This is a genomic window from Thiolinea disciformis DSM 14473 (assembly GCF_000371925.1).
Taxonomy (GTDB): Bacteria; Pseudomonadota; Gammaproteobacteria; order Thiotrichales; family Thiotrichaceae; genus Thiolinea; species Thiolinea disciformis.
On sequence record NZ_AQVE01000006.1, the window covers coordinates 1 to 115,343 of the forward strand.

The window sequence follows — 115,343 nt, forward strand, 5'->3', positions numbered from 1 at the left end:
CGGATGAAGGAACTAGGCAAAATGGTACCGTAACTTCGGGAGAAGGTACGCCTCTGAGGGTGTTAAAGCCCATGGAGGCCGCAGAGACCAGGCCGCTGCAACTGTTTATCAAAAACACAGCACTCTGCAAACACGAAAGTGGACGTATAGGGTGTGACGCCTGCCCGGTGCCGGAAGGTTAATTGATGGGGTCAGCGCAAGCGAAGCTCTTGATCGAAGCCCCGGTAAACGGCGGCCGTAACTATAACGGTCCTAAGGTAGCGAAATTCCTTGTCGGGTAAGTTCCGACCTGCACGAATGGCGTAATGATGGCGGCACTGTCTCCATCCGAGACTCAGTGAAATTGAAATCGCTGTGAAGATGCAGTGTACCCGCGGCAAGACGGAAAGACCCCGTGCACCTTTACTATAGCTTTGCACTGAACTTTGAACCTGCTTGTGTAGGATAGGTGGGAGGCTTTGAAGCCGTGACGCCAGTCATGGTGGAGCCAACCTTGAAATACCACCCTGGTATGTTTGGAGTTCTAACCTCGATATAACAGTATCAGGGACAGTGCATGGTGGGTAGTTTGACTGGGGCGGTCTCCTCCCAAAGAGTAACGGAGGAGCGCGAAGGTTCGCTAATCCCGGTCGGAAATCGGGAGGTTTGTGTAAAGGCATAAGCGAGCTTGACTGCGAGACAAACACGTCGAGCAGGTGCGAAAGCAGGTCTTAGTGATCCGGTGGCTCTGCATGGAAGGGCCATCGCTCAACGGATAAAAGGTACGCCGGGGATAACAGGCTGATTCCTCCCAAGAGTCCATATCGACGGGGGAGTTTGGCACCTCGATGTCGGCTCATCACATCCTGGGGCTGAAGCAGGTCCCAAGGGTATGGCTGTTCGCCATTTAAAGTGGTACGCGAGCTGGGTTCAGAACGTCGTGAGACAGTTCGGTCCCTATCTGTCGTGGGCGTTAGAGTTTTGAGGGAAGCTGCTCCTAGTACGAGAGGACCGGAGTGGACGCACCTCTGGTGTTCCTGTTGTCACGCCAGTGGCATTGCAGGGTAGCTATGTGCGGACGGGATAACCGCTGAAAGCATCTAAGCGGGAAGCCCCTCCCAAGATGAGAACTCTCTAGAGGCTAGACCTCTCTAAAGGGCTGTTGGAGACTACAACGTTGATAGGCGGGATGTGGAAGTGCAGTAATGTATGTAGCTAACCCGTACTAATTGCCCGTGAGGCTTGATTCTATAACCCTTAGCGGTCTGAATGAGATTGTGACTCAGATCCCTTGTGAGTGTAGTAGGCAGTGCTTACTAGACGCTTTTCCAGATTAGGCGACGGCGGTTATCCAACCTTCGTCAGTGCCTTACCAGTTTGCTTGGCATCCATAGAGACGTGGAACCACCTGATCCCATCTCGAACTCAGAAGTGAAACGCGTCATCGCCGATGGTAGTGTGGGGTTTCCCCATGTGAGAGTAGGTCAATGCCAAGCACCCCTTATAAGCCTGTCCACTCAACTGGATGGGCTTTTTTATTTATAGTCTTAGTCTCATTCCGCTCTTAACTTTTCTTAGGCTACACTTTCTCTCATAACAAATGATTAATTGAGGGAAAAGTTATGCGCCACTATTATCTATCGCGATTGTTTATTCCCGTTGTTCTACTGCTTACTTTTCCAAGTTTAGCTGACACCACTGTTAAATCCCAAACTATCCAAGCAACCTATTTCGTTACTGCATCTGGTGTTCGTGTGCGAGCTGCGCCAAATACAGCTAGTGCTGAAAAAGCACGTCTTAATTTGGGCGATCAGGTGACTGCCATCCAACGGACTCACGAGAAGTTGCCTGTTGATTCTACCTCCGCTTATTGGTATGCACTTAAACAACCGCAGGGTTGGGTAGCAGGAAATTATCTGGTCGAAGCCCCTGTCGGGCAAGAGGAACAACTGTGGCTTCAGCTGGCTAAGCAGCGCTTACAAAAAACGGGTATAAGTTTTCTCGATCAAGCGGATCTGTATCGCTTCATCGACAAAACCATTCCAAATATTAAAAATACGGCTATTAAAGCGGAAATGGAATTGTTGCGTTTACTTGCTCTTCAAGAGACGTTAAACACTATAAGTTCGAACAGTATCATGAATGATTCGAGGCGTAGTGATAAAGCCTACACAGATTGGTTAGCGCAGTATCGTAAATCCTTCGACTTATTTGATGACGAAATTTCAGGGCGTTGGCTTATTCCGGTTAAGTACTATTGGCATTTGGCTGATAAATATGCCAAAACCCAAGCAGGTGATGAGCTAGCTTGGCAAGCCTCTCAGGCGTCCTTAGGTGGTGAATGTGAGGGGGATATTAGTTGCAACTTGCATCGTGAAAGCCTGACGCGGGGTGAGTATTTAAGACGTTTCCCCGCAGGCAAGTATGTCAATCAAAGTTTAATTGAGTTGAAAGAGGTATTGGATTTCATTCATAGCGAATTAAAATCACAACCGAATTATTTCAAAGATGCCAAAGACACTTTGAAGCCTATTCAAGCCTTAATTAAGTCACTGAATCGAGTCAGTTCTCAAGCGCCTAAACAAGCTAAAGTGCTCAAAAGCTTAAAAAGTTTAGAAACTGCGGTGAAAAAAGCTTAAATATTACTAGGCGAGTGTTGGGAAGCACTCGCTAGTGAAATTTAGGGTTCAATTTTATGGATCTGTAAGGTCATGCCGCCACGATTATCACTGACACGACTGTTATCAAATAAAGCAAACTGAACATCAGCAGGGTTAGCCAGAGTAAAGCTTGACACTTGTGCTGAGGCAAGGGCAGTTTGTTCATCAGGGTAAATTATATTGCTCGCCACTTCATAAGCGTTAATCGTAGGGAGCACTAAAAAATAGCTGGTATTGCGCTCGGCAGGCATCTTATTGACGATAGGAATCGCCTTTTTATCGACCGTCACCGAAGCTAATTGGGTGGAGGCAATATAATAGTTGTTATGCATACCAGTAAAGCGTGTCGGTTGTGTGCGTTCACAACCCCGTTTGCGGGTACAATTGGTGGTTGACCAAACACTCCAAGCAGCGAATTTCCCTTGAACAGGTGTTACTTCATAAGTGCCTTTTTCGAGCTTTAAAGTTACAGGTCGAGCAGCATTATTGATTTTTGCATCTAAACTTACCATTTGATCGGAAGCTGAAGCAGTTATTGTCGTTCCTAGCCAGACTAAGCTTGCTAGCAATCCCCACCCATAAGGTTTTGATCGAATCATGGTTATCCTCCTGATATGGTATCCATGTGGTTTGATGTTAAAAAATAAGTCATCTTTTAAAGGTCTCAAAGTGTAAAGCACCGCAGCAGCAATTTGCAAAGCTCAGAGGATATTTGGTGGAGTGTATTAGAACGTTCCAATTTTTTTAGAAAAGTTAACGGATTTTGGAACGTTCCAATTGACAAAGATTATCAGATTAAATTATCTTTATTAGATCAATGAGGAGAGAGTTGCCTTTATGCGCGATGTGGCTAACTGGAACGTTCCAATTCCACTGTTAAATAAACAAGCTACCTTACATGATGTAGCACGCGCAGCAGGTGTTTCTAAGTCAACCGTTTCCTTAGTTTTGCAAGGGCGCTCTAGTGTGAGTGCCAAAACACGCGATCAGGTTTTAGCAGCCATTGAATCGACCGGTTATGTCTATAACCGTAAAGCCGCTGCTTTGCGCCAGGCTCAACGCAATGACCTGATTGGTGTGATTGTGAATGAACTCAATACTCCTTATTCAGGCGAAGTGTTAAGCCAAATCGAGAAGGTGTGTTTTCAGCAGAATTTAGTGCTGATGTTTGCTAGTAGTAGCGATCTCTGCGAGAAACAAGAGCGTTTAGTGCAATTATACATGGAGCATAAGGTGGGCGGCTTTATCTTATGCCCAGCCCCCTATACTGATCGCACTTGGTTAGAGCGTATTTGGAGTAGTGGCTTTCCTTTAGTGCAGATTATGCGTGAAGTTAGTTTTAGCCAGCTTCCGGTGGTGATCGCAGATAATCGTCAAGGTGCTTATGAGGCGGTGAAACATTTGATCCAATTGGGTCATCAGAAAATTGCCTTTGTCGGCGGTAGTGAAGAAATTTCGGATTATCAAGAGCGTTTAGCTGGTTATATGACAGCCCTTAATGAGGCTGGAATTCGAGTGCCTGCACAATATATTTGCCCTATACCCCAAAGTCGCCAAGCAGGCCGTGATGGCTTAAAGACTGTTTTAGCTTATGACTCAAGGATTAGTGCTGTCTTCTGTTTTTCGGACTTGGTGGCTTATGGCGTGTTTAGTATGGCACGCGAAATGGGTATTCAAATCGGCAAAGATTTAGCCGTAGTAGGTTTTGATGATTTGGAGGATTCGCATATTACACATCCTGCTTTAACCACCGTTAGGGTTGAGGCAAACCAATATGCGATTGAGGCGATGAATTTATTGCGTGTTTATCAACATGATAGGCAAGCACCTGTCGTGCGTCGGGTTGTGCCGGCACGATTAATAATCCGTGAATCCTGCGGCGCACCGCAGCAGTTTGTGTAACCTTTGGAGTAAAACCATGACAATTCGTGTTTTGAAAACAACGTTTATTGCTTCAGCACTTGCGATGGCTTTAGCAGGTACCGTAGCCGCAGAAGATACTAAACCAAAAGATGCCGCAGCGAGCGTTAAAAAAGTCGGTGAGGTCGAGGTATTACACTGGTGGACTGCGGGCGGTGAAGCAAAAGCCTTGGGGGTTTTGAAAGAAATGTTAGAAGGACAGGGCGTGTCTTGGAAAGATATGCCAGTCGCCGGTGGTGGTGGTGAAAAAGCCATGACGGTATTGCGTTCACGTGTACAAGCGGGGAATCCACCTACTGCGGTACAAATGTTGGGTTTTGATATTCGTGATTGGGCCAAAGAAGGTGCAACAGCGAATTTAGATGATTTAGCCACCAAAGAAGGCTGGGAAAAAGTGGTTCCTGAAGCTTTACAAGCCTTTTCGCGTTATGAAGGTCATTGGGTAGCATCGCCTGTAAATGTGCATTCAACCAACTGGGTGTGGGCAAACAAAAAGGTCATGGACGATTTGGGTGTGACTGAAGCACCTAAAGATTTTGATGCTCTGATTAGTATCTTAGACAAAGCAAAAGAAAAGGGTATTACGCCTTTAGCGATTGGTGGTCAACCTTGGCAGGAAGCTACTTTGTTCGAAGCGGTTGCTTTATCAACCGGCGGCCCAGAGTTTTATAAGAAAGCCTTTATCGACTTGGATAAAGATGCTTTGACCTCCGACAATATGAAAAAGACGTTTGACCGCATGAAGAAATTGCGTAGTTATGCGGACGCCAATTTTTCTGGACGTGATTGGAACTTAGCGGCAGGTATGGTGATTGAGGGTAAGGCTGCCCTACAAGTGATGGGTGACTGGGCAAAAGGTGAGTTTTTGAACGCGAAGAAAGTGCCGGACACCGACTTTTTATGCTATCGCTTTCCTGGTACCCAAGGCAACGTAACCTTCAATGCTGATCAGTTCGTCATGTTTAAAGTGAAAGATGATCAAACCGAAGCACAAAACCTCATGGCGAAAGATGTCATGGATCCAAAATTCCAAATTGCTTTCAATTTGGTAAAAGGCTCAGTGCCAGCACGTACCGATGTCTCGGACGCAGAGTTTGATGCGTGCGGTAAGAAAGGTATGAAAGATCTTGCTGAGGCTTCTAAAGGCGGTACTTTATTAGGGTCGATGGCCCATGGCTATGCTGCTCCAGCAGCGGTTAAGAATGCGATCTATGACGTAGTGACTAAGCACTTCAACAGTGATGTTTCTGCCGATGATGCAGTTAAGCAATTAGCGGCTGCAGTAGAAGGCGCTAAGGAATAATAGCTTCACGCTATACCCACAAGCTATACCGACCGGCTTGCAGTGGTGAGCCGGTTTTCTTACCACAGTCTCTTGCAGGAAAGGCTTATGTCTACCACGACTGTCCGATCAGGTGGCGACTGGCTACGTCAGTTCCTACCGCGTTTAGTATTAGCCCCGTCTTTTGCCATTACGCTAGTATTTGTTTATGGCTTCATTATTTATACCGGCTATATTTCGGTTAGCAAATCGAAAATGCTACCCAATTTAGACTTTGTCGGCTTAGACAATTATAGAAAATTGTGGAAAACCCTCAACTGGCAGGTAGCGCTCGATAATCTAGCCATCTTCGGTATTCTTTATATTGTGATTTGTGGCGCATTAGGTTTATTCCTCGCCATTCTGTTAGATCAAAAAATTCGTGGCGAAGGTTTTTTACGTCCCATTTATCTTTACCCCATGGCCTTATCTTTCGTCGTTACTGGTACCGCCTGGAAATGGTTTTTAAATCCTGGTTTGGGCTTAGAAAAAACGATGCACGATTGGGGTTGGGCTAGCTTCAAATTCGATTGGCTCATTAATCCTGATATGGCAATTTACACGGTTGTTATTGCAGGTGTGTGGCAAAGCTCTGGCTTTGTAATGGCGATGTTTTTAGCCGGTTTACGTGGCGTGGATGAGGAGCAATTAAAGGCCGCCCAATTGGATGGCGCTTCGACCTTCCAGACTTATTGGCGAATTATTATTCCACAATTGCGTGCTGTGTTTCTTAGTGCGTTTGTAGTATTGGCGCACATGGCGATTAAAGCTTACGACTTGGTGGTGGCTTTAACGGGTGGTGGTCCAGGGAATGCGACCGAAGTGCCTGCTACTTTCATGTATTCCTATACGTTTACGCGTAATCAAATGGGCGTGGGTGCTGCGTCGGCCATGATTATGTTAATGACGATTGCAGCCATTATTGTCCCTTACTTGTATGCTGAAACACGGGAGGCGCGCCATGAATAGTACTATCGTTGGCACTAAACAGGGTGTGTCCCCATGGCGTGTGGTGCTTTATGTTACTTTGATTGTTTTTGCGATTTTCTATTTGTTGCCACTTTTTGTCATGCTGGTGACCAGTTTTAAAACTTTGGATGAAATTCGTCTAGGCAACATTCTCGCGTTTCCCTCCGAGTGGACTACCGAGCCTTGGGTTAAAGCATGGGGGAATGCCTGTGTAGGCTTAACCTGTGAAGGCATCAAAGGCTATTTCTGGAACTCGATCAAGATGGTCGTTCCTGCAGTGTTACTCTCAACTTTGATGGGTGCATTAAATGGCTATGTGCTAACCAAATGGCGTTTCCCCGGTCACAAATGGGTGTTTGGTTTAATGCTATTTGGTTGCTTTATTCCTTTTCAAATTGTTTTGATTCCTATGTCACAAGTATTAGGTTTCTTTGGTTTGGCAGGAACAACCGCTGGTTTGATTTTTGTGCATGTGGTTTATGGTTTGGGTTTTACCACGCTGTTCTTCCGCAATTATTACGAAGCCTTTCCCACTGAATTAGTCAAGGCAGCCATGATCGACGGCGCAAGCTTCTTGGGGATTTTCTGGCGGATTTTATTACCCAGCTCAGGCCCGATTATTGTCGTGACTATTATTTGGCAGTTCACCAATGTCTGGAACGACTTCTTGTTCGGTGCTTCTTTTGCAGCAGGTGAAGGTGCACCAATGACTGTGGCTCTGAATAACTTGGTGAATAGTTCCACTGGTGTTAAGGAATATAACGTGGATATGGCGGCAGCTATGTTTGCGGCATTACCAACTTTATTAGTGTATATCGTCGCGGGACGCTATTTTGTGCGCGGCTTAATGGCTGGCTCCGTGAAAGGGTAAGGGATAAGTATGTCATCATTAGAAATTCGTGATGTGCGCAAGTCATATGGTGCAGCACATATCCTCAAAGGGATTAATATTGGTATTAATAGCGGCGATTTCCTCGTGTTGGTAGGCCCCTCGGGTTGTGGTAAATCAACGCTGCTAAACATGATTGCAGGTTTAGACACGATCACTTCCGGCGAGCTATTAATTGATGGAAAAGTAATGAATGATGTTCACCCGTCGCAGCGCGATATCGCGATGGTGTTTCAGTCGTATGCGCTCTATCCGAATATGAGCGTGGAAAAAAATATTTCCTTTGGTTTGGAAATGCGCAAAATGCCTAAGGCTGAGATTGATAAGCGGGTGGCAGATGTATCGCAAATGCTCCAAATTCAACCGCTGTTGAAGCGTAAGCCCTCGCAACTCTCCGGCGGTCAACGTCAGCGTGTTGCGATGGGGCGCGCCTTGGTGCGTGAGCCGAAAATCTTTTTATTCGACGAGCCGCTATCTAACTTGGATGCCAAGTTGCGCGTGGATATGCGCACGGAAATCAAGAAACTCCATCAACGCCTAGGTTCAACCATTGTTTATGTCACTCACGACCAAATCGAAGCGATGACCTTAGCAACCAAAATTGCGATCATGAAAGCGGGTGTGTTACAACAATTAGGTTCGCCGGATGAGGTTTACAACGCACCTGCGAATATGTTCGTGGCTAGCTTTATGGGTTCACCTTCCATGAACTTGATCCCATCCAAATTAGTGATGCAAGACGGTAAATTAACGGCTAGCGTTAAGCTTAAGTCAGGCCAAGAATTATTTTTACCGTTGGCGGAAAATGCCGCTTATAACGCGTGGCAGGGTAAAGAGGTGATTTTAGGTTTACGTCCAGAGGCAATCACCGACCCAGGGAGTGCGGAGGCTACGAGCAAATTACTACATCAAGCCGATGTGTTGATTGATGTCGTTGAGCCAACGGGAGCGGATATCTATGCGCGGATGGAATTAAACGGTCAAGATACCGTAGGGCGGATGCGTGCTAATTGTGGCGCGATTGCGAAACAAAATGCACCCGTCACTTTCAACATGCAACAGGCTGTATTATTCGATCCCAAAACGGAAGAGCGCATTAGTTAAGCGACTTAAGTGCATTCAAGGGATTTTTTCAGGGCAGTTCTAACTAGGGCTGCCTTTTTTAGCGCCTTCCTTTTTAAGGTATCAACGAGAAGCTTTAGTAAAAGGCTCAGGCAATGAAGTGTTAGTACTTCTCTAATCGTTTGGCCGATACAGGCTTAGCCGTTCCTAATTCTTGTGCAAACAATGAAACACGAAATTCCTCGATCATCCAGCGATATTCGCGCAAATTTTCCAATGTCTGGGGCTCAGTGAATTTACCCAAAGCCTTGCTGCGGGTTTTATATTGTTCCCAAAACGGTTTGACTTGCAGATAAAGTGTTTGATCTTTGGTCGGCGCTTCTTTGAGTTTTTCCAAGCGGCGTTGAATACCTTTTAAATAGCGTGGCAGATGGCGCAATTCTTCTGGCTCATAATTTTCTAAAAAGCCGACATAAACTAAATGATCAAGCTGATCATTAATATCTTCCAAAGCGCTTTGCCATGCACTGGGCATTTTGCCTTTTAATTGCTTACGAATATCATGGTAAGATGCTAAGGATGGTGCTAATAAGCGGATTAACTCTTGCGCTTGCGTATAAATATTTTTCTTAGCGAGCAATAACGTCTGTTCGAACTGACTTTGTTGACGTATGGATAAATAATCTTTAAAAGCTTGGCGCACCGCATAGCGTGCAATGCTTTCTTTTAATTCTTCACATTTTCCCGTAGCCGCATAATGCAAACACAGTTGTTGCATATTCGGGACGTGTCGCGGTAAATCGCGTAATTCACTAGGTAATGCCAGTAATAATAAACGCAATACACCCAAACGCTGCGCCGCTTGCGCCTCCATTTCATTATCGAAAAGACGAATATCAACACCATGGCCTTGATCGATTAAGGCAGGCCACGTATGCAAGCGTACACCACCTAATTCAATTTGATGTGTGTTCGGCAAATCGCCAAAATCCCAACGGACTAAACCTTGTTTTTCTAATCGGGTAACTGGTTGGCGCTTCAATTCTTGGCGTGCTTGCTCGGTCACTTTGCCGCGCAAGGTGTTCCAATCACGCCCTGTATGTACCACCTTGCCTTGCTCGTCCAATACCTCAAAACGCATTTGTAGATGCAAGGGTAGCTCAATATTTTCCCAATGTTCTGGCTCAATGTGTGTGCCGCTCATTTTCAGCAAATGTTTGGCTAATGCTTCTGTTAAAGGCAAGGTTTCACTGGGCGTCAAAGCCTCCATACACGCACGTGCATAATCAGGAGCGGGTACGAATTGCTTGCGAATGTGCTTGGGTAGGCCACGAATCAAAGCGGTGACTTTTTCTTCCAATAAGCCTGGGACAAGATAGTCAAAACGAATCGGCGAGAGTTGATTGAGTGCCAACAATGGAGTGCTCACTGTCACACCATCGTCTTCTGCATTTGGTTCGAAATGGTAGCGCAATGTGAGTGTGATGCCTTGCACGCTAATCGTATCAGGGTATTGCCCGCTTTGTTCTAAACGTGCATCACGCTGCATTAAATCATCACGGCTTAGGAAGAGTAGTTTGGGATTTTTTTGCTCGGCATATTTGCGCCAACGCTCGAAGGAGTGTCCATTAACTACCTCTTTGCCAATACGCGGCTCGAAGAAATCAAATAATAATTGCTCATCGACCAGAATATCGCGGCGGCGTCCTTTGGCTTCGAGATGCTCAATATCGGCTACCAAATCCGCGTTATGGCGGAAAAAGGGCGCATTAGTTTTATATTCGCCATACACCAACGCATGACGAATAAAAATCTCGCGGCTTAAAACTGGATCAATCCGCCCATAACTGACACTGCGCTTAGGCGTAATGGTGATGCCGTATAAAGAAGTGCGCTCGAAAGCGGCAACATTCGCGGGCTTTTCCTCCCAATGAGGTTCGGTGTAATGACGCTTAATTAGATGTTGCGCCAATTCTTCAATCCATTCGGGCTGAATTTTGGCAGCCGTCCGCGCATAAAGCTTGCTAGTTTCGACTAATTCGGCGGCCATGACCCATTGTGGTGCTTTCTTACGCAAATTGGAGGCGGGGAAAATAAGGAATTTGCGTCCATTGGCGCCTTGATATTCCAGATTTTCGTCTTTTAAACCAATATTCCCCAATAAGCCTGACAATAAACTGCGATGAATCCCACTATAGTCGGCTTCTTTTTCATTTTCTTTAATGCCCGTTTCGAGCAAAGTAGAGCGAATTTGTTGGTGAATATCATGCCATTCTTGTAAGCGCGTCCACGATAAAAAGTCGGTTTTGCACGATTTTCGGAATTGGTTCTTGGATAGGTGCTGGCGCTGTTCGTGGAAATATTGCCACAGTTTGAGGAGGCTTAAAAAGTCCGAATCTTCGGCTTTAAAACGGGCATGTTTTTCATCAGCGGCCTGCTGTTTGTCCATGGGACGTTCGCGTGGATCTTGAATGGCCAAGGCGGCTGCAATGATGAGTACTTCTTTTAAAGCGCCTTCTTTTTCTGCCGTGACAATCATTTTACCCAAGCGCGGGTCGACGGGAAGTTTGGCCAGTGTATGGCCTAGCGGCAATAAATTATAGTCCGCATCTACCGCGCCTACTTCAAACAGCAATTTATAGCCATCCCGAATCAAGCGGGTGTCCGGTGCTTCGACAAACGGAAATTTTTCAATCTCGCCTAGTTTCATGGTTTCCATTTGCAGGATGACTGAAGCGAGGTTGGTGCGCAGTATTTCAGGCTCAGTGAAAGCAGGGCGGTTGTTGTAATCGTCCTCACTATACAAGCGAATAGCGATGCCTGAGGAGACGCGTCCGCAGCGCCCTGAACGTTGATTGGCTGATGCTTGTGCTATTTTTTCAATGGGCAAACGCTGCACGCCTGCACGCCACGAATAACGCGAAATACGGGCTAAACCGCTATCCACTACGTACTTAATACCTGGTACGGTCAATGAGGTTTCCGCGACATTGGTGGCTAAGACAATACGCCGCCGTCCATGGGGTTCAAAAATTTTATGTTGTTCTTCGGCGGAAAGGCGTGCATATAAAGGTAAAATTTCGGTGGAGGGCGGATGGTGTTTGCGCAACGCCTCTGCAGCCTCACGAATTTCGCGCTCCCCAGGGAGAAACACTAGAACATCGCCCGAACCTTCCAAACTCAATTCATCCACGGCGTCTAAGATGGCATCGGTCAGATCGCGCTCGTCTTCGCCTTCAATATCCACTAATGGCCGATAACGTAACTCCACCGGATAAGTACGCCCCGACACTTCAATAATCGGAGCGCCATCAAAATGTTTAGAAAAGCGCTGCGAGTCAATCGTTGCTGAGGTAATAATAATTTTGAGATCGTGGCGTTTCGGCAAAAGCCATTTCAAATAGCCGAGCAGGAAATCAATATTGAGGCTGCGCTCGTGTGCCTCATCGATAATCAGTGTGTCATAATCATTCAGATAGCGATCCTGCTGAATTTCCGCCAGCAAAATCCCATCGGTCATTAATTTAATATAGCTATCTTTATGTGTTTTATCAGTGAAACGAACTTTATAACCTACCTGCTGCCCCAGCGGGGTTTTTAGTTCCTCAGCAATACGATCTGCAACACTTCGTGCAGCAATACGGCGCGGCTGCGTGTGTCCAATATAACCATCAACCCCACGACCTGCTTCCAAACACATTTTAGGGAGCTGTGTAGTTTTACCCGAGCCTGTTTCACCACAAATGACGACCACTTGGTGTTTTTTTATGGCAGCGATAATTTCTTCGCGACGTTGTGCGACGGGTAAGTCTTCAGGATATTCCGGTTTAGGTAAATTTTTTAAACGCGTGGCGCGTCGCTCTAATGAGGACTTAATCGCTGTTTCTAAACGTGCTTGGCGTTCGGCATCCGGTTGACGTTCCAACTGTTGCAAACTACGGCGCAACCGAAAGCGTTCTGCACCCATCGTGGCAGATAATTGTTGACGTAAGCCAGTCAAGGGAGCAGGGGGCAGCATGGAATAACCTAACGAATTCGCTAATCAAACCTATTATTATAGCGAATTGCTAGCCTAAAGTTAATGGCTTAAGCCGCTTGTCCTAGGGCAGGCTCGTGCTCTTCCAAATCGCTGTCATCTAAGCCACAAGCCTCGTGAGCAACTTGATTACGACCACGGTGTTTAGCGTGATAAAGTGCTTGATCAGCAGCACGTAACAGCATCGCTGGGAATATGACTTCGCGTTCAGCGCTTTGGTTAGCTAATTCATCGGTGCGCATCGTACTGGGTACGCAGGATGACACACCAATACTGATAGTAATGGGCTTATGGCCTTTGGGATCGAGACTAAGAGGCTGTTTCTCAATATGGGCGCGTAAGCTTTCCGCGACATTGAGGGCATCCTCTAAGGTCGTATTCGGTAGCAGAATCACAAATTCTTCCCCACCATGACGTGCTACCACATCGGAGGCGCGTTTCGCAAGACTTTGCAAATTGCGCGCAATCAATTTCAAGCATTTATCACCTGCTTGATGCCCGAATTGATCATTAAAACTTTTGAAATGATCAACATCAATCATTAATAAAGAGAGTGGCTCGGCATTGCGTGCAGCACGGCGCCATTCAAGCTTAAAGACTTGTTCAAAATAACGACGATTGGCGACTTGGGTCAGAGGATCGGTGTTCATCTGATCCAGTAGGCGGATTTGTGCGTGGTGTAAGGTGCTAAGTGTAGCAAACAAGACATGCCCACTAAGAGCCATAAGACCTGCTAAAACCCCGAGGCTAATCGCTAATAAATTAAAAGAAAGATTATCTTGCGTGAATAGCACCAAAATCATGGGAATAAACACGGCCGCAATTTGAGCGTGTAAAGCATTACGTGATAAAACGATAAGTGGAAAAATGGAGACCGCAATTAGGCTTAGGAGTACGATATGTAAAGCGAGATTAGTGGTTTCGGGTACATAGAATAGAATGCTGGATAAGCCCCACAACGCATTTAAGAGGGTAGTGTGTAAAAGGTAGTTTTGTGTTAATTGATGGAGGCGTTCAGGTGTTAAAGGATTTTCAGTGAAAATTTTGCCACTTTGCAGCCAGCGTAGGGCGCTAATAGCGACCACACTTAGATACCAAATACCCATCGTCCAACGACTAATGGGTTGGCTAAACCATAAAATGGCCGTTAGCAGTGTTCCTGAAAGCACTTGCATCCAAAAATAAACAACGCCATAGCTTAGCAATACTTTCATTTGTTCCTGTACTACCTGATCGGGCAGTAGGTCGAAGTAAGCGCTAATGCGATTATGCTTATTCATCCACAACACCTTTTCCGAAAGATTCGTCAAAAGTAAATTATATACAGCAGCCTGTATTGTTTATGATAGTGACATTTTCGATGAATTGCAGTCGTATTCAGACGAGCTGTCTTTAGGTTTATAGTAGCTTTTGCGAAAAGGCATAGCCGAAAAAAAGCCCTATTGCTGTGCAACAGGGCTTTTGCTGAAGGCTAGTTAAATTAACGAGCAGCTTCTTGTGCTTTCTTACGTTCTGCGGCTTCTTTAATAACCGTTTCAGATACGTTTTTCGGACAAGGTGAGTAGTGCGAGAACTCCATGGAGAACTGGCCACGACCGGAGGTCATTGTACGTAAGGTATTGATGTAACCGAACATTTCGGACAATGGTGCTTCCGCCTTAATACGAACACCAATCGGTGCGGTATCTTGTGATTTGATCATGGCACGACGACGGTTCAAATCACCAATAACATCACCCACGTGATCTTCAGGGGTGAATACGTCAACTTTCATGATCGGTTCAAGAATTTGCGGGCCAGCTTTTTGCATAGTTTGGCGATAACCGCCTTTTGCCGCAATTTCGAACGCAATAGCAGAAGAGTCGACCGCGTGGAAGGCACCGTCACGTAAGGTGACTTTTACGTCAACCACTGGGTAACCAGCTAACACACCCTTATTCATGCTTTCTTTAAAGCCTTTGTCAATCGCAGGCCAGAATTCACGAGGCACGTTACCACCCACGACCACGGATTCAAACGCATAACCAGCGCCGGGTTCGTTAGGCTGAATGGTGTAGTCGATCTTACCGTATTGACCAGAACCACCAGATTGCTTTTTGTGCGTGAAGCTATCTTCAACGGCTTGCGTGATCGATTCACGATAAGCCACTTGCGGTTTACCCACTTCGACTTCGATACCATGTGTACGACGTAAAATGTCGACTTTAATATCTAAGTGCAATTCACCCATCCCTTTCAGGATAGTTTCATTGGTTTCTTGGTCGGTTTCAACACGGAATGAAGGGTCTTCCTGAACCATCTTGTTCAGTGCAATACCTAATTTCTCAGCAGCGCCCTTGTTCTTTGGTGCAATCGCAATCGAGATAACAGGATCTGGGAATACCATCGGTTCCAGTGTTGCAGGATTGTCTGGATCGGCCAAAGTATGACCGGTTTGAACGTTTTTCAAACCGATTAAGGCAACGATATCGCCCGCTTGCGCCGATTCGATTTCAGTACGGTCATTGGCGTGCATTTCCACCATACGACCCACACGTTCTGACTTACCGGTATAGGTATTCATGACCGTGTCACCTTTCTTCAAGGTGCCTGAGTAGATACGCACGAAGTTTAGCGCACCGAAACGGTCATCCATAATCTTGAATACGAGCGCGCGTAAGGGGCGGCTTGGATCAACAATCGCGAATTCACCGGTCTCAACACCTTCGATATCCGTTTCAGGTTGTGGCTGAACTTCGGTTGGATTCGGTAAATAATCGACTACCCCGTCCAATACCAATTGAACACCCTTGTTCTTGAATGAAGAGCCTGGGTAAGTGGGGAAGAAGTCCATGGCGATTGTACCTTTGCGGATACAACGCTTAATGTCTTCAATAGCAGGCTCTTCGCCGCCCAAATACATTTCCATTAACTCATCATCTTGCTCAACCGCCGTTTCGATAAGTTTTTCGCGCCATTCTTCCACCTTGGCCTTCATATCTTCAGGCACATCTTGAATGGTGTACTTTAATGGATCGCCAGACTCATCCCATACCCATGCTTTGCGGGTTAATAAGTCAATAACACCCACGAAGCTATCTTCAAAGCCAATTGGCAGCGCCATTACTAAAGGCTTAGCGGCTAAGATGTCTTCAACTTGTTTAACAACGCGATAAAAATCTGCACCAATACGGTCTAATTTATTGACGTAAATTAAGCGTGAAACTTTAGAGTCGTTCGCATAACGCCAGTTAGTTTCTGATTGTGGCTCAACACCGCCAGAACCGCAGAATACACCGATACCGCCGTCTAATACTTTTAAGGAGCGATAAACTTCAATCGTGAAGTCAACGTGCCCAGGCGTATCGATAATATTGAAGCGATGGTCTTTCCAATAAGCAGTGGTTGCAGCGGATTGAATGGTAATACCGCGCTCAGCTTCCTGCTCCATGAAGTCCATGGTGGACTCACCTTCGTGAACTTCACCGATCTTGTGAATTTTTCCGGTAAGTTTCAAAATACGTTCGGTCGTTGTGGTTTTACCTGCGTCAACGTGCGCGAAGATACCGATATTGCGGTATTTGCTTAAATCCGTCATGGTTTAAAATCTCGTTTAAATACAATAACCTGCCGACAACACCACCGCTTGATTTTGGGTGAAGCCTTTGTGCTCATTTGCCAGCAGGAGTGTGGCTCTGCCGACCGTTAGCTTTATCTTATTTGCTTGGCGCAAAACGTTCTAAACGGTCTAGTGTCAGAAATTTTTGACATTACTTAGAACTTCCGTATGAGCCAAACGCTTAAAGCGGTGCGGTAGTATATAGCATTTACTAGAAGCAAGTAAGGGGCGGTTTTAAGCGAAAACCACCCTAAGAGAAGATAGTCTATTTACCAATGACTACGCGGATTAAAGGGCAAGGTTTCGGCCATGGTTTGGTAGAATTGTTTAGCCTTTTCGCTATCAGCGGGTGGCGTTACGATCTCGACAATCGCGTATAAATCACCGGCAGCTTGATTATTAGTCCCCGGAATCCCTTTTCCTTTTAAGCGCATTTTCCGCCCAGCGCGCGCATCCGGTGGAATTTTTAAATCCACTTGGCTTCCATCGGGCATGGGTAGTTTAACCGTGGTACCCAAGGCTGCTTCCCAAGGCGTAACAGGCACTTGAATCGATAAATCACGTTCATCCACTTTATAGAAACGATGCGGTGCAAATTCGATTTCTAAAAATAAGTCACCTCCATTCGAGCCTTGCCCGCTCAAACGGATACGCTGTCCTGCTTTTACGCCTTTCGGTATATTCACCGTGAGACTGCGTTCACCTTCAGGGGTATGTAAGTTTATCGTGCGCTTTGCGCCATTGATGCTGTCCTCCACATCAATTTGAATTTTGACTTGCTGATCTTGGCCGCGTGTTGAGCGTTGCTGGTGAAATCCGCCTTGATTGCCACCAAATCCATCTGGGCGATGACCAAATAGCGACGTGAAGAAATCGCTAAAGTCACCCATGTCAGCATTATTAGCGCCAAAACCGAATCCGCCTTGTGGCCCGCCACTACGAAACTCAAAGTTATTGAAGCCCCCGCCATTCCAGCCCGGTGGTGGACGGAAATCTTGTCCCGCTTTCCAATTGCTGCCTAACTGATCATAAGCTGCGCGTTTTTCTTCGTCACGTAGCACCTCATACGCCTCACCGATTTCTTTGAAACGGGCTTCCGCGTCTTTTTCTTTGCTGACATCAGGGTGATATTTGCTAGCCAGCTTGCGATAAGCTTTACGAATATCGTCATTGGAGGCACTGCGCTCTACCCCTAAAATCTTGTAATAATCTTTATATTCCACGTAAAACTCCTTACCAAACTGCAGAGAGTTGGATGACAGCGCCGAGGGTTGTTAAGTCTATCATCACTCAAAGATAAGCCAGACATGGGGGCGAATTAGCAAATCACAAGCCTTGCTGACGCAAAAAATGATAATAATAATTTTTGTCAAGTTTTTTATTGTTGGCTCTTGAAGAGCGCTTTAGCCGCCCTTATTCATGGGAACATCGAAACACTGAAACCAAGAAACATAGATAAAACGGGAGGTTTCCTCAATGTACGGTTTTAATTTTAATGAAAGTTTTATTAACGAGCTGGAGCAGTTAGAGCGTTTGTTTCAACGCAACTTAACCTCCAATATTCGCCCTGTTGCACGCGGCACGTTTCCGGCGATTAATTTAGGTTCGACACCACAATCGGTTGAAGTCTATGCCTTTGTGCCGGGCGTTGATCCTAAAACTTTGGATATACAAATCGATAAAAACCTGCTGACAGTGCAAGGTGAGCGCCAGTTGGATTTACCGAATGAGCAGGAGAAAGCGACGATTTATGCACAAGAGCGTTTTTCCGGCAAGTTTAAGCGGGTGATCACGCTACCGGATGATGCCGATGCGACCAAGGTAAGTGCTAATTGTAAGAATGGTGTATTGCATATTTCGATTCAGCGTCGTGAAGAAGCGCAACCCAAGCGTATCGAGATTCACTAAATCAGTCGCGACTAGGAGATAAAACCATGACAGCTGTTAATATTAATCAAGAAAAGTCAGTAACCAAAAAAGACGCAGAGAATCGTCCGGTACTACGCCCTTTGGTAACGATTGTGGAAGGCGATTGGGGTTTTACCTTGACCGCAGAAATGCCGGGCGTTCCTAAAGAAGATGTGATTGTAAACGTGGAAAGCGATACCTTAACCTTGGAAGGTGAGATTGCGCTACCTTTCCCCGAAGGCATGGAAGCCACACACGCTGAGGTAAATTTAGCGCGTTATAAGCGCGCTTTTACCTTGAGTCGCGAACTGGATACCAGCAAAATTGAAGCGACTCAAAAGGATGGGGTGGTTACCTTAAAAATCCCTAAAGCGGCGCACGCTCAACCGCGTAAAATTGAAGTGCAAATCGGTTAAACGATAAGGCTTCGTGCGCTGATGAAACCCGTTCGTGAGAGCGGGTTTTTTCATGGAAAATGGAGGGTTATATGCAAGATTTTCCGTACTATCTCGGCGCACCCCTTTGGTCGGTTCCCGAATGGAAAGGGCGTTTTTATCCTCCTAAAACGAAAGCAGGCGATTTTCTTAGCGAATACTCCCAGTTTTTTAACGCCGTTGAAGGCAACACCACTTTTTATGCCACCCCGTCAGAAACCAATGTAGCGCGTTGGACTGAAGCCACACCGGATTATTTTCGCTTTAGTTTTAAATTCCCACGCGAAATCACCCATGACAAGAAATTGCAAGATGTAGCGCTGGACACTGAAGCCTTCCTAAAACGCATGTCGCCCTTGGGGCAAAAGCTGAATAATTTTATGGTGCAACTGCCCGCCTCGTTTACCCCGAGCCTGTTGAATCGCTTAGACGAGTTTTTGGAAATCTTACCGAAAACTTATGGGTATGCCGTGGAGGTGCGTCATCCAGATTTTTTTATTAATCCTGAGGTGAGAGCCGCGTTAAATGAAGTCGTGAAAAAACATGCGGTCGATCGTGTCATTTTCGATAGCCGCCCAGTGCATTCAGCCGCTCCTGTGGATCAGGCCACGCAAGAGGCACAGCGTAAAAAGCCACGCTTACCCGTACAGTTAGATGTGACAGACCAGCAACCGATGCTGCGTTATATCGGTCATCCGGTGTTGGAAGAAAATCAGCGCTGGCTAGAGCCTTGGGCAGCTCAAACGGTTCGCTGGCTACAAGCTGGTCTTAAACCCTACATTTATTTACACACACCGAGTAATGTACTGGTTCCCGAATTAGCACTGAAGTTTCATGAATGGGTAAAGCAGCGAATGCCAGAGGTTCCTGATTTGCCAAGGTTTCCTAGCTCATAATTTTTTTATTTTAAGCGTTTTTCACTATTAAAGATGAGCTTAGGTGAATCATTCAAACTACGCTAAACTTTATTTTCTTAAAGGAAAGAACGGAGACAATATGGAGCGCACTGCACCACAAAATCGTTATTTGTCTTTTGTTGATTTTTTGGCGCTAGAACAAAGTAGTGAAACTAAGCATGAATATATCGGCGGGGAAATTCATGCGATGGCGAGTGCAAGTCGTAGTCACAACATCATTACGATGAACTTGTCTGCACACTTATTCAATCATTTGCGTGGAACACCTTGCCGACCATTTATGTCAGATATGCTATTGCATATGAATATCGCTCAAGAGGATATTGGTTATTATCCTGACTTAATGGTTGCTTGTAGGCCGGATGACCAACATCCGCGCTACCTAGAACAACCCACTATTATTGTGGAGATATTATCTGACAGCACTCGTCGTACCGATCTGCGTGAGAAGTTCCTCGCTTATCAAACGCTTGAAAGTGTGCAAGAGTATCTGATCGTCGAGCAGGATCGGCAGCATTTATCCTTATTCCGCCGAGACAATCACTGGAAAGCTGAGCACTTCGGTCAAGAAGATACGCTTACCTTAAATTCTATCAAATTTGCTCTGCCAGTCGGAATGGTGTATGAGGGTGTTGCTTTTGAAGAATGAAGTATTAGGCTGTTTTATAGGCCTTCAGAGAGGCATCGTTTCCAAGAAAATAACTTGCGAACAACCTTAGTATCTTTATTGCTTATCTTTCTTTTCGCCCCGCTGACATGCCATAGAAATTATTCCACTCATAGACTTATCAGGGCAGCTCTGCTGCTTTGCTTTGCCTTATGTTAGATTAGGTGTCGATTTAAACTCCGTCACCGCCCTAAGTTGATCGTTTTAGGCTTCTTGAGTGTTTTTGGGATTTCCTAGTGATTAATCAAACTAACTTTAAACAGGTTCTAGAAGTGCTTGGCTTTGAGAGCCAGAATGAGCAGCTGTCTAAGCATTTTCCAGCATTTGATGCACGTATGATTGTTGACTTTACAAAAGAGGTTTTAATTTACCCTGAAGATAAAGGCTTACAAATCAACGAACGCCAAACCTGTAATTTTTCTGCTAATGAAAACTTTGTCGTGTTTGAGTGTGTTTGTCGCTTGCTGGATAAAGGCTATAAGCCTGAGCACATTGAGCTAGAACCTAAATGGAAGCTAGGTCATGGTGCAAGTGGCGGACGTGCTGATATTTTAGTGCGGGATAATACAGGCAAATCCTTGTTAATTATTGAATGCAAAAATGCAGGCAGTGAGTTCAACAAGCACTGGAAGAAGACCCTAGAGGATGGTGATCAATTATTTGGTTATGCACAGCAAGAAAGCAATACTCAATTCTTGTGTTTGTACACAGCTGACTGGTTAGATGATTGTGTTGTATATGAAAGTCATATTATTACCTTACAAGATAATGAAAAACTATTAGAAGAGCGCAAACATCAAAACCCTTTGAGTTATCGTGTAGCTAAAGACCGAGATGATCGTTATAGGGCTTGGAAAGAGACTTACCTACTTGACTATGCCACTCAAGGCTTATTTGAACCTGATATTCCTGCTTATGAAATTGGCAAAACTAAATTCACGGTTCATGATCTGAAACAGGTTTCTAGCAAGGACACTCAAAGTAAACACCATGCTTTTGCCACCATCCTAAGAAAGTATAATGTTTCAGGGCGTGAAAATGCCTTCGATAAGTTGGTCAATCTGTTGCTATGCAAGATTGTTGATGAAACCAATAACGCGGATGACTTAAAGTTTTATTGGAAAGGTGTTGCGTATGACTCGCCTTTTGATCTACAGGATCGGATGCAGTTACTTTATAAAGAGGGTATGCGCCGCTTCTTAGGGGAGGAAATTACCTATATCGGTAATGAACAAATCGACAACGCATTCTGGGCATTTTTAGGCGATAAAGATGCCACCAAAAATAAAATCAAAGAGTATTTCAAACAACTTAAGTTTTTTACCAATAACGATTTTGCTTTTATCGAAGTGCATAATGAGGCCTTATTTTATCAGAATGCAGCTGTTTTACGCGATATAGTGCGTTTGTTTGAGGATACTCGCATTAAGGGTGATACCCGCAATCAGTTCTTGGGCGATATGTTCGAGATATTTCTTGATCAAGGCGTCAAACAAAGTGAAGGGCAGTTCTTTACTCCTATGCCTATTACCCGCTTCATTATTTCCTGTTTGCCGCTAGAGAAGGTCATTGAGGATAGCCAGCATCCACCACGTTGTCTTGATTATGCGTGTGGTGCTGGACATTTTTTGAATGAATTAGCTTCACAAATGCAACTTTATGTGAGCAAACACCAGAAAGGCGATATTCAAAACTTCTACCAAGCTATTGAGGGGATAGAAAAGGAATATCGCTTGTCCAAAGTCGCCAAAGTATCTGCCTTTATGTACGGGCAAGATAATATTAGTATTACCTATGCAGACGCCTTGTCAAAGCAGGCTGAAACGCCATTAGCTAGCTATGATGTATTGGTTGCTAATCCACCCTATAGCGTTAAAGGCTTTTTGGAAACTTTGACTGAGGAGGAGCGTGACAGCTATACCTTGTCACAAACCGTTCAAAATATTGCCAACAATAACTCTATTGAAACCTTCTTTATTGAGCGGGCTAAACAACTGCTAGCTGGTAATGGCGTAGCGGGCATTATTTTTCCATCTTCTATTTTATCTAATGCTGACTCTACTTACACAACAGCACGGGAAATTTTACTCAAGTATTTCGATATTATTGCTATTTGTGAATTTGGCTCGGGGACATTTGGTAAAACAGGTACAAATACCGTCACCTTGTTTATGCGCCGGAAAGCAGCAGAGCCACAACCTGCTGAGCATTATCGTAATCGCGTTGAACAGTGGTTTACGAAGCCGGATGATGCTAATGAGGCAAAGCGCCAAACGGTTTTTTTGGATGAGCATTTTATTAAGCAGTACTGCAATCATATTACTGTCGAGTTTGAGGCTTATAAAACGTTGCTTCAAGGTGATGCTAATCAAGCATTGATGCAGCTTGAAGGTTTTGCAGAATACAAAAAAGCTTTTGAGGGTTTGACTAGCACAGTTCAGCGCAAGAAACAAAAATCATACAAAGACTTAAAGGAGATAGATCAAGCCATTGAAATGCGCAAAAAGCTAACCGCGTATATTCAGGGTATTGAGAAGGAAAAGCTCTATTATTTTGTATTAGCCAGTATTAATCCTACTCAGGTGGTGATTGTTAAAAGCCCATCCGATACTAAGGAAGCTAAAGCCTTTTTGGGTTATGAGTGGAGTAATGCCAAGGGTAATGAGGGTATCAAATTAATGACCGATGCAGCTGGTAAACACCTTACCCCATTGTATGAGGAAGGTAATCCCCGCAATCCTGCTAAGATTAATTATTACATTGAGCGAGCTTTTCTAGGTGAGGCGTTCGAGATTCCTGAGCATCTACAAGCATTTGTCACATCTAATCGCTTGGTGGATATGCTTGATTTCAGTCGCACTGAGTTTAACAAGCAAATTAGCCTTTCTCCAAAAAATGCAAATATTATTGAATCTCAATGGGCTATTAAGAAATTGTCTGACTTGATTGAAATTATTGGTGGTGGTACTCCAGATACCAAAAATCCAACTTACTGGAATGGGGGTATTCCTTGGTTAAGTGTTGTTGATTTTAATTCAGATGAACGCTATGTAACGACCACAGAAAAAACCATTTCTGAAGAAGGGCTTAAGAATAGTAGTGCAAAATACCTGCAAGCTAACGACTTGATTATATCTGCTCGTGGTACAGTTGGAGCGTTAGCCCAGCTTGTCAAACCTATGACATTTAACCAATCCTGTTATGGTTTAAGATCAAAAGGGGAGGTTACTAATGATTTTCTTTATTATGTTTTGAAACAAGAGGTTGAGCAATTTAGGCGTAATGCCTATGGTAGCAAATTTGATTCTATCACTACCAGAACATTCAGCGATATTAAGATTCCTGTACCACCACCTGCAATACAAGAACAGATTGTACAGGAGTGTGAGGTAGTAGATAACAACTGCAAGCAAGCAAAAAATGAAATAGTAGCTGATGAGCAAGAAATACAGAAAAAAATAAAGCAATTAATTGATGACAATGAAACAGCACTGAAAAAACTATCAACCGTTTGTGACTTTATTAGTGGCGGAACACCCGATACCAATAAAAAAGAGTACTGGAATGGTGATATTCCTTGGCTATCTGTTGCTGATTTTAAGCAAACTAGGAGATACGTTTACACTGCTGAAAAGAAAATAACTAAAGCTGGGTTAGAAAATAGTAGTACAAAAATATTAAATGCTGGCGATTTAATCATTTCGGCAAGGGGAACAGTTGGAGCAATTGCGCAATTAGGAAAGCCAATGGCATTTAATCAATCCTGTTATGGCATTAGAGTTAAGGAGGGAGCGGATAATGGCTTTCTATTATACATATTAAGATCTCAAGTCGATCAACTGCTAAATAATGCCTATGGCAGTAAATTTGATGCTATTACCATAAGAACTTTTGACTCAATCAAGATTCCTGTTCCACCGCTATCAGAACAACAGCTTATTGTTGCTGAAATCACAGCCATAGAGGAAAAAATCCAAACAGCGCAGACCATCATAGATGAAGCAGTAGCAAAAAAAGCGGCAATCCTGAAAAAGTACTTATAGGGGCTTTAGTCGCACGAGAAGGAGATAAAAGTTGTCAGTTCAATCTCAAATCCGTTTAAGTGCTCATGAATACTTAGCTCAAGAGCAAATTGCCAGCGAGAAAAGCGAATTCTTGAATGGTGAAATCTTTGCTATGGCAGGGGCGAGCCGTGCACATAATCAAATTACCTCCAATCTAGTCGTTGCCATCGGTTCTCAGCTATTGGATAAACCTTGTAGCGTTTACGCAAGTGATATGAAGGTGCACATGCTTAGCGAGAGTCTTAGTAAATACAGTTACCCTGATGTCGTGGCAACCTGTGGCGATCAGTACTTTGAAGATGAGCATTCAACAGTATTGCTGAATCCGGTGTTGATTATCGAAGTGCTATACCCATCGACGGAAGCCTATGACCGTGGTTTGAAGTTTTTTCATGATCAACTGATTCCCAGCTTGCGCGAATATTTGCTAGTTGCTCAGGATTATTGCCGTATCGAGCACTATTACCGCCAAGCTGATCAACCATGGGTTTATTCTGAATTTCACGCGCTTAGCGATACAATGCTCATTTATACGCTGGATTGTGAGCTGAAAGTGGCTGATATTTATAGACGAGTTTTGTAAGCCGTATGAGTTTGCACAAAAAATTTCAGCTTCCCATTGCTTGACAAAGTGACTTTTGCTAAACTCCCGCGCCTTTAGTATTGAATCGCTGTTTTGGAGAAGTCTCATGGCTCGTGTATGCCAAGTTACCGGTAAGCGTCCGATGTCGGGTCATAACGTCTCGCACGCCAATAACAAGACTAAGCGTCGTTTTCTGCCCAACTTGCACACGCACCGTTTCTGGGTTGAGAGTGAAGAGCGCTTTGTAAGCTTACGTGTTTCTACCAAAGGAATGCGTATCATTGACAAGAATGGTATCGAATCCGTTCTAGCCGAGCTGCGTGAACGCGGCGAAAAAGTTTAATGGGAGTCGTAGATCATGGCTAAAAAAGGCGGACGCGATAAAATCAAATTAGTTTCTACTGCTGAAACAGGTTATTTCTACACGACTACGAAGAATAAGCGTACTACTCCAGATAAATTGGAGTTCAAAAAGTATGATCCAGTGGTGCGTAAGCACGTTGTATTCAAAGAAGCTAAAATTAAATAAGTTTCTAATGAATAGATGATTCAGTAACAAAGCCCGCCCTTGCGGGCTTTGTGCGTTTAGCGGATAGAATTTTGTGTTTAGGCAGGATTCGTCAATAATAAGCCTGATGTTTCGGGGCTTACTAACCTACTCTAGGTTTAAATGAAATGGACGGATTAACAATAGGTATTATTTTGGGGCTGCTTGCATTGGTTTTGCTAGCGCCAGTGGTTTTGGGGCTCATGATTTCCCCACATCAATATGCTACGCGGGTTGAGTTAATCAAAGCACCACCTGAAAAGGTTTGGCGTGCCTTATCCGACCTGACGCGTCAAGGTGAATGGCGTTCCGAAATCAAAGGAATGCAAATGAAAGACGATGACGATGGTATGCGTTGGGTCGAAGACAGTGCCAACCACGGTAAAGTGGTTTTGCGTAAAATCAAAGAAGTACAACAGCGTGAACTGATTGTACAACTGGAGCGTAATGCGCGTCCTTGTGGTACACGCCAAGCCGTATTACAAGGCGTCCCCGGTGGCACACGCGTTACTTTTACCGAAACGGCGAATGTGAGCAATCCCATCGAGCGGGTGAAATCCCAATTTAACTCCAAACTAGATAAGCGTTTTAATCAATACATTAATGAGTTTAAAGATCATTTTGTAAAAGCGGCTTAGTTATAAACAGCTCAAGTTTATGGGCGTTAAACCAACTGTGCTTAAATGCGTTTGTGGCACAAGGTCTATTAAAGGTTGTTGCAACACTGGATGTAGGAGTTGAGGCTGTAATTCTAGCAAAGAAAATAAAACAAACGGGTATTGTAAGATATCGGGATGGGGTAGTTTCAAGGCAGGGTCGATTTGCTCACCATAAAGTAATAAATCTATATCTAAGCGGCGTGAGCTAAATTTAGCTTGATCCGCTTGCCGACCCTGTGCTTGCTCCAATTGCTTAAATAATGTTTTTAATTCGCTAACACTTTGCTGTGTTTCAAAGCCAATGACCACATTGAGGAAGTCATCGCCTTCAAATCCTATGGCTTTGCTTCGATAGATGGTAGAAATTTGCAACTCGCCTAGCACCTCACGCAAGGCTTTAATGCAGGTACATAAGTTGTATTCTGCTTCTTGGTTGCTACCAACCCCGATATAAACGTGAGTCATGGACGGACGCCACGTTCAATTTGCACGCCGACCTCAGCCGATTTCTTAACAGCGAATGGTTTACCCACCGTGACACGAATCCACGGGATGCTCATTTCACTCATTAAAATGCTAGCGATATCTTCGGCAAGGCGCTCTACCAGATCGTAATGCTGTGCCTCAACGATTTGGGTAACGCGCTGGGCAGCTTTTTTATAGTTAATAGTGTCTTCAATGCGATCACTCGCAGCGGGAACTGTATTATCCCACGCCATTTCTAGATCGATGCGAATTTGTTGTTGAATGCGCTTCTCCCAGTCATAAATACCGATATTCGCGTTCAAGCGCAAATCGCGCACATACACAATATCCATCGCTGCTCCTTGAGTAAGTTCAGCGATTATTTTGCCTGAGAGCCAGGTGATAAAACAGTTAATTCAGCCAGAGATACATCCCATAACTCACCCCGATGCCAATTAGGCTGACTAACACTAAACCGAGGGCTAATAAAATGGGTTCACGATGTGCTTTTAGGCGTTCGAGACGTTGAGAGGCTTCACCAGTTAAACGCTCCGCTTCATCAAAACGCACACGATCTAAGGCTTCACGCATGAGTTGCGTTTGGCGTTTTTCAAAGGTTGCTGTGTTATTGGGTGCGAAATGGGTAGGGGCTGGTGACGACATGGCGGCAATACCTTTATAGCTTTTTATAGTAGGGATTGATAAGCCACTATAGCGCGTGGAAATGAGGCTGTAAAATGCAGAGGTATTAACGGTATCAGGAATGCTTGGAGCTTTGGGGGGCTGGCTCAGGGACTAAGTCAATGCCGCCTTCGTGCCAAGGGTGGCAACGCGAGATACGCTTCATGCCTAGCCAAGTGCCTTTTAAAGCACCATGCTTTTCAATCGCCTCATAAGCATAATGCGAACAAGTCGGATAAAAACGGCAATTGCTACCCAAGAGCGGGCTTAAGAAGAGTTGATAGCCGCGAATAGTGCCTTTTAAGATGGTTTTCACGCGCCGTATAGCTCCTTGGGATCTGTCAGTGGCGTTGTATCAATAATCACTTGATCACCTGACACTTTATAAAAAAAACAGTGACGACGTCCGGTATGGCAAGCCGCGCCAGTTTGATCCACCAATAAGAGAATCGTGTCCAAATCGCAATCAAAACGCAATTCTTTAAGTAACTGCATTTGCCCTGAGGTTTCGCCCTTGCGCCAATAATTATTGCGTGAGCGTGACCAATAACAGACCCGTCCGGTTTTGAGGGTCTCTTCAATAGCAGTACGATTCATCCACGCCATCATTAATACTTCATTCGAATCAAACTGACGTGCAATAGCCGGAATTAAACCCGCTTCATTATATTTCAGTTTGTCTAAGATACTGTGGAGTGATTGAGTTGTACTTTCAGCCATTAAATCACCTGTCCCGGGGCTTTGCGTTGATAACCGGCAGCGGCTACTTTGGCCAAGTATGCATCCCAGTGGGCTTGTTGGTTTTTGCCCAAGTCATAGAGCAAGTTCCAGTCATACAAGCCGCTGTCATGGTTATCGTCAAACACTAATTTGATCGCATAATGCCCAATCGGCTCAATCTCGGTGATATTCACATCTTCTTTGCCGAGTTGTAACTTTTCCTGCCCAGGGCCATGGCCGCGTACTTCGGCAGAAGGCGAATGCACACGCAAAAACTCACAGCTCAAGGTATGCGTTTCACCAGTTGGCCATGTTAGTACCAACGCACGCGATTTTTGTTTAAGCGTAATATCGGTTGGCGTCATGCTAGCTCCTTATAAAATAAAGCGGCTCAAATCTTCGTCTTTAACCAATTCGCCTAAAGTCGCATCGACGAAAGCAGCGTCAATCACCTTATCACCGCAGTCTGGCGCTTGATAGAGCACATCTTCCAACAAGCGTTCTACCACGGTATGCAAACGGCGTGCACCGATATTTTCAGTGCGCTCATTCACATCAAAAGCAATCTCGGCAATACGTCTTACCCCATCGGGGGTGAAAGCAATATTCACGCCTTCGGTCTTTAATAAGCCCTGATATTGCTCAGTTAATGAGGCGTTCGGTTCAGTCAAAATTCGTTCAAAGTCGCCGGCAGTCAAGGCTTCCATTTCTACTCGAATCGGTAAACGACCTTGTAATTCTGGAATCAAATCCGACGGTTTGGACACATGAAATGCACCCGAGGCAATAAACAAAATATGATCGGTTTTGATCATGCCGTATTTAGTATTAACGGTCGAGCCTTCAATAAGAGGTAGTAAATCACGCTGCACACCTTCACGCGATACATCTGCGCCACTGACTTGACCGCCACTACGGGCTACTTTGTCGATCTCGTCTAAGAATACAATGCCGTTTTGCTCCACCGCATGAAGCGCACGCTGTTTGAGTTCTTCCTCATTCACCATTTTATGCGCTTCTTCTTCGGTTAGCAGCTTAAGCGCATCTTTCACTTTCATTTTGCGACGGCGCTTTTTTTGGCTACCCAAATTTTGGAACATGCTTTGTAATTGGCTTGCCATTTCTTCCATGCCAGGAGGAGTCATGATTTCCACGCCTACATTAGCACCACTCACTTCTAGCTCAATTTCTTTATCATCCAACTCGTGCTCACGCAATTTTTTGCGGAATTTTTGACGCGTTAAACTTTCTTCTTGATTCGCTTTGGGCGAATCATCGATCTCCAAAGACATCCACGCATTGGTATTATTATCGGCTTTGGGGCTGGGCAACAGAATATCCAAAATACGATCTTCGGCAGCATCTTGTGCGCGATAACGTACTTTCTCAACTTCCTGTTCGCGCATCATTTTTACCGCAACATCCGCCAAGTCACGAATAATCGAGTCGACTTCTTTACCCACATAACCGACCTCGGTGAACTTGGTAGCTTCCACCTTAATGAAAGGTGCATTCGCCAAACGTGCTAAACGCCGCGCAATTTCAGTTTTACCGACGCCAGTGGGGCCAATCATTAGAATATTTTTGGGCGTAACTTCATGACGCAAACTGTCATCGAGCTGTTGGCGACGCCAACGATTGCGTAGTGCAATCGCTACTGAACGTTTGGCTTTGTCTTGACCAATAACGTGCTTATCGAGTTCCTGAACAATTTCACGGGGAGTCATCGTCGAGCTAGGCATTTTTTATAATTCCTCAATCGTTAAGTTGTGATTGCTATAGATGCAAATATCAGCGGCAATATGTAAGCCCTTTTCAACGATTTCCCGTGCCGATAGATCGGTATTTTCTAATAAAGCGCGGGCTGCGGATTGGGCAAACGCGCCTCCTGAGCCGATCGCAATCAAGTCATTTTCTTGTTCAACCACATCACCATTGCCCGTAATCAACAAGGAAGCGCTGGCATCCGCCACAATAAGTAAGGCTTCCAAACGCCGTAGCATCCGGTCAGTGCGCCAATCTTTGGCGAGCTCTACTGCTGCACGGGTGAGATTGCCATGATAAGCCTGTAGTTTGGATTCAAACCGCTCAAATAAGGTGAAGGCATCCGCTGTGCCACCGGCAAAACCCGCCAAAACCTTATCGTTATATAAGCGGCGTACTTTGCGTGCATTGCCTTTCATAACGGTATTGCCGAGTGTGACCTGACCATCACCGCCAATCACCACTTTACCATGACGGCGCACGCTTAAGATGGTCGTTCCGCGATATTGTTCCAAAATCTAGCTCCAACTAATTGGCAAAATGCTTTTATAAGGGTGAAGTTTAACTTTTCAATAGCGAAGGTAGAGGAATTGCATCAAATTTAGCTTATGACAAAAATGAATAAGCTTTCCTGATATTCATCGTTAGCTAAGCCGTGTTTTTCATTATTTCTGTGTTATAGTGTTCAACTATGGAATTTCATTTGTGTTCAATGACTTAGATACAACATTTGTTGTGCATTGCACACAAAGTTCCATGGCTTTGTTTCGAGGCAGGAGGTAACTTATGAGCATCGTCATTAGCTTAATCGTATTAGCCGCATTAATTGGTGTGGTGTGTTATACCAATAGTTGCGCTAAATCCAAAGACCGTTCCCTACCGAAAGAGATCGTTGATCGTCTTTAAGGCGCGCCTCAATTAACAATAATGTTTAGACTCCAACTCAGATCAGCTCTCACACTGCTAATTAAATTAGCAGTGTTTTAAGCGTTACGCCGCGCCTCCGCCAAGGCCTTGTTCAGATAAAGCTCACGCATCTTGAGGCTAATTTCCCCCACTTTCCCGTGTCCAATCAAACGATTATTCACTTGGACGACAGGGAGTGCAAAAGTTCCCGCACTACTAATAAAGGCTTCGCGGGCTTGATACACTTCTTCCAAGCTAAAAGGGCGTTCTTGCACGTTTAATTGATGCTGCTCGGTAAGTTGTACAAGGGCAGCGCGGGTGGTGCCATGCAAAATATCATTGCCTAACGGACGGGTGATAAGATCGCCCGCTTGGTTAATGATAAACACATTATTGGAAGTACCTTCCAACACTTCACCATTACGCACAAACCAAGCATCATCGGCACCTTGATCCAAAGCCTGTTGTTTAGCCATCGAGGCTGCTAATAAGGCTACGGTTTTTATATCGCAGCGTTGCCAACGAATATCGTCCACGGTAATGACGCTCAAGCCACGTTCAACAACAGGATTTTTCAGCAAATTTTTGCTTTGGGTAAACAGGACTACACTCGGCTTTAGGTTGCGTGGCAGGGCAAAATCCCGATCGGCCACGCCACGACTGATTTGCAAATACAATAAGCCTTCACGCAGTTGATTCCGTTGTACCGTTTCTTCTTGTAAGGCCACTAAGTCGTCTAAGTTTAAGGGTAAGGGGATGGAAAGTTCGCTTAAGGAGCGTTGTAAGCGGGCTAGGTGTGCAGCATTGTCTAGTAATAAACCGTCTACGACAGCATTGACTTCGTATACTGCATCGGCAAATAAAAAACCGCGATCAAATACTGAAATGGTCGCAGACGATTCAGCTTGAAATTGCCCATTCACATAAACCCAGCGTGTTGTTGGCATTATTGGCTTCTTTTAAGGTGAGAGAGGCTAATGATAATGCAAGCTAAGCATTGGCGCACCATTGCCGAAACCGTGTGTCGCGGCAATAGTGGTTGTTTGGTTTAGTGCATTTGAACCTTGAGCAAACGGCTGGTGACGAGATCACCTTTTTCATTATGTTGCGCTTGTACGGGCAAATAACCTAATTCTGCGGCCATCCAAAACGTGGTTTGGCGGTCATCGTCATCACGCACTAATTGGATTTTTTCTGCGGTATAGTCACCCGCCGGTACACTGATTTTTTCCTTACCGAGACGTTTGAATTGATACGTTTTTAATTTGCCTTTTTCCGTTACTTGATAAGTCAAGGCACGGTTGGCAGCTAAATCATCCATTAACTTGAGTTCTACCAAGATTGGATCCGTGGTGTTAGCTGGAACGTTTACGCTATAAGGTTTGTCCTCATAAGTACCATTGACTTTGTTCGAATTCATGGTGAATTGGTCTTTGCGGGCTTTGCGCTTGCTTTTGAAATCGTATAAATACGATTGGGTTTGTAGTTGATTGCCTTGCTTTAAGCCGCTACTGCGTTCGTTGATGGTATTACCGCTCAACATAGCGGCTAGACCATTGGCCTTGGCTAGTTTTTGAAAGGTGTAGGTGTTGTTGGTGTAGCTCAGGCTGGACTGCATCGTTCCGACACTTAGGCCAGAATATTCCACACTATAACTGGCTTGAAAAGCCTGTGGCGCTGCTTGTGCCACGCTTAGTGTACCAAGGCAGAAAACGGCTGTTAGGGTGCAGGCCAAGTATTTATTCATGATTCCCTCGTTGATCATCTACTATTTTATTCTTGCTGTGAGTTTGGACTCAGCGCATCAAACTTAGTTCAGCAGCGTTTGACAGCGTGTGCTAAATCTCGTAGTTTTTGCGCTGGTTTAGGTGCACCACAAGGTGTTAAACGGGAAGTTGGTATAAGCCAACGCTGCCCCCGCAACGGTTAGCAAGAGAGTTTTGCCAGAGCCACTGTGCAAGTTTTGCATGGGAAGGCGGCAAAATAGCATCACACGCACTTGCAAGCCCGGATACCGGCCCGAGCTACGTGTGACCGCTGTTGCGTGTCATGTCCTTTGATTTGCGCGGTGGGCGCAAGACAGGAATTAACCCCTTATGAATATCCCGTTTGTTTTAATGGCAGCACCGTTAGGGCTGTCTCTCATGATTCCCGCAATTAGCTTAGCGCAAGAGAAGTCCTCTGGCGAGATTCGCGTGGTGATTACCGCAGGGCGCAAAGCCGAACCTGAAACCCAAACCATCATTCCTGTAACCGTTTTTACCCGCGCACAAATTGAGCGTTCACAAGTGAATAGTTTACCGGAATTACTGGCCCAAGTGCCGAGCCTAAATGTGCAAACGAAAGGTGGATTTGGTAAGCAAAGCTCTATTTTTCTACGTGGCACCAATTCGAATCATGTACTGGTGTTGGTGGATGGGGTGCGTGCTGGTTCTGCGACCTTAGGCCTAACCTCCTTTGAATATATTCCCTTAGATCAAGTTGAGCGTATTGAAGTTGTGCGTGGGCCACGCTCTAGTTTATATGGCTCAGAAGCTATCGGTGGTGTGATTCAGATTTTTACCCGCAAAGGGTCAACCACTAAAAAACTGACCCCCAAAGCCAGTATTGGCGCTGGTAGCAGTAGCACTTATAAAGCTAATGTCGGTTTTTCAGCAGGTTCCGTAGAGGACAGTTGGTTTAATGTGAATGTGGCTACTGAACGTAGTAAAGGGATTGATGTGCTGGGATCGTATCCGCTTTATCCGAGTGGGACGGGTTACGAAAAAGATCGTGATGGCTATCGGATGAACAGCATTACGCTTAATGCTGGGAAACGTTTTGCGAAGGACATTGAAACCGAATTTCATGTGCTAAAGACGCAGGGAGATAGTGATTACGACGGCAGCTTTGAAAATGAAACTGATTTCAAACAACAAGTCGTGAGTGGCAAAATTTCTGCACCGGTACATCAGCGTGTGAAACTGAGTGCACAAGTGGGGGAAAGCCGTGATTGGCAGAAGCAATACAAAGATGCTGTTTACACAAGTTTGTTTGAAACGAAACGTGATAATGCAAGCCTGCAAGCGGATATTCGTTTAGGTGAGAAGGGCTCATTGTCATTAGGGCTGGATCGATTAGAGGATCAAGTGGCGAGTAATAGCACTTATGCCAAAACTAATCGCACGACGACGGGTGTTTTTACTGCCTATCAACAACAGTTTGGTGCTAATTCCGTCGATGCCTCCTTACGACGCGATGATAATGAGCAATATGGTGGACAAACCACTGGCGGGCTAGCCTTCGCGCATGACTTTGGCAATGGCTTACGCGCTACTGCTTCTTATGCCACCGCATTCAAAGCGCCAACCTTCAATGATTTATATTACCCCTACGATGGTAATCCGAATCTTAAACCTGAAAAAGGACGTAATGTTGAGCTCGGTTTAAGCCAAAAGTTAGACTCATGGGACTGGGGCGCGCAAGTATTCCAAAACCGGATTTCTGATTTGATTGAATGGCAACAGGTTTCGCCCGACGATCCCTATACCTGGAAGCCGATGAATGTGGCGGCTGCACGGATTCGCGGTGTGGAGTTGTCGACTAGCAAAAAATTAGGGCAATGGCGTGTGAGCGCGAATGCGACTTTACAGCAGCCTGATGTCACTAAAGGGAGCAATGCAAATAAACAACTCCTGTATCGTCCCGAACGTTTATTGAATCTCAATCTGGATAGGCGTTTAGGTAATCAATGGGAGGTGGGTAGCACACTACATGCCGAGAGCCAGCGTTTCACCGATCCGGCGAATGTTACGACTGTTGCGGGGTTTGGCACGGTAGATTTACGCGCCCGCTACCAAATCAATCGCGATTGGGTGCTTTCAACCAAATTGGGCAATATCTTGGATAAAGATTATGAATCGAGTAAGGGCTATCATCAGCAAGGACGAAATGCGTTCGTAAGTCTGAATTATCAGCCGCGTTAAACAGCATAAACCCGAACCCTGTCATGCAGGCAGGGTTCTCAATATCGGAATTAAGTCGTGACCTCAGTTTCGCCGCTATCAGTGCCACCTTTATTATCTGTCCAAGTGACCTTAATTTTGTCACCGGCTTTACCCTTGTAATTGAACGATAAATAAGGATTGGCAGACACGGAAGGCCCCCAATTCGCTTCTAATAATTTTTTATCGCCAGCCATCACTTCCACTTTATTAATATAGTGCGCAGGGACTAATTCGCCGGTCGCTTTATCTTTACGCTGGCCGGTTTCCATTGGGTGATTCATCAGCGCTTTGACTTCAACAATGCCACTGGTTTCTTTAGCTTTAACACGAATTGCCATGAATATTCTCCTTAACCGCCGCAGCCGCCTAATGTCACCTTAACTTCCTGCTTAGCAGAATAGGTTTTATCACCTACTTTTACAAAAGCAACAACGTCCGAGGTCTTGGCCATTTTAATACGCGTGGTGGCATTCGGTTCAGTGCCTTCGCCCATCGTAAATATAGCGGCTAGTGGAGTAGGGTTATTTTTAATTAATAAACCCATTTGTGTTGCACCTTCCAGCGTTGTCGAAATAGTTACGGGAACCACTGCGCCATTTTCAGCAATTTCGGGGGCTTTAATTAAAACCTTATCGGACTCTTCAGGTGTGGCAATATTCAGGCCCTTCAACGCATCCTCGTAAGACGTTGCGGTGAAAGGCGATGATTCCGTAGAAGCCGCAGCCGTTTCAGTTTTAGCGGCCTCGGCGGGTTTAGCTTCAGCTTTTGCCGGTTCTTCTACCTTAGTGGGTTCGGTTTTAGCGGGATCAGCAGGTTTTGCATCTTCTGCTAGTGCTAAATGCGGTACTAACAAGCCTAGCCCAGTCATACTGGCCGCTCCGCTCGCAAGAGTGCTTTGCAAAAATACACGACGTTTCATTAATGGTACTCTCCTCTTCAGATAGACAAGCGTGAGCCTGTTACTGGTTAACTTAGCGATTTGCCTTGTTAAAAGTCAAACGAATTAAAAAATTTTTAGAGATAGACTTAGTTTAAGCCAAATAACTGCGTAGCTTATACCAAGCAAGGCCAAACCATTCATGAAGCGCAATAAGGCTGCGTAATAATGCTGTCGGCTGTGGGATATAATTCATGTGCAAATCTTGCCAAGGAATGCTAATGCCAAACGAGGCTGAGGCAGGAAAATACTGCACTTTACGTCCTTGAAACGCGAATAAGCTGCGTGGCATATGCCACGCTTGTGTCACGATCCACGCCGATTGAATACCGGCCTCACTGAGCATCTGATCACTAAATTGTGCATTTTGCCAAGTCGTATGACTTTCGGCTTCGAGCCAACGCACAGGTACTTGAAATTCATTTTGTAATATATCGCGCATTAATTCGGCTTCACTAGGGGTATTTGGCAAGGGTTTTCCGCCGCTCACTAAAATAGGAAGCCCTGTTTTGCGATGGAGTAAGGCCGCATAGCGTACACGCTCAATACCCGCTAATGAGGTACTGGCGCCTCCATATTCCGGTACATCGCGGTTGCTGCCCGCCCCTAAGACGACGATGGCTTGAGGCAAAGGCTGTTGTTGCCATAACTGAGTTTGGGGCGGATATTGTTGTTCCAAGCTGTTTAATAACCATGTTGATACAAACGGTAAACTCAAAATAAGTATTTGCAGAAAACCAAACGCGAGTAAGCCACAAACCCACATACGAGACTTTCTCCAGACTATAGTCAGCACAAGTAACATTAAGAAATTACCAGGCGGTAATAGCAAGAACTCAATCGTACGATTTAGTAAAGCATTATCCATGTGCAGTCCTTGTGCCGTGGGAAATCCAGTGTTTCGTTAACGTTTTTGGCTAATTAGCTTGCGCCATGTTACCAAGCGCGCAGGACTTGTCGAGAGCGTTTATACTTTGCTAAGTCTCAGGGCGCATCAATAGATTAGGCAGGATATGGATCAGGTGACATTGTATCTTTTAATAAGCTCGGCATTTTTCTTAGTGGTGCTGTTAGCAGCCTTGGCAGTCTTTTACCGTCGACCCTCTAAAGACCGCGCTTATGTGCGTACGGGGCTGGGCGGTGAGCATGTCATTATGAATAAAGGCGCACTGGTATTACCCGTACTCCATGACACCATGCCGATCAATATGCAAACCATGCGGGTTGAGATTTCACGCTCAAATAATGCGGCTTTAATTACGCAGGATTCTTTGCGTGTCGATGTGGTCGCTGAGTTTTTTATGCGGGTAGCCAATAATGAGGAGGCTATTAGTACCGCCGCGCGTACCTTGGGTGATCGCACCTTGAATCCTGAATTAGTTAAGGAAATGGTTGAGGCTCAGTGTGTGGCGGCCTTGCGTTCTGTCGCTTCTAGCATGAGCTTGGACGAGTTGCATGTGAAGCGCGCTGATTTTGAGCACAATGTCGAAAACAATTTGAACGCTGAGTTTCAAAAAAACGGCTTGGAGTTGGTGTCAGTTTCCTTAATGCGCCTTGATCAGACAGCACGGGAATATTTGGATGAAAATAATGCTTTCGATGCGCGTGGTTTAATTAAATTAGATGAGATCACTGAGGAAAGTAAAAAACGCCGCAATGATATTGAACAAGAAAATCGTGTCAAAATTCAAGAAAAAAATAAAGAAGCCGAGCAAATCCGCCTAAAGATCGAGCAGCAAGAAGTAGAAGCACAGCGTAATCAAGAAAAATATCTAGCTGAATTGCAAGCGCGTACTACTAAAGAAATTGAAGAGATTCAATTGCGGCGCGATCAAGAAATCGAAGAGATTAGGATTTCTAAAGAAGTGGCAATTGAGATGGCTAAGCAGGACATGGAGGTAATGCGCGCGCAATTTGAACGTAATGTTTCTGAAGCTTGGATGGTTACCGATAAAATCAAAGCCGAAGCTGCCCGCTTAACCGAGGAAATTAGCACCGCACGTGAGCGTGCTGAGGCGGAGCGTGACAAATTATTGACACTCATTAGTGCACAAAAAGAAGCGCAGCGTCAAATCACTATTGCGGAGGCGAATGCCGAGGTGGAACGTTTGGCGGCTAAGGCGGCTGAAATCCGTTACCAAGTGGAAGCAGTTGGTAAACGTGCGATGAATGAGGCGGCCAATTTATTGAGTAATGATCAGGTCTCCATGCAGGTGAAAATGGAAATTGTGCGGCAATTGCCTCAAATTATCCGCGAAAGTGTGCGTCCGCTGGAAAATATTGATGGTATTAAAATTATGCACATTGATGGCTTAAATATGGCAGCTGGCGGAGCCTCTAGCGGTAGTAGTGGCGAGCGCAATTCTAGTGGTTTAGCGGATCAAATTGTGGATAGTGCCTTACGTTATCGTGCCCAAGTGCCGCTGATTGATAGCCTTTTACGCGAAGTGGATTTGAAGGCCGATTCCAGTGATGGTTTAACCCAGTATTTACGTGATCAAATCCAGTCAGGTAAGAAAACAGAAACCCCTCCTGAAGCAACACCAACTAAGAAAGAGGTGGAAGCAACCTCTGAAGAAGCTGCGAGTTAAGGTTTAGCCCCTCTACCAGTTTGCCGGTGGGAGAGGGGGGAATCTGTAAGTTTAGCCGAGGTGTTTTTCAGCAGCGCTGCTCGCTGCATGAGCATTTTCCATTTGAGCAACGCGTGCTTCCAAGGCTTCGAGTTTTTCGCGAGTACGCTGCAATACTGCACTTTGAATATCAAATTCTTCACGCGTCACCAAGTTCATCTTTTGTAAGCCGCTTTCGAATAAGCTGCGCACATTTTTCTCAATGTCTTGCTGAGTATTGCGAATGTTTTCCGGCAGCATGTCCGAAAACTTTTTCATCATCTCATCCAATGGACCTGCCATATCAAACTCCTTATCAACGATTTAGAATTCACTGTTTGACCTTAGGGTGGGGGCGACTAGAGCAAGCTTCAAGGTATGGCCGCAAAAAGTTTAGCGAGCCTAAACACGCTGTTTAGAAGCATTGTCGCCATGGTAAGCCACTCTAAACTGCCGGTTATTTGTTGTTTTTATAGGTTTTTGACCGAGCGTTAAGTTACTGATAATGAGGAATACGCTGATATTTTTTGTTAATGCTCAGGCATAAAATTGTTTTGGTTGTCTTAGTAGAGCGTTCTGTTTCATTAAATAAATAATCCTTTACTCCATCTTGTGTTATATCTTTTTGATCTTCACGCCTTAGCGGATAGCTAAAATTTTTGCGCTTAGTTTGTTTGGGGTTTTGGCAAGCTGTTGGGATAGTGATTGTTGGTTGTAGGGTGCGCGCATAACTTGGGATGGTGTAAAAAGTACTAATCATCGCGCTTAATGCCAAGCAATACTGAGTGGTCTTCATAGGGTTGTTCCTGACTCATCGTTTAAAAAGGTGTTACTACGACTACAGACGATGTCATCGGAAAACGTTTACGGGTGTCCTAAAAAAATAACTGGTGGTACTTGGTTGAAGCATGGAGAGCTGAAGAGCGGGCGTACTCACTGAGCCTTCTGTAAGCTAGCCAAGAAATTAACGCCTTTTTGTTCACCGCTTTCTAGTTATACTCTACCCACTATCCTTGTCTACGCCGCTGGGCGGCTTTTTGAATGGAAAAACAACAAATTGCGCAAATTCGGCGTTTTGTGATCAAACTAGGCAAAGCGATGCACGAATATGGTACGCCTACCCATCGCTTGGAGCGGATTCTGGTTAAAACAACCGAATTATTGGGTTTAAAAGGCTCGTTTATTGTTTCGCCCACCAGTATGACCTTTGTGTTCTGGGAGCAAGGTTGTGACGAAGAATATAGTCATAGTGCACGGGTTAATCCTAGCGGCCTAGATCTCAATCGGCTGGCGTATATTCATCAATTGGCTGAAGAAGTATTGAGTGGCAAGCTCAGTTTGGAAGATGGATTAGCGCGGCTGAATGCCATCAATACCTTAGCCGCACCTTATCCTTACTGGTTGGAGTTTATTGCGTGGGGAACATTATCGGCTAGCTTTGCCGTGGTGTGCGGTGGAAACCTCATCGATATGCTGTTAGCAGCGATTTGGGGTTGGTTAGTATTTGGTTTCAATTGGCTAACGCAACACCATAAACGTTGGGAGGAAATGCTTGAGCCATTGTCGGCTGTAGTAATTGCCTTTGGCAGCAGTGGTTTGAAAGCTTTGGGTTTAGAGATTCATATTTCCATGGTTATCTTGGCAGGCATTATTGTCTTTATTCCTGGCTTATCGCTGACCATTGGCCTACGTGAATTAGCGGCCAAGCATCTTGTCTCAGGTACGGCAAGAATTATGGATGCGGGCATGACCTTATTTAAACTTTATTTCGGCGCGATTTTAGGCCTAGCGCTCGCACAGCTTTTCTGGCCAAGTACCCCCAATCCTCCTGCGCTTGTCATCAATCATTGGTCGTATTATTTAGCGATTTTATTATTGGCTATTTCACTACTCATTATCTTCAAGATCAGCCATAAAGATGCACTGTGGGGATTGCTTGCAGGGATTATTGCTTATACAGGAGCAGTGTTTGGGAGCCACGTGTTAGGCGCGAATTTGGGGGGCTTAATTGGTGCTCTGATTGTAGGGCTTTACGCGAATCTTTATGGCTATTGGAAGAACAAACCCACCCAAATCGTACTCTTACCCGGCTTGGTGTTATTAGTACCGGGCAGTAAAGCTTATTTGGGTATTGACCGTTTGGTGGCAGGGCAAGATGCTTTAGCAACTGCTGTCAATGGTGCACCAATTTTGCTAGCTTTTATGTCGCTGATTGCAGGATTGATCTTTGCGAATGCGATTTTGCCGCCGAGAGAAAGGATGTGAGTCAGTCTAAATTGTTTTAAAGCGTCGAGGCTCTCTACTAAAATAATCTTTTACACAAGGAGCGATCTAGCCTTGCAGATCACCGAAACCTTTGTTTTACCCAACGGTATTATCGATGCGCGTCCGCGTTTTCGGGAAATTTATACGGCTGTGCAACAAAGCCATCCTGAACTGAATGAATTTGATTGTGCGGTGGATGAGGCGCTACTGGTTATGCGAGGAGAAGCGCCACCAACAGGTCGGCCTGTGTATTTGGGCGATGCGCGACTCAAGCTACATTTTGTGATTATTCCGGGCTTGTTTGCGGATTGTCTCAGTTATCAAGTCAGCCCGTTTAATCGGCGGATGCATTTGCATGAGCACGGCTATCAGTCTTCGATTTTGTGGGTGAATGGGCGTTCTAGTTGTGCCTACAATGCGGAAATGATTCATAAAGCGCTAGCCTTCCATGACCCAGACGTGCGTCTGGTGTTTGTAGGGTACTCCAAAGGGGTGGTCGATGCTTTGCAAGCCGTGGTGAGTTATAACGACCTTCGCGACCGTACCGCCGCCATTGTGAGTTTGGCAGGGGCAGTATATGGCTCTTATATGGCAAATAGGGTGCCTTTTCCCATTAGTTGGCTTGTGAGTAACTTGCGTATTGGCTCTTGTCACCCAGGCGATGGTAAAAGTGTGCAAAGCCTTCAGCCTGCATTGCGTCACCAATGGTTGGAGCAACATCCCTTGCCCTCGACTATTCGCTATTTCTCGCTTGCTGGAACGCCGCTGCCTGACAAAGTATCGCGTGCACTAAAGCTACATCATGCTATGTTAAACAAGCGCCATCCGCTCAATGATAGTCAGGTGCTGTATCAAGATGCCATGATTCCGAATAGTCAGTTCTTGGCTTGTGTGAATGCAGATCACTTTGCTATTGCCTTACCCTTGATTAAGCAATGGCCTTTTATGAGCTTTCTGCTAAATCATAATAATTATCCGCGTGAGCTTTTGCTGGAAAGTATTGTGCGTTATGTGGAGGAACAATTAGTGGAGAACCTGACATGAAACAAGCTTGGTCAACCGAATTGATTAATAAGGCTTGGGATTTTGCGACCTTAGCGCATCAAGGCCAAACCTATGCAACGCCCGATCCCCATATTCGTTTGGATTATATTAACCATGTCGGCGCGGTCACGATGGAGTTGATGTGGGAATTGGCACGCTCCACCGATAACACTATTGATGGCAATTTAGTACTGCAATGCGCTTTGCTGCATGATGTGATTGAAGACACCAACTATAGCCATGATGATTTAGTACAAAGCTTCGGCAAAGCGGTAGCAGATGGGGTATTGGCTTTGAGCAAAAAACCGGATTTACCACGTTCTGCGCAAATGCACGATTCCCTGATGCGTATCCGTCAACAACCACGTGAAGTCTGGATGGTCAAAATGGCGGATCGGATTAATAATTTAAGCCCACCTCCCGCGCATTGGACGAAAGAGCGTATTCAAGCTTATGGACAAGAAGGGCAATTGATTCACGATGAATTGCAAAGCGCGCACGCAGGATTAGCGCAGCGCTTGCAGGAAAAAATTAATGCCTATGCTGCTTATGCCAAGGCTTAGCGGCGGCAAATTAAACCTTTAAGATAATAGCCTTCAGGAAAGGCCATCCGTGTGGGGTGGTCGGTTGCTTGGTCTAGCTTACGAATCAACTGTGCGTTCACACCTGCATCCACTGCCGCATCGGCAACAATTTTCTGGAATAAACCTGCTTCCATTAAACCAGAGCATGAAAAGGTAAATAATAATCCACCGGGTTTTAATAAACGAAACCCTAAGAGATTAATATCTTTATAACCACGTGCTGCCTTGTCTAATTGTGCTTTGTTGTCAGCAAATTTCGGTGGGTCTAATACCACAATATCAAATTGCCTACCTTCATCACGATAATCACGTAATAGCTGAAATGCATCGCCTTGAATATTGGTTAATTGCTCGCTGAAAAAATCATTCAATTCGCCTGCTTGTGCCGCTAACTCCAAAGCCGATTGCGAAGCATCCAAATTAATCGCTTTCGTAGCGCCACCTTTCAAGGCAGCAATAGAAAATCCACCCGTATAAGAAAAGCAGTTTAGAACGGTTTTATCTTTCGCATAAGCTTGCAGTGCCGAACGATTATCACGTTGATCTAAATAAAATCCCGTTTTGTGCCCATGGATAACATCAACCCGATAATGTCGCCCTTCTTCTTCAATATCGATAAAAGTAGGGGGTCGTTCACCTGTTAATAAACCAGTCGTGGGCAATAAACCTTCTTTGTTACGAATATCGACATCCGAACGCTCGTAAATCCCTTGGCATGGAATCAATTCACTCAGCAATTCGGCCAGCGTTTCTTTCCAAAATTCCGCGCCGGTGGTTAGGCATTGCATCACCAGCCAATCACCGAAACGATCCACGATTACCCCAGGTAAGCCATCCGATTCAGCATTAATCAGTCGGTAGGCGGTATTGCGTGTCGTAATGCCCAACTCAATACGCAGTTGGAGTGCTTCTTTAATGCGATTGGCAAAGAAGTTGCGCTTAATGTCTGCGCGACCCACAGCCCATAAGCGCACTTGGATTTGTGATTGTGGCGACCAAGCACCCATGCCTAATAAATCGCCGCTTGTAGAGCGCACCTCTACCGTTTCACCCGCTGCTGGTTGGCCTTTTACCTGTTCGATCGCACCAGAAAAGACCCAAGGATGTCGCGCTCGAATGTTTTTATCGCGCCCTTTGTGTAAAACCACCTGCGCTACCATGGGATGGTACTGCCATCAATATCAATAAAACGACCGGAATCGTTGGCTGTAACATTGGACAAATTACGCCGTAACGCGGTGACACTTTGCGCCACGGATAATTCACCCCCCGAACCGCCCATATCGGTGCGTACCCAACCCGGATGCAAAGCCACGACTTTAAGATCCTGCTTGGCTAAATCACGTGCCGCACTCACGCACACCGCATTTAATCCAGCCTTACTGGAGCGGTATAGATAAGCGCCGCCAGAACTATTATCAGCCATGCTAGCCATACGGCTCGTCATATTCGCCATAATTTTGAGTTGACTGGCGGCTACGTGATCAACAAAAGCTTCCATCATTTTTTGTGGTGCAATCACATTGTTTTCTAAGGTGTCACGCCAAGCTTGCACATCGGTTTGACCAAAGGCTTGATGACCCCAGCCGCCAGAAACTCCCGCATTATTGAATAAAATATCAATAGGAACGTTTAGTTTAGCTGCCAAGGCTTGGCGTTGTTGTTCATTGGTAACGTCGAGTTCGTGTATTTCCACAGTACCATGAAAACCTTGCGCCAATGTTTGCAAGTGTTGCGCTTCCGCAGGCTTACGGCAGCACGCATAAACCGTCCAGCCATCGGCTGCGTATTGACGTGTTAATTCCAGACCGATGCCACGATTGGCACCTGTAATCAAAATACTTGGCATAAAAACCTCGAAACAAGCTTATGGATGATGGTTTATACCGTTTGGCACGCGTGGGGGCAATAAGCTTGCGGTGTTTCACCACGCCTAAGCAAATAGTCAGAGTGACTTTGTAGGCAAAGCTTATTGAGTATTGATTAGTGGCTCAACCACTGTGCCCACACTTCGCGCACATACAAGCGCTCCTCATGAAATTCACTCGCTTCTACTAAAGCGGATTGCTCTTGAAGCGCCAATTCATGAGTACGATTTCGCATAGCTCGATAAATATCGGCAAGTTTGCTGGCTTGCTCGGACGGCAAAATGCCACTGTCGCGTAAGGAGTCGATCTGGCGAATATTATCGCTCCAATAAGCCAAGGTAGGATATTCGTGGGCGTTGGCGAGAATCAGGTACTGTACAATGAATTCGATGTCAGTAATGCCGCCGGGGTCTTTCTTGATATTGAAATGTGCGGGGTCTTTATTGCTTAGCGCTTCCCACATTTTTTCACGCATGGCGAGGACTTCGTGGCGCAAATTATCTTTGTCACGTGGTAAGCATAGGATTTCTTGGCGAACTTCATTAAAGCGTTTTACTAAACGCTCACTCCCCAGAATGGCACGTGCACGCAATAAAGCTTGATGCTCCCAAATCCATGCTTTTTCAAGCTGATACTGGCGGAAAGCCTCCACATTACTGACTAATAAACCTGATGAACCACTAGGGCGCAGGCGGGTATCCGTTTCGTATAAACGCCCATCATGGGTATAGGTGGATAAGGTGTGGATAATTTTTTGTGCCCAGCGTGCAAAAAATACTGCATTCTCCAGCGGTTTCTGACCATCAGTGAGCTGGTTTTGGCCGCTGCTATCATGTAAAAACACAATATCCAAATCGGAACCATAGCCCAATTCAATGCCACCTAATTTGCCATAACCAATCACGGCATAGTCGGCTTGGTAATTTTGCCCGTAGGCTTCATAACGTGGGTTGCCAGCTTTTTGTGTGGTGGTGTGCCAAATGTGTTTGGCGGTTTGATCGAGAATCGCTTCGGCAATCCAAGTGAGCTGATCGGACACAATCATTAAAGGCAATTTGCCGGTAATATCGGCGGCAGCCACACGTAACACTTGGGACTGTTTAAATTGGCGCAAACACTCCATAACACGCTCGGTGTCATTGGGATCCACACGCTGCAGTTCTTGTGCGAGTGCTGTATCCAACTCTTGGCGATTTAAGGGGCGATATAAATGGCGTGTATCGAGCAAGGTGTCCAATAAAATCGGATGCTTAATGAGCTGAAGCATGATCCAAACGCTGGACGAAATTAATTTGACGAATTGCTCCAAAGCGCCGGGGTGATCCGCCAGCATAGCCACATAACCCGAACGGCGCGCAATCTCGTGAATGATTTTTAAACTGCGGTCTAGCGCCAACACAGGATTGCTTTGTTGCGAGCATACCGACAATAGATCAGGCATTAAACGGTCAAGACGAGTACGGGCTAATTCAGTGAGCGAGCCGTATAAACGTCCATTATGCAGGGCTTTGATTTGCTCCCAGCTAGCGCGTGCTGGATCAAAATTCCACGCGTGCAATAAGGCAATGGCTTGCTCATCTTCCATTTGTCCTTGCCATAAATGGGTCAATGCTAATTGTTCTTGTTGCGCATCCTCCTCCACGAAAAACACTTTTTGGAAAATACTACTCACTTGTTCGCGATGTTGATCAAGCGCTTTTAAGAAGCTTTGGTAATTGTCAAAGCCCATCGATAACGCGAGCTGCTGTTGTTGATGCGCGTCGCTGGGAAGGGCTTGTACTTGTTCATCTTGCCACATCTGTAGGCGGTTTTCGGTCATGCGCAAGAAATGATAACCAGTGCGTAAAGCTTGCACTTCGTCTTGGTTCAGTAATTTGAGTGCTTCTAAAGCATCCAAGGTTTTTAATAAATTACGTTCTTGTAATTCCGGAGTGCGCCCACCGCGCATCAATTGAAAGACTTGTGCCGTGAACTCTACCTCGCGAATCCCACCGCTACCCAGCTTTATATCCTGATTTTTGCCTTTGCGGATCGCCTCACGATTAATCATGATCTTCATCTCGCGCAATTGCTCAATCGCACCATAATCCAGATAACGGCGATAAATAAAGGGATGCAAACGCTGCATCAATTCTTTGCCATCTTGCTCTAAACCAGCCATGACGCGGGCTTTGATGAGTGCATAACGTTCCCATTCGCGACCATGAATCTGGTAATACTGTTCCATCGCATCAAACGACAGCGCCAAGGCACCTGCCTCACCAAAGGGGCGCAAACGCATATCGACCCGATAAGCGAAACCATCCGCAGTAATTTGCGCAAGGCTATTAATCAATTTTTGACCGACACGCGTAAAGAAGGTTTGATTATCCAGCGCACGGCGACCATCTGTTTCGCCACTGTCGGGAAAGCAGAAAATTAAATCAATATCGGATGAAAAGTTGAGTTCACGCCCTCCCAATTTACCCATGCCGAGTACCAACATCTGTTGCTCGACGCCTTCGCGACTGCGTGGCACACCATTTTTTTCTACTAAGTTTTTATGCCACCAATCTAAAGTTGTTTGTACCAAAGCATCCGCTAAATCTGAGGTCGTGCGCAGGGTTTCTTCCAAGGGTGCGAGTTTGACTAAATCGCGCCACACAAGGCGTACACTTTCACGGTGGCGAATATCGCGAATGGCTTTTAATAAATGACTTTCATCGCTAATGGCGGCGATTTCCTGTGTCACTTTGCCAATTAATTCATATTCAGCATAAGCGTGGCTTTGCACAAGGTTTTCAATCCAGTTTGGATGGCGCTCCAATTGATAACGCAGATAGGGACTGTATTGGAGTACTTGAGCAGCTTGCGCTTGAAGGGTTGCCGGAAAATGATCAATAAGCGAGGGTGACATGGCTGAACCTTATTCGTGTGCTAGAGTACAAACATGCCATGCTAGGTCGCTTCGGTAAAGGCTAAAATGCAGTTTCTTGATAAAGCTTGGCAAATTTCTAAATACCAAGCTTGGGAGTGCTTGCCTAAGCGCCAACAGGGGTGCGCTTAAAGCGATTCATGGGTATTAATGGCTCTTCTTCCTCTGCTTCCTCCTTTTGCTCTTCGGCTTTGGGCTCTAAGGACAAATCTAATTCAGGTTTCGAACCTTCGCCTTGACCAATGCTTTGGGACAAATTAATTCGCAGTTTCAAATTGCTGGGTGAGTCCGCATTGCGCATCGCTTCTTCTAGGGAGATTTTGCCCTCTTTATAAAGGCGGAATAAATGTCCATCGAAAGTCTGCATACCTTGTTGCTCAGACTTTTCCATGATCTCTTTAATCAAGCCCATTTCACCTTTCAAAATTAAATCACGAATCATGGGTGAGCCAAGCAGAATCTCAATGGCAGCGGTACGTTTCCCATCAATCGTTGGAATTAAACGTTGTGAGATGAAGGCTTGGAGATTGAGGGATAAATCCATTAACAATTGGTGACGACGTTCTTCGGGGAAGAAATTAATAATACGGTCTAGGGCTTGATTGGCGTTATTGGCATGGAGGGTGGATAAACATAAATGCCCAGTTTCCGCAAAGGCAAGGGCGTGCTCCATCGTTTCACGTGAGCGAATTTCGCCAATTAAAATAACATCGGGTGCTTGGCGTAAGGTATTTTTTAAGGCATCTTCATAACTATCCGTATCCACGCCTACCTCACGCTGATTTACAATCGATTTGCGGTGTGGGTGCACATACTCGATAGGATCTTCAATCGTGATGATATGACCGTCTGAATTGCGATTGCGATAATCAATCAACGCAGCGAGAGAGGTGGATTTACCCGAACCGGTACCGCCCACAAATAGAATCAAACCACGTTTTGCCATAATGGTTTGCTTTAACACTTCAGGCAAACCTAAGGCTTCGGCATTGGGGATTTCGGTTTTAATATTGCGGATGACCATCGCGATTTTATGGCGTTGCTTGAAAATATTAACGCGGAAACGCCCAATGCCTTCTTCAGTAATCGCCAAATTCATTTCCGGCTTTTGCTCAAACTGTTTGCGCTGCTCCTCATTCATTAAGCCATAGGCCATCTCATGCAGCTCTTCAGGGGTTAAACGCTCGCGCGCTAAGGGTTTTAAAGAACCTTGGAATTTTGCAGCAGGTGGCGCATCAGCCGTTAAATAAAGGTCAGAACCATCACGGGAAGCTAAAATTTGTAAATAATTCTTAATCATAGGCTCGCGGCTCTTATTGTTAATTATTGATTAGCGTTCTTCTAGTTTAAACCTTATAGCGGCGTTTGTTGAGTCCGCTTCGACAGACTGCTTATACTTTTGCCATAACTATTCGTAGGTGACATCGTTTATGGTCTGGCAGCGCATCATCCTGTGTTTAATCAGCTTACTTATCTTACCCAGTTTGGCTTTAGCGGATCGCCCTAAGGTGGGTTTAGTGCTAGGTGGTGGAGGTGCGGCGGGGGTGGCGCATGTTGGCGTCTTAAAAGTGTTAGAAGAACAAGGCATTCATGTCGATATGATTGCGGGTACTAGCATGGGCGCTATTGTTGGTAGCCTATATGCAGCGGGTTATCGCGCCGATGAATTGGAAAAAATTGTTCAAGAATTAGAATGGATGAGTTTGTTCCAAGACGTACAAGCTCGCCCCGAGCAAGCTTTCCAACGTAAACGTGAAAACGCTGGTTTTTTTAATACTTTTGAATTGGGTATTAAAGAAGGCGCGATTCAATTGCCGGAGGGATTGATTAGTGGACAAAAATTAACGTTTGAATTGCGTCGTTTATTGGCTCGCGTGGGGCAAGTGGATAACTTCGATAAATTACCGATTCCGTTTCGAGCAGTCGCTACTAATATTGAAACTGGCAAACAAGTGGTATTAAGTCATGGAAATTTAGCCACAGCGGTACGTGCTAGTATGTCGATTCCCGGATTATTTGCACCGATTAAAATAGATAATCAATTATTAGTTGATGGTTTTGTGTCGAATAATGTTCCTATTGATGTGGTTAAAGCGATGGGAGCAGATATTGTGATTGTGGTGAGTCTTCCTTATTATTTCGAGAAACGTGAAAACTTGAATTCCGCCGTTGCGGTAACGGTTCAGGCCATGCAATTTCTCACTTCAAAAAATAGTTTACCCCAGTTAGAGGCGATAAAAGCTCCCAGTGTGGTGATTGAGCCGGAGGTGAAAAATGTGGGCTCATTGGATTTCGATAAAGTACGAGAAACGATTCCTTTAGGTGAACAGGCTGCGCGTAAGAAATTAAAAGAGCTGCAACAGATCGCTGCTTTCTATCCTAAGCTCTCTGCAGGTTTAGCAAGAGCACAACTTACCCAGCCCGTTATTGATGCTAAAACCATGAAAATTGGTAAGATTACGATTAATAATGACTCTAGCTTAAATAATGAAGTGATTGCGGCGCGTCTGGGTGTTAAACAAGGGGATGCATTTGATACAACTAAGCTTCAAACAGGCTTGGACAGTATTCACGGCTTAGGCTATTTTGATTTAGTTGATTATCAATTACTTCCTTTGGAGAATGGGACTTATAATTTAGTGATTGATGCCCGTAAACGCTCAAATGGTGAAAATCGCCTGCGTTTAGGTTTGTCTTTAGAAGATAATTTTTCGGGCGACACGCGCTATCAATTTGGTATTGATTATATTCGTTTGGGCGTTACTAAAACGGGTGGTGAATGGCGTAATAAATTTATTATTGGTGATGATATTCATGCCTCCTCCGAGATGTATCATCCTATTGATGCGAATCAAGAAAAATTTTTTAGCACTAAGGCTTATCATAATCAGCGCAATATTTATGATTATCAAGGTAATCACCGTTTAACAGAGTTGCGGTTGCTGGAGTCGGGTCTACAAGTCGAGGCTGGTAAAAACCTGAGTGATTCTTCTGAAATACGTGCCGGTGTGTTTTATCGCGATTTACGTCCTCACCTCAAAACTGGAAGTCTACGCCATGATATTGCTGATAATGATTTGCAAATGACTGGCTTATTAGTGAATTATCGCTATGACTCTTTGGATGATGTCGATTTTCCGAAACAAGGAGCACTCATTAATACGGAATATACCCAAGGTTTTGAAGTATTAAATGCAGATATGGCATTTAACCGTTTAAAAATTGAAGCGGAACAGGCTGTTACAAAAGGGCGACATCGAGCCGTCACTCGGGCAGAATGGGGAACGACGTTTGATAATAATACCTTTCTCACCGAGCAGCCTGCTTTAGGTGGGTTGGGACGTTTATCGGGCTTGGCGGAAAATCAATTGCGCGGCAATAATACGGCTTTAGGCAGCGTGATGTATACCTATGAACTAACGGATGTACCTAAAATTACTAAGGTTTATGCCGGTGGCTCTATGGAATTAGGCAATGTATGGCAGAATCAAGGTGAAATGAGCTGGGGTAATTTATTACAATCCGGCAGTTTATTCATCGGTTTAGATAGTATTATTGGTCCAGCTTATATTGGCATTGGTCACACCGAGGGTTATGACACGAACTTCTTTATGCAAGTGGGGCGACGCTTTTAAGGAAATGCTGTGCGCTTAGATCAGTTTATTAGCCAAGCCACGGGTTTATCACGCTCGGAAGCACAAAAACTGATTCGTTGGGGACGTGTTCAAGTAGGCGGTCAGCCGATTAATAAGCCTGCCACGCATATTGATCCTCAGGCCACGGTGAGTTTGGATGATGAAAGCCTGACCTTGCCTCAGGCGATTTATCTTATGCTGCATAAACCAGCAGGCGTCATTAGTGCCACCGAAGATGCTGCACAGCGCACCGTGTTAGACTTGATTAAGCATCCACACCGCCACACTTTGCATGTGGTGGGGCGGCTTGATAAAGATACGACTGGCCTTATTTTAATTACTAATGATGGCGACTGGTCGCATCGTATTAGCTCGCCTAAACACCATGTGCCGAAAACTTACCTAGCCACATTGGCAGAAACGCTTAGCCCTGAGGCAGCACAGCAATTAGAGCAAGGTGTGTTATTGCACGGCGAAACCGCTGTCGTTTCAGCGTCGAATGTAAAAATCTTACCCAATCAGCAAGTGCGCTTAACAATTCACGAAGGTAAATATCATCAAGTGAAACGCATGTTAGCAGCGGTAGGGAATCATGTGGTCAAACTTCACCGTGAACAAATTGGCAACTTAGCCTTAGATGCGCAATTAGCGGCAGGTGAGTGGCGATTGCTTACTGAAACTGAGCTAGCCCACATTTTTGGGCAATGAAGCCTCGGCGCTTTTCCGTTACAATTGCGCCATGAGTAAAGCAGCCCTTTTAGATAGTTTAAATGTGCCGCAGCGTGAAGCTGTTTCTGCACCACCTCAATCAGTTTTAGTATTGGCGGGGGCAGGTAGCGGTAAAACGCGCGTGTTGGTGCATCGTATTGCATGGCTTTTGCAGGTCGAAGGCATTTCGCCTTTGAGTGTATTGGCAGTGACGTTCACCAATAAAGCGGCGGCAGAAATGCGCGGCCGGATTCACGATCTACTGGGTATGCCGGTGGGTGGATTATGGGTAGGAACTTTCCATGGCTTGGCACATCGTTTATTGCGTTTGCATTGGCGCGAAGCCAATTTGCCACAGACTTTCCAAATTCTGGATTCTGAAGACCAAATTCGCCTGATTAAGCGCATTCTCAAATCCCTCGATTTAGATGAAACGCGCTGGCCACCGCGTCAAATTGCTAATTTTATTAATGCACGTAAGGATGAAGGGGCACGCGCGAAGCATCTCGACAGTCGTGGGGATGAAGCACAAGAACAATTAATCCGTATTTATCGTCAATACGAAGAGCAATGCCAGCGCAGCGGTGTGGTCGATTTTGCCGAATTATTATTACGTTCATTAGAATTGCTGCGCGATAACGCTGAGCTACAAGCCCATTATCGGCGCCGTTTCCGCCATATTTTAGTGGACGAGTTTCAGGATACCAATGCCCTGCAATATGCGTGGCTACGTTTGATTGCGGGTGAGGAAAATCCTGTTTTTGCCGTTGGTGATGATGACCAGTCGATTTATGGCTGGCGTGGTGCAAAAATCGAGAATATTCAAAATTTTACCCGCGATTTCGCTAGCGCCATTATTCGTTTGGAGCAAAATTATCGTTCCACAGGCAATATTTTGCAGGCCGCTAATGCCTTGATTGACCACAACCGCAAGCGCCTCGGTAAGCAATTATGGACGGCGAGTGGCGAAGGTGAGCCGATTGATTTGTATTCTGCTTTTAATGAGTTAGATGAAGCGCGTTATATTGCTGGACGTATTAAGCAATGGGTTGATCATGGTAATCGGCGTGAAGAGGTGGCGATTTTATACCGCTCCAATGCGCAATCACGCGTATTTGAAACTACTTTTAATGAGCAGCGTATTCCTTATCGGGTTTATGGCGGTTTGCGTTTCTTTGAACGCGCTGAAATTAAAGATGCGTTGGCGTATTTACGCTTGGTAACGAATTCGGCTGACGATGCTTCATTCGAGCGCATTGTGAATCATCCGCCCCGTGGTATTGGTGAGCGCACTGTAGATACCTTGCGCCAACAGGCACGTACTGAGCGTCGCTCTATGTGGGAAGTGACTGTCGATGCTTTGCAGTCGGGCGAATTTACAGCGCGCGCCAATACAGCCTTGGCTGGATTTGTACGCTTAATCAAGCAAATGGCGGAAGAGATTCACGGTTTACCCTTAGCGGAGCAAGTCGATGCGATTATTGCGTTAGCCACTTTGCGCGAACATTATCTGAGCAAAGAAAAAGGCGAAGCAGGTCAGGCGCGCGTGGATAACTTGAACGAATTAGTCAGTGCCGCCCATAGCTATTTGCAGGTGCGCGATGACAATGCACCGGAGATGGATCCCTTGTCAGCGTTTTTGGCTCATGCTGCCTTGGAGGCGGGTGAGGGACAAGGCGAGGCGGGCGAGGATTGTGTGCAGATGATGACCCTGCATTCTGCCAAAGGTTTAGAGTTTCCTTTGGTGTTTTTGGCAGGTCTGGAAGAAGGACTATTCCCCCATCAAATGTCGGCGGATGAGCCAAGTCGTTTGGAAGAAGAGCGTCGGCTTTGTTATGTTGGGATTACCCGTGCTGAGCAACAATTAGTGATCAGTTATGCGGAGCAACGCCAATTACATGGGCAAACACGTTTTAGTGCACCGTCGCGTTTTCTGCGTGAATTGCCTGATGCTTTGATTAATGAAGTGCGTCCCAAAGTTAAGACTTACCAAACCAGTTATGCACCAAGCCTGCGTACTGCTCAGACGACTACGGCTAAACCCAAAATTGGCAGCCAAACGGAAAGTGGCTATACCATTGGGCAGCGTGTCAGTCACGCTAAATTCGGCGAAGGTGTGATCATTGATGCTGAAGGTTCAGGCAGTCAAGCACGCGTAGAGGTAAACTTCAAAGCGGCAGGACGCAAGTGGTTAGTGTTGGCTTATGCGAATTTGCAACGTCTTTAAGTGACTGGAAAATCGAAATATTGATTGGGATAAGGCTCGTTCTGGAGGGTAAAATGCCACCACTCCAACGCAAAGCCTTTAAAACCAAAGCGTTCCATTAAAGTGCGTAATAATAGACGGTTGGCACGTTGCGTGGCTGTGGCCTCTTTATATTCATAGGCAGAGGCTGCTCCGAAAAAATCAAACTCACTCCCCATATCTAATTCTTGCCAAGTCTGATTCGTTTTAGCTATCAAGCTTAAATCTAAGGTACTGCCGCGCGTATGACTAGAGCGACTCGCAATATAACCGCGCTCGAATAATTCATGCTTTTTGAAATCAGGATAAAAACGTTGAGCTAAATGCGGATTTTCAACCTCTTTTTCCCAGCGTAGAAAATGTTCCACTGCTCGCTTGGGGCGATAAGCATCAAAAATTTTTAAACTTAAGTCGATTTCTTCTAGGCTCTTTTGTACTTTTTTTAAAGCTTGTGCGGCTGGCAATGAAATAATAGCTTCGGGCGCTTGATAGCCATCGGCAGGTTTACCCATAAAGTTATCACTGCTGTAGTATTTGATATCCAACAGAATACTAGGCACGAACTCGCTGAGTCGTACAAAGCCTAGCGGTAAATCGGGTCTTGGCATCGTTAATGCGCCATCTCGGCTAATTCCCCTTGGGGATGAATAAGTGCTTTAATATTATCGTAAGGGATATTAATTTCCGTTGGTCCTACCGCATAGGGAGCAATTTCATAACTATTAAAGAAAAATCTTAAGCCTTCTTCAGTGACAGCAAAATTATTATTGAGACGAAATACATTATTCTCGAAAGAAAAGCCTTTTTCTTCTAAATCGTCGGTATCGGCTAGATCACGCACTTCGCGAAAAACCTTTTCTCCTTCAACATTAAGTGCTGATTCAAAATTAGCAGTGAGCAATTCCATTAATTGCACGGGTTGAACTGTTTTAAGGTTGATGACGGTATAGCGACTTCCATTAAAAGGGTGTGCTCCCCCGGCAAAACCATATTCATCAAAGGATAAACTTAAGAGTGTTTTGGTTTTATAAATCACAGTTGCGGAACGCTCTAATTCCCAATTACTAAAATTATTCGGCTCTTGCTGATATTCTTGAATAAATTGGTCGGCGAATTGCTCAAGTGTTTTGGCGGAGGTCGCATTTTCTACTTCGGCATCTTCCCCATCATCTATTTGGTCTAACAGTTGGGTCAAAATATAAGTATTGAGTTGGGTGGCTAACTTAGGATTAAGTGCCGAACTTGCTTCCGGATAGATAAATTTGACGCGCGCGCAGAGATTATCCGAAGGCAAAGCATCTTTTGCTGCTTCTGCTGGTTCATCTTTGCAGTTTTTGCCGCCTTGTTTTTTGAATTCTTTAACTGTAAAGCGTAAATCAGCGCCGGGGTTGTTGACTAGGTCTTCTGCTTGGCTACAAGCTGTCAATAAAACTATCATGCAGAATAAGGCAAGCGCTTTAAGATCAGCAGTTCGCATAAGTCACGCTCATTTAAATGCTAGGGGTCAGAGTTAGGCTAGTCTATCGCATTACGGCGCTAAACGAGCAATTTCCCATTGACCGTCAGTCTGAAGGCTGTATTCAAAACGATCATGTAAACGATTGGGGCGGCCCTGCCAAAATTCCACTTTTGCCGGAATAATACGAAAACCACCCCAAAAATCGGGCAGTGGTATCTCGCCTTGGCTGAATTTGCGTTTCACTTCTTCTAACTTAGCCTCCAGCAAAGAGCGAGAGCTAATGATGGAGCTTTGCGCAGAAACCCATGCACCCAATTGGCTGCCGCGTGGGCGGCTCGTGAAATATTTTAACGACTCTAAGCTAGAAACTTTTTCTACGCACCCTGTAATTTCAACTTGACGCTCTAGCTCTTTCCAAAAAAACAAAGCGGCTATCTGCGGATTGGCGTCAAGCTGTTTCGCCTTTTGGCTGTGATAATTGGTATAAAACACAAAACCATTACGATCAAATGCCTTAAGCAGTACGGTGCGTAAACTCGGTTTGCCATCTGCGCCCACAGTAGCAACTTGCATCGCGTTTACTTCATGAATATGCGCCTGAGAGGCTTGCGCAAACCAACGTTCGAATTGCTCGAAAGGGTCTGTGGCTAGTGTGGCACGTTGTAGGCCATCGCGGGTGTATTCATTCCGCAGATCACCAATATCCATAAATATCCTATCAGCTAAGGCAATGAATTAAGTGTAGCAGAAACGCTACACTTCACGAACTTAAAGCATAGGGATTTATAGCGTTTGGTTCAAGAGCTTAGCTATATACTGAGGTACGACTTGGCTTGCTAAACCATAATAGGCTTCGTGGAAATTACTACCCACCGCTGAGGGTTCAAGGTTCAATTCGACAGTATGAGCGCCTTGCTCACCCGCGATTTGCACGAATCCTGCAGCTGGATACACATGCCCTGAGGTGCCAATGGCGACGAATAAATCGCACTGAGTTAGCGCCTCATAAATTTCATCCATATACATCGGCATTTCGCCAAACCATACAATATCAGGGCGCAAATTACCGGCACTATGACAACAAGCACAGACAGAATGAATGGAAATCGCTTCCGTTTGTGGAAAAACTTTCTGGCTTTTAACACAGCGCACTTTATTTAATTCGCCATGCATATGTAATAAAGCTTGGCTGCCAGCGCGTTCGTGCAAGTTATCCACATTTTGCGTGACTACGAGAACTTTGCCTTGAAATTTTTTTTCTAATTCGGCTAGGGCAAAGTGTGCAGCATTGGGTTTTAAATGTGGGTCGTGTAATTGTTGACGGCGCGCATTATAAAATTCATGTACTAAACTGGGATTGCGTTTAAAACCCTCAGGCGAGGCGACATCTTCAATACGATGGTTGTGCCATAAGCCATCCGAAGCTCGAAACGTTTGAATGCCGGATTCTGCAGAAATGCCTGCGCCCGTTAAAATTACAATGTTTTTAAATTGCTTAGCGTTTGGTGTATTCATTGCCGAGTCTATGTTCGAGTATTTGTTGCGTTTTATTCAACTCTACCAAGTTAAATTCTTTAATGATACGGCTAGCCATCCAAAGTTGTTGTGCAGCACGGCGGTTTTCGCGGCGTGTTAAGTCACGACGGGCTTGTTTGTGATATTGCTGCACAATGTCACGCACTAAAATAGCTATTTGTGGATGATTTGGTTCCAGCCTTTCTAGTAAGCGCAGATAATAAAGTGCGCCCATGCCTGGGGTCTCATTCAAGCTACCGCGTTCAATGGCCGTTCTCGCACGACGCAGCAGTTCTTCTTTGCTCATACGATTTGCCGTGGGTTGTTGTGTTTTGCGTTGACTAGCAGTCATAGTTGTTGTCTTGTGATTGGGTTGAGTGGGTGGTTTTGCCTGCTCAGGCTTAGCTGAGTCAGTGGACAGGGAAGCCGCATCGTCCTGTGAGAAATCCCATGAAACTAAGGGTGGCGGATCAACCGTCACGGGATAAACTGGCGTGGGCAAGGTATGTTGAATCAAGGGCATCGCTTGCTGGGGAATAACCGGTATTACAGGTATACCCTCAACAGGGGTTATATTGGCGTGTTTTTCTTCTGCCAAAATCGCGGCCTCACTAGGAGCATCCGGTTCTGGGGGTTGATTCATTGGTGCTAAGGCTAGGTTTTTTTCAGGTGGATCCGTAGCGTCAGCTAAGGCAGTTAACGGTTCCATCGTCGCACTTTCCTCCATGGATTTAGCGGTAGTAGGGGGTGATGTGAGCTTAGTGACGACTGGGTTCGGGGCAGTCGATTGTTTGTGACTAAGCGTTTTGGTTGCGGGTGTTGGCTTCTCGGCGTTCGTTGCACTTGGCTTGATAGCGACAGGGTCTTGTATCTCTCGCGTGCTGAGTAGACTAGGGTTGGTCGTTTGACTGAGACTATACGCAGGTGGTTCAAGATTGGGTTCTCTCTGAACGGTTGCGGGGACAATGACACTGTTTTCAAGCTTTGTATCCGCAACATCCAGCAAAACGCTCGATGCAACGGTAGAATCCTCCGGCACAGGGACAGACACAGGTGCAGGTAAAGGTGGTGTTGGCGCTAGAGTTTGCAAGCTATGGGTGCTGTAATGCCACATAGCGCCTGCACTAATCGATAAGCCTAATAAAATGAATGCCAGTTGATAGCGTGCTTTACGCAATTGTCTGTTGGCAGTAAAGGCTGCTTGCGATTGCTCCATAAGCGTCAACGAGGATTCAGTGCCTAAGCTTTTAGTTTGAGCGCTGTGTTGAACCTTAGCTACTTCATAGACCAAAATTGTTTTATCGGGCAATAAATTAGTGTCCAAATCATGTGTTTGGCGGACTAAGTTGGTGCTGTTGAGAGCTTGCTTGACTTTATTCATACGCTATTTATAGCATCTACAGGCCAATTCGCAGGGAGACGTATACGATGAAACAAGATCGCTTTTTCGATGGTCTGTCAAAACGTTTCCGAGACCGGATATACAGTGGCGATCCACGCGGACAAATTCGCCTGAGCATTGTTCAAGATGACATACTCAGCCAACTAAGTGCCACCACTTATCCAACAGCGATGCAAGTGCTTGATGCAGGCGGTGGGCTTGGACAAATGTCGCTTTGGTTAGCTGAATTAGGTCATCAAGTGGTACTTGCCGAGCCATCCCTAGATATGCTTGAAGAGGCTCGGGAATGCATAGCCGCATCAGGGCAAGCGGAGCGCATTCTTTTACAAAAGGCGAGCATTCAGGATTTGGTCACTCAACAGCCTTTGCCACAATTTGATGGCATTGTATTACACGCCGTGCTGGAGTGGTTAGCCGAGCCTTATGAAACTTTGCAGCAACTAATAAGCTTGCTGAAACCCCATGGCTGGTTGTCATTGATGTTTTTTAATCAGTATTCGACTGAGATGCGCCATCTGTTATCGGGTAATTTTAGGCCGATTTTGGAAGATACTATCGCTAGTGATGGTCAACGTGGCTTAGCGCCGATTTCACCCTGCATTCCGAGTGAAGTGTTAAGTTGGTTACCCGATTTAAAGCTAGAATTATTAACGTGGTCGGGCGTGCGCTGCTTTTATGATTATGCTTATCCCAAAGTGCGCCAAGCAATGCCTATTGAAGACTTACTGCTGCTAGAGCGCCGCTATTCGCAGCGTGAACCGTGGCGCTCGCTAGCGCGTTATCAGCATGTTTTCTGCAAAAAAATGCCGTAATAACAGCATCTTGTGCGGCTCAATTGCTAGGTTTTACAAATCATATTCATTTGCTGTTGTTGTTCTTGCCACGTTTTTAATAAAGTGCTGCGCCTTTGTTTGCTGTCGGAGGTTTCGCGGTTTGAGCTAGTTTTACTAAGCTCCATCAAAGTCTTAATACGCAGCATGGCGGATTCTAATAAGGCTTTGGCTTTTTTACACAAAGCGGCGGGTTCGAAGCTGGAATCATGACTTGGATTTGCTTGTGCAGCTTGAACTAATAACGCTGCTTGGCGTGCTTCCAAAGTGGCCCACCATTCCAACACTTCGAAGGGCAGGACATCATTCTGATCAGCTCCATTTAGGGCGGCTTGATAAGCGGCCTCAGCCCGATCAAAACCTTCAGGCAAGAGTGATCCATACAAACGGGCTAGACGGTATTGAACTCCGGGCTCCGTAAGCCAAGTATCAGGTGCTTGGCTGAGTAAGCTTTTCAAATTATCTTCTAACGTGTCGATGGTGAAGGCTGATTCTTGGTTTTGTAGTTCACTTTCCAAGCTTTTCAAGCGATCCTGCAATTCTATGGGGGCGACGGGCGACCAATTGGTATTCGATTTGACGGGCTCACGATTGGGATCCAGCACATAGTTCGGATCACCGTAAGCTTGATAAGCGCCCCACGTATTAACGCGCGGGTATTTTTCATAGGTTTTTTGCCGTGCTAACCATAAAGCACGTCCAAAGCTCACATTATTGGTGGCAAATTCGGTGAAAAAAGTGGTGGAAAATAAGCAGGCTGCATCGTCATCCACTGCCCAACCCGCTGCAACCACGCAACGTACTCCCATTTCAATCAATTCACGCGCTAGACTATAAGCAAGTTGATTGAACGCGGTATTGAGTGGCGTGGGATCAAGCTTCGCTAAATGGCAACAGTTCAAGAAAACCAGATCAGGTACGGTTTCCATTTGACTGATTTCAGCGGCAGTCAGTAAGACGCCATCGGATAGAATGACACCTGTACGAGCGAGTCCGTCTCGTCCTTGCAAATTAATATCGCCATGCGCCGCGATCATCAAAATACGGTAGGGCTGGCGAAATAGAGCATTAAATACTTCCACTGCGGTATGACGCGAGTCTTGCTCCTCATCACTGGGAATCAACTCCACTACCTCATAGTTAGCCTCTCGTAAGACCATCGCAACTTCACGCGCTTCTTTCGCTGCTCCAACTAATGAGACTAAGCCTTGATCGAGCGTTAGAGTCGCCGGTGCATTATCTGGAAATTGTTTATAAAATCCTGCGGTAGAAGGATTACCAATCACACACGCATTTCGGTAGGGACTTGCCGTAATCGTTTTGCGATAACGTGTGGAAATTAATTGGCGTACCAACGCCATTTTGAGGACTAAGGGTTCTTCATCGATTTGCAGCATTTCCCACGGCAAAGCCGCCGTATAACCATCTAAAGCCAGTAATAGGCGGTCGGTTTGGCGCAGTGAGGCTTTGAAATCCAGTGGAATCATTAACTGGAATAAAGTGCGGGCCATGTCTTGGTTATACATCTCTTGGCGAATGGCCTCACGAATTAAGGCTTCCATTAAGCCAGGCTGGCGTTGTTGCACTAAGGCTTCAGCGCGCGCGCGTTCAGAAAGATAAACATAGCGTAGGCGTTGGGCAGGTAATTCCAACGCGTGTTCCGTGTTTGGAATGCCCAGCGTTTCATCGTTTGGCGCTGCATTATTGATCATGAGGCGCGGCCAATAACCTCCCCCCAAGCTACGCTCTCCCAAGCGTTGGCGCCAACCTTGTCCCAACACCAATTCACTAGCTGGTTCAAGCTGAAATTGCAAGCGTTGTTGGTCGCGCTCTAAGCGTTTCGGTAATTGACGCAAGGCATAAGCAGCATTCATCGCTGTATCTAAAAAAAGCTCAATAAACTCTACATGGCTAATCAAGCGTTCTGGTTGGTGCGCGAGGCGGTTATAGCGATATTGTTGATTGGCTTCAGCGACGCCGCGCACAATCGCTTCGAGAGATGCCTCAATGGTAATATGCGTGGTCGAGTTATGCCCAATCAATAAGCTATGGAGGGTGAGCTGCTGTGTGGTTTTTTCAGCAGGCGGCAGTAAACTGCATTGTAGTAAATAGTATAAAACCGCATCGCGAACCGTCTCACTAATGGCCTGTGCCGTGATTTCACTCCACTCACCTAAACCGACAATTAAAGCGCCACAACGTTGTTGACCAGCGGGTGGGGGATCTGCTTGGAGAATTAAGTTACTCGTACCCAACTCACCCGCGTAAATCCCTAAACGCTCATACTGACTGAGTGCGCCTTGCAATATATGAAGATCAATCTGTCGCTCTGCGCCTGCAATGGCATCGGAAGCATAATGGCCACAAAGGATGGGACAAGTCGCATAACGCAAATCCATTGCTTTAATACTGACTGCCAATCTGGGATCACCATGATTGGTTGCCGTAGGCATTGTTGCGTTTAGGCGAGCGGGGACTGAGCTAGTGGAAGTGTTGCGCGTTTTCGTTTGCTTTTTTTTAGTGTGCAACGGCTTGGTTTGTTGTGGCATGACGCATCCTTGCAGGCTGGTTTTTTTAATAGGACTATTGGTCTAGTTTATTCAGAAATGAATTTATATCTACAAAATTAGCTCACTTATCCCGAAAGCACTGTGCATCAAATGCCGTCACATAGCATGATCCTCGGAAAGAGAGTATTAAGCAGCAAGGTATGGGAAAATGACAAATCTTATCTGCTTAAGTATAAGTTAACTATAAACAAAACCAGATTGGTTTCATTTTTACGAGAGAATTTCCTATGGTCGAGAGTGCTAAAATAAGCCGCCCTCCGGTCTCAACGATGCGGGTTCAACAAGAGCGCACTTTAACCCAACGTGGATCAACGGCGGATTTTAGTTCATCTACCATGTCTTCAGAACCTTTAACCAGATCACCCGTTGCGCGCGGCATTTTTCAGTTGGCACAACAGTGGATTGCGCGTTTGGGCGAGAATCCGAACCAGCGCCCGCCCCAATTTTTGGATATATCAGCTAGCCAGCAAGATAAATTAAAACGCTTGATGGGATTTTCACCGAGTGCGCCTTTAAGTATTAGTGTGATTGATACGAATCGCAATGGTAGTTTAAGTGTCGGTGATGTCGCGATTGTTAATGGTGGTATTACTGGCGGGGAAATTCGCCGTAAAACCTTAAACGAGCAAGATGTCAATTATTTAAGAGCACATGCTGAATTACCCCAAGCTTTTATAGAGGCTTCTGAAAAATGGCATAAGACCGATGTCGGGCGTGGCGAGATAAGCTATACCACCCAACTGAGTTGCCGTTGTCCAAGCGAGTATACGCGGGCCATGAATGTGATTGAGCGCAATGGGCGTATTATTGATGCCGCTTATGCTGATACCGGTGAACCTGTACCTGTCTATGTGCGTGATGGTTTATTGACTATCGAAGAGCGTTTTGAGCAATTACAAACCGCCTATGAGAATAACGCGGACTTCATCGAAGCTAATTACGATGAGGAATTAGGTTATCCAAGTTCAGTGAGCATTGATCAAAGTGCTCAGATTGCTGACGAAGAATTAAATTACACCATTAGTAATCTACAAAAACATTGTTAGCACTAATGGTCTTACAGAATGTTTTATTTGAGTGTCTAGGAGATGGTTTATGCAAGTTAGATTGCCGCCTGCTGGTGTGCGTTTGCGTGATATTTTAAATCGCCCCACTCCTCAAAATGCACCAACAGCACCTTCTAGACCAGCCGCCTCCAGTGCAGCGCGGGTATTAAATGCTGGTTCTGATGCGCAAAACCGTTTGTATGCGGTGAGCCAACAAATTGTGCGTCAACTGGAGCAGTTGGAAAATACGATTCAGCAAAGTGAAAGTGCACGTAACCCTATTGCTAGTTCGGCTAGTCCTAGTTCACGCCGTTTTTAGACTATTTCAGTGTTGCTTCAAAAAATCTGCTCATCTCCCGATGCAGATATATTTTATAGGCCGATTTATTCGGCCTTTTTTTATTTCATATTACTTTTCGCCATTTATCTCGAAAAGCTTGCCCTGTGAGCTTTTTATCGGAGATACAAAATCATTAGTCACGGTTTGGCTCAGCAAATTCGTTTGCCTATTGGATGATTGACTGTAACAAATCTGTCATTGGAAAACCGAGCAAGATTTGCCACATACAATTTATCGGATTCTTGAACTTGGGGTAAAAGGAAGAACCGAATGCTGACTTCAACAAAACAGGGACATAAAACGACATTATATCTTGTCCCAAGCCAAGAGACAGAAGTAGTCTTTGAGGCGTCGTCGCCTGCACGAGCGAAGGCTCATAATGCCAAGCCTAATGTGCTTTGGTCTGCAACACCTTCATGGTACCAGCGCATGAGCGCATGGCTTAATCAACGATTCCAGCGTTCGCGTCATGCTGAGCAAATTGAGCTGACAAAACCTTGGCAAGATTTGCAAGAACTGAGTTCTGAAGCGGCTCCTTTGCTTGGGCGTCATCATGAACTACGCTCGGTACGTGGTATTGCGGATCGTATGCCGCGCTTAGTCGATGAACATTATCCTTTTCCTGCTCGTGATATGGTATTTTTGGGTGAGTCTCGTGACTACCCTGATAAGGTATTGGCGCTGCAATATGATAATCACTGGCGGCCTGTGGTGTTGGAAGGCACGCAACTGGTTGCGCGTGGCTTGCATCTAGATACGACAGAGCCGGTGATTCAGGGTGTGCTGATTCTTAACGATGGTTCAAGCTTGCCCATTGAAATTCATGTGATTATTGCGGTTTAGCTTAGGGAATCAAGCTTAAGGCATACCATAGCGTTATCGGGATAATCACTAAACTACCCAGATTGCCCAGCATAACGAGCGAGGCAACGCGTTCGGGTTCTTGTTTATATTGTTCAGCCACCAAGACATTTAAAACGGCTGGCGGCAAGGCGGCAAAAATTAATAATACTGCACTTTGAATAGCACTTAATTGTAATGCTGGTAATAATAACCAAGCTATTAATAAGCCTGCTGCTGGCCCTGCAATTGCACCAAACACGCCCAATTGCCAGTCTTTGAAATTAATATCCAATAAGCGTACACCGAGTGAAAACAATAACAAAGGAATACTGACTTGCCCCATGAGCTTTACGGTATTGGCGATAGGGGCAGGAAGGCTTATATGAATTGCGCTAAAAAAAATACCCACTATCGCTGCCAAAATCATCGGCATTTTGAGTAAACGCAACAAGGAGGTATGTGGGTCAAGGATATATAGGCCGATAGTAAAATGAAGTATCATTTCAATGATGAATAAAACCACAGCCGCTTGCAGCATATCTTCGCCGAACGCAAATAAAACCAAAGGAATACCCATATTCCCAGAGTTATTAAACATCATGGGCGGTAAAAACGTTTTTAGGTTTATTTTCAATAAAGCAGCGATGGGCCAAAGTATTAAACCGGAGCCTAGTACCACAGCGCTACCACCTAAGGCTAGACCCCAATAGCCGCTAAAGTCGAAAGGTTTATCCATGAGTGCCCAGAAAATTAATAAAGGGGCAAATATTTGCATATTGAGCTGGTTAATGGTGCTCATGTCAGGGCGAAAGCGCCAGCCATAAAAAACACCCACTGCCGAACAAGCAAAAACAGGGAAAATGATTCCGAATACGCGCAGCAAAGACTCCAGCATGGTGGTAGGCCAACTCCTTAGCGGGCGTGACTAATATAAGCTTGGGCGAAGCGGCGGCCTAATTCCATCTGGCCTTGTGCATCATAATGCAGCTGATCTTGCAGTTTGGATAAGCCATCCGTCGTGATCATGAGGGTACGCGGGGTATTTTGCTGAATGAGCCGTTGGCTAGCTTGTACTTTAGCCAGCATGGGAAAAGCATTAGGTACTTCAGGATTAACTTTGCCTAGAATAAATAAACTATTCGGTGAGTCAGTATCTTGACGGAGTGCTTGAATAAAGCGGCTCAGGAGTGGCGCATATTGATTAGCTTGGGCAGCATTACGCGCATCACTTTCACCTTGCATCCATAAGATGGCCGTCACCGGTGCATGATCCTCGGGCAATGAAAAATTCATTTGGCGCAACAAGCTTTTGTAGAGACCTTTGCCGGGTTGCCATTGTGTAATCGAGCTACCGGTCGCAGCTAATTTAATAATAATGTGCTGATCGTGGGGAAAGGCACGCGCTACTTCGTGAGCAAACACAACTTCAGGACCAAAGGAAGCAAATTTGGCTAAAGCACGCGGGCGGCCTTGATAATAAAAGGTGACATTAGCAGGGGTCGTTTTATAAGCGGCTGGCAATTCATGGGTACGTCCCTTGCCCATCATATTAGATTGACCCGCGAGTAAATAAATACGTTCAGCGGCTTGGGCTGAGACGCTAATAAGCCCTAGACATACTATAAAAAAAAATCCTAATCCAAAACGTTGCTTCATGGTTCCATCCTATTGATACGAGGCACGCTGAAGCTTACACGAAAAAAAAGCGGCCTGTATAGCAGCCGCTTTTAAGACGATTTACAAGGATGTCTGAAGCTTATTGAACCGGTTTAGCAACTGGTGCTGGTGTTTGTGCTGCTGGAGCCGCTGGTGTAGCTGCTGGAGCTTGTGCAGTCGGTGCTACAGGCATTGCTGGCATTGGCATTTGGCCTGCTGGTGCCATCGCTAAAGGCATTGGAGCAGGCATCATGCCGCTTTGTGGCATATAATAGCCATAAGGATTGTAGCCGTTCTGGTTAGCACCTTGCATCATGTTGGCCACATTACCATAACCGTTGCCATAGCCATTACCTTGACCATTGCCGTACCAGTTAGTGTTGCCATTGCCACGGCCTGCGCCATCCATGTTGGCATTCGTTTTGCCTTTGCCTTTGAAGCTGATTTGGAAATCAACTTCGCCGTCTGCATCACCGGTTCCACGACCCCAACCGCTCATGTCACCTGCGCCAGTGCCGTAGCCTTGACCATTGGCCGTGCTATTCATCGCACCGTTGCCAACGCCATTGCCATTCATATTGCCATTGTCAAAAAATTCAGCAGAAGCAGCGCCAGCGAAAGCGATTAAGGCTGCGAAAGTGAGTGCTTGTAATTTCATAATCCGGTTCTCCTAGTCTGAGTATCAGTCGATTTCTTGAGTATGTGAATATAATAATATTAGATTTTTCTAATGTAAAGCTATTTCCTCTACTCCTGATGGGCTAGGGTCGACTTTTGGTTTTCTATCTCCTGTGTGTGAGGCGTCTTATGCGGTTTTGCTAATTCTTCCATCGCGGTTAAAGCATACCAGTCGAAATGACGGGTTAAGAGCATTAAGCTTGCTAAGGCGGTAAAGATTAACAAGCTGCCCATGAGCAGGGCATTATCTTCAGCCTGCAAAATCATATACAGCAAGGCGTATAAGCCTAACAAGCCACCACCTAAGGCCAAACCCAATTGGCGATTGTGCAAAATGGCACTGAAATAGAGGGTCAATAAGCCAGTGCTTGCGGCTGTTGCCAGTAGATAAGCCAGTAAGAAATTAATATGCTCAGACAAGGAAATGAGTAGTAAATAAAATACGGTCAACGCCAAGCCCACTAATACATATTGTACCGGATGAATGCGTAATTTTTTGACCAGCTCGAATACAATCAACACCGTGAAGGTCAGAACAATGAATAAGAAGGCGTACTTAATGCTACGCTCGGATTGTTGATACACATCTACGGGCTGCAATAGTTCAAAGCCTATGGCACGGCTCATTAGCTGGCTATAGTCACCTTGTTTCGCAGCATCCAAGGCCGTTTGGACATTGTAAGAGAAAGAGGAGGTGCGCCAAGTCGCTGTAAAGCCTTTCTCGTTAATAGTGCGCTGTTCCGGTAATAATTCGCCGCTGAATTTGGGATGCTGCCAATTGGAACTCATGGTCACTTCGCTATTTTCCGCTAATAACGCGTAGTTCATATCAGCCATCCCACGTAATTCCAGCTTAAAACTAAAATCAAAGCTTTGATTAGTATCCGTCTTAAATTCAGGTAATTTGGCGTTCATGCCGGCAGAGGCATTCGCTATATTAGAGCTCGGTTTAAACGCTAATGCTTGTCCACCCCATGTCAGAACGGGTATAGAAGCAATACCGCGCTGATCCCGCACCAATACACTTAAAAATGGGGGCTCAAGTGTAATGGCCTTGTCTTTCGTATTGGCCAATAAATCCAATAAGGCTTGGGTTTCAAACTGACCCGCAATTTGTAGTTGATTACTATAAACCGGCACCTGATAAATGCCCCGATAGCGCAAGCTGCTGTCTAACTGGCTTTGAGCCTTGAGTTGTTTAGGAATAATGGGGAGAGCTTGACGTTCTTTTACTTCTTTCGTGACTTGGCGTTCATTACCATTCGCGTCTTTTAAGGTTTCAGTAACGTTGTAGGTCAAGGTATAAGGGATCATCACGAGCGGGCCTGCCAAGGTTTGTGGCCCCGGCCAGCTTTGGGCAATGCTGCCATAAGCTTCATTACGCCAACCGGCACGTTCACTAATCAAGCCCATTAATAACGCTTGTGGTAATAAGAGCAGAATAATAATCCCAAAAATTAAAGCGAGTTTTAGCGCAAAACGATAGCGTTGCATTACATATCTCTCCGTTAGAGTCATATGTTTAGCGTGTCAGAGGCGCTTGCAAATTTAAGGGGCTGGCTGTGGAGAACTTGCAGATTTTAGTGCAGAAACGGTGCAGGTTTGATCGCTCAATCGCGACTAGAAATACCCTCTTTTTTGAGAAAAATTTGATTGAGCCATTGTTTTGAGGTTTTGCCAACACAAACATCTAGGTCTTCGCCATCCAGTCTAGCCTTGACACTATAGCCTAGGCCGGGTTGGTGGTTTAGGGCGATAACGCGTACTTCCTTAGGCCGAATTTGGGTCACCATAATTTTTTCTTGAACCTTATCATTACTATGTTCAATAACAAGATTCGGGACGACTTCGGGGCGTAAATTAATGATTTCGACTAATAAGTTTGTCTTCCTGATACCAGCCCGTGATGAGTAAAATGCTAAGCACCATACCTACGAAGCCGGTCAATACAAAATACGCCCCGCTTGGCAGGCGTTGTAAGCGCTCAAAAATAGCTTGCATAAATCGGCTCGATCTTTCAAAAACGCCGAGTATGCCAAGTCCACTGTGGTGTGGCTTTGAGAAGCCGCAAATACAGGAGAGGCGGAAATAATCCAATTTAGATACTCCTTGTATTTTCAGTTTAGTTCGGCTGAGGTTATACGCTACAATGTCGACAATCCCGTTCATTTGTTTAAGGAATATACGCCATGAGCGATAGAATTCAGGTCGGCAGTCTCCAAGTGTCAACACTTCTGCATAATTTCGTCAATCAGCAGGCACTGCCCGGAACGGGAGTAGAGCCTGCAGTATTTTGGGCTGGGCTAGAGCGCATCGTGAATGATTTAGCGCCACGGAATCGTGAATTACTGGCTAAACGTGATGTTTTGCAAAGCAAAATTGATGCTTGGCATGTACAGCATAAAGGACAATTTGATTTCGCGGCTTATAAAGCTTTCTTACAAGAAATTGGCTATTTGTTGCCAGAAGGCGCGGATTTTTCCATTAGCACTGAGAATGTCGATACCGAAATTGCGACTACCGCTGGCCCACAATTGGTCGTGCCAGTGATGAATGCACGCTTTGCGTTGAATGCAGCGAATGCACGTTGGGGCAGTTTATACGATGCGCTTTATGGTACCGATGCCATTCCTTCCAGCGAGGGTGCAGACGCCGGTAAAGCGTATAATCCTATACGTGGTGCCAAGGTCATTGAATTTGCACGTCATTTCTTAGATGAGGCAGCGCCGCTCGCGTCTGGTTCCCATAAGGATGCGACCAGCTATGCAGTCGCGAATGGTGCGCTACAAGTCACGCTAAAAGATGGCGCGAAGGTCGGTTTAAAACAGCCAGAAAAATTGGTGGGTTATAAAGGTGAAGCAACTAGTCCAAGTGCAGTTTTGTTAAAAAACAATGGTTTGCACTTTGAGTTACAAATCAATCGCGCTGGCACGATTGGTAGCAGTGATGCGGCGGGTGTGAATGATATTTTGATGGAAGCTGCACTGACCACCATTATGGATTGCGAAGATTCAGTTGCAGCGGTCGACGATGTGGACAAGGTGCTGATCTATAGCAATTGGCTCGGTTTAATGAAGGGCGATTTAAAAGAAGAAGTCAGCAAAGGTGGCAAAACTTTCACCCGTGCGATGAATCCAGATCGTGAATACACCGCAGCACAGGGCGGCACCTTGACCTTGCATGGCCGGAGTTTATTATTCGTGCGCAATGTGGGTCACTTGATGACTAATCCAGCCATTCTCGACCAAGACGGCCAAGAAATTCCGGAAGGGATTATGGATGGGTATTTGACCTCGATGATTGCGATACACAATCTCAAGGGCAATACCAGCGCGAAAAATACTCGCACTGGCTCAGTGTATATTGTGAAGCCGAAAATGCATGGCCCTGAAGAAGTCGCTTTTACGAATGAATTATTTGGACGCATTGAAGACGCATTAGGCTTGGCGCGCAATACACTGAAAGTGGGCATCATGGATGAAGAGCGTCGCACCACGATTAACTTGAAAGAATGTATTCGTGCCGCAAAAGAGCGAGTTGTGTTCATCAATACCGGTTTCTTAGACAGAACGGGCGATGAAATTCATACCTCGATGGAAGCGGGCGCGATGATTCGCAAAGGCGATATGAAAGCAGCTGCCTGGATCAAAGCCTACGAAGATTCCAATGTTGATATTGGCTTGGCTTGTGGCCTACAAGGTCGTGCGCAAATCGGGAAGGGTATGTGGGCGATTCCAGATCAAATGGCGAATATGCTCTCGACTAAAATCGGCCATCCGTTAGCGGGCGCTAATACCGCATGGGTTCCTTCTCCTACGGCTGCGACTTTACATGCTTTGCATTATCACAAAGTCGATGTTTTCAAGCGTCAAGATGAACTGAAAAGCCGTCAACGTGCCAATATAGATGATATTTTAAGCGTGCCAGTTGCTACGCATCCGAATTGGAGTGCTACCGAAATCCAGCAAGAGTTGGAAAATAATGCCCAAGGTATTTTGGGCTATGTAGTGCGTTGGGTTAATCAAGGTGTCGGTTGTTCGAAAGTGCCAGATATTAATGATGTGGGCTTGATGGAGGATCGTGCGACCTTGCGTATTTCTAGCCAGCATATGTGTAACTGGCTGTATCACGGTATTTGTACCGAAGCGCAAGTCATGGATGCATTCAAGCAGATGGCGGCCAAAGTTGATGCGCAAAATGCCAATGATCCGACTTATACCAAAATATCCGGCAACTTCGAGAAGAGTATTGCGTTTAAAGCGGCTTGCGATTTAGTGTTCAAAGGGCGCGAACAACCGAATGGTTATACGGAGCCTTTGCTGCATAAATACCGTCAGGAAGCGAAGGTGAAATTATTTTTCTGATGGTGTAGTTGAAGCAGCATCGTTCAAAGCAGCGCTAGCCTATTACGGTTAGTGCTGCTAAAGCAGCTAATGGCTTGGGACATTAGTTAGAATAGGTCACGGTAGGAAGGGGCTAAGTACTTTCTTTTTCACCTAAAACCGCTTGTCATGGCGTCTAAAATCGGTTGATTTTTTTCTAGAGCAGATTTTCGGTCAGGATTGGAGTGGTGGGTAGACGCGGTTATGTCACTCGATAAACGGTGTTGAATACTATGGTCACTGGCTATTGAGAAACAACAAACGGGCATTGTATGAAAAGGATTTCTAGCATTCTAAAGTTTTTACTACAGTTTTTTCCACTGACGGTTTTTCTTAAAGTCGCCTTCCACAGTGGTGCACCACAAGCGGGCGATTGGTTAAATGCTTTCATGTGGGCAGGTGCTGCAGCCATCTTACAACTAGTACTATTATTATTTTTCACGCGTGGCGAACCACTGAATAGGCTTGTGGTTAGTATTAATGTCTATTTCATATTGGGAGGCATCGCAGTTCTCACCAATCAGATCGGATTTTTGGAAATACTCAATAAGTTAAAAGAGAGCGGCATTTTTTTATGTATGCTCGTAGTCGGTATAGTTACCACTTTTGCATCAAAAGCAGGCTTTGTGGGGATAGTTGATTTTTCAAGGCAAGGTGATATCCGTCATTACTCGCTAGTGTTGATTATGTTAACTGCTGTAGGCTTAGTACTATCCTTCTGGTTTAGAGGGCATATATTGCTTTCGAGCTGCCCATTGATCGTTATTGGCCTCACTAATCAATTTTTTAAAAGGCAATTACAGCGCAGCCAAAGTGGTAGTTTGCCTTAGCTTATTGGATCTATGTTTGTTTATATCTTATGAAGCTCTAGGAGTAAGGATAACGGTGTTATGTGGTTCGTATGGAAGTGAGGGGGGGGCTGGCCTAATAAAAACTGGCACATTGAAATAGGATAAACCAACCTAAATTGGGGGGTCTATGAGTAAGAGGCGCATGTACAAACACAGGGCAATCGCTTGAAGCACTTACCTATTTGAATTATAACGATTGATTTCCCTGTGTAAAAATTTAACAAATTCAGCTATATCCGTTAGTTACAAAACCCTTAAGCGATTGCTGTATGTACAAGCAGTAGACCTCTTGCGAAAATAAGCTAACAGATTATCCTAGTAGTATGAACTACGAATCCCTAGAAGCCCTATCCCCTCAGCATTTCGCCGGAACGTGGGAATAGACTAAGCGTTGTTCACCGAGCTGGTAAAGGTGTTAGCCCAAGCGGAATCGGCGAAGAAACGCTCAGGCCGCCCGAGCTTAAGCTGAGAGAATCAGTTCCCGTCGACGCCCGAACCTGAAACGCATCCGCCGATCTCTTGGCTCACTGTGTGGGCTATCAAGGTTGGAGTATCGACGACAGTAGTGTGATATGGCCGTTTAAGAAGCTGAAATACGCGGTGCTTGAACCTAAACAATAGGCTTTTAATCGACGTTTAGCCCGTGTACGGATTAAGGTGGAGCGCTGCATTCATGGTTTGAAAGTGTTTCGTCTACTCAAAGGGGTTTATCGGGGACGACGGCGTTTTGAGCTACGGTTGAGATTGATCGCTGGTTTTGTCAATCGCATGATCACTACCTAACCACTTTCGCAAGAGGTCTATTATTTATGAATTTTCAAGTCATGCCTTGAAAACTACGAAAGCCATCAGCCATCATTTTTCTATCTATCAATTAAACATTACTAACAAGGTTGATTATATTTCAAGCAATTATCGTTGTAGCGTGGTGGAATAGTAAAAACTGATCGAGGATAACGTGGCGGTTGTGGTCGTGGTGCATAACGTGGTGGTTGTGGTCGTGGTGCATAACGTGGTGGTTGTGGTGGCCTTGGTTTTACAAAACCTGGGTCACAAGGTTGATTGTATTTAAGACAACCGTCATTGTAGTGTGGTGGAATAGTATAAACTGACTGTGGATAGGGGGCGGAATATGCTGTTTGAGCCAAAGAAGCACTAACTAAGCTAATTATTAAAATTAGTTTTTTACACTTAACCATAATACACCTTAGTTCTATTTAACTAACTATCTTTTTACATTAAAACAAAGGTCTTTGCAAATAGGGCAAATATATTTCGCGTTATGAAATATTTGTTTTACTCTATAACGTCTAGCCCACTCTTGGACTTGGTCGTATCTGATACACACAAGTATTTAAACTGGCTGGTGTGCCTAGCATGATAGCTCATAAAAACATTCGTCGATGGGCTTGCACTTAGTTTAATGCTCTTGATAAGTCGCCAATAATGACTCCAATTGTGCTACTAACATAGCTATAGCTTGTTCAGGCTCACTTGGGATCGCATTAAAGCGATGGAAAAACCACACGCCGTGAATACTCGCTAATAACATATTGGCAGCCATTTTAGCGTTCTGAGGATCGCTGATGAGTTGCCTGAAATTGTAGGTGAGATTGCTATGGCAACGGCTGTAGTAGGCACGTAGTAAGCGTTCAATACGGGCATCATAAGCGGCATGTGCCCAAAACTGCGGCCATATATTGCGTGCCTCCTGTGAGATATGCGTAGCAGAAAAGTTCATGCGAATCATCGCCAATAAACGCTTTTTGGGATCGTTTTCGGTACGTCCTACCTCAAGCGAACATTGATGTAAGTCTTTCACCAGATACACATACGCGGCATAAACTAAATTATCTTTGGTATCAAAGTAATGGTGAATAATACCGGTAGAGAGATTAGCGCGCTGGCTAATATTTTTGGTCGTAAGATTGGTTAAGCCATTGGAGCCCATTTCGTGCATGGTGGACTGCAAAATACGCAGCGGTGTTTCTTCCTTGGTTAGCTCTTCAAAGGTGAAGCGCCCAGAAAATTGATGTTCACTCATGGTATTAAGTCCAATGATGTTCGGCAGCTTCTAGCGTTTGGCGAATCAGTGTGGCAATGGTCATCGGCCCTACACCCCCCGGAACCGGTGTATAAGCCGAAGTTTTATCCTTAATGCGTTCAATGTCTGTATCGCCCACATTGCCCTCGTTATAACCCGCATCAACCAGCACCACACCTGATTTGACCCACGTTTCATCAACATGTTCAGGACGACCAATACCAACACAAAGAATATCGGCTTGTTGGGTCAATTGCTTAATGTTCTGGGTTTTGGAGTGGCAAATCATCACCGTGGCATTTTTATTCAGCATCATCATCGCTAACGGTTTGCCAACAATCGCACTGCGGCCAATCACTACCACTAATTTACCCGCAACCTCAATGTGATAGTACTCCAACAAATCCATAATGCCTTGCGGCGTTGCACAGCCAAAGGCCGATTGCCCCATGGCATTGCGTGCAAAAGAAAGCAAATTAACACCATCGCTGTCTTTGCGGGGATCAATCGCATTAAAACAGGCTGGCTCATCAATATGCTCAGGTACCGGATGCTGTAATAAAATGCCTGCTACGGTTTTGTCCGCATTCAGAGCTTCAATTTCAGCAATCAATTGCTCAGTCGTAGTCGCGCTAGGCAGTGTAATAATCCGTGAATCAAGACCTGCTTTTTTGCAGGCACTCGCTTTCATCTTCACATAGGTATGTGAAGCATAGTCATCGCCTACGACAATAGTCGCTAAGACGGGCGTGAAGCCCAATTTTTCCACTAAAGCAGCGGCACGAGGCCGCAACGCCGTATAGATGGACTCCGCAACTTTTTTACCATCTAAAATGATTGGATTCATGCACGCAACTTCTCATTATTAGGATCATAAGGAGACTCCTCCAATACGGTGGCAGGGTAGGTCTTACCTAAAATCACGATCTCTAACTGGGTGCCTTGCTTGGCATAGGCTGGATCCACTAAGCCTAAGGCTAAGGATTTACCAATGCGCCAACCATAACCGCCGGACGTAGCTCGCCCTACCAATTGGCCTTGGTGATAAATTGCTTCAGAACCACGGGCATCCGTATCAGTCACATTATGCACTTCCAGCGTTACGAAGGTATTTTTGAAGCCGCGTGCTTGCCAATCCAATAAGCCTTGTTTACCAATAAAGTCCGGTTTATCTAGGCGCACAAAACGATCCAAACCCGATTCAATCGCTGAATATTCAATCGACATTTCGCGTGGAATCAGACGGTAGGATTTTTCTAAACGCAAGGAGTCCATGGCACGAATGCCGAAGGGTTTAATATCAAACGCCTCACCTGCTTTCATAACCTGATCGAAAATGTAATTTTGCATTTCAATAGGGTGATGCAGTTCCCAACCCAACTCACCCACGAAATTAACCCGTAACGCATGAGCGTAGGCTGCCCCTACATTAATTTTCTTGCCGGTGAGCCATTTGAAGTTAGCGTTCGATAAATCGGTATCGGTGATTTTTTGCAATAATTCGCGTGAACGGGGGCCTGCAATGACTAACACGCCATATTGGGTCGTAACTTTTTGTAGTTTTACGCTGCCATCGTTGGGGCATAATTTCTCTAAGTAATCGAAATCATGACGCTCAAAAGCACCTGCTCCCACTAAGTAGTAAGCTTGCTTGCCAGTTTTATAGACAGTGAATTCGGCACGTACCCCACCATGTTTAGTGAGCATGTGGCAAAGACCAATACGGCCAATGGTTTGTGGAATTTTATTTGCGAATAAATACTCCAACCAAGCTTCCGCACCTTTACCGCTGACTTCGTATTTGGCGAAGGCACTCATGTCCAAAATGCCGACTTTTTCCATCACATGGCGGCACTCTTGTCCCACAAACTCAAAATAATTGGAACGGCGGAATGAGTATTTTTCGACAATACGGCCATCCGCTAAGGGTGCGCCATGATTTTCATTCAGCAATACAGCATCGGTTTTAAGTTGGTCGGCAGAAAGTTGATAATCTTTTGGCACAAACCATTGCGGGCGTTCCCAACCGAAAGTTTGCCCAAACACTGCGCCCAATGCTTCCATACGGCTATAGCACGGTGTGGTTTTTAAAGGGCGCGCATCAGGGCGTTCTTCATTCGGATAGTGCACAGTGAAGACATTGCGATAGGTTTCTTCGTTTTTAATGCGCAAATAACCGCGTGCGGCATAGGGGCCAAAGCGACGAGGGTCAACGCCCATCATATCCACTGTTGGTTCGCCGTCCACAATCCACTCAGCTAATTGCCAGCCAGCACCACCTGCGGCGGTAATGCCAAAACTGTGACCTTCATTCAGCCAGAAATTCTTCAAGCCCCAAGCAGGGCCAACCATTGGACTCCCATCGGGCGTATAAGGAATAGCGCCATTGTAGACATACTTAATGCCCACTTCACCGAAAGCGGGTACACGATTAATGCAGGCTTCAATATGCGGCATTAAGCGCTCTAAATCTTCTTGGAATAATTCGTTTTCGCAATCAGGGGCAGGGCCATCCACATAACAACAAGGCGCACCTTTCTCATAAGGACCGAGTAATAAGCCGCCCGCTTCTTCGCGCAGGTAATAACCGGCATCCGATTCACGCAGTACACCTTGCTCGGGTAAGCCTTGTTTTTTACGTTCTAAAATCGCTGGATGTGGTTCTGTGACAATGAATTGGTGCTCCACCGGAATTACCGGAATATCTAGACCAACCATTTCACCGGTCTTACGCGCAAAGCTACCGGTACAGGAAATCACATGCTCGCAAGTAATATCGCCTTTATCGGTTTTGACCAGCCAGTGCCCATCCTCTAATTGCTCAATTGCCGTTACGCAGGTTTGTCGATAAATTTCTGCACCGCGTGCCCGTGCCCCTTTCGCTAGAGCAGTGGTTAAATCGTTGGGTTGGATATAGCCATCTTCGGGATGCTGAATTGCACCGAGTAAACCTTCGGTATTGCATAAAGGCCAAATGGCTTTGACTTCATCGGGAGTCAGAAATTTAACATCTACGCCTACCGTTTGCGCTACACCGGTGTAATACAAGTATTCGTCCATACGATCTTGAGTACAGGCAAGACGAATATTGGACACCTTACTGAAACCTACCGATAAACCCGTTTCTTGCTCAAGCTCTTGATAAAACTTGACTGAGTATTGATGGAGTTTACCGACTGAATAACTCATATTAAAAAGTGGCAGTAAACCTGCCGCATGCCATGTAGAACCTGAGGTAAGCTCCTTGCGTTCGATGAGAACGACATCACTCCAGCCTTTTTTCGCTAAATGATAGAGCGTACTTACGCCTACCACGCCTCCTCCAATCACCACCGCTTTAGCCTGCGATTTCATACGTGGCTTACCTCATTTTTGTAAACGTTTGTAGAATGTTTTATTTTGATTGACTGGTTAGTCAATGCAAAAGAATAGTGTCGATAATGGCATGAATCAAAAGGTGTGGCAATAATGATGCGAAGTGATTGACTGGTTAGTCAATCACTTCTAACCTAGCGACTTTATTCATGCGATTGACATTCTTGGAGTGTGCAATGAAATATTCCTGGCTAGCCTTACTCAAAGAGGGATTAAAAGGTCATCAAGACTGGACGCCCACTTGGCCAGATGTAACACCGCAAACGGCTTATGATGTGATCATTGTCGGCGGCGGTGGTCATGGTTTAGCGACGGCTTATTATTTAGCGCGCGATTTTCCAACAAAGAAAATTGCTGTATTAGAAAAAGGCTGGATTGGTGGCGGGAATACGGGACGTAATACCACCATTGTGCGCTCTAATTATTTATGGGATGAAGCGGCCTTATTGTATGAGCACGCGCTCAAATTGTGGGAGGGACTCACGGAAGAGCTGGATTTCAATGTCATGTTCAGTCAACGCGGCGTGTATAACCTAGGCCACACCTTGCAGGATATGCGCGATATTGAGCGGCGCGTTAGTGCTAATTTATTGAATGGTGTGGATGCGGAAGTGGTAAGTGTCGCTGAGCTAAAAGAACGTATCCCTATTCTCGAAACCGGTAAGCAGGTACGTTATCCGGTGATGGGGGCATCTTTTCAAGCACGTGGCGGTGTGGCACGTCACGATGCAGTCGCTTGGGGATTTGCCCGCGCGGCTTCGCGTTTAGGGGTAGACATTGTGCAAAACTGCGAAGTGATTGGCATGGATGTCAGCGGTGGGCGTATTCATGGTGTAGAAACCACGCGTGGTTTTATTAAAGCCGATCAAGTGGGTTGTGTTCCGGCAGGCCATGCTTCGGTGTTGGCGAAAATGGCGAATGTACGTTTGCCATTGGAAAGTCATCCGTTACAAGCGTTCGTGTCTGAACCGATGAAGCCGGTTTTACATACCGTGGTGATGTCGAATGCAGTACATGGCTATGTGAGTCAGTCGGATAAGGGTGATTTGGTGATTGGGGCGGGTATTGACTCCTATACAGGTTATGCCCAACGCGGTAGCCCCCATTTGATTGATCATTGTGCAGCGGCAATGATTGAATTATTTCCGATTTTTTCACGCACCCGTTTGAATCGTCAGTGGGGCGGGATTGTCGATACCTGTCCGGATGCTTGTCCAATTATTAGTCCGATTCCTGAGGTCAAAGGTTTGTACTTTAATTGTGGTTGGGGAACTGGTGGCTTTAAAGCTACACCGGGGTCAGGCCATGTATTTGCCCAAACCATTGGTCATGATACTCCACATCCTTTGGCGGCGCCTTTCCACATTCAACGCTTTACGACTGGCGCTTTAATTGATGAACACGGCGCCGCAGGCGTTGCGCACTAGCTTATTAAGGGAGTGAAACCACTATGTTTTTAATTCGTTGTCCCTATTGTGGCGAAGCGCGTGAAGAGCAGGAGTTTAGTTATGCCGGTGAAGCGTTTATTCAGCGTCCACCGCTAACGTGTAGCGATGAAGAGTGGGGCGATTACTTGTTTAAACGCAAAAATATTAAAGGTGTAACCACGGAGCAGTGGTTGCATAGTGCGGGTTGCAGGCGGATTTTTGTTATGGAACGTAATAATGTGACTTATGAAATCCTCTCGATTTATACCTTTGAATCCAAGCGGGGTGCCGCATGAAGCGTTTAGCACCGCAAGCGCATGAGCGTATTGATCGTTCCAAAACCTATCAGTTCACTTGGCAGGGTGAAAGCTATTACGCTTATGCCGGTGATACGCTAGCTTCGGCTTTGTTGGCGAATGGGATTGATGTCGTCGGGCGCAGTTTTAAGTATGGGCGCAAGCGCGGCATTTTAGCGGCTGGCGTAGAAGAGCCAAATGCTTTAGTGACCTTGGAGTCGGGTGGTTATGAAGTACCGAATGCGCGTGCTACTGAGATTGAACTGTATGATCAATTAAATGCCAAGGCAGCCAGTGGTATCCCCAGTTTAAGGTTTGACCTACGTGCCGCTTTAAAGCCTTTTCATAAATTCATGGTGGCCGGTTTTTATTATAAAACCTTCAAATGGCCGCAAAAACTTTGGCCACACTATGAGCACTATTTGCGCCAATTAGCAGGCTTTTCGGAAGTGCCCCAGCAGGCGGATGCAGAGCATTATGATCACCAATACCAGTTTGTGGATGTTGCGGTGGTTGGGGGTGGTGCGGCTGGATTAAGTGCTGCTTTAACAGCGGCTCAGTCTGGCGCGAGTGTCTTAGTAATCGATGAACGTGCTGAGCTTGGGGGGGAATTAAGTAGCGAATTTGCCAGTAGTGCAGAAGCGCAGCAGTGGTTTAGCAGCACCAAGCAAGCCTTAGAGCAAATGCCGAATGTGCGTATTTTAAAGCGCAGTACTGCCTTTGCTTTGCATGATTTTAATTTGCTCTTAGTGATTGAGCGGCGTCAAGATCATGTGAGTTTAAAACAGCGTAATGAAAAACAATCACGCCAGCGCCAACATCGCGTACGTGCCAAACAAGTTATTTTGGCAACTGGCAGTCACGAGCGTCCGTTATTATTTGCGAATAATGATTTGCCGGGTGTGTTGATGGCGTCGGCCATGCGCCGCTATTTGAATGAATTTGCGGTGCTCTGCGGTGACAAACCCGTCTTGGCGGGCAATAACGATAGCATTTATGCCTTAGCCGAAGATTTAGTAAAACGCGCTGGGGTAAAGCCAGTAGTCTTGGATATGCGTGTGGGGTATGACGCTAGCCGCTTAATAGCCGCCGGTATCGATGTGCGACAAGGTTATACGATTTTGAAGGCGTCGGGTTCGAATCGCGTGGAGCAAGTGTCGATTGCTAAAGTCTATTATGATGGCAAGCTGTGGTCCGCTAGTGCTGCTACTGAAACCTTGGATTGTGATGTGGTTGCGACCTCGGGCGGCTTTAATCCTTTGGTACATTTGGATTGTCACACCGGCTCTAAGCCTCTCTTTTCCAATGCATTACAAGCATTTTTACCAGCTTGCGACAAGCCAGCACGTATAAGCGCAGGGAGTGTAAACGGGCACAGTGATTGGCAGGCTTGTGTACAAGATGGTGCTTATGCGGCGCACCAAATCCTAGGCCGTTTAGAGAAAAGTGTTGCACCGACCACGGTTAAACCTGAGTTAAAGCTGTTGAATGTAGCCCCTTTCTTCTGTCCTACTCACCAGCGCAATAAGATTTTCATCGATATGCAAAACGATGTGAAGGCTTCCGATATTGAGCTGGCGATTCGGGAAAATTATCGCTCGATTGAGCATATCAAGCGTTATACCGCCATGGGTTTTGGTACCGACCAAGGCAAAATCGGTAATGTGTTGGGAATTGCTTTAGCGGCACAATTACTGAATCGCTCGATTCCTGAAGTCGGCACGACTACTTTCCGCCCGATGTATACGCCTGTAACCATGGGTGCTTTGGCGGGCGAAGAAGTAGGCTTATTGTTTGATCCACAACGCTTTACTCCGATCCATGCCTCGCATGTAGCACGTGGGGCTGAATTTGAGGTAGTAGGGCAGTGGATGCGCCCTTGGTATTTTCCTAAAGCTATCGAGCATCTCTATGATGCGCAAAGCGCTGAGGATTTGCACACGGCGGTACAGCGCGAATGCTTAGCTGTGCGTAACAGCGTCGGCGTCATGGATGCGTCGACTTTGGGCAAGATTGATATTCAAGGCCCTGATGTACGTGAGTTTTTGGCGCGCGTTTATACCAACGCATGGGCGAAATTAGCGCCCGGTAAATGCCGTTATGGGGTGATGTGTGACGAAAATGGCATGATCATCGATGATGGCGTGACCGCTTGCCTTTCGGACACGCATTTTGTGATGACGACCACTACCGGTGGCGCAGCACGTATTTATAACCATTTGGAAACATGGCTACAAACCGAGTGGCCAGCGTTGAAAGTGTATCTCACCAGCGTCACCGATCATTGGTCAACCACGGCGATTGTGGGGCCTAAAGCACGGCGTGTGATTGAAAAACTGTGTAGTGATATTGATTTCAATGCCAAAGCTTTTCCATTTATGGATTGGCGTGAAGGAACGGTGGCTGGTGTTCCAGCCCGTGTCATGCGGATTAGTTTCTCGGGTGAATTGTCCTATGAGATTAATGTGCCTGCCAATTACGGGCGCTATATCTGGGAACAAGTTATGGAGGCGGGTAAGGAATTTGATATTACCCCGTATGGCACCGAAACCATGCACGTTTTACGCGCAGAGAAAGGCTATATCATTGTGGGACAGGATACCGATGGTTCTCTATCGCCTTATGATGCGAATATGGGCTGGGCAGTCAGTCTCACTAAACCTTATCCTTTCTTGGGTCAGCGTGCTTTGACGCGCAGTGATACCGTGCGTACCGACCGTAAGCAGTTGGTGGGTTTGCTTCCGCACGATGCGCAAAAAGTTTTGCCAGAAGGCACGCAGTTAGTCAATGCGATAGAGGATAAGGCGATGATCGGTCATGTCACCTCAAGCTATTTAAGTCCAATCTTGGGGCGTTCTATTGCAATGGCGGTGGTCAAAGCTGGCTTGAGTCGGATGGGCAATACGATTTATGCCAAAACCGTAGGGGGCGAAACCATTCCGGTAACAATTGCGGATAGTGTGTTCTATGACACAGCCAAGGAGAAGCTTGATGGCGAAGTTTGAACCTCAATTTGCCACTGCTTTAGAGCAGCAGGATTTTAATCGCTTAAATAGTGCTGCTTTCAAAGTACAAGAGCTGCGTGATTATGGCTATGTGGTCTTGCGAGTCGATGCCAACACTGAAGGTGCAGCGCATGCTTTGGCAAAGCTAGATATTAGTGTGCCTGAGCCTTTAACGATGACAGGCTCTTTGGATTCACACTTAGTGAAGTGGATTGGCCCAAGCGAATATGGCATTACTTTGCCCTTGGCTCAGAAAGATGCGTTCATAAAAGCGGCTAAGGAAGCCTTACAAGGCGTGTTTGCCGCTGTGGTGGATAATTCGGGTGGCTATAGCTTTTTGCACATTTCGGGTACACAACGCTATGAGGTCTTGAGTAAGCTGGCACTTTACGATTTACGTGGCCAACTCCCGTTGGGAAAAGTGGTTTCAACGATTGCAGCCAAGTCGGGCGTGATTGTGTATCGCGTGGAAGAAGAGAGTTTAAGGTTAATGGTGCGCTGGTCGTTTGCACAGCATTTCTGGAATGCGCTCGTTAAAGCTTCGGAAGAATATCGTTAATTATTTCAATGACTTAAGCAAAGAAAAGTACATTAGAAAGAGAAAAATTATTAGTTTTTCTCTTTTTTTATAAGAAAGTGTTTGTTTTGGCTTAGCTTTTTAATTAAATTACTATTTAATTAAACAGCCCTTTAATGAAAGGATGTGCTAATGCCTAAACTAGGTATGGCTGAAATCCGTAAGCCCCAACTCATTGAAGCAACGCTCTGTGCGATCGAAACAGTGGGATTGACCAAGGCCAATGTGCAAGTCATTAGCCAATTGGCAGGGGTAACACCGGCGATCATTAACCATTACTTCGGTAGTAAAGATGATCTGCTGAAAGCCACCATGCGCAGTATCCTAGTGAAGCTTGGGCAAGAGGTAAGGGAGCAACTGCAATCTTATCATCCTGATGATGTCATAGGTCGTATCAAAGCCATTGTCGGTGGCAACTTTAGTCCTTCCCAAACCAATGCTGCGGTTACCAAAACATGGCTAGCATTTTGGGCGCAGTCGATGCACCAGCCAGCCTTGGCGCGTTTGCAGCGCGTCAATGAACGGCGTCTACTTTCCAATTTACGTTTTGAGCTAAATAAAATTCTCCCGCCTCACCAAGCTGCTTTAGTGGCACAAGGCATTGCTGCCTTAATTGATGGTATTTGGTTGCGTGGTGCACTCAGTGAGGGCGGCATTAATGTCGAACCGGCTAAAGCCTTGATTGACGACTATTTGCGTCTGCAATTACCGGCTGAATTATTTGTCTTGCATCATCATTATCAAACCCTTTCCGCTCCTGTACAGGATGATCTTCCATGCTGATTAAACCCTATATTCATGGACAATATCGTGACGCAAACTCTGGTAAAACCTTTCTCAGCAATAATCCTGCGAATGGTGAGGTGTTGGCTGAGATTCAACAAGCCAGCTTAGATGATGTTAATGCTGCTATTGAATCGGCCAAGCAAGGCCAAGCGGAATGGGCAGCGATGAGTGGTGCTGCACGTGGCAAAATCTTATTAAAAGCAGCGCAATTATTACGTGAACGTAATGAGGCGTTGGCTCGCTTGGAAGTGCAGGATACCGGCAAGCCATTACAAGAAGCGATGGCGGTCGATATTATTACGGGCGCGGAGGTCATTGAGTACTATGCAGGTTTAGCGGCTGCTTTGCAGGGCGTCTATCAAACCTTAAACCCTCAACAATTTTATTTTACTCGCCGTGAACCACTGGGGGTTTGTGCAGGGATTGGCGCGTGGAATTATCCGATTCAAATTGCCTGCTGGAAGTCTGCCCCAGCCTTAGCAGCCGGTAATGCAATGATTTTTAAGCCTTCCGAAGAAACACCCTTGTCGGTGATGAAACTGGCCGAGATTTATACTGAAGCCGGTTTGCCGCAGGGTGTATTTAATGTTGTACAAGGGGATGCCAAAGTCGGGCAAATGCTCACCGGACACCCTGAAATTGCTAAAGTCTCTTTCACGGGTGAATCCGGCACGGGCAAAAAGGTCATGAGCGCCTGCGCGGGTACTTTAAAGTCAGTGACCATGGAATTAGGTGGAAAATCACCTTTAATTATTTTTGATGATTGTCCGTTGGAACGCGCGGTCTCGGGCGCAATGCTTGCCAATTTTTATACGCAAGGGGAAGTTTGTACCCACGGTACGCGCGTGTTTGTGCAGGATGCGATTTATGAGGCGTTTTGCGAGCGTCTCAAAGAACGCACCAGCAAGTTGCGTATCGGTGACCCCCTTGATCTCACGACTCAGGTGGGAGCGCTAGTTTCTAAGCAGCATTTGGAAAAAGTACTGTCGTATATTGAAGCGGGTAAGCAGTCTGGCGCTAAGCTTTTGTGTGGTGGAAAACGTGCGAGTGGAGCAGGTTTAGAGCGTGGCAATTTTGTAGAACCTACCGTTTTTATTGATTGCCAAGATGACATGATCCAAGTCACGGATGAAATCTTTGGGCCGGTCATGTCAGTCTTACGTTTTACCAGCGAAGAAGAGGTTATACAGCGCGCTAATAACACGCCCTATGGTTTGGCTGCGGGTGTATTTACCCAAGATTTAAGCCGTGCGCATCGGGTCATTAACCAACTTCAAGCCGGTATTTGTTGGATGAATACTTGGGGCGCTTCGCCAGCAGAGATGCCAGTGGGGGGCTATAAAGAGTCGGGGATTGGGCGCGAAAATGGCATAGAAAGCTTCTATCAATACACCCAAACCAAAGCGGTCTATGTGGAGTTAGGTGAGTTGGTGAGTCCTTATGAATAAAGCTCATTATGATTATATTATCGTTGGTGCTGGCTCGGCGGGCTGTGTCTTAGCTAATCGTTTGACCGAAAGCGGTGAGTATAAGGTGCTGCTCTTAGAAATGGGCGGTAGCGATAAACATATCTTTATCCAAATGCCGACAGCACTCTCTTATCCGATGAGTATGGAGCGTTTTGCGTGGCAGTTTCATACTGAGCGTGAACCAGGACTGGATGGGCGCTCCTTGCATTGTCCGCGCGGTAAAGTATTGGGTGGCGGCTCCTCGATTAATGGCATGGTGTATGTGCGTGGTCATGCGCGGGATTTCGATGAGTGGGAAAGTTTAGGGGCGAAATCATGGTCTTATCAAGATTGTCTACCGTATTTTCGGCGTGCTGAAACATGGCAGGACGGTGCAGATGCTTATCGTGGGGCTGAGGGGCCTTTATACACCTGTGGCGGTAATAATATGCGCCTCAATCCCTTGTATCGTGCGTTTATCGATGCTGGGATCAATGCAGGTTACCCCGAAAGTAAAGATGTGAATGGTTATCAGCAAGAAGGCTTTGGCCCGATGCAGATGACTGTGAAAAATGGAGTACGTTGTTCGACCAGTTTGGCTTATTTAAAACCCGCGTTGGAGCGTCCGAATCTGAGCGTGAAAACCGGTGTTTTGGTGCACAAGGTAATGTTAGAAAAGCGCAAGGCTATTGGCATTGAATACGAAATCGCGGGGCAATTAGAGCAGGTTTATTGTAATGCCGAAGTGATTATGGCAGCCGGTTCTATTGGCTCACCCACTATCTTGGAGCGCTCAGGCATCGGCAAAGCTGAAGCGCTTAGTCAAGCTGGTATTAAAGTGGCACATGCTTTAGAAGGTGTCGGGGAAAATCTTCAAGATCATATTGAGGTTTATTTTCAAATTCGCTGCTCGCAACCGATTACCTTGAATAGCCAATTAGATTGGTTTCATAAGGGGTTAATCGGAGCGCGTTGGTTATTGTTCAAAGATGGTTTAGGGGCAACGAACCATTTTGAATCCTGTGCCTTTATTCGTTCGCGCGCGGGTTTGGAATGGCCTGATATTCAGTACCATTTTTTGCCAGCCGCAATGCGCTATGACGGAAAAGCGGCATTTGAAGGGCACGGCTTCCAAGTTCATGTAGGCCCTAATAAGCCGAAAAGCCGTGGTTTTGTGCATGTTCGATCCCATGATCCTAAGCAAGCGCCCAGAATCTTATTTAATTACCTTCAGGATAAACAAGATCGCGTGGATTGGCGGGCTTGCATTCGTTTGACCCGTGAAATCTTAAAGCAGCCTGCGCTGGCTGACTATTATATGGATGAAATTCAACCAAGCGATAAAGTGCAAACGGATGCTGAAATTGATGCTTGGGTGCGTAGTCATGTCGAAAGTGCTTATCATCCGGCTGGCAGTTGTCGCATGGGTGCGACAGATGACGCCTTGGCGGTTGTCGATCCTGAGTGCAAGGTACGCGGTATAGCGCAATTGCGCGTGGTTGATTCGTCAATTTTCCCGACACTGACCAATGGAAACCTGAATGCGCCAACGATAATGGTGGCGGAGAAAGCGGCTGATTTGATTTTAGGTCATACTGCCTTGGCGAAAGCGAATGCGCCGGTTTGGATTAATCCTAACTATCTGACGAGTCAGCGTTAGTCATGGATTAGGGCTTTAAAAACTTCCTGTGCTAGCAGGATTAATGAAGAGTATCTTGGAGGAGAGAATCATGTTGAACTTAAAAAAATTATCGATGGCCGTAGTCTTAAGTACGGCTCTGTGGGGCATGAGTGTGCAAGCGGCTGAGCCAGAATCTTGCACTAAAGTACGTTTTGCCGATGTGGGTTGGACGGATATTACTGCCACGACCGCCTTGGCCTCCACTATTTTGAAAGCCTTAGGTTATGAACCTAGCTCACAAGTCCTGTCTGTGCCTGTGACCTATGCCAGTTTAAAAAATAAAGACATTGATGTGTTTTTAGGAAACTGGATGCCGACCATGAAGGCGGATGTGCAACCTTATCTCGATGACAAAACGGTCGAATCTTTAGGTGTCAATTTAGAGGGTGCTAAATATACCTTAGCGGTTCCTAAATACCTTGCCGATGAAGGCTTAAAAACCTTTGATGATATTATCAAATTCAAAGATAAATTAAGCGGTGAAATCTATGGCATTGAGCCGGGCAATGATGGCAATCGTTTAATTCAAGGCATGATTGATGGGGACAAATTTGGGCTGAAGTCATTCAAACTGGTCGAATCCTCCGAACAAGGTATGTTAGCGCAAGTGGAGCGTGCCACGAAGCGTAAAGAGGGTGTGCTGTTTTTAGGTTGGGAACCCCATCCGATGAATACCAAGTTTGAGCTGGTGTATTTGGAAGGTGGTGATGAGGTATTCGGCCCCAATTTAGGTGGTGCAACGATCTATACCAATGTACGTGCTGGCTATGTGAGTGAGTGCCCCAATGTTGGCAAATTCATTAGTAACCTGAAGTTTACCCTGCCGATGGAAAACCAGATCATGGGGGCGATTTTAAATGATAAACAAGACGCCAATGATGCAGCAAAAGCATGGTTAAAAAGCAATGCAGATGCCATGAAACCTTGGTTGGAAGGGGTCACCACAAAAGACGGTAAGGATGCGCTGGAGGCTGTTAAGCAAGCATTGTCTAACTAAATGAGAGGGTAGCGTGATATGGACTGGCTCACTGAACATAAACTGCCCATCGGCAAATGGCTAGGCAAAGGTGTCGATTATTTAAACCAGTATGCCTCCGGTTTTTTTGATGCCTTGTCGCTGGTACTGGAAACCATCCTGAATGGAACGACCAAGGCCTTATTAATGATTCCCGCTTGGTTACTCATTGCTTTGGTGGCAGGTTTGGCGTGGTGGTTACATCGCAGTAAAGGTTTAGTCGTTTTTGTGGTCTTATCGCTCTTATTAATAGTGAATATGGGCTATTGGCAAGAGACCATCGAGACCTTGGTGCTGGTCATATATGCTACCTTTTTCTGTATGCTAATCGGTGTACCGCTCGGTATTGCAGCGGCACACCGACCTTGGCTGTATACGATTTTGCGTCCTATTCTGGATTTGATGCAGACTATTCCGACCTTTGTGTATCTGATTCCCACCTTGATTTTATTTGGTTTAGGCGTAGTGCCAGGGCTCATCTCTACCATTATTTTCGCATTGGCTGCACCAGTTCGCTTAACGTGGTTGGGCGTCTCCAATGTGCCTCTGACGTTGATTGAGGCAGGAAAATCCTTTGGTTGTTCGCCGCGTCAATTATTGTGGCGTATTGAATTGCCCCATGCGATGCCAACCATCATGGCAGGTCTGACCCAATGTATCATGCTCTCTTTGTCAATGGTGGTGATTGCTGCACTGGTGGGAGCGGATGGTTTAGGTAAGCCTGTGGTGCGTGCGTTGAACACGGTTAATATTGAAAAAGGTTTTGAGGCAGGTTTGGCGATTGTGATTTTAGCGATTTTATTAGATCGCATTTTTAAACAACCTAGCAAACCCGCTGTAGGAGTCTAAAATATGGCAGCCGTAGAGTTTCGACACGTCGATGTCATGTTTGGCAAAGCCTCCAAACAGTCTTTCGAGTTGCTAGATCAAGGCAAAACACGTAATGAAATCCTCGCCAAAACGGGTGCAGTCTTAGGGGTGGCTGATGCTAGTTTAGCGGTAGAAGAGGGCACGATTTGTGTATTGATGGGCTTATCCGGTTCAGGCAAATCCTCGCTGCTGCGCTGTGTCAATGGCTTAAATAAAGTGTCACGCGGCGAATTATTGATTGCGCATAAAGGCGGTTTTGTAGATATGGCGAAAATATCTGAAAGCCAGCTTTTGGAGTTGCGTCGTGATCGAATTGCCATGGTTTTTCAGCAATTTGGCTTATTACCTTGGTGTAGCGTGCGTGAAAATGTAGGGTTTGGCCTCGATGTTAAGGGTATACCTAAAGAAGAAATAAAGCGGATTACCGATGAGAAATTGGCCTTAGTGAATCTTTCGGATTGGGCCGATAAAAAGGTTGATGAATTGTCAGGAGGGATGCAGCAACGGGTGGGCTTGGCGCGGGCTTTTGCCACAGATGCAGATATTTTATTAATGGACGAGCCATTTTCAGCACTCGATCCCCTTATCCGTGATCGCTTACAAGATGAGCTGTTGGAGCTACAAAAAAGTTTAAAACGTACCATTATTTTTGTGAGCCATGATTTGAATGAGGCACTGAAGCTAGGAAATCAGATTGTAATTATGGAAGGTGGACGAATTATTCAAGCAGGCTCAGCACGCGATATTATCTTTAAACCTGCCAATGAATATGTGCGGCGCTTTGTCGCGAATATTAATCCACTGAATGTTTTATATGCCGGTGTCTTAATGCGCCCCTTGGCGCAATTCACGCGCGAGCAAAATCAGTTGGTGTTGGATAGCGGTTGGACTTTAAGCCTAGACGCGCAGGGCAAAGTGAGCACCTTGCATCATCAAGGACAGGCGCATGATCTTCACGCGGTCGATTATGATGTGTGGATGAAAGATGTAGTGGAGATCTGCCAAAATAATGATAAGCCTTTATTAGTGACACAAGCAGGTGAGGTGGTGGGTGTGATTTGCCACAAAGATATTCTACAAAGTTTATTGCGCCAAGCGGAGCTGAATAGCGATATGCCCATGTAGTTGCTGGCGTTTATTTTTGCCAAGGATTTAAAAGATAATGACTAACGAAAAAGTTGCCATCATTACCGCTGCAGGCAGCGGTATGGGTGCAGCCGCTGCACAGCAATTAAGTAAAGAGGGTTTTAAGGTCGCGATTTTGTCGCATTCCGGCAAAGGCGAGGCTTTAGCTAAGCAATTGGGGGGTGTTGGGGTAACGGGTTCTAATCAATCCAATGCTGATTTGCAGCGTTTGGTAGATACGGTTATGCAGCAATGGGGGCGGATTGATGTATTGGTGAATAGTGCGGGGCATGGGCCGCGCGGGCCAATTCTTTCGTTGACTGATGAAGATTGGCAACAGGGCATGAGCACTTATTTCCTGAATGTAGTGCGTCCCACTCGTCTAGTTGCACCCATTATGCAGCAGCAAAAATCAGGTGTGATTATCAACATTTCCTCTTTTGCTGCTTTTGAGCCAGATGCGGCATTTCCGACGTCAGCAGTATTTCGTGCCGGTTTGGCGTCGTTTACTAAATTATTTTCCGACCAATATGCCGCTGATAATATCCGCATGAATAATGTGCTTCCCGGCTTTATTGATAGTTTTGCCGCTAAGCCTGAAATCGAAAACCGCATTCCTTTAAAGCGTTATGGCAGTGTACAAGAGGTTGCGGATTTAATTGCCTTCTTGGCCTCGGATAAAGCTGCTTATATCACAGGGCAAAACTGGCGTATTGATGGTGGGATTACTCGCTCTGTGTAAAGTGTATAACTGGCATAAAGTGAGAGACTACAATTTCCACCAAGGTTTTTTCACTCGCGTTGAGCCGCTAGGCAATTCAATAAACTTGAGTAGCTCATCAACACGAAAACGAACCTTGCTTAGCGGATGATCTGGAAACTCCTGATCATATTGCTTGTCTTCAGAAAGATTGCGTAAGCAAGGCCCTTGATAGGTGGCGAAATAAGGATCTTGCGCCCAAGCCTTTAGGCTTTCAGTTTTTGGATCGAACGTAATCTGTCCCTGTGATAGAAGCCGATTGAGTATCACGTTGTCTCTGAGACCAGTTAGCTTGCCTTCCTGAGCATGTAGCGTAAACACAAAGGACTTATCCCTTAATGGGATGGCTAGCGATGCTATATAAATCATGCCCGGTCTAGCTGGATTCATAACTTTACCTACAACTCTTACCAATTTTGTACCTGCTTTCTCTAAAACGTCACATTCCACAATACCCATCTGTTGAAGTGCAAATTGATTGCGATAGTAAGTACGTACCGCCATTTCATCGCTTAGTCGCGAATAAAGATCGTGGTCAAAGCCAAGATGATTTAGGACTAATGAGACACCATGACCGTCATGCCAGTGCTGTTCACTGGCGTTAGATTCCATGGGAAGCGCCAGCCAAATGTTTCTGTCAATATCTATAGTCATGATTTAGCCTGTCTTAAGTTTGAAACACTTAACAATTAAATAGGAGTCTAATTCTAGTGGGGAAGAGGCATTTAAAGTCGAAGCAGTTCTCTCCTCACCACTATTCTTAGGCGTGAGCCTATTCACACACTTAAGAACTGCTTAAACTCATACCATGAGGCTTTCGGCGTGCGCTTTAAAGTTTCATAATCCACATGCACCAAACCAAAGCGTTTCGCATAGCCTGCCGCCCATTCAAAATTATCCATCAATGACCATGAAAAATAGCCTTTCACGGGCGCGCCTTGTTCGATGGCGCGGTTTACTTGCTGCAAATGCGCGTCGATGTAGTGAATGCGATCGAGGTCTTGCACCACGCCTTGCTCCCAAACCTTATCAGGGGCGGCCATGCCGTTTTCAGTAATATAAAGCGGCGTTTGAGCGGTGTAGTTTTGATGTAACCAAGTTAGGAAATGATAAATCCCTTCTGGATAAATCTCCCAGCCCATATCCGTTTTGGGTAAATGGCCTTGCGCGTCCTGATAGGCAGGAAATAGGGCATTTGGCGCAGCTTCCAACACATGGCGTGTATAATAATTTACTCCCAGCCAATCGAGGGGTTGCGCGATGGTGTCAAAGTCCTGCTGATAGTTTTTCGGTAAATAGCGCTCCAAGTGCGCCAGCAATACCGTTGGATAAGATTTTTGCGTTAGCGCTTGAATGAATAAGCGATTGAAAATTGCATCATATAAATCTGCTGCCTTGCGGTTCGCCTCGCTTTCATCGGCGGCTTGCGCATAATCGAAGTTTAAGACAATGCCTAAGTTGTTGTGACCATCAGCTCTTAAGGCTTGTAAAGCTGTCCCATGCGCGCGCAAGAGATTATGGATGCTCATTGTCGTGGCTTGAATATCGCGTAAGCCTGGCGCGTGTATGCCAAGAAAATGGCTCAACCACGTAATGCACCAAGGTTCATTAAAGGTTGCTGTCGCTGCAATGCGATCCCCCAAACGATTCATCACGATTTGGCTGTAATCGCTAAACCAATGCACGATATCTGGATTACGCCAGCCGCCTAGATTGCTGAATGCAGCCGGTAAGTCCCAATGGTAAAGCGTGAGGTAAGGCTTAAGATTTCGGGTCAGCAAGCCATCCACTAAGCGCTCATAGAAATCTAAACCTTGCTGATTGATACTGCCTTTGCCTTCGGGTTGAATACGCGCCCATGACGTAGAGAAGCGATAGCTATTAAAACCGCCTTCTTGAATTAAATCGAGATCTTCCGGCCAGCGATGATAATGATCACAGGCGATACTACCATCATCACCATTAAGCACATTATTCGGGGTGGCCGCGAAAGTATCCCAATGGCTGAGACCTGCATGACCATAACGACTGCCTTCAATTTGGTAAGCGGCCGTGGCAACCCCAAATTCGAAATCGCTGGGAAATTGGTGGCGTGATACTGTAAACGAAGCCATAGCTTCTCCTTGGCTAAAACAGTGGTGGTAATAGGTCAGTTTATAGCATAGCGCGTATTCGATTGATTTTACCCGAAGACGCTAAGCTTTTTGTATTAGGGACAAGGGCGCGAAGACCAACGACCGCGCTTTAGTTCTCCATTGCAATTATTGAGGATGCTGAAAGTATTGTTTGCACACTGTCCTTCCGTTGCCCGTAGATTTCGGTCTTTTGCCAAGCACACTCCACTAGCGCATTGTTTGGAATCGGTACAAAGCCTACCCCCATCTTTATAGGTTAGATTACAGCCAATGACACCACGGCTAATCCTTTCCCATTTACCGCCTTGCACTTGGCATTGTTGTTGTTCACGGTTGGGTGTCGGGGGTTTTGGTGTTATGGGGTTGGGGGTTACTGGTGCAAAGTTGCTCGGTAATGACACATTAAAACGATTCTTGGCAGGTGCGTCTAAACCGCCGTTGACGGCTTTGACACAATGCTGAGCAGACTTGGCCTTAGTGGCGCTCACGAAAATGGGGATAGGTCTGACCATAAACAAGGGTCGATTAATCGTATAGTTATCCGCAGTGAGTTTGCGTCGGGCAGCTTTCTCTTCAGGGGTGGTCGCACGCATGGTTAAAATGGTGCGAGGATAGCTTGGAATCACCAAGCGATAATAACCGGCTTGATTCGAAACAGTAGTCGCTTGTACTTGGGTATCGCAATTATAAAAATGTGCTTTAACAGTGACACCAGCCACTGGTTTACCGGCTTGGGTAGCCTGCCCCGTGATCTCCAGATTTTTAATCGGGGGTGGCGGTGGTGCTGGTCGAGCGAAGGCACTAGCACTAAACAGACTAGATAGAAACAAAGAATAAACTATTATGTTCAAGCGCATACATGTTCCTGTTTGCTTTAAAAAGCTTGCTTTAGCGATTGTTGCGGTTGGCGATTGATGGGCCACCTTATAGGCGTAAGGCTAGCGCTATTACGATTAGCGAATTTTTCAAAATAAAGGATAGTTTTCATAAAACCTGAGTCAGAGTCATTATAAAACACCCATGGAGAAGGAATTGAGTATGCACGCTCTTAGCCAGCTAGTTAAGCATCACTACCTGAAAGTTATCATTTTATGCTTAATCAGTTCATCTGCTTATGCCATTCCGCCGCCTGATGTGCTGATGTCAATCTGGCAATCCTTATTGCAGGTATTAGGTACGATAACGGCTTTTGCTGCGGCTGGGTTTTTGGCGGTACAACATTATTTTGTGCAAAAGGGCTGGAGTCGGCGCAAATTATTAATAGGATTTGGCATTAGTTTTGTGGTGTTGATAGGGGTTGTCAGTTGGATCTATTTGCATGAGGCGAATGCAGACACTAAAACCAAGCCCACTTTACCAACAGGTGAAATGCTCACGATTGAGCAAGTCATTCAGCGCGAAACCGATAAATTCGTGCGTGACTGGAAATTAAAAACTATTAAAGAAATGCGTGCGGAATTAGCCAAGGCGCGTGCGGCTAAACATTTAGCGATGCCTGATTTGGTTGATATTCAATCTTTTTCGCCCAAAACTTTATTCGATTTGCGTAAGCAGCAGCCTGAACAACTGTATTTCCTTGACACGCGTGAGCCTTATGAATTGGCACGCTTTAATATTGGCTATCAGCGCGCTGTACGTTATGCAGATTTGATTTATGGTGCAATACCCAACGATTTGCCGAAAGATAAATTAATTATTGTGCTATGCCATTCTGGTTTGCGCGGTTATTTGGCAACTCATTTCTTGAAGCAAGCGGGCTATACGAATCTGGCCTATATGCAAGGAGGGTTGGGCGCGTGGGAAAAAGCTAAATTACCTTATGAGGGCAATCCCAATTACAGCTATGAAAAGTCTAATTTCAAGCTCCTCAAAAAAGCGGATGTGCAAAAATCAAAGGCTGCTTTGTTGCAATTGGATAGCGATGGCATACCTGTAAAAAATTTCGCAAACATCCAGCAATTACCCTTGGAAGTCTCCACTACCCCCGATATTGAGGCAATGTTGCAAAAGGTAAAAGACCAACCCGTGATTCTAGTATGTCGTACTTATGCTGGCTGTTTTCATGTGCAAAATATGGCTTATCTGCTACAGCAGAAAAAACTTAATTTCTTAGGCGCTTATGATGTTACCGGCTCTTTTTTGAAGAACTAAAATGTCTAGTTTTCCCCCGAAATATGCTTATCTAAAACAAGCTGAAGACGCTGGTTTGAATGTGCCGCGTACTGTTTTTTTGGAGCATTATCCCACTACGCAAGAGCTGACAGCATTCGCACAAGGTTTTGCAAAAGATGCATTGTTGATTGTGCGCAGTGCGAATGCCACCGAGGATAGTGCTCAGCATTCCTTAGCGGGGCATTTCTGGAGTTCAGAGCCTGTTCCGCTTAATCAATTAGCGCACACTATTCAGCAGGCATGGGAAAAGAATCAGTATATTTTGCAGAACTTAGGATATGCCTTGGCACCGCAGCTCATGGTGCAGCGCTATATTACACCTGCAGTTGGCGGGGTTTTATTCACACCTTGGGGGTTTTTCAGTGAGTATTTTCAAGTCGATTGTGCACAAAGCGCCCAAGCCGCTGTAGAAGGTCACGCTGAAACCGCTGTGTTGAGTGTGCAAGCTTCTGTTAGAGATCCTTTGCAACTGCCGACGCAATGGGCGTTTTTAAGAGAAGCGCTACAACAACTAGCCCAACAATTACGCCAAACGTTTCAGTTTCCAGTGGATTGTGAGTGGGTTTTCGATTCCACAAAACAGCAAATGTTTATTGTACAAGTGCGCCCACAAACGCATTTAACCGGTGCGATAAAACCCCTGACACAGGAAGTATTACGGCAATATCCTTTACCACGAGGTACATGGACTTATAGTGCATTTTCCGAAAGTCTTGGCAAGATTTCGCCCTTGTCATTTGATCTCTTGCAAGCGCTGTATCAAGCCAGCCGCGCAACGTTTAAACAGCTTGGTTTTGCGGCGCAAAATGCTGATTTTTTATACCATGCGCCGGATGGAACCGTGTTAATTGATGAGCAGCGTGAAGCAGCATTTTTCAAACTCACGGGTTTCGGTGGATTTTGGCAGGGTTTGCGTGCGCCGAAACTGAAGCTCGCCAGCGAGCAGTTTTTGCAAACGTGGCAAGCGGAACAGGCATTCGATTTTATAACCTTATCCACAGCATTTACCTATTGGTTGTTTGCTGCTTTCATGGCGAAGGGGGAAGGGCGTGCAGTCGTAGCACCGGCGCATGTTTACGAACTCATGTGGCCTAATGTCTTAACTATTCCTGAGCCTCCTCATTTGCCTTCTACTTGGCTGAGTTTGAGCCAGGCTTTACGCGAGGTCTTTTGGTTTGAATTAAACAAACTCAAACACGTCATCGCGCAACAAGCTAGTTCTGTTGTGTTTTGCACCTGGTCTGAATACCAAAAGCAAGATTTCTCACAAGCCGAGCTGCGTCAACATGGACTTGCGCCACTTGCGATCTATGATCATGCCTTATTACCGGTGGATAATGAGGCAGTGCTTTTTCAAAGTTTCTCCGCCGTGAAAACGGTTAGCGGCGCGGTGTTTATCATTTCTCAGCCCAGCCAATTTCAAGCTGATATTCCTGCAAATAGCATCTTGATTGCGCCTTATTTTGATAATCGTTGGGTGGCGCAACTCAAAAATTTGAGCGCGGTTATGGTTGAGCATGGTGGACGTTTGTCTCATGCGGCTTTGGTGGCCCGCGAGCTTGGCGTGCCATTTTGTGTCGTCTCGCCAGCGCTTATTGTTGACTTGAAGATGGGCGATATCGTGACTTTGGATATTGCGCGACAAATGCTAAGCAAAGTTTAATTATCTAGATAGTTAAAATAGTAACTATTTAGATAAATCTAATATCATTTCTTAAGATGCCCCCATTCTAAATTATCTTATATATCAATTATTTAATCTAGTTGGCACGCGCTCTGCAATATGACTATCAAACTTAAATCAAGGAGATAGCAAGCATGACCACTACAAGCAACTATGAAGTGTTATTCGAGCAAGGTAATGCGCCTATCAAAGCATGGACTAAAGGCGTGGCTTTCGATGAAAACTCTAAGCAGCAATTAAAGAATATCGCTTCTATGCCCTTTATTCATAAGTGGGTAGCGGTGATGCCGGATGTGCATTTAGGAAAAGGCGCTACGATTGGCAGCGTGATTCCTACTATTGGCGCGGTGATTCCAGCAGCAGTCGGCGTAGATTTGGGTTGTGGAATGATGGCAGCAAAAACCACCTTGAAGGCTGCTGATTTACCTGACTCATTGGAGTTAATGCGCGCAGCGATTGAGAAAGCGGTTCCACACGGCCTGACTTTTGGTAAGCGCGATAAAGGTAGCTGGACCGATGCTCCACCGGAAGCCTTGGCGAAATGGTTGCATTTAAGTGAAGGTTTCAAAAAGCTGTGTGCAAAGCATCCTTGGTTGGAAAAAAGCAATAACTTGGCACATTTGGGAACTTTAGGTTCTGGAAATCATTTTATCGAAGTGTGCATTGATGAAGCCGATTGCGTGTGGGTGATGTTACATAGTGGATCGCGTGGAGTGGGCAATAAAATCGGTTCGCATTTTATTGCACAGGCCAAGAAGGATATGGAGCGTTGGTTTATTAATCTGCCGGATAAGGATTTGGCCTATATCCCTGAAGGTTCAGAGCATTTCCGTGATTATGTGGAAGCTGTTGCGTGGGCACAGGACTTTGCACAAGCCAATCGTGAAGTGATGATGGCGCGTACTTTACAAGCGATGCGTGAGGTATTGCCAATGCCGTTTTCTGCGGATGTGGAAGCAGTGAATTGCCACCATAACTATATCCGTAAAGAACATCATTATGGGGAGGATGTATGGGTAACCCGTAAAGGTGCGGTGAGTGCGCGTCAAGGTGAAATGGGAATTATCCCAGGCAGCATGGGTGCACGTTCTTACATCGTGCGTGGTTTAGGAAATGAAGAAAGCTTCTGTAGCTGTAGCCACGGTGCAGGACGTGTGATGTCACGAACTGAGGCGAAAAAGCGCGTGAGTTTAGAAGAGCATGTAAAAGCGGTCGCTGGTGTGGAGTGCCGTAAAGATCAGGATGTGATTGATGAAACACCTGCTGCTTATAAAAACATCGAAGCCGTGATGCAAGCACAGGAGGATTTGGTGGAAATTATGCATACTTTAAAACAGGTTTTGTGTGTGAAGGGGTAGAGGTTCGTAATGTCATTAGAATTGTTTAAAAAGTGTTATGAAGTTTTTAATGATGAGCTTTTTTCGAATGAGAATGAGGCATTGGTTTGTGAGCTTCATTTTTATTTAGAGGCTAATAATGAAAACGCACATAATTGCCTAGGCTGTAATCTGGCTTCGGAGCTTATAAAAATTAGAAATTACTTGTCGCGGGTTGATGAAACTTATGATGTTGAGGAGTTTTTTTCTGATTATTTAATTAAATGCTATTTATTAGTAGCCCGTATAGAAGATAATATTTTTAAATTATTAAATTTGCCAGAAGGTTACAAAAGTAAAAATTTTCTTGTATTTAGAAATATACGAAAATGGGCAAATTTTATAAAGCATCCAAATGCATTTACCTTTGTTCATCACCCCGAGTTTATTTATGTAAACCAATTGGATGTTGATTTATCAAATTTCAATTTGATCATTGATCAAGAGTTTGTAAATAGACATTACTCATCGTCAGCACCTAATAAAGAACTATGGAGAGCTTTACAGAACCAAAAAGATATAGCAGTTCTGTTTCCAGAACCTGAAGAGCTCACTCGAAAATTTTGCGAAGCGGTTAAAAAATTTATTGAGGTAATAAGAGATAATGCAGTCTATCGAGAGGTATTAATGGAGTATTCCACCTACGAAAATTTTTATACGAATGAAAATGACAAGTAGCCAATGATTTAATACTTGCAACGGGGATGCTGGCGATATTCGGTGTGCCACTGCCTAAAACGAGTTATGGGAGGCAGACGAGTAAAATCGCGGTCAACTCAGTAGAATCAGCTCGCATGGTTGCGGATGCAGGTCGAAAGCTCAAAGGGGTTTAGACTGGCGCGCGTTTTCCAAGAGCGTTCTGGCTGGAAGTAATGCTCCAGTTTTGGCTGTTCGCGGGTTCAAATCCCGTCATCTCCACCACTTTTAAGTTTCAGTCTCGTCCGCTTTAAACAACTCTTCCTGAATGGCGTAGACGGTTTTAGGCATACTGAGGCCAAAATATTGCCAAGCATGGCGTGTTGCTACACGTCCGCGCGGCGTGCGCATCATGAAACCTTGCTGGATCAGATAAGGTTCTAATACATCTTCAATCGTGCCGCGCTCTTCACCAATCGCAGCGGCAATGCTATCTACACCCACAGGGCCGCCATCAAATTTTTCCATCATCGCGAGTAATAAACGCCTGTCCATATGGTCTAGGCCTTGCTCGTCGACATTCAGCATATTTAAGGCGCGATCAGACATGGCTTGGGTAATGACGCCATCACTTTTAACTTGGGCATAATCACGCACACGCCTTAATAAACGATTGGCAATACGAGGTGTCCCACGCGCGCGGCGTGCAATTTCATAAGCACCTTCGTGCTCAATCGGCACATTCAAAATACCAGCGGCACGCGTCACGATATAGGTGAGATCGTCCACATTATAGAATTCAAGTCGCTGTACTATCCCAAAACGATCACGCAATGGTGAGGTTAACAAGCCCGCCCGCGTGGTTGCACCTACTAAAGTAAAGGGTGGTAAATCGAGCTTGATGGAGCGTGCCGCAGGGCCTTCACCGATCATAATATCAAGCTGAAAATCTTCCATCGCAGGATAAAGAATTTCCTCCACCACCGGACTCAAGCGATGAATCTCATCAATAAACAAGACATCATGCGGCTCAAGATTCGTGAGTAAAGCCGCCAAGTCGCCCGCCTTTTCTAAGACAGGGCCCGAAGTTTGGCGCAAATTGGCATTCATTTCCTGCGCAATAATGGCGGAAAGGGTGGTTTTACCGAGGCCGGGCGGGCCAAAGATCAGCGTATGATCGAGCGCATCGCCACGCGCGCGCGCGGCACCAATGAAAATTTCCATTTGCTCGCGCACCACCGGCTGACCAATATAATCTTTTAAACGGCGCGGGCGAATTTTATCGTCAATCCGATCTTCTTCACGATTGGCTTGCGGAGAAATCATGCGTTGCGGGTCTGACATGGCGGTTTAGCTCTATTGATAAGGGCGATTCGGTAAAGCTAAATCATAGCAAATTTCATACGTTACCACTTATAGGCTTGATGGGAACGCTGTTTTATCGCCATAAAAAAACAGGCACTTTGAGTGCCTGTTGAGGTCGTTGCAGTGTTTGCGCTTATTGGGTTGAAATGACGCTTGGATCAGTGATCACAATAGCGGCACCACGATTAGCTTGGAAAATAACGGATTGGCGTTGCATTTCCACGGTTGTCGCTAAAGATTCATCAGGGCGCAATAAGGAAGCATGTTCGCCTGCACTGAAACGCACCGCGCCAGAACCGGCGGCGGTAGCGGTTACCTTTTTCAAACCCATTAGGCTGATTAAGGGTTCAGTACCCGACAAGGGTGCGCCAGCGACGCGATTCGGAATAACTTTATCGCTATTCATACCATTGACGCCCACCACTTCGGTTAAATGAATAGGATGCGTTGCCGCTGCTTTAGTGGTCACTAAGACGATAGGGTCGGCGGGGTCAACGATCATTTGGGTGACTGCCATGAAGGTATCATAATCAGCCGTGCCTGCTTGTAAGCCAGCCTCCGCTAGACCTTTACGAATAATCGGGCCAAACGTGGCAGAACCATCCAACAAACGTGCGATACCGCCCCCTGGTACGGACAAGGTGGAAGCAGTCGGTGTGGCTTCTTGGCTTAAATAACCGGTTCCGACAATCGCACCGAGTGAAATGCCGATAAAACCAACGCGACTCGTATCTACTTTTACCGCCGCAATATTACCTAAACTTTTACGCAATACGGTTAAGTCAGAAATACCCTGACGGATATTGTCACGTGAAGTGAGGACGCTTTTGAGATTAATGAAATGCGCGCCAGAGTCGTCAATTTTACCATCTTTGCCACTAGCACTGGTGGTGTTATTGACCGTATCCACATTGAAGGTGCGTTCATAGTTGGGAGCATAAAACGGGTTAGTGGTATCCGTGACACCATGCAAGGGCAGATCAATCGCAATCATTGCAAAGCCCGCATCCGCCAAGGCATCAGCTAAAGCCACCATGCTTAAACGATTACTGGTAATACCATGTTGATAAATAACAATAGGCCAACCATTGGCGGGAGCAACCGCGCCAGCGGCTGAAGTACCATTCGGGACGGACATCATCACAGGTACGGTTTGGGTACTATTCGCCACTGGTGTCGGATTTAAGCGAGATAGCAACGAGCCCGATGCGCCTTTCCAATAACCTGTATCGATATTTTTAGCATCTAAGTAATAAGGTAGATCTAAAACACCGACATGAATATTGGCTTTGCCTTGTAATTTATCAGAAATCAGTTTGGTAGTGCCAACAGCAGTCGGGGAGATCAGGATATTACTGGCTTTAGCTTGGGCGGCGGCTGCACTCAGGATGGGAGTGACCGATTGCGTGGTGAAAGACCAGCTCATGATGATACGGTTTTTGGCGACCCCTTGGGTAAGCGCCGCTGCTTCTTGCGCATTCACCATTTGACGAATGGGCTCTAAACCCGCATTCGTCCCCGTAATAGCTTGACTACTTTTTGCTAATAAGTAAGCACTGGGGGTGCTGGCATTCTTACCGTTGGTGTCCTTTATATCATTGGTGAGCACTACCATATAACTGGTACTTTCTTTAAGCGGCTTTAGGGGTACTAAAGCAATATCTTTTCCGCTTGAAGTGACGGTTGCCACCATTTCGGTGGCTGGTAATTCACGGACTACACTCGTGACTGCCGCTCCCGTTTTCTTAACCTCAAAGACATGCAAGGTGCTGCCTAGTTTGACGGTATCGGTTTTAATCGCACTGGCAAACGCAATAGAAATCGGTGCAGTTAAACCAAAGCCATCTAGGGTATTGATCATATCCAATAAAGCTTTTTGGCTTGCGCTTGCGCTGGCGGTAGGAATATTGAGTGTGCCATCAGTAGAGCCTGAAAACATTAGGTCATTATTAACGCTCGGCAGTACCCCATTCGCTGGATCAAATAGTGGTGCTAGTGAAGGCGAATAATTGTTTTGTGCCTGTGTTTGGCTAGCATTGAAATCGTAATCACTATCATCGCTACAGGCCGATAAAGCTAAGCTCACCGCCAAAGCCGTAGAAAGATAAACTTGTTTTAGCATGAGTTGTGCCCCTTAAAATGACCAATTGAACTGTGCGCTAACAATATCCACGCTGGAATCATACAAACCACGAAGCGCATAGCCATTATCGGAGCTTGTATTATCAATCGGCGTTTCATCGGTGAATAAATGAGCATATCCCACATCAACACTCATACCTTTTGCTAGTTTATAAGTCGCACCGACAGCGACCCAAGTACGATCATTATCGGGGGTGCGCGCGGTACGTAACTGCGCACTTTTAATAGGGGTTTTGTCCAATGCCACCCCCGCACGTAACTTCAAATTGTCATTTTTCTGGTAATTCACGCCTAAAGCATAACGATTAGAATCTTTCCAATCTTGATTCACATCCGTTACTAGGGTCTTGGTGGCATCATCACGCTTTACGGTTAAGCGTTCGAAGCTACTCCAACCCGTACGCGTGACATCGCCCAATACTTCTACTTTATCATTGAGCTGGTGCGCGACTGAAAGAGACGTGGTGGCGGGTAAATTGGCGGCTGCGGTGACATTGCCATCATTAAAACGAGTCGTACCCACAGCAGTGATGACCGGTTGTAAGGCGGCGTTGATATCATAATCCACATCACCTTCCAGATCGTGATCAATCTTGGAGCGATGACTGATACCGATTTTGGTTTTTGGCGTCGGCTTATAAATCATACCTAGGTTATAACCGTAAGAAACATCATCGCCGGTGATGGTTGCTTTACTATCAGTGGCAGCATTGGCAAGTTTGGGCAAACGTGCTAAGCACTGCGCTAAAATATCACCATTATTCGCGGCGGATGCGATACTTAGGCAGGTGGCGCTAGAGTCAATCGAACTTTTTAAGACCACTTCCATGTATTGTACATTCACACCCGCACCAATCGTGAATTTATCATTCAGCTTATAAGCCACAGCGGGGTTAATATTGATAGTCGTAATGTCAGATTGCAGTGCTAGATAACGTCCAATCCAATCTTCATCGTATTTAGTGCCAAGCCCAAAAGGCACATTCATCCCAACACCAGCGCTGAAATGGTCATTAAAGGTTTTGGAAAAGAAAGCATGGGGGATGACTTTGGCATGGCCGCCATCATCATTTTTACCAAGCATGGCCTCTTTAGCTTTGTCAAAATTGCCACCGGTTAACGCGGGGTTGACCCATGAGCCTTTGTTGGTGAACTTAGCTTTGGGGGCGATTAAATGCCCTGCTGCACTGATGTGCATTCCTTTGGGCAATTCTGCCAAATTTGCAGGGTTAAACCAGCCCGAGGCAGCATCTTCTGCCACAGCAGCAGCGCCCGCATAGGCATTGCCCGCGCCTGAGCCTGATTGCTCGATTAATGCGAAACCCGCTGCGTAAACTGAACTGTGGAATAAAGCAGCCGCTAATGAAACGGCCAGTAAAGTTTTGGACGGTAGTCTTGTCATCGTTATCACTCCTCCTCAATTGATAAACGCAACATAACAGAAAAAAATTGAACTGAGAATGAGTGTAGGTATTTTGAACAGTACACCGTCTCATAAATGGTGTTTTTCTTCATTTAAGTAATCAAGGACAAGGGCAAGACGTAGCGTTACGTGAAACAGTGAGTTGGCGCAAAACTAACCTAAGACATATGTCAACATCTGCTTAAATTATATCGGACAAACCTCTCAAATTTGACTTAGGTTTAAAACAACCTAGATGCATCCTGTTTAGAATTATTTTTAGACACACCAATATGTTCTAGTTAAACACGCTAGAGCGTGATGGTTTGGTATTTCGTGAATAAAGGATGAGGTCACATGCACACACAAAAAATTTTTTATGCCATGCTAGCGGCAGGATGCTTATCAACACTGAGTGTTTGGGCTGCTGAGACAGCTACGGCGCGTACTGATGAGCCGATTAAGCCCATTGAGCCACACACCATAGAAGCCCCTGATAAATTTGAATTGGGTAAAAAGCTGTTTTTTGATCCACGCTTATCGAAATCAGGAGCCATATCTTGTAATTCCTGCCACAACCTCTCGATGGGTGGTTCAGACAATCTTCCAACTTCTATTGGGGATCATTGGCAGCAAGGGCCGATCAATGCCCCAACGGTATTAAACGCAGGGCATAGTGTGGCTCAATTTTGGGATGGGCGCGCTAAAGACTTACAAGAGCAGGCGGGCGGCCCGATTGCCAATCCAAAAGAAATGGCTTTCAGCCATGAGCTAGCCATTAAAGTGTTGTCCTCGATTCCGCAATACCGTGAAGAGTTTAAAAAGGTTTATAGCAAGGACGAGATCACGATTGCTGAAGTAACGGACGCTATTGCGGAGTTCGAAAAGAACTTGGTAACACCCCACTCAAAGTTTGATCTGTGGCTCAGAGGGGATAATGCTGCGCTCAATGACACAGAAATGAAAGGGTATCAATTGTTTAAAACCAGCGGTTGTATCGCTTGCCATAATGGTGAAATGCTAGGTGGCAGTAGCTTCCAGAAAATGGGCGTGGTTGAGCCTTACAAAACCACTAATGAGGCACAAGGTGTCGCGGGCTTAACCAAAAAAGACGAAGATCGTTTTAAGTTTAAAGTGCCTACTTTACGCAATGTGGAGCTGACCTATCCCTATTTCCATGATGGTGCAGCGACAAGCTTAGAACAAGCCGTAAATACCATGGGGCAAATTCAATTAGGTAAGAAGTTTACCGATGAGGAAACCGCGCAAATTGTGGCTTTCTTGAAAACTTTGACAGGTAAGCAGCCTGAAATCATGTTGCCGATTTTACCACCTTCTACGAATGAAACGATTCGGCCTGATCCTTTCCCTAAAGCGGCGGAAGCAAGTCAGACCACCACAGAGCCCAATAAAACAGCTACTCCTTAATCTGTTACTTAGGTTTGACCCCAAGTGAAGAGCTTGGGGTTTTTTAGTCTTTAAGTAGCTAAAGGATTGCGATAGGTTTCTACACGATTACGCCATCCTGCCAGCCATTTCGCTTCATTACGTGCCGGATCGGAATTATTAACGCGGCGTTGTAATACGCGCATTGCTGCATCTGAGAACTCATGCAGAGCAGCTTGGCCGGGCTGAGCAGGTCGCATTTCTTCTAAGACTTGGCGTAAGCCCCAGTTCTGTCCTTTGTAGCCACCATTACCTAAGCCTTCACCTTTGAAGTTCACATAGTCAATCAACGCATACCAACCACCGGGCGTATTGGCTACCGCGTTCAAGTTGCGTGCCACATGCCCTTGCATATTATTATTCGATGCTTTCACCAGTTTTGGCATAGCACGGCGCGTGCGGTCGACGATATATTGTGTTTGTAGCTCTCGCGTATTGTATAAAATTTGCGTCAGCTCCTGCATTTGCGGGGTCTGTTTTGCCACCATAAACGCTTGACGATTTGGCCAAGGAGCACCTTGATGACGGGCTTGTTGCAACCAAGCAGGTAGCTGTACGCCATTTTGTGCCAGATAATCTAAAAGGCCAGGGAAGGTATTACCAAACGATTGCCGACGACCTGCAGGATACCAGGTAAAATGACCAATCCCCATCGAAGCGAAGTCTTCACCTTCATTCCAATGTGCTAATAAATCACGATTTCCGCCGCCTTCATTATTAAAAATCTGTTCCCCAATGGCACGTAATTCTGCGGAAGATAGGCGCGGCATACCACCGCCACCTTGGCTCTGATAGGCTGGGCTTGGGCGTCCTTGATAAGTTTGTTGTGGCGGAATATAACCCGCATACATACGCGGCTGTTGTGGCCTCATGGCTCCTCGATAGTGAGGAGTAGGAGCAGCACGATAACCACCACGACCTTGAATTAAAGGCCGCGCTTGGGGAATAGAACTGGATGCTGTGTTAGTCGTTTGTTGCGAATGTGGGGGATTCACTGAACCCATTTCTTCGGGTGACGACCCTGTCGGATTTTGACTACACGCGGACAAACCGACGCTAGCCAATGCAGCAAATGCTATTAGCGCTTTTTTCATGGTTGAGAGTGCCGTTCTTGTTTTTATTATTGAGATTTGTCGTCTCAATATAAAACTTTTTACCCAGAATTTATAAATCTACCCGACAAACTGCCGAGCCTTGGCGTATCGTCGCAATCTTAAGCTGAACAGGAGCTGATTAAAAATTAGCAAGATTGAATTAATCTAATTTAAAGATATTTTTATCTTTTTATATCACTTTATTGCACATAGTGCAGTGCCGCATAATGCCTCTCATTCTAAATCGACCGACCCCTGAGAATGGCAATGAGCTTATTAAGTGCACAACAATTTGAACGCATAAGTGCAGCAGTGAACGATCTGACCCCCTCGCAATTAGCATGGGTTGGTGGGTATCTGTCTGGATTGTCGTTGGGGCCCCATAATGTCATTCCTTTTCCGCAGCTTGCAGCGGCCAATCGTGTAGAAGCGGTAGCGCAACTTTCCGTTAACACGACAATTTTGTATGGAAGTCAAACGGGCAATAGCAAAGCGATCGCTGAGAAATTACATCAAGCTTTCAAAGCCAGCGGTTTAGCGAGCAGTCTTAAAAGCTTACGCGATTACCGCCCACAACATTTGAAGAAAGAACAGCGCGTCGTCTTTGTCGTGAGCACTCACGGAAATGGTGAACCGCCGGATGATGCACGCACTTTCTTTCAGTTCATTAACAATGAGCGCGCGCCACAATTGAAAGAGTTGCACTATGCAGTACTGGCTTTAGGTGATTCTAGCTATGACGCGTTTTGCCAAAGTGGTGTGGAATTAGATCAGCGTTTAGAGAAGTTAGGGGCTACCCGTTGGTTAGCGCGTATCGATTGTGATGTGGATTTTGCAGACCATGCAACGCGCTGGCGTGAGCAGATTTTAGAAAAAGTTAAACAAGACGATCATTCTGATTCATCACCATTACCCAAACAAGGCTTGGTACAGGCAGTACAACAAGCGACGATTGGCAGTGCTGAAGCGCCGTGGACTGCTGAGTTATTGTCAGCCACGCCTGTGACGGATCCTAGTTCTGAGAAAGAAGTGTTTCACTTCGAGTTTTCACTGGAAAATAGCGGCATTACTTACGAGCCGGGCGACATTCTCGCGGTTAAAGTGAGCAATGAAACAGCGTTAGTTGATCTATTGATTCAACAAGGTGGCTGGGATAGCAATAGCGCGGTTTCTGTAAAGGGTAACGTACGGCCTTTACGTGAGGCGCTCATCGACACATTCGAAATCACCAATGTCACACGCAAACAATTACAGAACTATGCAAGCACCACGCAACAAACGGCATTAGCGGCTCAGGCTGCGGATAAAGCCGCTTTAGTGGATTGGCTTTATGCTGCGGATTGGTTGGATGTTTTGAAAACTTATCCGGCTGAACTCAGTGCCCAAGCGTTTATTGATTTACTACGTCCCTTACAAGCCCGTGAGTATTCGATTGCCTCAAGTTTGGCGGCACACCCGGATGAAGTGCACTTATTAGTGAAGCGTGTCACTTACCAACACCATGAGCGTGAGCATTTAGGCGTTGGCTCAAATTGGTTGGCGCGTTTGCAAGCGGGTGACAGCGCCCAAATCTATATCAAGCCTAATCAACATTTCAAACTGCCGAAAAGTGATAACACCAAGCTGATCATGATTGGTGCGGGTACTGGCGTTGCGCCCTTCCGTGGTTTCTTGTTTGAACGCGAAGCGCGCGGCTTAACGGGGAATACTTGGTTATTCTTCGGTGAACAGCGCTTCCGCTCCGACTTTTTATACCAAGCCGAATGGTTAGAGCTGGTTAAAAGTGGCGTATTAGAACGCATGAGCGTGGCTTTCTCACGCGATCAAGCAGAAAAAATTTATGTACAACATCGTTTGATAGAGCAAGGCGCTGAGCTGTGGCAGTGGCTGCAAGACGGTGCACATCTGTATGTGTGTGGCGATATGCACAAAATGGCAAAGGATGTTCATGCTGCTTTAGCCCAAATTGCAGTAACGCATGGTGGCTTAAGTGACGAACAAGCGCAACAGTATTTAGAAACGTTGATGAGCGAGCGACGCTATCAACGCGATGTGTATTAAAAGATTTAGGAATTTTAACGAGTAAAACGATCATGACTGCTTCATTAGAACAATTAAATGCTCAATACCAAGACCTCGGTTTGAGTCTGGCTTTGACGGCTTTGCGTGAGCACTTTAAAGGCCGAATCGTATTTTCTACCAGTTTAGGCTTGGAAGACCAAGTGATTACGGATGCGATTTTCCGCAATGGTTTAGATATTGATGTCATTACCTTAGATACCGGCCGTAACTTTCCTGAAACTTATAAAACATTGGAAGAAACGCAGCGTAAATACGGCCGTAAAATCAAGGTGTTCTATCCAAAAACTGAAGTGATTGAACAGTATGCAACGGAAAAAGGCATTAATGCGATTTACGATTCGGTTGCTTTGCGTAAAGAGTGCTGCGCCATTCGTAAAATCGAGCCCTTAAATCGTGCGCTGGAAGGGGCTGAGGTGTGGATTACGGGCTTGCGTGCTGCGCAATCAGCGAATCGTTCTAGTTTGGCTTTATTTGAAGCAGATCCAGCGCGTAATTTAGTGAAATTTAATCCACTACAGGCTTGGTCGACTGAAAAGTTGTGGGCTTATGTACGCCAGTACGAAGTGCCATTCAATGAATTACATCAGAAAGGTTTCCCAAGCATTGGTTGTGCACCGTGCACCCGTGCGATTGCAGCCGGTGAAGATGAACGCGCTGGTCGTTGGTGGTGGGAAGGCGGCGCACAAGAGTGCGGCCTGCATCTTGAAAACGGTCAATTAGTACGGAAAAAAGCAGCATGAGTCACACATTCTATAAGGCACTAAAACCACGCCAAATCTGCGATACCGAATTATTGTTAAATGGTGGCTTTGCCCCTTTAAACGGTTTCTTAAATGAAGCAGATTACCAGAGTGTACTCGATACCATGCGCCTAACAACCGGCGAATTGTGGCCGCTACCAGTCAATTTGGCTTGTTCACCGGATGAAATTGCGCAGATCAAAAAGGCTGATCGGGTAGTCTTGACCATGCCTGATGGCTTTGAATTAGCGGAACTAGAAGTCGGTGATATTTATCAGCCCGACTATCATCGTGAAGCGGAAAAAGCGTTTGGGGCGGATGACGATAATCATCCTTTTGTGCAAATTTTGCGCCATCGCCAACAAGAAGGTATGTGGTATGTGGGCGGTAGTTTGAATAAAATCAACGATGTGTCGCATAAGCGCTTTCCCGAAATTCGTCATTCACCGGCTGAATTAAAGCGTATTTTTAAAGCCTTAGGCTGGGAAAAAATTGTTGCTTTTCAAACGCGCAATCCGATGCACAAATCGCATTATCATCTGACTTTGAATGCTTTGGCCGAGGTGGGTGACGATGCACACTTATTACTCCATCCTGTGGTCGGTGTAACACAAGATGTTGATATTCATTATGATTTGCGTGTGCGTTGCTACCAAAAGCTCTTAAAGTATTATCCAGAAGGCAAAGTTTATCTTTCTCTTTTACCACTGTCGATGCGCATGGCTGGCCCACGTGAAGCGGTGTGGCACGCGATTATTCGCAAGAATTATGGGGCTACGCACTTCATCATTGGGCGCGATCATGCTGGTCCATCGTTCAAGAAACAAGATGGCAGCGATTTTTATTCACCGTATGCGGCGCAAGATTTATTGCTGCAATATGCGGATGAAATTGGCATTCAGGTGGTGAAATCAAAAGCGATTTCCTATGTGGAAAACGAGCAGAAGTACCTGACCGAAGATCAAATTCAGCCACATCATAAGGTATTGAATATCTCTGGCACACAACAGCGTCAATTATTGCGCGAAGGTAAGCCATTGCAGGATTGGTTTACTTTCCCTGACATTCGCGATGAGCTGCAACGTGAATTTCAACAGGAAAATGCGGCATGACTAAGCCGATTCCCAAAGGTCTAAACGAACGCGCTATCAATGGCTCGGACGTTGAGCGCATCAAAGATCAGAGTAATTATTTGCGTGGAACCTTGGTGGAAAGTTTTGCCAATCCACTGACAGGCTCGATTTCAGCGGATGACCATCAGCTCATCAAATTCCACGGGACTTATGAGCAAGATGATCGTGATCGCCGCAATGAGCGTTTAGCGCGTAAACTTGAACCTGCTTATGAGTTCATGATTCGGGCACGCATTCCGGGCGGTAATGTGACGGCGGAACAATGGCTTGCGTTAGATACGATTAGTGACTTATACGGTAATCATACCTTTCGCCTGACCACGCGCCAAACGGTGCAATTTCATGGCATCGTGAAATTTAAGCTCAAGCAAACGATTCAGGCAATGGATAAAGCGCTACTGGATAGTATTGCGGGTTGTGGTGATGTGAACCGGAATGTGATGTGTTCCCCCGACCCTGCGCTGTCGAGTATCAATGCGCAAGTTTACCCGTGGGCGACAAAAATCAGCGAGCATTTGATGCCAAAATCGCGTGCTTATCATGAGATTTGGTTGGACGAGCCACAAGGAAGAACGCTGGTGGCTGGCGGGGAAGCGGAGGAAATCGAGCCACTTTATGGCAAGCATTATTTGCCACGTAAATTCAAAATTGGCATCGCGATTCCACCGCACAATGAAAGCGATGTACATATGAATGACATTGGCTTAATTGCTATTGCCAAAAATGACCAATTACTTGGTTTCAATGTGGCAGTGGGAGGCGGTTTAGGTATGACCTTCGGCCGTGAAGATACCTATGCCCGCTTAGCGACTGATATTGGTTTTTGCACACCTGAGCAAGTCTTGGATGTGGTCTATCACACCGTGGCGATTCAACGGGATTTTGGCAATCGCCAAGACCGCAAATTGTCACGCTTCAAATATACGATTGATAAATATGGTTTGGAGTGGTTTAAGCAGGAGTTGGCAGCACGTTGTGGTTTTGAATTGCAGGCTCTACATCCCTATACCTTCACTACCACCGGTGATCGTTTTGGCTGGGCAGAAACCACGGATAAACGTTGGCATTTGGGCTTACGCTTAGAGCATGGCCGCATCCAAGATACTGAAAAAACAAGCATTAAATCGGCTTTAGCGCAAATCGCTCGTGAAAAACTCTGTGCTTTTCGCATGACCGCGAATCAAAACGTGTTTTTGACCGAGGTAAAGAAAAATAATAAGGCACGTATTGTCAATATTTTAAAAGAACATGGTTATGAAAGTGATGCGAGTCATTTGTCAGGGCTGCGTCGAAATTCAATTGCCTGTGTTGCTTTGAATACCTGCCCCCAAGCAATGGCAGAAGCAGAACGCTATTTACCAAACTTAATCACCAAATTAGAGCCGATTTTGGATAAATACGGTTTGCTGCAAGATAATATTAAAATCCGTATGACGGGCTGCCCTAATGGTTGTGGACGCTCCGTGATGGCTGAAATTGGTTTTATTGGTAAGTCGCCCGGCCGTTATAACTTGTACTTAGGTGGTGGTTTTAATGGACAGCGTTTGAATAAGCTCTATCGAGAGAATCTGGATGAAGCGGCGATCTTAACGACGTTGGAACCGATTTTAGCCGATTATGCCAATCAGCGTGAAACAGGTGAAACGTTTGGGGATTTTATCCTGCGTAAAGGTTTACTGGATCAAGCGGCTTAATTAATGTTTTTTTACAACAGGCTAAGCGAAAGAGGCAGGAAGTTATTCTTGCCTCTTTTATTTCAAACTATCAATCGTCGCTTAGGGATTTTAAGTGCCAAATATCTTGATTGTATTCGAGCATAGTTCTGTCGGTAGAGAAGAAGCCACTATTTGCCGTATTGAGAATACTCATGCGTGTCCAGCGCTCTTGATCTTGCCATGCCTTAGCAACTTGTTCTTGCATAGCCACATAGCTTCGAAAATCAGCTAGGGTCATCCATGGGTCGTTCGGGTTTAATAGAGCATCAAGCACCCTATCAAAAATCCCCGGCTCCCATTGATTGAAATGACCACTACGAATTAAATCCAGCACACCTTTTAAATCTTCGTCTTGTTCGACATATTCCCAAGGACGATAATTACGACGCAAAGCCTCGACTTCATTAGCACGCAAGCCAAATAAGAAAAAGTTTTCTGCACCTACGGCATCAAGAATCTCAATATTCGCACCATCATAAGTGCCAATGGTTAGCGCTCCATTCATCATGAGCTTCATATTGCCGGTACCAGAGGCTTCTTTCCCAGCCGTAGAAATTTGCTCAGACAAATCCGCTGCTGGCGCAATAATTTCCATACTTGAGACGCGATAATTGGGTAGAAAGGCAAGTTTTAGTTTGCCATCTACCTCAGGATCACTATTGACGACTTGTGCAACGCTATTAATCATCTTAATAATGCGTTTCGCCATGATATAACCGGGCGCCGCTTTCCCACCAATTAAAACGCAGCGATTCACCATATTCTCCGTTTTTCCAAGGCGAATGCGGCGATATAAATGTACTACATGTAATAAATTTAATAATTGGCGTTTATATTCATGAATGCGCTTCACTTGAATATCAAATAAGGCGGTTGGATCAAAATCAACTTGGCATTCTGCCTTAACTAAAGCAGCTAAGCGGCGCTTATTAGCTAGTTTTGTGTCATGCCAACGTTGCTGAAATTCACGCTGCGCTGGTTCTGCATAAGGTTTTAAACCTGCTAATTGGGATAAATCACGTACCCAGCCATCGCCAATTTTTTCGGTAATCAAAGCACTCATTAAAGGATTTGCTTGTGCCACCCAGCGCCGTGGGGTTACCCCATTAGTTTTATTATTGAATTTCTCTGGCCATAATTCATAAAAGTCACGGAATAAACCTTCAATCAATAATTGTGAGTGTAGCGCGGCTACCCCATTAATGGAGAAGCTTCCTACAATAGCGAGCCAAGCCATGCGAACTTGGCGCACTGGGCCTTCTTCAATTAACGACATGCGCCGTTGACGATCCACATCCCCCGGCCAACGCCGCGCGACCTCAGTTAGGAAACGTGCATTGATTTCATAGATGATTTCTAAAAGACGGGGTAAGAGACGTTCAAATAAATGTACAGGCCAACGCTCTAAGGCTTCGGGTAATAAAGTATGATTGGTATACGCCATACATTTCGAGGTAATTTGCCACGCAGCATCCCATTCCAAACCCTTCTCATCTACTAAAATACGCATCAACTCTGCGACTGCAATTGTCGGATGGGTATCATTCATTTGAAACACATTTTCTGCTGCAAAGAAGCGCTCATACTGGGTTTGGCCGCTAGCTTCCCAAATACGGATCGCATCTTTTAAACTCGAGGAAGCGAGGAAATATTGCTGGCGCAAACGTAATTCTTTGCCATTTTCGCTGCTGTCATTCGGATAAAGCACCATGGAAATATGCTCAGCATTATTCTTAGCTTGTACTGCTTCTGAATAACTACCGTCATTAAATTCCTGTAAATCAAATTCATTGGTTGCTGAGGATTTCCATAAGCGCAAGGTATTGACTGTATCGTTTTTATAGCCTGCAATCGGCATATCAAATGGCACAGCGATAACATCCGAGGTTTCTACCCAACGAACGCGTGGTTTTCCCTGTGCATCATTATAACGCTCAGTGCGCCCACCAAATTGAATACGCTGTTTATATTCAGGGCGCTCAATTTCCCAAGGATTTCCATCACTTAACCAATGATCAGGGTCTTCAGCTTGGTAACCATTATTAATACGTTGGCGGAACATGCCATATTCGTAGCGAATGCCATAACCAATCACGGGTAGGCGCAAGGTTGCGCAGCTATCCATAAAGCACGCAGCCAAGCGTCCTAAACCACCATTGCCTAAACCTGCATCTGGCTCTTCTTCAACAATAGCTTCTAAATTGGCACAATAATTATCGAGAGCGGTTTTGACATTCCCAGTAAGGCCGAGGTTGATGAGGTTATTACTTAAGGAGCGACCAATTAGAAATTCTAAGGACATATAATAAGCGCGGCGTGTGCCCGGCTCTAAATAATCCGCCCACGTATTACGCCAGCCCACCATTAAACGCTCGCGAATGGTATAAGCTAACGCCTCATAATTATAAAACTCAGGGCAGCCCTGAAAACGTCCTAGAAAATATGACAAATAGCGATGGTAATCATTACCTAAGGTTTCTGCGTCGTTAGTTAAATACTCTAAACGCATTAGGCGATAATCGGGGTTATTCGCATTACTCATGTAAAAAATCTCTCAAAAACTGAAGGTGGCGCATAGTTGCAACAGAGTTATTGATAAAGCTCTAAATAACGGCGGGCACTTTGCTCCCAACTAAAATCAGTTGTCATTCCACGCTTTTGCCATTGTCGCCATTGCGCTGGGTTATTCGCAAATAAACTCAAGGCCCAGCGTAACGTCCCCAATAGCGCTTGTTGTGAAGGGGTGTAAAATACAAAGCCATTGGCTGTGCCTGCACTGGTATTGTCGGGCGTGGCATTCACAACTGTGTCCGCTAAGCCACCTGTATGAAATACGACGGGCAAAGTTCCATATTTTAAACTGTACATCTGATTTAGACCGCAAGGCTCAAAGCGCGAGGGCATTAAGAATAGGTCTGATCCAGCTTCCAATAAATGCGCTAAGGCTTCGTTATAACCAATATAAACAAATACACGTTCTGGAAAACGCGCGGCTAAGTTATTTAAAGCCTGTTCAAAGTAGCTATGCCCGCTGCCGATGAGAACAAAGTTGGCATTGGTTTCGGCAAGGAGTGTGGGAATCACATCTAACACCATATCAATACCTTTTTGCTCTACAAGTCGGCTGACTAAACCAAGCAAAGGCCGTGCCAACATTTCAGGTGTGACGGTTTTTCCATAGCGCTCAAGCAGGGCTTTTTTATTAGCTTGTTTGCCTTCGATCACTTGCTCTACACCGTAGGGTGGCTGCAAGAATTTATCTGTGCGAGGATTCCATTCGCTGTCATCGATGCCGTTTAGGATACCGTGTAGCTTGTAGGCACGTGAGCGCAGCAAGCCATCCATTCCATAACCAAATTGGGGCGTGCAGATTTCTTTGGCATAGGTTGGACTAACCGTAGTCACTTGATCGGCATAAGCAATGCCTGCTTTGAGCATGGAAAAACCACCGTAAAATTCAACACCTTCTGGTGACCACCAATGCCAAGGTAAATGCAGTTGGTCATAAACCGCCCGTGAAAAATGACCGCCATACGCTAAGTTGTGGATGGTAAACAGGGTGCGTGGGCGCGGATGGAGGGTCTCGACCATGCCCATTAATAAGCCTGTTTGCCAATCATGCGCATGAACCACATCCGGTCGCCAGCCTAAGCCCAAAGCATCGCCTGCCAATTGCGCAGCAGCACGGCAAAATACCGTAAAACGTTCGGCATTATCCGGCCAATCATAGCCGTGCGGATGCATATAAGGATTGCCATGACGCCCAAAGAGAGTAGAGCATTCAATCAGCCACACGGGGAAAGGGAAGGCCGGATGATGAGTTTCCAACACACGAATCCGGTGATTGCGTCCTGTGCCCCAAATATCTAATCCACCCAAGACGATAATTTCGGTGACTAAATCGAGAATATCTTGATAAGCAGGTAGTAGTAATCGTACCTCCGTGTCTAAATCATGTAATGCCCGTGGCAAGCCATATGCTACATCAGCAAGGCCACCGGTTTTAATTAAGGGATAAGCCTCACTGGCTGCAAACAACACTTTCATGCGGGATTAGGCTTCCGAAGAGTCAGAGGATGGTGATGTGGACAAGCTTTCTTCGCTTGCCGCCTTAACACTTTGTAAAAAAACTGCCCCTAAGGGTGGCAGCGTCACTTCCAGTGATTGAGAAAACCCCATCCATGGTTTGCTTTGTACTGCAAGCTTTCCTGCATTGCCGCAGTTACTACCACCATAGTAACCACTATCGGTATTCAAAATTTCACGATAATCCGCGTATTGTGGTATGCCAATCCGATAGTTATGCCGCACAACAGGGGTGAAATTCAAGATAACTATCACTTCTGCGCCCGGGGTACTACTACTGCGCATTAAGCTTAATACGGATTGTTCGGAGTCATTGCAGTCAATCCAGCGGAAACCTTGTGGCTCAAAATCAAACTGATGTAGTGCAGGCAGGGTATTATACAAGCGATTGAGGTCACCAATCAGTTGGCGTAAGGAGTCATGAGCCGGATATTTTAAGAGTGACCAGTCTAGCTCGACATTTTCATTCCACTCAAGCCACTGTCCAAACTCACTGCCCATAAAGAGAAGTTTCTTACCCGGATGGGCGTATTGCCACGCATAGAATAAACGCAAGTTCGCGAACTTCTGCCAATAATCCCCAGGCATTTTACCCAGCATACTGCGTTTC

At 45.6% G+C, this 115,343-nt stretch carries 98 protein-coding genes, 2 rRNA genes, 1 pseudogene and 1 riboswitch (1 of these 102 running past the window's edge); of the genes and pseudogenes, 52 read left to right on the plus strand and 49 right to left on the minus strand.

All coding sequences use genetic code 11. The annotated features are described in order from the left end of the window. From A3IE_RS0106115 to A3IE_RS0106125, 3 genes are all read left to right on the plus strand, one after another. A 23S ribosomal RNA gene (locus A3IE_RS0106115) occupies positions 1–1,229 on the plus strand; the annotation flags it as partial. 130 nt (positions 1,230–1,359) lie between these two features. Continuing rightward, positions 1,360–1,475 (plus strand): 5S ribosomal RNA (gene rrf, locus A3IE_RS0106120). Positions 1,476–1,601: 126 nt separating this feature from the next. After that, positions 1,602–2,618 carry an SH3 domain-containing protein gene (locus A3IE_RS0106125; RefSeq protein WP_020394720.1) on the plus strand — a complete coding sequence of 339 codons (1,017 nt, stop codon included), beginning with the start codon at positions 1,602–1,604 and terminating at the stop codon, positions 2,616–2,618. A gap of 41 nt (positions 2,619–2,659) precedes the next feature. Here the strand turns inward: A3IE_RS0106125 and A3IE_RS0106130 are convergent, their stop codons facing one another. Beyond that, a complete protein-coding gene (locus A3IE_RS0106130) occupies positions 2,660–3,238 on the minus strand; it encodes a hypothetical protein (protein ID WP_020394721.1) in 579 nt (192 codons plus the stop codon). 238 nt (positions 3,239–3,476) lie between these two features. Between A3IE_RS0106130 and A3IE_RS0106135 the strand changes: the two genes are divergently transcribed. From A3IE_RS0106135 to A3IE_RS0106155, 5 genes are all read left to right on the plus strand, one after another. Continuing rightward, positions 3,477–4,541 (plus strand): LacI family DNA-binding transcriptional regulator, encoded by a 1,065-nt coding sequence (locus A3IE_RS0106135; protein ID WP_020394722.1) that lies wholly within the window; start codon positions 3,477–3,479, stop codon positions 4,539–4,541. Between the two features lie 16 nt (positions 4,542–4,557). Beyond that, positions 4,558–5,862 carry an ABC transporter substrate-binding protein gene (locus A3IE_RS0106140; protein WP_020394723.1) on the plus strand — a complete coding sequence of 435 codons (1,305 nt, stop codon included), beginning with the start codon at positions 4,558–4,560 and terminating at the stop codon, positions 5,860–5,862. An 87-nt stretch (positions 5,863–5,949) separates the two neighbouring features. Then, positions 5,950–6,849, plus strand: a complete 900-nt coding sequence (locus A3IE_RS0106145; protein ID WP_020394724.1) for a carbohydrate ABC transporter permease — start codon at positions 5,950–5,952, stop codon at positions 6,847–6,849. Beyond that, on the plus strand, positions 6,842–7,720 hold the full coding sequence (locus A3IE_RS0106150) for a carbohydrate ABC transporter permease (RefSeq protein ID WP_020394725.1): 879 nt from the start codon (positions 6,842–6,844) through the stop codon (positions 7,718–7,720). Before A3IE_RS0106145 ends, A3IE_RS0106150 begins: the two co-directional genes overlap by 8 nt. Before the next feature lie 9 nt (positions 7,721–7,729). Next, on the plus strand, positions 7,730–8,842 hold the full coding sequence (locus A3IE_RS0106155) for an ABC transporter ATP-binding protein (protein WP_020394726.1): 1,113 nt from the start codon (positions 7,730–7,732) through the stop codon (positions 8,840–8,842). A 121-nt stretch (positions 8,843–8,963) separates the two neighbouring features. Here A3IE_RS0106155 and hrpA read toward each other — a convergent pair whose 3' ends face one another. The 4 genes from hrpA to A3IE_RS0106175 form a co-directional block, all read right to left on the minus strand. Then, positions 8,964–12,818, minus strand: a complete 3,855-nt coding sequence (gene hrpA, locus A3IE_RS0106160) for an ATP-dependent RNA helicase HrpA (RefSeq protein WP_020394727.1) — start codon at positions 12,816–12,818, stop codon at positions 8,964–8,966. A 68-nt stretch (positions 12,819–12,886) separates the two neighbouring features. Beyond that, a complete protein-coding gene (locus tag A3IE_RS21935) occupies positions 12,887–14,116 on the minus strand; it encodes a GGDEF domain-containing protein (RefSeq protein WP_020394728.1) in 1,230 nt (409 codons plus the stop codon). A gap of 200 nt (positions 14,117–14,316) precedes the next feature. Further along, positions 14,317–16,413 (minus strand): elongation factor G, encoded by a 2,097-nt coding sequence (fusA, locus tag A3IE_RS0106170; protein WP_020394729.1) that lies wholly within the window; start codon positions 16,411–16,413, stop codon positions 14,317–14,319. A gap of 290 nt (positions 16,414–16,703) precedes the next feature. Continuing rightward, positions 16,704–17,657 (minus strand): DnaJ C-terminal domain-containing protein, encoded by a 954-nt coding sequence (locus A3IE_RS0106175; RefSeq protein ID WP_020394730.1) that lies wholly within the window; start codon positions 17,655–17,657, stop codon positions 16,704–16,706. 253 nt (positions 17,658–17,910) lie between these two features. Here A3IE_RS0106175 and A3IE_RS0106180 point away from each other — a divergent pair, with 253 nt between their 5' ends. From A3IE_RS0106180 to A3IE_RS0106220, 9 genes are all read left to right on the plus strand, one after another. Further along, entirely contained in the window at positions 17,911–18,342 is a 432-nt protein-coding gene (locus A3IE_RS0106180) for an Hsp20/alpha crystallin family protein (protein WP_020394731.1), read from the plus strand. 26 nt (positions 18,343–18,368) lie between these two features. Continuing rightward, a complete protein-coding gene (locus A3IE_RS0106185; RefSeq protein ID WP_020394732.1) occupies positions 18,369–18,758 on the plus strand; it encodes an Hsp20/alpha crystallin family protein in 390 nt (129 codons plus the stop codon). A 71-nt stretch (positions 18,759–18,829) separates the two neighbouring features. Then, entirely contained in the window at positions 18,830–19,672 is an 843-nt protein-coding gene (locus A3IE_RS0106190) for a DUF72 domain-containing protein (protein ID WP_020394733.1), read from the plus strand. Between the two features lie 100 nt (positions 19,673–19,772). Beyond that, positions 19,773–20,342, plus strand: a complete 570-nt coding sequence (locus A3IE_RS0106195) for a Uma2 family endonuclease (protein WP_020394734.1) — start codon at positions 19,773–19,775, stop codon at positions 20,340–20,342. A 254-nt stretch (positions 20,343–20,596) separates the two neighbouring features. Next, a complete protein-coding gene (locus A3IE_RS0106200; RefSeq protein ID WP_020394735.1) occupies positions 20,597–24,403 on the plus strand; it encodes a restriction endonuclease subunit S in 3,807 nt (1,268 codons plus the stop codon). A 31-nt stretch (positions 24,404–24,434) separates the two neighbouring features. Next, positions 24,435–25,007, plus strand: coding sequence for a Uma2 family endonuclease (locus tag A3IE_RS0106205; RefSeq protein WP_020394736.1), 573 nt, complete (start codon positions 24,435–24,437; stop codon positions 25,005–25,007). Between the two features lie 106 nt (positions 25,008–25,113). Beyond that, positions 25,114–25,350, plus strand: coding sequence for a 50S ribosomal protein L28 (gene rpmB / locus A3IE_RS0106210; RefSeq protein WP_020394737.1), 237 nt, complete (start codon positions 25,114–25,116; stop codon positions 25,348–25,350). A 15-nt stretch (positions 25,351–25,365) separates the two neighbouring features. After that, a complete protein-coding gene (gene rpmG / locus A3IE_RS0106215; RefSeq protein ID WP_020394738.1) occupies positions 25,366–25,536 on the plus strand; it encodes a 50S ribosomal protein L33 in 171 nt (56 codons plus the stop codon). Positions 25,537–25,682: 146 nt separating this feature from the next. Beyond that, positions 25,683–26,192, plus strand: a complete 510-nt coding sequence (locus tag A3IE_RS0106220) for an SRPBCC family protein (RefSeq protein WP_020394739.1) — start codon at positions 25,683–25,685, stop codon at positions 26,190–26,192. Here A3IE_RS0106220 and folK read toward each other — a convergent pair whose 3' ends face one another. From folK to A3IE_RS0106275, 10 genes are all read right to left on the minus strand, one after another. Then, positions 26,193–26,678: a 2-amino-4-hydroxy-6-hydroxymethyldihydropteridine diphosphokinase gene (gene folK, locus A3IE_RS20050; RefSeq protein ID WP_020394740.1), complete on the minus strand. Its 486-nt coding sequence runs from the start codon at positions 26,676–26,678 to the stop codon at positions 26,193–26,195. It abuts the gene before it with no gap. Continuing rightward, the gene (folB, locus tag A3IE_RS0106230; RefSeq protein ID WP_020394741.1) at positions 26,675–27,031 is read right to left on the minus strand and encodes a dihydroneopterin aldolase; all 357 of its coding nucleotides are present in this window, start codon (positions 27,029–27,031) and stop codon (positions 26,675–26,677) included. Before folB ends, folK begins: the two co-directional genes overlap by 4 nt. A gap of 58 nt (positions 27,032–27,089) precedes the next feature. Beyond that, positions 27,090–27,341, minus strand: coding sequence for a hypothetical protein (locus A3IE_RS0106235; protein WP_020394742.1), 252 nt, complete (start codon positions 27,339–27,341; stop codon positions 27,090–27,092). Positions 27,342–27,435: 94 nt separating this feature from the next. Further along, positions 27,436–27,675, minus strand: a complete 240-nt coding sequence (gene yidD / locus A3IE_RS0106240; RefSeq protein WP_020394743.1) for a membrane protein insertion efficiency factor YidD — start codon at positions 27,673–27,675, stop codon at positions 27,436–27,438. Continuing rightward, on the minus strand, positions 27,672–28,079 hold the full coding sequence (hisI, locus tag A3IE_RS0106245; RefSeq protein ID WP_020394744.1) for a phosphoribosyl-AMP cyclohydrolase: 408 nt from the start codon (positions 28,077–28,079) through the stop codon (positions 27,672–27,674). The genes yidD and hisI overlap by 4 nt, the downstream gene beginning before the upstream one ends. Continuing rightward, positions 28,079–28,444, minus strand: coding sequence for a gamma-butyrobetaine hydroxylase family protein (locus A3IE_RS0106250; protein ID WP_020394745.1), 366 nt, complete (start codon positions 28,442–28,444; stop codon positions 28,079–28,081). Before A3IE_RS0106250 ends, hisI begins: the two co-directional genes overlap by 1 nt. A 9-nt stretch (positions 28,445–28,453) precedes the next feature. Then, entirely contained in the window at positions 28,454–29,821 is a 1,368-nt protein-coding gene (hslU, locus tag A3IE_RS0106255; RefSeq protein ID WP_020394746.1) for an ATP-dependent protease ATPase subunit HslU, read from the minus strand. A gap of 3 nt (positions 29,822–29,824) precedes the next feature. Next, entirely contained in the window at positions 29,825–30,358 is a 534-nt protein-coding gene (gene hslV, locus A3IE_RS0106260; protein ID WP_020394747.1) for an ATP-dependent protease subunit HslV, read from the minus strand. Positions 30,359–30,826: 468 nt separating this feature from the next. Continuing rightward, positions 30,827–31,696, minus strand: a complete 870-nt coding sequence (locus A3IE_RS0106270; protein ID WP_020394749.1) for a D-amino-acid transaminase — start codon at positions 31,694–31,696, stop codon at positions 30,827–30,829. Between the two features lie 101 nt (positions 31,697–31,797). Then, positions 31,798–32,496, minus strand: a complete 699-nt coding sequence (locus A3IE_RS0106275) for a DUF3108 domain-containing protein (RefSeq protein ID WP_020394750.1) — start codon at positions 32,494–32,496, stop codon at positions 31,798–31,800. Positions 32,497–32,598: 102 nt separating this feature from the next. Further along, a riboswitch (cobalamin riboswitch) is annotated at positions 32,599–32,786 on the plus strand. Positions 32,787–32,845: 59 nt separating this feature from the next. Here A3IE_RS0106275 and A3IE_RS0106280 point away from each other — a divergent pair. Beyond that, a complete protein-coding gene (locus A3IE_RS0106280; RefSeq protein WP_020394751.1) occupies positions 32,846–34,714 on the plus strand; it encodes a TonB-dependent receptor domain-containing protein in 1,869 nt (622 codons plus the stop codon). A gap of 50 nt (positions 34,715–34,764) precedes the next feature. Here the strand turns inward: A3IE_RS0106280 and soxZ are convergent, their stop codons facing one another. The 3 genes from soxZ to A3IE_RS0106295 all read right to left on the minus strand — a co-directional run bounded on the left by soxZ (position 34,765) and on the right by A3IE_RS0106295 (position 36,540). After that, complete coding sequence (gene soxZ, locus A3IE_RS0106285) at positions 34,765–35,073, minus strand: thiosulfate oxidation carrier complex protein SoxZ (RefSeq protein WP_020394752.1); 309 nt, start codon at positions 35,071–35,073, stop codon at positions 34,765–34,767. Positions 35,074–35,084: 11 nt separating this feature from the next. Beyond that, the gene (gene soxY / locus A3IE_RS0106290) at positions 35,085–35,654 is read right to left on the minus strand and encodes a thiosulfate oxidation carrier protein SoxY (RefSeq protein WP_020394753.1); all 570 of its coding nucleotides are present in this window, start codon (positions 35,652–35,654) and stop codon (positions 35,085–35,087) included. A 112-nt stretch (positions 35,655–35,766) separates the two neighbouring features. Then, entirely contained in the window at positions 35,767–36,540 is a 774-nt protein-coding gene (locus A3IE_RS0106295; RefSeq protein ID WP_020394754.1) for a YdcF family protein, read from the minus strand. A 145-nt stretch (positions 36,541–36,685) separates the two neighbouring features. Between A3IE_RS0106295 and A3IE_RS0106300 the strand changes: the two genes are divergently transcribed. After that, on the plus strand, positions 36,686–38,263 hold the full coding sequence (locus A3IE_RS0106300; protein ID WP_020394755.1) for a flotillin family protein: 1,578 nt from the start codon (positions 36,686–36,688) through the stop codon (positions 38,261–38,263). Between the two features lie 51 nt (positions 38,264–38,314). On the opposite strand, the gene A3IE_RS0106305 is transcribed toward A3IE_RS0106300, so the two are convergent. Together A3IE_RS0106305 and A3IE_RS0106310 are read right to left on the minus strand one after the other, a co-directional pair. Then, positions 38,315–38,584, minus strand: a complete 270-nt coding sequence (locus A3IE_RS0106305) for an accessory factor UbiK family protein (protein WP_020394756.1) — start codon at positions 38,582–38,584, stop codon at positions 38,315–38,317. Positions 38,585–38,777: 193 nt separating this feature from the next. Then, the gene (locus tag A3IE_RS0106310) at positions 38,778–39,041 is read right to left on the minus strand and encodes a hypothetical protein (protein ID WP_157832843.1); all 264 of its coding nucleotides are present in this window, start codon (positions 39,039–39,041) and stop codon (positions 38,778–38,780) included. Between the two features lie 281 nt (positions 39,042–39,322). Between A3IE_RS0106310 and A3IE_RS0106315 the strand changes: the two genes are divergently transcribed. The 3 genes from A3IE_RS0106315 to A3IE_RS0106325 all read left to right on the plus strand — a co-directional run bounded on the left by A3IE_RS0106315 (position 39,323) and on the right by A3IE_RS0106325 (position 42,153). Further along, on the plus strand, positions 39,323–40,546 hold the full coding sequence (locus tag A3IE_RS0106315) for a threonine/serine exporter family protein (protein ID WP_020394758.1): 1,224 nt from the start codon (positions 39,323–39,325) through the stop codon (positions 40,544–40,546). A 72-nt stretch (positions 40,547–40,618) separates the two neighbouring features. Beyond that, positions 40,619–41,590: a hypothetical protein gene (locus tag A3IE_RS20055; protein WP_020394759.1), complete on the plus strand. Its 972-nt coding sequence runs from the start codon at positions 40,619–40,621 to the stop codon at positions 41,588–41,590. After that, positions 41,587–42,153 (plus strand): HD domain-containing protein, encoded by a 567-nt coding sequence (locus tag A3IE_RS0106325; protein WP_020394760.1) that lies wholly within the window; start codon positions 41,587–41,589, stop codon positions 42,151–42,153. The genes A3IE_RS20055 and A3IE_RS0106325 overlap by 4 nt, the downstream gene beginning before the upstream one ends. On the opposite strand, the gene A3IE_RS0106330 is transcribed toward A3IE_RS0106325, so the two are convergent. The 4 genes from A3IE_RS0106330 to A3IE_RS0106345 all read right to left on the minus strand — a co-directional run bounded on the left by A3IE_RS0106330 (position 42,150) and on the right by A3IE_RS0106345 (position 48,256). Continuing rightward, positions 42,150–43,334 carry a class I SAM-dependent rRNA methyltransferase gene (locus A3IE_RS0106330; protein WP_020394761.1) on the minus strand — a complete coding sequence of 395 codons (1,185 nt, stop codon included), beginning with the start codon at positions 43,332–43,334 and terminating at the stop codon, positions 42,150–42,152. The genes A3IE_RS0106325 and A3IE_RS0106330 overlap by 4 nt on opposite strands. After that, positions 43,328–44,023, minus strand: a complete 696-nt coding sequence (locus A3IE_RS0106335; protein WP_020394762.1) for an SDR family oxidoreductase — start codon at positions 44,021–44,023, stop codon at positions 43,328–43,330. The genes A3IE_RS0106330 and A3IE_RS0106335 overlap by 7 nt, the downstream gene beginning before the upstream one ends. 134 nt (positions 44,024–44,157) lie before the next feature. Then, positions 44,158–46,938, minus strand: a complete 2,781-nt coding sequence (gene glnE, locus A3IE_RS0106340) for a bifunctional [glutamate--ammonia ligase]-adenylyl-L-tyrosine phosphorylase/[glutamate--ammonia-ligase] adenylyltransferase (RefSeq protein WP_020394763.1) — start codon at positions 46,936–46,938, stop codon at positions 44,158–44,160. A gap of 124 nt (positions 46,939–47,062) precedes the next feature. Then, complete coding sequence (locus A3IE_RS0106345) at positions 47,063–48,256, minus strand: PilT/PilU family type 4a pilus ATPase (RefSeq protein ID WP_020394764.1); 1,194 nt, start codon at positions 48,254–48,256, stop codon at positions 47,063–47,065. Positions 48,257–48,386: 130 nt separating this feature from the next. Between A3IE_RS0106345 and A3IE_RS0106350 the strand changes: the two genes are divergently transcribed. The 3 genes from A3IE_RS0106350 to uvrD are packed head-to-tail and all read left to right on the plus strand — an operon-like array spanning position 48,387 to position 53,526. Continuing rightward, positions 48,387–50,591, plus strand: a complete 2,205-nt coding sequence (locus tag A3IE_RS0106350; RefSeq protein WP_020394765.1) for a patatin-like phospholipase family protein — start codon at positions 48,387–48,389, stop codon at positions 50,589–50,591. A gap of 9 nt (positions 50,592–50,600) precedes the next feature. Then, positions 50,601–51,299: a pseudouridine synthase gene (locus tag A3IE_RS0106355; RefSeq protein WP_020394766.1), complete on the plus strand. Its 699-nt coding sequence runs from the start codon at positions 50,601–50,603 to the stop codon at positions 51,297–51,299. 31 nt (positions 51,300–51,330) lie between these two features. Continuing rightward, positions 51,331–53,526, plus strand: coding sequence for a DNA helicase II (uvrD, locus tag A3IE_RS0106360; protein ID WP_026154818.1), 2,196 nt, complete (start codon positions 51,331–51,333; stop codon positions 53,524–53,526). Here the strand turns inward: uvrD and A3IE_RS0106365 are convergent. The 5 genes from A3IE_RS0106365 to A3IE_RS0106385 form a co-directional block, all read right to left on the minus strand. Then, complete coding sequence (locus tag A3IE_RS0106365) at positions 53,523–54,152, minus strand: M15 family metallopeptidase (protein WP_020394768.1); 630 nt, start codon at positions 54,150–54,152, stop codon at positions 53,523–53,525. The two genes, uvrD and A3IE_RS0106365, sit on opposite strands and share 4 nt — an antisense overlap. A 2-nt stretch (positions 54,153–54,154) precedes the next feature. Then, positions 54,155–55,021 (minus strand): DUF3298 and DUF4163 domain-containing protein, encoded by an 867-nt coding sequence (locus tag A3IE_RS0106370; protein WP_020394769.1) that lies wholly within the window; start codon positions 55,019–55,021, stop codon positions 54,155–54,157. A gap of 51 nt (positions 55,022–55,072) precedes the next feature. Continuing rightward, positions 55,073–55,711, minus strand: a complete 639-nt coding sequence (pdxH, locus tag A3IE_RS0106375; RefSeq protein ID WP_020394770.1) for a pyridoxamine 5'-phosphate oxidase — start codon at positions 55,709–55,711, stop codon at positions 55,073–55,075. Between the two features lie 75 nt (positions 55,712–55,786). After that, positions 55,787–56,518 (minus strand): Sir2 family NAD+-dependent deacetylase, encoded by a 732-nt coding sequence (gene cobB, locus A3IE_RS0106380; RefSeq protein WP_020394771.1) that lies wholly within the window; start codon positions 56,516–56,518, stop codon positions 55,787–55,789. Beyond that, entirely contained in the window at positions 56,499–57,899 is a 1,401-nt protein-coding gene (locus A3IE_RS0106385) for a hypothetical protein (RefSeq protein ID WP_020394772.1), read from the minus strand. The genes cobB and A3IE_RS0106385 overlap by 20 nt, the downstream gene beginning before the upstream one ends. Positions 57,900–57,946: 47 nt before the next feature. Between A3IE_RS0106385 and A3IE_RS0106390 the strand changes: the two genes are divergently transcribed. Further along, positions 57,947–58,732: a methyltransferase domain-containing protein gene (locus tag A3IE_RS0106390; RefSeq protein WP_020394773.1), complete on the plus strand. Its 786-nt coding sequence runs from the start codon at positions 57,947–57,949 to the stop codon at positions 58,730–58,732. A gap of 26 nt (positions 58,733–58,758) precedes the next feature. Here the strand turns inward: A3IE_RS0106390 and A3IE_RS20060 are convergent, their stop codons facing one another. Continuing rightward, a complete protein-coding gene (locus tag A3IE_RS20060) occupies positions 58,759–61,299 on the minus strand; it encodes a CHAT domain-containing protein (protein WP_020394774.1) in 2,541 nt (846 codons plus the stop codon). A gap of 248 nt (positions 61,300–61,547) precedes the next feature. Here A3IE_RS20060 and A3IE_RS20065 point away from each other — a divergent pair, with 248 nt between their 5' ends. From A3IE_RS20065 to A3IE_RS0106410, 3 genes are all read left to right on the plus strand, one after another. After that, positions 61,548–62,366: a DUF6174 domain-containing protein gene (locus A3IE_RS20065; protein ID WP_157832844.1), complete on the plus strand. Its 819-nt coding sequence runs from the start codon at positions 61,548–61,550 to the stop codon at positions 62,364–62,366. A 49-nt stretch (positions 62,367–62,415) separates the two neighbouring features. Next, the gene (locus A3IE_RS0106405) at positions 62,416–62,685 is read left to right on the plus strand and encodes a hypothetical protein (RefSeq protein ID WP_020394776.1); all 270 of its coding nucleotides are present in this window, start codon (positions 62,416–62,418) and stop codon (positions 62,683–62,685) included. Between the two features lie 291 nt (positions 62,686–62,976). Further along, positions 62,977–63,549, plus strand: coding sequence for a hypothetical protein (locus tag A3IE_RS0106410; RefSeq protein ID WP_020394777.1), 573 nt, complete (start codon positions 62,977–62,979; stop codon positions 63,547–63,549). Position 63,550: 1 nt separating this feature from the next. On the opposite strand, the gene A3IE_RS0106415 is transcribed toward A3IE_RS0106410, so the two are convergent. The 6 genes from A3IE_RS0106415 to A3IE_RS22815 all read right to left on the minus strand — a co-directional run bounded on the left by A3IE_RS0106415 (position 63,551) and on the right by A3IE_RS22815 (position 67,884). Next, on the minus strand, positions 63,551–64,444 hold the full coding sequence (locus A3IE_RS0106415; protein ID WP_020394778.1) for an AEC family transporter: 894 nt from the start codon (positions 64,442–64,444) through the stop codon (positions 63,551–63,553). Between the two features lie 17 nt (positions 64,445–64,461). Beyond that, positions 64,462–65,205, minus strand: a complete 744-nt coding sequence (locus A3IE_RS0106420; RefSeq protein ID WP_020394779.1) for a sialate O-acetylesterase — start codon at positions 65,203–65,205, stop codon at positions 64,462–64,464. Positions 65,206–65,305: 100 nt separating this feature from the next. Next, the gene (locus A3IE_RS20070) at positions 65,306–65,863 is read right to left on the minus strand and encodes a hypothetical protein (RefSeq protein ID WP_020394780.1); all 558 of its coding nucleotides are present in this window, start codon (positions 65,861–65,863) and stop codon (positions 65,306–65,308) included. Positions 65,864–65,952: 89 nt separating this feature from the next. Further along, positions 65,953–67,377 carry a cell envelope integrity protein CreD gene (gene creD, locus A3IE_RS0106430; protein WP_020394781.1) on the minus strand — a complete coding sequence of 475 codons (1,425 nt, stop codon included), beginning with the start codon at positions 67,375–67,377 and terminating at the stop codon, positions 65,953–65,955. 116 nt (positions 67,378–67,493) lie between these two features. Then, positions 67,494–67,676 carry a hypothetical protein gene (locus tag A3IE_RS0106435; RefSeq protein ID WP_020394782.1) on the minus strand — a complete coding sequence of 61 codons (183 nt, stop codon included), beginning with the start codon at positions 67,674–67,676 and terminating at the stop codon, positions 67,494–67,496. A 67-nt stretch (positions 67,677–67,743) separates the two neighbouring features. Beyond that, complete coding sequence (locus tag A3IE_RS22815) at positions 67,744–67,884, minus strand: hypothetical protein (RefSeq protein WP_020394783.1); 141 nt, start codon at positions 67,882–67,884, stop codon at positions 67,744–67,746. Positions 67,885–68,072: 188 nt separating this feature from the next. Here A3IE_RS22815 and A3IE_RS0106445 point away from each other — a divergent pair, with 188 nt between their 5' ends. The 3 genes and pseudogenes from A3IE_RS0106445 to A3IE_RS23375 all read left to right on the plus strand — a co-directional run. Then, positions 68,073–70,247, plus strand: a complete 2,175-nt coding sequence (locus A3IE_RS0106445; protein ID WP_020394784.1) for a malate synthase G — start codon at positions 68,073–68,075, stop codon at positions 70,245–70,247. A gap of 290 nt (positions 70,248–70,537) precedes the next feature. Then, positions 70,538–71,095: a hypothetical protein gene (locus A3IE_RS0106450; RefSeq protein WP_020394785.1), complete on the plus strand. Its 558-nt coding sequence runs from the start codon at positions 70,538–70,540 to the stop codon at positions 71,093–71,095. Positions 71,096–71,752: 657 nt separating this feature from the next. After that, a pseudogene (locus A3IE_RS23375) lies at positions 71,753–71,899 on the plus strand (IS5/IS1182 family transposase); the annotation flags it as partial. A gap of 637 nt (positions 71,900–72,536) precedes the next feature. On the opposite strand, the gene betI (A3IE_RS0106460) reads toward A3IE_RS23375, so the two are convergent. Genes betI (A3IE_RS0106460) through A3IE_RS0106470 form a run of 3 tightly spaced genes read right to left on the minus strand, consistent with a single transcriptional unit; the run spans position 72,537 to position 76,514 of the window. Further along, on the minus strand, positions 72,537–73,160 hold the full coding sequence (betI, locus tag A3IE_RS0106460) for a transcriptional regulator BetI (protein WP_020394787.1): 624 nt from the start codon (positions 73,158–73,160) through the stop codon (positions 72,537–72,539). Positions 73,161–73,164: 4 nt separating this feature from the next. Further along, positions 73,165–74,007, minus strand: coding sequence for a bifunctional 5,10-methylenetetrahydrofolate dehydrogenase/5,10-methenyltetrahydrofolate cyclohydrolase (locus A3IE_RS0106465; RefSeq protein ID WP_020394788.1), 843 nt, complete (start codon positions 74,005–74,007; stop codon positions 73,165–73,167). Then, a complete protein-coding gene (locus A3IE_RS0106470; RefSeq protein ID WP_020394789.1) occupies positions 74,004–76,514 on the minus strand; it encodes a GcvT family protein in 2,511 nt (836 codons plus the stop codon). Before A3IE_RS0106470 ends, A3IE_RS0106465 begins: the two co-directional genes overlap by 4 nt. 197 nt (positions 76,515–76,711) lie before the next feature. On the opposite strand from A3IE_RS0106470, the gene A3IE_RS0106475 reads away from it, so the two are divergent. From A3IE_RS0106475 to A3IE_RS0106525, 11 genes are all read left to right on the plus strand, one after another. Further along, a complete protein-coding gene (locus A3IE_RS0106475) occupies positions 76,712–77,962 on the plus strand; it encodes a sarcosine oxidase subunit beta family protein (RefSeq protein ID WP_020394790.1) in 1,251 nt (416 codons plus the stop codon). 23 nt (positions 77,963–77,985) lie between these two features. Further along, a complete protein-coding gene (locus A3IE_RS0106480; RefSeq protein WP_020394791.1) occupies positions 77,986–78,258 on the plus strand; it encodes a sarcosine oxidase subunit delta in 273 nt (90 codons plus the stop codon). Then, positions 78,255–81,263: a sarcosine oxidase subunit alpha family protein gene (locus A3IE_RS0106485; RefSeq protein WP_020394792.1), complete on the plus strand. Its 3,009-nt coding sequence runs from the start codon at positions 78,255–78,257 to the stop codon at positions 81,261–81,263. Before A3IE_RS0106480 ends, A3IE_RS0106485 begins: the two co-directional genes overlap by 4 nt. Further along, entirely contained in the window at positions 81,250–81,822 is a 573-nt protein-coding gene (locus tag A3IE_RS0106490; protein ID WP_020394793.1) for a sarcosine oxidase subunit gamma, read from the plus strand. The genes A3IE_RS0106485 and A3IE_RS0106490 overlap by 14 nt, the downstream gene beginning before the upstream one ends. A 150-nt stretch (positions 81,823–81,972) precedes the next feature. Beyond that, on the plus strand, positions 81,973–82,623 hold the full coding sequence (gene betI, locus A3IE_RS0106495; protein WP_020394794.1) for a transcriptional regulator BetI: 651 nt from the start codon (positions 81,973–81,975) through the stop codon (positions 82,621–82,623). Continuing rightward, positions 82,617–84,074, plus strand: coding sequence for a betaine-aldehyde dehydrogenase (gene betB / locus A3IE_RS0106500; protein WP_020394795.1), 1,458 nt, complete (start codon positions 82,617–82,619; stop codon positions 84,072–84,074). Before betI (A3IE_RS0106495) ends, betB begins: the two co-directional genes overlap by 7 nt. Beyond that, the gene (gene betA, locus A3IE_RS0106505) at positions 84,067–85,734 is read left to right on the plus strand and encodes a choline dehydrogenase (RefSeq protein ID WP_020394796.1); all 1,668 of its coding nucleotides are present in this window, start codon (positions 84,067–84,069) and stop codon (positions 85,732–85,734) included. The genes betB and betA overlap by 8 nt, the downstream gene beginning before the upstream one ends. A 70-nt stretch (positions 85,735–85,804) precedes the next feature. Beyond that, the gene (locus A3IE_RS0106510) at positions 85,805–86,752 is read left to right on the plus strand and encodes a choline ABC transporter substrate-binding protein (protein WP_020394797.1); all 948 of its coding nucleotides are present in this window, start codon (positions 85,805–85,807) and stop codon (positions 86,750–86,752) included. Positions 86,753–86,770: 18 nt separating this feature from the next. Beyond that, the gene (choW, locus tag A3IE_RS0106515; protein ID WP_020394798.1) at positions 86,771–87,619 is read left to right on the plus strand and encodes a choline ABC transporter permease subunit; all 849 of its coding nucleotides are present in this window, start codon (positions 86,771–86,773) and stop codon (positions 87,617–87,619) included. Between the two features lie 3 nt (positions 87,620–87,622). Continuing rightward, positions 87,623–88,765, plus strand: coding sequence for a choline ABC transporter ATP-binding protein (choV, locus tag A3IE_RS0106520; RefSeq protein ID WP_020394799.1), 1,143 nt, complete (start codon positions 87,623–87,625; stop codon positions 88,763–88,765). A gap of 37 nt (positions 88,766–88,802) precedes the next feature. Further along, positions 88,803–89,507: an SDR family oxidoreductase gene (locus tag A3IE_RS0106525; RefSeq protein ID WP_020394800.1), complete on the plus strand. Its 705-nt coding sequence runs from the start codon at positions 88,803–88,805 to the stop codon at positions 89,505–89,507. A gap of 27 nt (positions 89,508–89,534) precedes the next feature. Here the strand turns inward: A3IE_RS0106525 and A3IE_RS0106530 are convergent, their stop codons facing one another. The 3 genes from A3IE_RS0106530 to A3IE_RS0106540 form a co-directional block, all read right to left on the minus strand. Then, positions 89,535–90,179, minus strand: coding sequence for a hypothetical protein (locus A3IE_RS0106530; RefSeq protein WP_020394801.1), 645 nt, complete (start codon positions 90,177–90,179; stop codon positions 89,535–89,537). Positions 90,180–90,301: 122 nt separating this feature from the next. Next, positions 90,302–91,639, minus strand: coding sequence for a GH1 family beta-glucosidase (locus tag A3IE_RS0106535; RefSeq protein WP_020394802.1), 1,338 nt, complete (start codon positions 91,637–91,639; stop codon positions 90,302–90,304). 95 nt (positions 91,640–91,734) lie between these two features. Further along, a complete protein-coding gene (locus A3IE_RS0106540) occupies positions 91,735–92,517 on the minus strand; it encodes a carboxypeptidase-like regulatory domain-containing protein (RefSeq protein WP_020394803.1) in 783 nt (260 codons plus the stop codon). A 181-nt stretch (positions 92,518–92,698) separates the two neighbouring features. On the opposite strand from A3IE_RS0106540, the gene A3IE_RS20075 reads away from it, so the two are divergent. From A3IE_RS20075 to A3IE_RS0106560, 4 genes are all read left to right on the plus strand, one after another. Continuing rightward, positions 92,699–93,811 carry a rhodanese-like domain-containing protein gene (locus A3IE_RS20075; RefSeq protein WP_020394804.1) on the plus strand — a complete coding sequence of 371 codons (1,113 nt, stop codon included), beginning with the start codon at positions 92,699–92,701 and terminating at the stop codon, positions 93,809–93,811. A gap of 1 nt (position 93,812) precedes the next feature. Then, on the plus strand, positions 93,813–95,495 hold the full coding sequence (locus A3IE_RS0106550) for a PEP-utilizing enzyme (protein WP_020394805.1): 1,683 nt from the start codon (positions 93,813–93,815) through the stop codon (positions 95,493–95,495). A 155-nt stretch (positions 95,496–95,650) separates the two neighbouring features. Further along, complete coding sequence (locus tag A3IE_RS0106555; protein WP_020394806.1) at positions 95,651–96,874, plus strand: RtcB family protein; 1,224 nt, start codon at positions 95,651–95,653, stop codon at positions 96,872–96,874. A gap of 9 nt (positions 96,875–96,883) precedes the next feature. Continuing rightward, a complete protein-coding gene (locus tag A3IE_RS0106560; protein WP_020394807.1) occupies positions 96,884–97,570 on the plus strand; it encodes a hypothetical protein in 687 nt (228 codons plus the stop codon). Between the two features lie 246 nt (positions 97,571–97,816). On the opposite strand, the gene ruvB is transcribed toward A3IE_RS0106560, so the two are convergent. The 3 genes from ruvB to A3IE_RS0106575 form a co-directional block, all read right to left on the minus strand. Continuing rightward, positions 97,817–98,872 (minus strand): Holliday junction branch migration DNA helicase RuvB, encoded by a 1,056-nt coding sequence (gene ruvB / locus A3IE_RS0106565; RefSeq protein ID WP_020394808.1) that lies wholly within the window; start codon positions 98,870–98,872, stop codon positions 97,817–97,819. 154 nt (positions 98,873–99,026) lie between these two features. Next, complete coding sequence (locus tag A3IE_RS0106570; protein WP_020394809.1) at positions 99,027–101,015, minus strand: Ig-like domain-containing protein; 1,989 nt, start codon at positions 101,013–101,015, stop codon at positions 99,027–99,029. Positions 101,016–101,027: 12 nt separating this feature from the next. Beyond that, a complete protein-coding gene (locus A3IE_RS0106575; RefSeq protein WP_020394810.1) occupies positions 101,028–102,437 on the minus strand; it encodes an OmpP1/FadL family transporter in 1,410 nt (469 codons plus the stop codon). Positions 102,438–102,794: 357 nt separating this feature from the next. Between A3IE_RS0106575 and A3IE_RS0106580 the strand changes: the two genes are divergently transcribed. Then, the gene (locus tag A3IE_RS0106580) at positions 102,795–103,865 is read left to right on the plus strand and encodes a cytochrome-c peroxidase (protein WP_020394811.1); all 1,071 of its coding nucleotides are present in this window, start codon (positions 102,795–102,797) and stop codon (positions 103,863–103,865) included. Positions 103,866–103,915: 50 nt separating this feature from the next. Here A3IE_RS0106580 and A3IE_RS0106585 read toward each other — a convergent pair whose 3' ends face one another. Next, positions 103,916–104,977, minus strand: coding sequence for a hypothetical protein (locus A3IE_RS0106585; protein ID WP_020394812.1), 1,062 nt, complete (start codon positions 104,975–104,977; stop codon positions 103,916–103,918). Between the two features lie 267 nt (positions 104,978–105,244). Here A3IE_RS0106585 and A3IE_RS0106590 point away from each other — a divergent pair, with 267 nt between their 5' ends. The 4 genes from A3IE_RS0106590 to cysI are packed head-to-tail and all read left to right on the plus strand — an operon-like array spanning position 105,245 to position 110,626. Next, positions 105,245–107,038: an assimilatory sulfite reductase (NADPH) flavoprotein subunit gene (locus A3IE_RS0106590; protein WP_020394813.1), complete on the plus strand. Its 1,794-nt coding sequence runs from the start codon at positions 105,245–105,247 to the stop codon at positions 107,036–107,038. Between the two features lie 32 nt (positions 107,039–107,070). Continuing rightward, the gene (locus tag A3IE_RS0106595) at positions 107,071–107,799 is read left to right on the plus strand and encodes a phosphoadenylyl-sulfate reductase (RefSeq protein ID WP_020394814.1); all 729 of its coding nucleotides are present in this window, start codon (positions 107,071–107,073) and stop codon (positions 107,797–107,799) included. Then, positions 107,796–108,911, plus strand: a complete 1,116-nt coding sequence (gene sat, locus A3IE_RS20080; protein ID WP_020394815.1) for a sulfate adenylyltransferase — start codon at positions 107,796–107,798, stop codon at positions 108,909–108,911. The genes A3IE_RS0106595 and sat overlap by 4 nt, the downstream gene beginning before the upstream one ends. Beyond that, positions 108,908–110,626 (plus strand): assimilatory sulfite reductase (NADPH) hemoprotein subunit, encoded by a 1,719-nt coding sequence (gene cysI / locus A3IE_RS0106605; protein ID WP_020394816.1) that lies wholly within the window; start codon positions 108,908–108,910, stop codon positions 110,624–110,626. Before sat ends, cysI begins: the two co-directional genes overlap by 4 nt. A gap of 70 nt (positions 110,627–110,696) precedes the next feature. Here cysI and A3IE_RS0106610 read toward each other — a convergent pair whose 3' ends face one another. The 3 genes in view from A3IE_RS0106610 to glgB are tightly spaced (at most 47 nt apart) and all read right to left on the minus strand, a layout consistent with a single transcriptional unit that may run on beyond the window. Then, the gene (locus A3IE_RS0106610; RefSeq protein WP_020394817.1) at positions 110,697–113,189 is read right to left on the minus strand and encodes a glycogen/starch/alpha-glucan phosphorylase; all 2,493 of its coding nucleotides are present in this window, start codon (positions 113,187–113,189) and stop codon (positions 110,697–110,699) included. Positions 113,190–113,236: 47 nt separating this feature from the next. Then, a complete protein-coding gene (glgA, locus tag A3IE_RS0106615; protein WP_020394818.1) occupies positions 113,237–114,694 on the minus strand; it encodes a glycogen synthase GlgA in 1,458 nt (485 codons plus the stop codon). A 6-nt stretch (positions 114,695–114,700) separates the two neighbouring features. Next, positions 114,701–115,343 carry the final stretch of a 1,4-alpha-glucan branching protein GlgB gene (gene glgB, locus A3IE_RS0106620; RefSeq protein ID WP_020394819.1) on the minus strand. 1,586 nt of this gene lie beyond the right edge of the window, so the window shows 643 of its 2,229 coding nt (coding positions 1,587–2,229); the start codon falls outside the window, past its right edge; it ends in the stop codon at positions 114,701–114,703.

Coding starts and splice junctions, on each gene's coding strand:
- hrpA (WP_020394727.1), bottom strand. CDS start 12,818: ATGCTGCCCCCTGCTCCCTTGACTGGCTTACGTCAACAATTATCTGCC.
- hslU (WP_020394746.1), bottom strand. CDS start 29,821: ATGCCTAGCTCGACGATGACTCCCCGTGAAATTGTTCAGGAACTCGAT.
- A3IE_RS20065 (WP_157832844.1), top strand. CDS start 61,548: ATGGTCGAGAGTGCTAAAATAAGCCGCCCTCCGGTCTCAACGATGCGG.
- A3IE_RS20070 (WP_020394780.1), bottom strand. CDS start 65,863: ATGAAATTACAAGCACTCACTTTCGCAGCCTTAATCGCTTTCGCTGGC.
- A3IE_RS0106190 (WP_020394733.1), top strand. CDS start 18,830: ATGCAAGATTTTCCGTACTATCTCGGCGCACCCCTTTGGTCGGTTCCC.
- A3IE_RS0106480 (WP_020394791.1), top strand. CDS start 77,986: ATGTTTTTAATTCGTTGTCCCTATTGTGGCGAAGCGCGTGAAGAGCAG.
- A3IE_RS0106575 (WP_020394810.1), bottom strand. CDS start 102,437: ATGACAAGACTACCGTCCAAAACTTTACTGGCCGTTTCATTAGCGGCT.
- fusA (WP_020394729.1), bottom strand. CDS start 16,413: ATGACGGATTTAAGCAAATACCGCAATATCGGTATCTTCGCGCACGTT.
- A3IE_RS0106280 (WP_020394751.1), top strand. CDS start 32,846: ATGAATATCCCGTTTGTTTTAATGGCAGCACCGTTAGGGCTGTCTCTC.
- A3IE_RS0106570 (WP_020394809.1), bottom strand. CDS start 101,015: ATGCTAAAACAAGTTTATCTTTCTACGGCTTTGGCGGTGAGCTTAGCT.
- A3IE_RS0106330 (WP_020394761.1), bottom strand. CDS start 43,334: ATGGTAGCGCAGGTGGTTTTACACAAAGGGCGCGATAAAAACATTCGA.
- A3IE_RS0106180 (WP_020394731.1), top strand. CDS start 17,911: ATGTACGGTTTTAATTTTAATGAAAGTTTTATTAACGAGCTGGAGCAG.
- A3IE_RS0106590 (WP_020394813.1), top strand. CDS start 105,245: ATGAGCTTATTAAGTGCACAACAATTTGAACGCATAAGTGCAGCAGTG.
- A3IE_RS0106595 (WP_020394814.1), top strand. CDS start 107,071: ATGACTGCTTCATTAGAACAATTAAATGCTCAATACCAAGACCTCGGT.
- A3IE_RS0106585 (WP_020394812.1), bottom strand. CDS start 104,977: ATGAAAAAAGCGCTAATAGCATTTGCTGCATTGGCTAGCGTCGGTTTG.
- A3IE_RS0106485 (WP_020394792.1), top strand. CDS start 78,255: ATGAAGCGTTTAGCACCGCAAGCGCATGAGCGTATTGATCGTTCCAAA.
- uvrD (WP_026154818.1), top strand. CDS start 51,331: ATGAGTAAAGCAGCCCTTTTAGATAGTTTAAATGTGCCGCAGCGTGAA.
- A3IE_RS0106140 (WP_020394723.1), top strand. CDS start 4,558: ATGACAATTCGTGTTTTGAAAACAACGTTTATTGCTTCAGCACTTGCG.
- A3IE_RS0106145 (WP_020394724.1), top strand. CDS start 5,950: ATGTCTACCACGACTGTCCGATCAGGTGGCGACTGGCTACGTCAGTTC.
- folK (WP_020394740.1), bottom strand. CDS start 26,678: ATGACTCACGTTTATATCGGGGTTGGTAGCAACCAAGAAGCAGAATAC.
- A3IE_RS0106335 (WP_020394762.1), bottom strand. CDS start 44,023: ATGCCAAGTATTTTGATTACAGGTGCCAATCGTGGCATCGGTCTGGAA.
- A3IE_RS0106535 (WP_020394802.1), bottom strand. CDS start 91,639: ATGGCTTCGTTTACAGTATCACGCCACCAATTTCCCAGCGATTTCGAA.
- A3IE_RS0106135 (WP_020394722.1), top strand. CDS start 3,477: ATGCGCGATGTGGCTAACTGGAACGTTCCAATTCCACTGTTAAATAAA.
- soxY (WP_020394753.1), bottom strand. CDS start 35,654: ATGAAACGTCGTGTATTTTTGCAAAGCACTCTTGCGAGCGGAGCGGCC.
- A3IE_RS0106350 (WP_020394765.1), top strand. CDS start 48,387: ATGGTCTGGCAGCGCATCATCCTGTGTTTAATCAGCTTACTTATCTTA.
- A3IE_RS0106345 (WP_020394764.1), bottom strand. CDS start 48,256: ATGATTAAGAATTATTTACAAATTTTAGCTTCCCGTGATGGTTCTGAC.
- A3IE_RS0106185 (WP_020394732.1), top strand. CDS start 18,369: ATGACAGCTGTTAATATTAATCAAGAAAAGTCAGTAACCAAAAAAGAC.
- A3IE_RS0106365 (WP_020394768.1), bottom strand. CDS start 54,152: ATGCCAAGACCCGATTTACCGCTAGGCTTTGTACGACTCAGCGAGTTC.
- A3IE_RS0106490 (WP_020394793.1), top strand. CDS start 81,250: ATGGCGAAGTTTGAACCTCAATTTGCCACTGCTTTAGAGCAGCAGGAT.
- soxZ (WP_020394752.1), bottom strand. CDS start 35,073: ATGGCAATTCGTGTTAAAGCTAAAGAAACCAGTGGCATTGTTGAAGTC.
- A3IE_RS0106150 (WP_020394725.1), top strand. CDS start 6,842: ATGAATAGTACTATCGTTGGCACTAAACAGGGTGTGTCCCCATGGCGT.
- betB (WP_020394795.1), top strand. CDS start 82,617: ATGCTGATTAAACCCTATATTCATGGACAATATCGTGACGCAAACTCT.
- A3IE_RS0106470 (WP_020394789.1), bottom strand. CDS start 76,514: ATGAAATCGCAGGCTAAAGCGGTGGTGATTGGAGGAGGCGTGGTAGGC.
- A3IE_RS0106325 (WP_020394760.1), top strand. CDS start 41,587: ATGAAACAAGCTTGGTCAACCGAATTGATTAATAAGGCTTGGGATTTT.
- A3IE_RS0106390 (WP_020394773.1), top strand. CDS start 57,947: ATGAAACAAGATCGCTTTTTCGATGGTCTGTCAAAACGTTTCCGAGAC.
- A3IE_RS0106275 (WP_020394750.1), bottom strand. CDS start 32,496: ATGAATAAATACTTGGCCTGCACCCTAACAGCCGTTTTCTGCCTTGGT.
- A3IE_RS0106530 (WP_020394801.1), bottom strand. CDS start 90,179: ATGACTATAGATATTGACAGAAACATTTGGCTGGCGCTTCCCATGGAA.
- A3IE_RS0106130 (WP_020394721.1), bottom strand. CDS start 3,238: ATGATTCGATCAAAACCTTATGGGTGGGGATTGCTAGCAAGCTTAGTC.
- A3IE_RS0106540 (WP_020394803.1), bottom strand. CDS start 92,517: ATGCGCTTGAACATAATAGTTTATTCTTTGTTTCTATCTAGTCTGTTT.
- A3IE_RS0106610 (WP_020394817.1), bottom strand. CDS start 113,189: ATGAGTAATGCGAATAACCCCGATTATCGCCTAATGCGTTTAGAGTAT.
- ruvB (WP_020394808.1), bottom strand. CDS start 98,872: ATGTCAGACCCGCAACGCATGATTTCTCCGCAAGCCAATCGTGAAGAA.
- creD (WP_020394781.1), bottom strand. CDS start 67,377: ATGCAACGCTATCGTTTTGCGCTAAAACTCGCTTTAATTTTTGGGATT.
- A3IE_RS0106555 (WP_020394806.1), top strand. CDS start 95,651: ATGACCACTACAAGCAACTATGAAGTGTTATTCGAGCAAGGTAATGCG.
- A3IE_RS0106305 (WP_020394756.1), bottom strand. CDS start 38,584: ATGGCAGGTCCATTGGATGAGATGATGAAAAAGTTTTCGGACATGCTG.
- A3IE_RS0106560 (WP_020394807.1), top strand. CDS start 96,884: ATGTCATTAGAATTGTTTAAAAAGTGTTATGAAGTTTTTAATGATGAG.
- A3IE_RS0106370 (WP_020394769.1), bottom strand. CDS start 55,021: ATGCGAACTGCTGATCTTAAAGCGCTTGCCTTATTCTGCATGATAGTT.
- A3IE_RS0106415 (WP_020394778.1), bottom strand. CDS start 64,444: ATGCTGGAGTCTTTGCTGCGCGTATTCGGAATCATTTTCCCTGTTTTT.
- A3IE_RS0106385 (WP_020394772.1), bottom strand. CDS start 57,899: ATGAATAAAGTCAAGCAAGCTCTCAACAGCACCAACTTAGTCCGCCAA.
- A3IE_RS0106435 (WP_020394782.1), bottom strand. CDS start 67,676: ATGGTGACCCAAATTCGGCCTAAGGAAGTACGCGTTATCGCCCTAAAC.
- rpmG (WP_020394738.1), top strand. CDS start 25,366: ATGGCTAAAAAAGGCGGACGCGATAAAATCAAATTAGTTTCTACTGCT.
- A3IE_RS0106155 (WP_020394726.1), top strand. CDS start 7,730: ATGTCATCATTAGAAATTCGTGATGTGCGCAAGTCATATGGTGCAGCA.
- A3IE_RS0106410 (WP_020394777.1), top strand. CDS start 62,977: ATGCTGACTTCAACAAAACAGGGACATAAAACGACATTATATCTTGTC.
- A3IE_RS0106420 (WP_020394779.1), bottom strand. CDS start 65,205: ATGAAGCAACGTTTTGGATTAGGATTTTTTTTTATAGTATGTCTAGGG.
- pdxH (WP_020394770.1), bottom strand. CDS start 55,711: ATGGATATTGGTGATCTGCGGAATGAATACACCCGCGATGGCCTACAA.
- A3IE_RS0106310 (WP_157832843.1), bottom strand. CDS start 39,041: ATGATTAGTACTTTTTACACCATCCCAAGTTATGCGCGCACCCTACAA.
- A3IE_RS22815 (WP_020394783.1), bottom strand. CDS start 67,884: ATGCAAGCTATTTTTGAGCGCTTACAACGCCTGCCAAGCGGGGCGTAT.
- betI (WP_020394787.1), bottom strand. CDS start 73,160: ATGAGTGAACATCAATTTTCTGGGCGCTTCACCTTTGAAGAGCTAACC.
- A3IE_RS0106580 (WP_020394811.1), top strand. CDS start 102,795: ATGCACACACAAAAAATTTTTTATGCCATGCTAGCGGCAGGATGCTTA.
- A3IE_RS0106300 (WP_020394755.1), top strand. CDS start 36,686: ATGGATCAGGTGACATTGTATCTTTTAATAAGCTCGGCATTTTTCTTA.
- rpmB (WP_020394737.1), top strand. CDS start 25,114: ATGGCTCGTGTATGCCAAGTTACCGGTAAGCGTCCGATGTCGGGTCAT.
- choV (WP_020394799.1), top strand. CDS start 87,623: ATGGCAGCCGTAGAGTTTCGACACGTCGATGTCATGTTTGGCAAAGCC.
- A3IE_RS0106125 (WP_020394720.1), top strand. CDS start 1,602: ATGCGCCACTATTATCTATCGCGATTGTTTATTCCCGTTGTTCTACTG.
- hisI (WP_020394744.1), bottom strand. CDS start 28,079: ATGGCTGAAAGTACAACTCAATCACTCCACAGTATCTTAGACAAACTG.
- A3IE_RS20060 (WP_020394774.1), bottom strand. CDS start 61,299: ATGCCACAACAAACCAAGCCGTTGCACACTAAAAAAAAGCAAACGAAA.
- A3IE_RS20075 (WP_020394804.1), top strand. CDS start 92,699: ATGCACGCTCTTAGCCAGCTAGTTAAGCATCACTACCTGAAAGTTATC.
- choW (WP_020394798.1), top strand. CDS start 86,771: ATGGACTGGCTCACTGAACATAAACTGCCCATCGGCAAATGGCTAGGC.
- A3IE_RS0106525 (WP_020394800.1), top strand. CDS start 88,803: ATGACTAACGAAAAAGTTGCCATCATTACCGCTGCAGGCAGCGGTATG.
- sat (WP_020394815.1), top strand. CDS start 107,796: ATGAGTCACACATTCTATAAGGCACTAAAACCACGCCAAATCTGCGAT.
- cysI (WP_020394816.1), top strand. CDS start 108,908: ATGACTAAGCCGATTCCCAAAGGTCTAAACGAACGCGCTATCAATGGC.
- A3IE_RS0106270 (WP_020394749.1), bottom strand. CDS start 31,696: ATGCCAACAACACGCTGGGTTTATGTGAATGGGCAATTTCAAGCTGAA.
- A3IE_RS0106195 (WP_020394734.1), top strand. CDS start 19,773: ATGGAGCGCACTGCACCACAAAATCGTTATTTGTCTTTTGTTGATTTT.
- A3IE_RS0106550 (WP_020394805.1), top strand. CDS start 93,813: ATGTCTAGTTTTCCCCCGAAATATGCTTATCTAAAACAAGCTGAAGAC.
- A3IE_RS0106295 (WP_020394754.1), bottom strand. CDS start 36,540: ATGGATAATGCTTTACTAAATCGTACGATTGAGTTCTTGCTATTACCG.
- A3IE_RS0106450 (WP_020394785.1), top strand. CDS start 70,538: ATGAAAAGGATTTCTAGCATTCTAAAGTTTTTACTACAGTTTTTTCCA.
- betI (WP_020394794.1), top strand. CDS start 81,973: ATGCCTAAACTAGGTATGGCTGAAATCCGTAAGCCCCAACTCATTGAA.
- A3IE_RS0106405 (WP_020394776.1), top strand. CDS start 62,416: ATGCAAGTTAGATTGCCGCCTGCTGGTGTGCGTTTGCGTGATATTTTA.
- A3IE_RS0106315 (WP_020394758.1), top strand. CDS start 39,323: ATGGAAAAACAACAAATTGCGCAAATTCGGCGTTTTGTGATCAAACTA.
- A3IE_RS0106235 (WP_020394742.1), bottom strand. CDS start 27,341: ATGTCGTCACCAGCCCCTACCCATTTCGCACCCAATAACACAGCAACC.
- A3IE_RS0106220 (WP_020394739.1), top strand. CDS start 25,683: ATGGACGGATTAACAATAGGTATTATTTTGGGGCTGCTTGCATTGGTT.
- cobB (WP_020394771.1), bottom strand. CDS start 56,518: ATGAATACACCAAACGCTAAGCAATTTAAAAACATTGTAATTTTAACG.
- A3IE_RS0106510 (WP_020394797.1), top strand. CDS start 85,805: ATGTTGAACTTAAAAAAATTATCGATGGCCGTAGTCTTAAGTACGGCT.
- A3IE_RS0106475 (WP_020394790.1), top strand. CDS start 76,712: ATGAAATATTCCTGGCTAGCCTTACTCAAAGAGGGATTAAAAGGTCAT.
- A3IE_RS0106250 (WP_020394745.1), bottom strand. CDS start 28,444: ATGACGCCAACCGATATTACGCTTAAACAAAAATCGCGTGCGTTGGTA.
- A3IE_RS21935 (WP_020394728.1), bottom strand. CDS start 14,116: ATGAATAAGCATAATCGCATTAGCGCTTACTTCGACCTACTGCCCGAT.
- glnE (WP_020394763.1), bottom strand. CDS start 46,938: ATGTCACCCTCGCTTATTGATCATTTTCCGGCAACCCTTCAAGCGCAA.
- folB (WP_020394741.1), bottom strand. CDS start 27,031: ATGGATATTGTGTATGTGCGCGATTTGCGCTTGAACGCGAATATCGGT.
- A3IE_RS0106465 (WP_020394788.1), bottom strand. CDS start 74,007: ATGAATCCAATCATTTTAGATGGTAAAAAAGTTGCGGAGTCCATCTAT.
- glgA (WP_020394818.1), bottom strand. CDS start 114,694: ATGAAAGTGTTGTTTGCAGCCAGTGAGGCTTATCCCTTAATTAAAACC.
- betA (WP_020394796.1), top strand. CDS start 84,067: ATGAATAAAGCTCATTATGATTATATTATCGTTGGTGCTGGCTCGGCG.
- A3IE_RS0106445 (WP_020394784.1), top strand. CDS start 68,073: ATGAGCGATAGAATTCAGGTCGGCAGTCTCCAAGTGTCAACACTTCTG.